Source organism: uncultured Microbacterium sp. (assembly GCF_900078385.1).
GTDB lineage: Bacteria > Actinomycetota > Actinomycetes > Actinomycetales > Microbacteriaceae > Microbacterium.
This window is the reverse complement of the sequence record NZ_FLQR01000001.1, coordinates 617,363-727,731: the sequence shown is the minus strand read 5'-3', so window position 1 is coordinate 727,731 and position 110,369 is coordinate 617,363. Positions and strand designations below refer to the sequence as shown.

Below are 110,369 nucleotides of genomic sequence, written 5' to 3'. Positions count from 1 at the left end.
CGACATCTGGACCGCAGCGGATGGCGGATCCGGATGAACCGGGGCGTCCCCGAGGTGCTGCCACCTGTCTGGATCGAAGCCGATCCGCGCTGGCGCGTCGCCACGACCTCCCCGACGCGTCTGCTCGACAGTGTCCGCCGGCGGATCTGAGCGCGCGGCTACGGGATGAGCGCGAGCTTGCCGCCCGGGTGACCCTCCGCGAGGAAGCGCAGCGCCTCGGGGGCTTCGGCGAGGGGATAGGTGCGCGCGAGGGGCACATCGAGCAGCCCTCGCTCGGCCAGGTCGACCAGCTCGCCGCGCACCTGCGCACGGAACCGCGCGCTGTCCGGCAGTGAGCCGGCGATGAAGCGGATGCCGTCGCGCCGGGCGCGCGCGCCGTCGGCGATCGTGACGATGCGCTGCCGGTCGGCGACCAGCTCGAGCGACACGTCGAGGGCCTCGGTGGTGCCGACGGCGTCGAGCGCCGCGGCCACGCCGTCCGGAGCCAGCGCGCGCACCCGGTCGGCGAGCCCGGACCCATAGCGCACCGGGGTGCCGCCGAAGCGGGTCACGCGCTCGGCACCCGCGTCGCTCGCCGTGCCGATGACGCGCACGCCGCGGACGGCCGCGAGCTGCAGCACGGCGACCCCGACCGCACCGGAGGCGCCGTGCAGCAGCAGGGTCTCCCCCGGCTGCGCATCGGTGACGGCGAGCATCTCGGCGGCGGTCGAGCCGGCGAGCAGCAGGTTCGCGGACGCCGGATGGGTGAGCGTCGAGGGCTTTCGGAGCACCAGGTCGGCGGGCACCGTGAGGTCGGTCGCGTAGCCGCCCTGCACGCGGAAGGCGATGACCTCGTCCCCGACGGCGGCCGCACCGGAGGCGATGGCGGTGTCGGGGCCGACGGCGGTGAGCACGCCGGACACTTCGTAGCCGATCGGCAGCGGGAGGGCGACACCGTCGCGCGGTACCGCGACGTGCTTCGCGTCCGCCGGGTTCACGCCCGCGGCATGGACGTGGATCGTCACCTCGCCGGTGCGCGGTGACGGCACGTCCACCTCGCGCAGCTCCCAGTCCTCCGGAGTCCCCCAGGCGGTCGCCATCCACTGCAGCGCCATGTCAGAACCCCAGCCGTCCGAGCTGCTTGGGATCGCGCTGCCATTCCTTCGCGACCCGGACGCGCAGCGACAGGAAGACGCGGGTGCCGACGAGCGGCTCGATGCCCGCCCGCGCCCGTGCACCGACGTCCTTCAGTCGTGAGCCCTTGTGCCCGATGATGATGGCCTTCTGGCTGTCGCGCTCGACGACGATGTTCGCGTAGACGTCGGTGAGGTCCGAGTCCTCGCGGGGCGCGATGTCTTCGATCGTCACCGCGATGGAGTGCGGCAGCTCGTCGCGGACGCCTTCCAGCGCCGCCTCCCGGATGATCTCCGCGATGCGGTCGGAGACCGACTCGTCGGTGGCGATGTCGTCGGCGTACAGCGCGGGGCCCACCGGCATCATGGCCAGCAGTTCGTCGGCGAGCACGTCGAGCTGCTCACCGGCGACGGCCGACAGCGGGATGACGGCATCCCAGTCCTCGCGGAGGCCGTCCACTTCCAGCAGTCGCTCGGTGATCTGCTCCCGCGATGCGATGTCGGTCTTCGTGACGAGCGCGATCTTGCGGGCGCGCGGGTAGCCGTCCAGCGACGCGGCGATCCGGCGGTCGCCGGGACCGACCTTCTCGGTCGCCGGAACGAGGAAGCAGATGGCGTCGACGTCGCCGAGCACCTGCTCGACGAGGTCGTTCAGTCGCTGCCCCAGCAGGGTGCGGGGCCTGTGGATGCCGGGGGTGTCGACGATCACGAGCTGCCCGGCGGGACGGTTCAGGATGCCCCGGATCGCGCGGCGCGTCGTCTGCGGCTTGTCGCTCGTGATGGCGACCTTCTCGCCCACGAGGGCGTTCGTCAGCGTCGACTTGCCGACGTTCGGCCGCCCCACGAAGGTGACGAATCCGGATCGGGTCTCGCTCATGTCATTCGCCTTTCCTGGGGGTGCGGATCTCGCCGGTGCGCGGGACGCGCACCTCGCCCGTCCGCGGGGCGGGCCCGTCCTCGAGCACGGCCAGGCTCGGCGCGCGTTCGACGAACACCGTCGCCAGGCCGCGTCCGCGGCCGAGGGACGCCCCGCCGGTGAGCAGCAGCCCGCCGTACTCCGCCGTGACCCCCGGCAGGGGCACACGGCCGAGCACCTTGCCGAGCAGTCCGCCGATGGAGTCCACGTCCTCGTCGTCCAGCTCGATGCCGAACAGGTCGCCCACCTCGTCCAGGCCCAGCCGCGTGCTGACGCGATATCGGCCGCCGCCGAGGTCGACGACCTCGTTCGAGCGCGGGTCGTATTCGTCGGCGATGTCGCCCACGAGCTCCTCGATGAGGTCCTCGAGGGTCACGAGGCCGGCGACGCCGCCGTACTCGTCCACGACGAGGCACACGTGCACGGCGTCGCGCTTCATCTGCTGCAGGAGCGTCTCGGCCTTCATCGACTCCGGCACGAAGACGGCGGGACGCGCGATCTGCAGCACGGGGACGCCGCGCCACGCGCGCTCGTCGCGGTACGCGAACTGCACGAGGTCCTTGAGGTACACGACACCGCTGATGTCGTCGGCATCCCCGTCGGCGACGGGGATGCGGGAGACGCCCTTGTCGAGGAAGAGCTGCATCGCCTCCTGCGTCGTCGCGGCGGCATCCATCGTCACCATGTCGGTCCGCGGCACCATGACGGACCGGACGATCGTGTCGGTGAAGTCGAAGACCGAGTGGATGAGCTCGCGGTCGTCCTCCTCGATCAGCGCCTGCGAGGCGGCCTCGTCGACCATGCTCAGCAGCTGCTCTTCCGAGGCGAACGAGGTGCTCCGTCGGATCCCGGGGGTGAGGCGGTCGCCGAGGATCACGAGGAGGTGAGCGAGCGGGCCGAGCACGATCCGCGCACCGCGGACGACGGGCGCGCACGCCCGGAGGAGCCCCTTGGCGTGCTGCCGGCCGACGCTGCGCGGGCTCGCCCCCACGAGGACGAACGAGACGATCGACATGAGCACGGCGGCGGCGAGCATCGCCCACCAGATGTTGTCGAAGAGCAGGCTGAACGCGACGGTCACGAGCACGGCGGCGGTCGTCTCGGCGAGGATCCTGATGAACACGACGGCGTTGCCGTGCGCTTCCGGATCGCCGGCGATCTTCGCGAGCGACCCGCGGTTGCGGCCGGACAGGGAGAGCTCGGCCACGTCCAGGCGCGACGTCACGCCGAGCGCGGCGTCCAGCGCCGCCATGAGGCCGCCGAGGGCGACGAGCAGGACGGCGGCGAAGAGGAGGAGGAATTCGGTCATGCGCGACGGCGTCGCTCGGACGCGTGGAACGCCGCGATGAGCTGCCGCTGCAGCGCGAACATCTCGCGCTCCTCCTCCGGCTCGGCGTGGTCGAAGCCGAGCAGGTGCAGGAGGCCGTGCGTCGTGAGCAGGATGAGCTCGTCGAGCGTCGAGTGACCGGCGCCCTGCGCCTGCGTCTCCGCCACCTGGGGGCACAGCACGATGTCGCCGAGCAGGCCGGCCGGTGTGGGGGCCTCCTCCGTGCCGGGGCGCAGCTCGTCCATGGGGAAGCTGAGCACGTCGGTGGGGCCGGGCTCGTCCATCCACTGCACGTGGAGCGACTCCATCGCGCCCTCGTCGACGAGCAGCAGGGCGACGTCGGCGTCGGGGCTCACATTGAGCTCGCCGAGGTTGTGCTCGGTGAGGCGCAGCAGCACCGTCTCGTCGATCTCGACGCCCGATTCGTTGGTGATCTCGATCGTCATGAGCGTCCTCGCTTGGGCAGGTGATCGTGCGGGCCGCTCGGCCGCAGGTGGGCTCGGCGCTCGGCGCGGTTCGCGAACTCGGTGGCCTCGTCACGCTCGCGGCGGGACGCCATCCGCTGCTCGTCGTACACGCTGTACGCGTCGACGATGCGCCCGACGAGCGTGTGGCGGACGACGTCGTCGCTGGTGAGGATGGCGAAGTGGATGTCGTCGATGTCCTTGAGGACGCGGGTCACGAGCCGGAGGCCGGACGAGCCCTGCGGCAGGTCCACCTGCGTGATGTCGCCCGTGACGACCATCCGTGTGCCGAACCCCAGCCGCGTGAGGAACATCTTCATCTGCTCGGGGGTCGTGTTCTGCGCTTCGTCGAGGACGACGAACGAGTCGTTCAGCGTGCGTCCGCGCATGTAGGCGAGCGGGGCGACCTCGATGGTGCCGGATGCCATGAGCTTCGGGACCAGCTCCGGATCCATCATCTCGTTGAGCGCGTCGTACAGCGGCCGCAGGTACGGGTCGATCTTGTCGTTCAGGGTGCCCGGCAGGAAGCCGAGACGCTCGCCCGCTTCGACGGCGGGACGCGTGAGGATGATGCGGCTGACCTCCTTCCGCTGCAGCGCCTGGACGGCCTTGGCCATCGCGAGGTAGGTCTTTCCGGTGCCGGCCGGGCCGATGCCGAAGACGATCGTGTTCTCCTCGATCGCGTCGACGTAGTTCTTCTGGCCGAGCGTCTTCGGGCGAATGATCTTGCCGCGCGAGGACAGGATCGCCTCGCCGAGCACTTCGGACGGGCGCTGCCCGGACTCGAGGATGCGGGTCGACGCCCGGACGTCGGACGGGTCGAGGCCCTGTCCGGCGCGGGCGAGCGCGATGAGCTCCTCGACGAGCGTGCGCGCGGCCAGCACGGCGGCGGGCTCGCCGCTCAGCGTGATCTCGTTGCCGCGCACGTGCACCTGCACCGAGGGGTGCTCACGTTCGACGACCCGCAGCAGGCGGTCCTGGGGTCCGAGGAGCTGGACCATCGCGACGCCGTCGGCGTGGATGTGCTCGACGGTCGGTTCGGGGGCGTCAGCCACCGAGGCTCCCTTCGGGAAGGCCTCCACCGAGCACATGGGCGTGCACGTGGAAGACGGTCTGACCGGCCCCGGGGCCGGTGTTGAAGATGAGGCGGAAGTCGCCGTCGGCGTGTTCGGCGGCGACCGAGTTCGCGAGACCGACGAGCTCCGCGAGCAGAGCGGGGTCGCCGGCGGAGAGCTCGACGACGTTGCGGTACTGCTCGGACTTCGGGATCACGAGCAGGTGCACGGGCGCCTGCGGGTGGATGTCGCGGATCGCGAACGCGTTCTCGGTCTCGGCGATGATCTCCGCGGGGATCTCCCCCTGCAGGATGCGCGTGAAGATCGACGGTTCGCTCATCACCCCAGTCTAGCCAGCGGCGTTCACCACCGGCCGAGGCGGACGCTGGCGACGGCGAGGGCGGCGGGCCCGGCCGTCGAGGTGCGCAGCACGGTCTCGCCGAGCCGCACGAGCGTCGCGCCGGCGTCCGTGAGGGCCGTGAGCTCCTCCGGGGCGATGCCGCCTTCCGGGCCCACGACGAGGACGAGGTCGGCGTCACCGGCGGCGAGGTCGAGGGCGGAGAGCGCCGAGGGGGCGCTCGGCTCGAGCACCAGCATCCGGCTCGTCCCCGCACGCGCGGCGAGCTGGCGCGTCGTGACCGGCGCCGCGACCTCGGGAACCCACAGCCGGTGGGCCTGCTTGGCGGCCTCGCGCACGATCGCGCTCCATCGGGCGACCCCCTTGGTCGCCTTCGCGGCATCCCAGCGCGACACGCTGCGCGCCGCCTGCCACGGGACGATCTCGTCGACGCCGAGTTCGGTCGCCGCCTGCACCGCGAGTTCGTCGCGGTCGCCCTTCGCGAGCGCCTGGACGAGGACCAGCCGCGGACGCGGGGCCTCGGCGTGCGTGCGCCCGGTGACCCGTACGCTCACGCGCGACGCCGTGGCCTCCTCGACGGCGCCGGAGAGGCGCACGCCGCGCCCGTCGCCGACCGTGACCTCCTCGCCCACCCGGACCCGGCGGACGGCGGCGGCGTGGTGCGCCTCGGCGCCCGTGAGGACGACCTGACCGCCCACCTGGACGCCGCCGGCATCCTCGACGAGGAAGTGCAGTGCCACGGCTCAGCCGTTCCGGAACCGGTCGCGGAGCTTGGAGAACATGCCCTGGTGGAACTCCGCGAGGCGGGGAGCCGGCGCCTTCGTCTTCTTCGCGAAGTCCTCGATGAGGGCGCGCTCCTTGGCGTCGAGCCGCGTGGGGGTCACGACCTGCACGCCGACGCGGAGGTCACCGCGCTGCGTGCCCCGCAGCGGCGTGATGCCGCGACCCTTGATCGTCAGGACGTCGCCGGACTGGATGCCGGGCCGCACCTCGAGGTCGACGTCGCCGTCGAGGGACGCGATGCGGGTCGCCGTGCCGAGGATCGCATCCGGCATCGAGACCTCGAGCGTCGCCAGCAGGTCATCGCCGTCGCGGCTGAACGTCTCGTGCGCCGCGACGGTGACCTCGAGGTAGAGGTCGCCGTTGGGTCCACCGGCGGGACCGACCTCGCCGGAGCCGGGCAGCTGGAGCCGCAGCCCCGACTCGACGCCGGCGGGGATGTCGACGGAGACCGTGCGACGCGAGCGCACGCGGCCCTGCCCCTGGCACGAGGCGCAGGGGTACGGGATCGTCGTGCCGTAGCCCTGGCACGTCGTGCACGGCTGGGACGTGACGACGTTGCCGAGGAGGCTGCGGACGGTGCGCTGCACCTGACCGGAGCCGTGGCAGATGTCGCACGTGACGGGCTGCGTGCCCGGCTGGCAGCAGGAGCCCTGGCAGGTCTCGCACAGGACGGCCGTGTCGACCTCGATGTCGCGATGCGCGCCGAAGACGACGTCGCCCAGCTCGAGCGTGACACGGACGAGGGCGTCCTGTCCGCGCTCGCGGCGCGAGCGGGGCCGTCCGGCGCGGCCCCCTCCGCCGCCCCCGAAGAACGTCTCGAAGATGTCGCCGAAGCCGCCGAAGCCGGCACTCCCGCCGAAGGGGCTGTTGTCGCCGCCCATGTCGTAGCGCTGACGCTGCTCGGGGTCGCTGAGCACGTCGTAGGCGTGCGTGACGAGCTTGAAGCGCTCCGAGGCGTCGGCCCCGGGGTTCACATCCGGGTGCAGCTCGCGCGCGAGCCGCCGGTACGCCTTCTTGATCTGGTCGGGGGTCGCATCCCGCGACACGCCGAGTACCTCGTAGTGATCAGCCACAATCGCCTTTCCTGGGCGCCCGCGAGGGCGCATGTGCGTCTGTCAGCGGGACCGCTCGTCTTCGTCGAGCAGTCGGCTGAGATAGTGCGCGACGGCGCGGACCGCCGCGAGGTTGGTGGGATAGTCCATGCGGGTGGGGCCGAGGATGCCGACCCGGGCACGGGAACGGGTGGGGTCGTACTCGCTGGCGAGCACGGACGCCTCGGACAGCCCGAACGACTCGTTCTCGCGCCCGATGGACACCGAGAGCCCCTTGTCGTCGGCGACCATCTCGCTCATGAGTCGGAGCAGCGTCACCTGCTCCTCGATGGCCTCGAGGAGCGGATAGATGCTGCCGCGGAAGTCGTTCTCGCGGCGGGCGAGGGTCGCGGCCCCGGCCATCACGAGCCTGTCCTGGCGGAACTCGTCGAGCTCCTCGGAGACGATGCGGGCCACGGTGCGCAGCGCGAGGTCGCGGCGGTCCCCGCTGCCGTCGGCGGCCAGCAGGTCGGTCACGGCCTGCGCCGCGTCGCGGACGCTCTTGCCGGTGACGAGCGCGGCCACCTGCGCCTTGACGGCCAGGGTCTCGTCCTCGTCCGGCTCGAACGGGAGGAACGCGACGCGCTGCGACACGCGGCCCGTGTCGGTCACGACGATGATGACGACGCGCGTGCCGCCGAGGTGGACGAACTCGACGTGCGACAGGCTCGCGCGGGCGAACGAGGGGTACTGCACGATCGCGACCTGCCCGGTCAGCTGGGTGAGCGACCGCACCGTGCGCACCAGCAGGTCGTCGAGATCGACGGGTGCCTCGAGGAACGACGAGATCGCCGCGCGCTGGGCACCCGTCAGGGGGCGGAGCTCGGCGAGATGGTCGACGAAGACGCGGTAGCCCTTGTCGGTGGGGATGCGCCCCGACGACGTGTGCGGTGCCGTGATGAGCTCTTCGTCCTCCAGCAGCGACATGTCGTTGCGGATCGTCGCGGCGGAGACGCCGAAGTGGTGGCGATCGACGATCGCCTTGCTGCCGACGGGTTCGCGCGTGTCGACGTAGTCCTGCACGATCGCGCGGAGGACCTGCAGACCTCGCTCCGAGACCATGGACCCTCCTCGCTGGCACTCGTCATCCTGGAGTGCCAATTCTATCCCGCCGCGCGGACAGTTGCCCGTCGGAGCGCGTCAGACGGTCAGCGCGCGCACGACGGCGTCGGCGAGGAGCCGCCCTCGGCGGGTCAGGATGATGCGGCCGTGCACGGCCGCGGCCCCGTCGATGAGGCCGTCGGCGATCAGCGATGCCACGGCGCGGCGGCCCTCGCCGGTGACCTCGGTGACCGGGAGACCCTCCGAGATGCGCGAGCGGAGCAGGACGGTCTCCAGACGGCGGGCCGCCTCATCGGGTCGCTCACGGCCTGCGGCCGGGGACTCCCCGGCAGCGAGACGCTGCGCGTACGCGGAGGGGTGCTTGACGTTCCACCAGCGGAGCCCCGCCACGTGACTGTGCGCGCCGGGACCGTAGCCCCACCAGTCGGTGCCGCGCCAGTAGGCGAGGTTGTGCCGGGAGCGGTGCCGCTCATCGGTCGCCCAGTTGGAGACCTCGTACCAGTCGTATCCTCCCGCGGCGAGCAGGTCGTCGGCGAGCTCGTACATGTCGGCCTGCAGGTCGTCGTCGGGGTCCGGCACCTCGCCACGACGGATCTGACGCTCGAGCTTCGTGCCCTCCTCGACGATGAGCGCGTACGCCGAGATGTGATCCGGTGCCAGGGCGAGCGCGGCCTCCAGCGACCGGCGCCAGTCGTCGAGGGACTCCCCCGGCGAGCCGTAGATGAGGTCGACGCTGACGTCGAGACCCGCGCGGCGCGCCGCGCCGACCGCGGTCGTGACGCGGTCGGGGTCGTGGGTGCGGTCGAGCACGGCGAGCACATGCGGCACGGCGGACTGCATCCCGATGGACAGCCGCGTGACGCCCGCCGCCGCGAGCTCCGCGGCCACCTCGTCGGTCACCGTGTCGGGGTTGGCCTCGACGGTCACCTCGGCGCCCGGGGCGAGTCCGAAGGTGTCGCGGACACCCGTGAGCATCCGCGCGAGGTCTCCCGGCGGCAGAAGGGTGGGGGTTCCGCCGCCGAAGAACACGGTCTGCGCGGGGCGGAGCGCGCCGCGCTCGGAGAGCACCCGTCGCGAGAGCGCGATCTCCCGCAGCACCTCGTCGGCGTACGCATCCTGCCGTGCGCCGCGCAGCTCGCCGGCGGTGTACGTGTTGAAGTCGCAGTATCCGCACCGCACGCGGCAGAAGGGCACATGCAGGTAGACGCCGAAGTCGGTGTCCGGGGACGCGACGATGTCGGTCGGCAGCGCGCCGTCGCGCGGGGCGGGGTCGCCGACGGGAAGTGCGGCGCCCATCAGGCCGGGGTGGCGTACAGCGGCGAGATCGCGCGCAGGTACCCCTGGAAGAGCTCGCGGCGGCGCCGCTTGGTGAGGGGCGGCAGCATCCGGTAGAGCGGGGCGACGGGACGGTCGAACGCGCGCACCGTGAACCAGACCTCGTCGTTGTCCCGCCAGTCGATCAGGAAGGACTCCTCGCCGCTGACGACGGAGTCGGACACCGTCCCGAGCGCGAACCCGACGCGGCGCGGCTCCTCGATGACGTAGATGACGCGGAGCTCCGCGTCGGCCCGCATCGCCTTGACGCGTCCGTGCACGCGGATCGTCGTCCCGGCGGCGACATACGGCGTGCCGTCCGCGTCGAAGCGCTGGTCGGCCTCCATCTTGCTCGCCACGAGCGGGTTCCCCTCGGCGTCGAAGCTGACGCCGGAGTACATCGGGCCGGCGGCCGGACGGACGTCGGCGACGTCGAGTCCCGCTCCCCGCAGTGCACTCCAGGCGAGCAGGGCGTCGGCGGAGGACGCGAAACGGCCCTCGCCGCTGCCGATCCGCCAGGAGGCCTCGGCGGGGACGCTCTTCTCCGGCGGGTACCCCATGAGGTCCGCCGCCTGGGTCGCGCCGACGGCGGCGTAGTCCACCGTCCCGTCCTGGAAGCTGCCGCGGCGCATGGCTACTTCTTGTCCTTGCCCTCGACGTCGCCGGAGAGCGCGGCGATGAACGCCTCCTGGGGGACCTCGACGCGACCGACCATCTTCATGCGCTTCTTGCCCTCCTTCTGCTTCTCCAGCAGCTTGCGCTTGCGGCTGATGTCGCCGCCGTAGCACTTGGCCAGGACGTCCTTGCGCATCGCACGGATCGACTCGCGCGCGATGATGCGGGCGCCGATGGCGGCCTGGATCGGCACCTCGAACTGCTGGCGCGGGATGAGCTTCTTCAGGCGCTCGGTCATGAGCACCCCGTAGGCGTAGGCCTTCTCCCGGTGCACGATCGCGCTGAACGCGTCGACGGCCTCGCCCTGCAGCAGGATGTCGACCTTCACGAGGTCGGCCTCCTGGTGGCCGCTCGGCTCGTAGTCCAGTGATGCGTAGCCGGCGGTCTTGGACTTCAGGTGGTCGAAGAAGTCGAAGACGATCTCGCCGAGCGGCATGGTGTAGCGGATCTCGACACGGTCCTCGCCGACGTACTCCATGCCGAGCAGGGTGCCGCGGCGCGACTGGCAGAGCTCCATGATCGTGCCGACATAGTCCTTGGGCGCGAGGATCGCGGCCTTGACCATGGGCTCGGTGACGCTGGAGATCTTCGTCCCGGAGGGGAACTCGCTGGGGTTGGTGACCGTGAAGCTCTTCTTGTCGTCGGTCACGACCTCGTAGGTCACCGACGGGGCCGTCGAGATGAGGTCGAGGCCGAACTCGCGCTCCAGGCGCTCCGTCACGATCTCCAGGTGCAGGAGGCCGAGGAATCCGCAGCGGAACCCGAAGCCGAGGGCGACGGAGGTCTCCGGCTCGTAGTTCAGCGAGGCGTCGGAGAGCTTGAGCTTGTCGAGCGCCTCGCGCAGCACCGGGTAGTCGCTGCCGTCGATCGGGTACAGGCCCGAGAAGACCATGGGCTTCGGGTCGGTGTATCCCGGCAGCGGCGACGAGGACGGCTTGGCCGCGTTCGTGACGGTGTCGCCGACCTTCGACTGACGCACGTCCTTCACCCCCGTGATGAGGTAGCCGACCTCGCCGACGCCGAGGCCCTTCGTGGGCACCGGCTCGGGTGAGGACACGCCGATCTCGAGCAGCTCGTGCACGGCTCGGGTCGACATCATCTGGATGCGCTCGCGCGGCTTCAGCGCCCCGTCGATCATGCGCACGTAGGTGATGACGCCGCGGTACGCGTCGTAGACGGAGTCGAAGATCATGGCCCGGGACGGTGCGTCCGGGTCGCCCTTGGGCGCCGGGATCTGCGCCACGACGTGGTCGAGGAGCTCCTCCACGCCCATGCCGGTCTTGCCGCTGACCCGCAGCACGTCCTCGGGGCGCCCGCCGATGAGTCCGGCGAGCTCCTTCGCGTACTTCTCCGGGTCGGCCGCCGGCAGATCGATCTTGTTGAGGACCGGGATGATCTGCAGGTCGTTCTCGAGGGCGAGGTAGAGGTTCGCGAGCGTCTGCGCCTCGATGCCCTGGGCCGCATCGACCAGCAGGATCGCGCCCTCGCAGGCGGCGAGCGACCGCGAGACCTCGTAGGTGAAGTCGACGTGGCCGGGGGTGTCGATCATGTTCAGCGCGAACGTGCCGTCCGCGGTGGTCCACGGCATCCGCACGGCCTGCGACTTGATCGTGATGCCGCGCTCGCGCTCGATGTCCATGCGGTCGAGGTACTGCGCGCGCATGTCGCGGTCGGAGACCACGCCGGTGATCTGCAGCATCCGGTCGGCCAGCGTGGACTTGCCGTGGTCGATGTGGGCGATGATGCAGAAGTTGCGGATCAGCTCTGGAGGGGTCGCGGACGGCTCGAGAGGCTTCAGGGCACGGGGTGACATGTCCCGTGAAGTCTACCGGCGGGTGAGCAGGATGCCGCGCCTCCGCCGAGCCCCGCCGCCGCACTCTAGGTGAGCCGGAGCGCGACACGCCAGCAACCCGTCGATGAGAAAGAGTTAACCGTTCTGTCACTTGTCGAACGGGTCGGTTGCACCGAATGCTCAATGGTGCGGCCGGATTCTGCGCGAACCCCTCACGCGCCCGAGTCGCACGGGAGAACACTGTGACGCATCACACCGACCGCCCCTCCGCGCGCCCGGCCCGTCTTCGGCTGGGCGCGATCCTCGCCGCCACGGTGACGGCGTCCGCCGGCATCGCGCTCACTCCGAGCGCGGCCGTCGCGGCCGTCAGCGCCGATGCCGACATCGTGATCAGCGAGGTCTACGGCGGCGGCGGCAACAGCGGGGCGGCCTGGAACCGGGACTTCATCGAGCTCGCGAACGTCGGTGACACCGCCGTCGACCTCGGCGCGTACAGCGTGCAGTATGCGTCGGCATCGGGCACGACCTGGCAGGTCACGAAGCTCACGGGTGTGACGCTCCCGGCCGGCGAGCAGCTCCTGATCGGCGAGGCCGTGGGCGCGGGCACGACCCTGCCCGCGTTCACGCCGGACGTCGAGGGCACGATCGCGATGAGCGGCGCGGAGGGCAAGGTCGCGCTCGTGTCGTCCCAGACCGCGCTCGTGGGCGCCACGGGTGTGGCCGCCCTCGACCAGGTCGTCGACCTCGTCGGCTGGGGCACCGCGAACGCGTACGCGGGCACCGCGGCCGCGCCCCGGACGGACAACGCCCGCAGCATCGCCCGCGACGCGGCCTTCACGAACACCGCGGACAACCGGGCCGACTTCACGCTCGGCGCACCGACCCCGACCGGTCTCGGCGAGGGCGAGCCGGAGCCCGAGCCCGACCCGACGCCCGCCACCATCGCCGAGATCCAGGGCACCGGAGCGGCGTCGCCGCTCGCCGGACAGACCGTCACGACGACCGGCGTCGTCACGGCGCACTACCCGCAGGGCGGCTTCAACGGCTACGTCATCCAGACCGCCGGCACCGGCGGCACGCTCGACGCGTCGCACACCGCGTCGGACGCCGTCTTCGTGTACGCGCCCGGCGCCGTCGGCGAGGTCGCCCTCGGCGACACCGTCGAGGTGACCGGCGTCGTGTCGGAATTCAACGGCCTCACCGAGCTGACCGTCCCCGCGGGCGGTGCGACGACCATCGCGGATGGCGCCGCGCCGACGCCCGCGACCGTCGCGTGGCCCGCCGCGGCCGCGGAGCGCGAGGCGCTCGAGTCGATGCTCGTGCAGCCGCAGGGCGCCTTCACGGTGAGCAACACCTACGCCACGAACCAGTACGGCGAGGTCGGGCTGGCAGCCGGCACCACTCCCCTGCGCCAGCCGACCGACGCTGCCCGTCCCGGCAGCACCGACGCGGCCGCCGTCGCGGCCGACAACGCGGCGCGCGCCGTGACGCTCGACGACGGCACGTCGATCAACTACCTGAGCGCCGCCAACAGCGCGCTCATCCCGGCCTACGTGTCGCTCACCGAGCCGGTCGTCGTCGGCGCATCGGTCTCCTTCACCGATCCCGTCGTCGTCGACTACCGCAACAACGGGTGGAAGCTGAACCCGACCACGCCGCTCGCCGGCGACGGCACCGGGACGGACGGGGTCGCGTTCGCGAACCCGCGGACCACGGCTCCCGAGGCCGTGGGCGGCGACCTGTCCATCGCGTCGTTCAACGTCCTCAACTACTTCACGACGCTCGGCACCGACGACGCGTCGTGCGTCGCCTACACCGATCGCCTCGGCGACGGCGTGACCGTGCGCGAAGGGTGCGACCAGCGCGGCGCGTGGGACGCGGCCGACCTCGCACGTCAGCAGGACAAGATCGTCGCGGCCATCGAGGCCCTCGACGCCGACGTGGTGGGCCTCATGGAGATCGAGAACTCCGCGGCCCTCGGCGAGGAGGCCGACGAGGCCACCGCGACGCTCGTCGATGCGCTCAACGCTGCGGCCGGCGCCGACACGTGGGCCTACGTCGCGTCCTCCGCCGATCTCCCGGCGGCGTCCGAGCAGGACGTCATCACGAACGCGATCATCTACCAGCCCGCCGCCGTCAGCCCCGTCGGCGCGGCGCGCGCCCTCGGCGATCAGAGCAGCGACGGCGAGGCCTTCGGCAACGCCCGCGAGCCCATCGCGCAGGTCTTCGAGCCCGCCGACGGCGGCGCTCCGTTCCTCTTCGTCGTGAACCACTTCAAGTCGAAGGGGTCCGCAGGCCCGTGGCCGGGCGACGCCGACACGGGCGACGGTCAGGGCGCGTCCAACGAGTCCCGCGTGCGGCAGGCCACGGCGCTGCGCGACTGGGTGTCCGGCATCCGCGGCGACGTGGACGCCGTCGCCCTGGTCGGCGACTTCAACTCGTACGGCCACGAAGACCCCCTGCAGGTGCTCTTCGACGCCGGCTACGCCGACGCCGAGCAGACCTTCGACGTGTCGACGCAGTCGTACAGCTTCTCCGGACTGTCCGGGTCGCTCGACCACGTGCTGCTCAACCAGGCCGCGCGTGAGCGCGCGACCGGAGCCGATGTGTGGAACATCAACTCGGGTGAGTCGGTGGCGCTGGAGTACAGCCGCTTCCGCTCGCACGGGGCCGAGTTCTACGCACCGGACGTCTACCGTTCGAGCGACCACGATCCCGTGCTGGTCGGCCTCGACGCCGACGCGGCGCCGGTCACACTTACCCTCCTGGGCATCAACGACTTCCACGGCCGCATCGACAACAACACGGTGAAGTTCGCCGGAACCGTCGAGCAGCTGCGCGAGGCCGCGCCCGGGCCGGTTCTGTTCCTCTCCGCGGGCGACAACATCGGCGCGTCTCTGTTCGCCTCGTCCGTCGCGAAGGACCAGCCGACGATCGACGTCCTCAACGCGCTCGGGCTGGCTGCCTCGGCCGTGGGCAACCACGAGTTCGACCGCGGCTGGGCCGACCTCTCCGGCCGCGTGACCGACGCCTTCGACGCGCCGCAGCTCGGTGCCAACGTGTACCTCGCGGGCACGGAGACGCCGGCGCTCGACGAGTACGCGCTGCTGGATGCGGGCGGTCTCACCGTCGGCGTCATCGGCGCCGTGACCGAGGAGACCCCCTCCCTGGTCACCCCCGCCGGCATCGTCGACCTCGAGTTCGGCGACCCCGTCGAGGCCGTCAACCGCGTGTCGGCGCAGCTGACCGACGGCGACGCCGCCAACGGCGAGGCCGACGTGCTCGTCGCGCTGTACCACGAGGGCGCCGGAGCCGGCACGGCCGACGGCGCGACCCTCGAGGAGGAGATCGCCGCGGGCGGACCGTTCGCGAGCCTCATCGAGGACACCTCCCCCGAGGTCGCCGCGATCTTCACCGGGCACACGCACAAGGAGTACGCGTGGTCGGCCCCGATCCCCGGCACCGATCGCACGCGACCGGTCGTCCAGACCGGCTCGTACGGTGCGCTGATCGGCGAGATCACTCTGACGATCGACCCGGCGACGGGCGAGGTCACAGCGCACACCGAGCGCAACGTCACCCGCACGACGACGGACGACGCGACGCTCATCGCCGAGTACGACCGGGTCGCGGCCGTCTCCGCGATCGTGAAGAAGGCCCTGGCCGACGCGGCCGAGATCGGCAACACGGCCATCGGCGAGGTCGGCGGCGACATCACGACCGCCTTCAGCGGCGGCTCGTACGTCAACGGCGTCTACACCGGCGGCTCGCGCGACAACCGCGCCGCGGAGTCCGCCCTCGGCAACGCCGTGGGCAACATGCTCCGCGACTCGCTCGCCGACCTCCCGGGCGGGGCGACCATCGGCGTCACGAACCCGGGCGGCCTCCGCGCCGACCTGTGGGACACGCAGGCCGAGTTCGGCGCGACGGCGATCCCGGGGATGGCGGACGGGACGATCTCGTTCTCGCAGGCCAACGCCGTGCTGCCGTTCAACAACACCCTCGCCCTCGTCACCCTGACGGGCGCGCAGTTCACCACGATGCTCGAGCAGCAGTGGCAGCGCGACGCGCTCGGCAACATCCCGCAGCGCCCGTACCTGCAGCTGGGTCTCAGTGACAACGTGAGCTACACGTTCGACCCGGCCCTCCCCGAGGGTCAGCGCATCACGTCCGTCACGATCGACGGGCAGCCGCTCGACCCGGACGCGCAGTACCGGATCGGCACGTTCTCGTTCCTCGCGACCGGCGGCGACAACTTCCGGGTGTTCACGCAGGGCACCGGCTACGTCGACACGGGCCTGCAGGACTACCAGGCATGGGTCGACTACATCGCCGACAACTCGCCGCTGGAGCCGTCCTTCGCCCGGCACGCCGTGCAGGTCTCCGGTGTTCCCGAGACGGTCCGCGCCGGCGAGTCGGTGCAGTTCTCTGTCGCGGGCCTGGACCTCACGAGCCAGGGCGCGCCGCAGAACACGACGCTCTCGGTCGCTCTCGGTGACACCGTGCTCGCGTCCGTCCCGGTCACCGCGGGCGCCGCCACCGTCTCGGTCACCCTTCCGGCCGGTACGCCGGCGGGCGCGGCGGCCCTCACCCTGATCGCCGCACCGTCGGGCACGGTCGTCACGGTGCCGCTGACGGTCGATGCCGTGCAGGTCAAGGCCGAGACGCAGACCCGCCTGTGGGCGCTCCTGCCGATCCACATCAACAAGCTGCTCCCGACGACCCTCGTGGCCGCCGTGACGCAGGACGGCGGCCGTCCGAGCGGCGTCGTGGAGTTCCGGGAGGGCGGCGCCGACGGCCCGCTCGTCGGCACTGCGACCGTCAAGTCCGGCACGGCGACCCTGCGACTGGGGACGCTGAGCCGCGGCATCCACCACTACACGGCCGTCTTCGTGCCGAGCGATCCGGACACGGTCGCCGGCTCGTCCAGCCGCTCGGTGAGTGTGCGGGTCCTCCGCTGACCGCGGCCGGGAGGGGCGGTGGCGGGCCGCCCCTCCTAGGCTGAGGCCATGACGATCTCGGTCGTGATGGTGCACGGGATCCGCACCTCCGCCTCGATGTGGCGTGCTCAGCGCGCGCACCTCGAGGCGCGCGGCATCCCCTCGGTCGCGGTGGATCTGCCGGGGCACGGTACGCGCCTGGGTGAGGTGTTCACCCTCGACGAGGCGATGCGGACGATCGACGCGGCCGTGCAGGATGCCGCGACCCGCGGTCGCGTGCTGCTCGCCGGCCACTCGATGGGCGGCCTCCTCTGCATCGAGTACGTCGGGCGGGAGACCAGGCCGCCCGTCGACGCCTTCATCGCCGCCTCCTGCTGCGCCATCCCGCGCGGGCTGGGCCTGCGTGCCTACCGCACGCTCGCCCGCGGCTTCAACGCGCTCCCCGGTCGCGGCCAGTGGTTCACCGACCGCGTGCTCGCCGGCACGCTGCCGCCCGAGACGCGCGGCGACTTCGGCGCGGGAGGCTATGCGTACGACGCACAGGACGTGGCGCTCGCGAGCCTGCCGGTCCTCGACCTGCTCGCGGCGCTCCGCCGCATCGACGTGCCGACGTGGTTCGTCAACGGGCAGTACGACCAGCTGCGCGTCAACGAGCGGCTCTTCCTGTCGCTCGTGCCCGATTCCGAGCTGATCGTCGTCCCCCGCACGACGCACCTCGTCACCGCGATGCGCCCGCGGGTGTTCAATGCGGTGCTGGACCTGGCTCTCGCGACGATGGATGCCGCGCGCTGACGCGTGAGGTCATGACGGCGCCGCCGACCGAGAGGACCGCGGCGGAGGCGAAGAGGAGCCAGAATCCACCCGCCAGAGCGACGAGCGCGGCTCCGATGATCGGACCGAGCAGCTGACCGAGGTTCGCGGCCACCGCGACGAGACCGAGGTCGCGCGCATGGTCCTCCGCACGCGGCAGGAGATCGGTTGCGAGCGCGAGACCCACGGAGGCGAACGCGCCGAAGCCGATCCCCAGGATCGCGGCGGCCACGAGAGCCACCGGATACGTCGGGACCGCCGCCAGGAGCGCCGCCGCGACGGCTTGGACGAGCGCGGCGGCGACGACGAGCCCTCGGCGGTCGCCCGAGCGGTCGGAGATCCGCCCGCCGATGATCGAGGCCGCCACGACGAACACCGTGTAGACGAGGATCAGGAGCAGCAGGTCGTCCTCGGCCTGCGCGGCCGGGGTGCCGACCCCGTACAGCAGGAAGAACAGCAGCAGGGTGGTGCCGAGCGCGTTGCCGACGTTGACGACGAAGCGTCCGCCCAGCATCCAGGTGAAGTCGCGGTCGCGCAGCACCGCCCAGCGCGCGGCGGGCGGGTCATGCCGCGCGGGCAGCGCGACCCCGCGCGTGGGATCGGGCAGCAGGAGGGCCCCGGCGGTCCCGGACGCCGCGACGAGGGCCGCGAGCACGAGGTAGCCGGTGGTGATGTCGAGGTCGAGGAGGGCGATCGTCCCGACGCCCACGATGAGCCCCACCGCCTGCGTCGAGCCGACGACCGCCGAGGCGGCGCCGCGCTGATCGGTGAGCTGATCGGCGATCAGCGCCGTGAACGCGGCCGAGGCGATCGCGACGCCGAGGGAGAGTCCGGTCCAGCCGAGGCCCACCGCCAGCGGCCCCGATGCGAACGCCGTCCCGATGAGCGAGACGGTCATCAGCGCCGTGCCGGCGAGGGCCCACGGCCGGCGACGGCCGAGCGGCGAGCGGGTGCGGTCGGACAGGGCGCCGGCGAGCGGCGTCACGATCAGGGCCACGAGACCCCCCACCCCCAGGACGAGCCCGGAGACCACGACGCCGCCGATCCATTCGCCCTCTCCCCCGGGCGTGTCCAGCTGGAGTGGGATGAGCAGCTGCAGCGGCGTGAGCTGCACGGCCCAGATCGCGAGCCATGCCAGTGCGAACAGGGAGTACCAGCGGGCGCCGACACGTGCGGGAGGGGGAGGCGATGCCACGGGGCTCCTTCATCACAGGCCGGATCCGGCAGGACCGATCATGCCGGACGCTGTGCGGCGGGCCGCTGCGGCACGGCCGCAAGGGCGAAACCTGATAGACTCGGTGATTGGCTTGCGTGTGGGCTCCTCTCTCACACGACCGCCGTGCGACAGCCCTCTCTTGTCTCTCGGCACATCCATCGATAACTCCGAACGAAAGATACGTCGAACGTGGCGAACATCAAGTCGCAGATCAAGCGCAACAAGACCAACGACAAGGCGCACGAGCGCAACAAGGCCGTCAAGAGCGGTCTGAAGACCGAGGTGCGCCGCACCCGCGAGGCCATCGCCGCCGGCGACAAGGCCGCTGCCGAGAAGGCTCTCGCGACGGCGACCAAGAAGCTCGACAAGGCCGTGAGCAAGGGCGTCATCCACGAGAACCAGGCTGCGAACCGCAAGTCGGCCATCGCGAAGCAGGTCGCCGCTCTCTGAGCCCCGTCTGTCACGAAGGCCCATCCCTCCGGGGGTGGGCCTTCGTCGTTCCCGGGGTCGTCCGGTGAGCCGGGCGGAGCTCAGGCGCCGTACGGAGCGCGGGTCGCGATGACGGTGACGAGACGCTCGACGGCGAAGACCGGATCGCGGGAGGCGCCCTTCACCTCGGCGTCGGCCCGAGCCGCGGCCTGGATGGCGATGCCGAGCGACGCCTCCGACCAGCCGGCCAGGTCGCGCCGTGCGCGGTCGACCTGCCAGTCCTTCAGGCCGAGGCGGGACGCGAGCTCGCGGGCGGGCTCACGGGAGCCCGCGACCCGTGCCATCGTGCGCAGCTTCGAGGCGATCGCGGCCACGAGCGGCACGGGGTCCGCCCCGCTCGCGAGCGCGTGCCGGAGGGCGATGAGGGCTTCGCCGTAGCGCCCGGCGATCGCCGTGTCGGCGACGGTGAAGGCGGATGCCTCGACGCGACCGCCGTAGTAGCGCTGGACGACGTCCTCGCCGATATCGCCCGCCACGTCCGAGATGAGCTGCTGGCACGCGGCCGCGAGTTCGGTCACATCGTCGGCGAACGCCGAGACGAGGGCGCGCAGCGCGGTCGGCGCGATGCGGCGGTGGGCGGCCTTGAACTCCCCCGCCGCGAAGTCGAACTTGTCGGAGTCCCGCTTGATGGCGGGACACGCGATCTCGACTCCGCCGCCGGAGCCCGCCCGGATGGCATCCAGGAGCTTCTTGCCGCGGACGCTGGCGCCGGTGTGGCGGAGGACGACCGTCGCCCCCTCCTGCGGAGCCTCCAGGTAGGCCAGCGCCTCGGTCAGGAACGCGTCACTGCACTTCTCCACACCCGTGACGCGGACCAGCCGCGGCTCACCGAACAGCGACGGCGAGGTGAGCGCGAAGAGCGACCCGGCGGCGTAGTCGTCGGCGCGGAGGTCGGAGACCTCGAGACTTGCGTCCTCCGCGCGGAGGTACTCGCGGATGCCCGCGGTCGCGCGCTCCGCGCAGACCTCTTCCGGCCCCGAGACGAGCACCACGGGCGCCGGCTGCGGCGACCGCCAGGAGATCTGCGGGATCGCCGCGGCGGTGCGCGCGGGAGGGCGGCGCGGGGACGGCGTCATACCTCCAGCCTACTGACGGCTCACGACAGGGGCGGACGTCTCCGCCCGCCAGACGTGGATGCCGTCGTCCGCCGTCCACAGGGCGACGGCGCCGCCCTGATCGGTCCGCAGCACGGCCGCGCCGAGTGCGTGCAGGACCTTGAGGATCTCCTCGCGCGGGTGGCCGTGGGTGTTCTCCCCCACCGTCACGAGCGCGATCTGCGGCGCGAGCCGCGCGTACAGCGCCGGCTCCTGGTCCGCACTGCCGTGGTGGGCGACCTTCACGACGGCGACGTCCGCCGGGACGCGCCCGGTCGCCAGCAGCCCCAGCTGGGCGGAAGCCGACAGGTCGCCCAACAGCACCGTGGACGGGATGCCGCCGCCCTCGACCGCGACGATGACGCCGGCGTCATTGCCGGGCGCGAACGCGCGGTCCGCCGCGCGCGGCCACAGCACGCGCCACCCGGCGGCGCCGAGCGATCCGGACAGACCCGCATGCCCGGCCGTGATCGCGGCGCCCTGGGAGGCCAGTGCGGCCAGGACGGCGTCGTCCTCGGGCGTCGCCGGCGGGCCGTGCAGGACCACGTCCACCCGGCCCACGACCGCATCCATCCCGCCGCGGTGGTCGAGGTCGAAGTGGGTCAGGACGAGAAGGTCGATCCGTTCGACGCCGAACCGATCGAGGCACGCGCGCAGCGGCACGGGGTCGGGACCGGTGTCGACGAGCGCGACGCGCCCTTCCGACCGGAGCAGGACGGCATCGCCCTGTCCGACGTCGCACGCGACGATCGCCCAGTCCGGCACGGTGGCGCGGTCGATGAGCGTCGCGACGGGGCCGACCGCGACACCCACGCCGATCAGCGCGGCGAGGACCAGCGCGGCGGCGCGGCGCAGCCGGGGCCCCGAACGCGGCACGATCAGCGCCGTCGCGCAGGCGCCGGTCACGGCGAGCAGCGCGAACCCCGGAGGCCCCTCCGGCCACGGTGCACTGCTGCCGGGAAGAGCGGCGAACGTCCCGGCGACACCCGCGATCCACGCCGACGGCAGCCAGGCGATCGTCGCCAGTCCCGGACCGAGGAGGGGGACGCCGGCCGTGAGGCACGCCGCCAGGCCCAGAACGGTTCCGGCCGGCGCTGCGGGCGCGGCGAGGAGGTTCGCCACGACGCCGTACACCGCGACGCGCGGGTCGATCAGGACGATGAGCGGTGCGCACGCGAGCTGCGCGGCCAGCGGGACGGCGAGAGCGAGCGCGAGCGGCCGCGGCATCCACCGGGAGAGCCCGTCGGCGAGCGGACCCGCCACCAGCAGGAGCGATGCGGTGGCGGCCGCGGAGAGCGCGAAGCCGAGGGATCCGGCGAGCCACGGATCCACGACGAGCAGGATCGTGACTGCGAGAGCCAGCACCGACACTCCTGCCCCGATCCGGCCGAGGAGCACGCCGAGCATCGCGATCGCCGCCATCGCACCCGCCCGCACGACACTGGGCTCCGGTGAGACGAGCAGGACGAAGGCCGCCAGTGCCACGAGCCCGGCTGTGACACGGATGCCGCGCCGCGCGCCGGCCCCCGCCGCTGCGGCGAAGGCAAGCCCGACGACGAGCGCGCAGTTCGCGCCCGACACCGCCGTCAAGTGCGACAGGGATGCGGTCTTCATGGCCGCGTCGAGGTCCGCGGTGACCTCCGACGTGTCGCCGACCGCGAGCCCGGCGACGAGCCCGGCGGCCGGCTGGGGCAAGCCGGCCACCGCGGCGTGCAGACCGCGTCGGAGGTCGGCGGCGGCCGCGAGCGGTCCCGCGGGCGGCGCCCGGACCCGAAGGGTGGAGCCCCCCTGGATCACGAGGACGGGGCGGTCGCCCGCCTCCGCGCGGAACGCGGTCCCCCGCAGCTCGACCCGGGCACCCAGGTCGAGTCCGGGCGGGGCATCGTCCGCCCGCACGAGGACGGGCACCGGAGCGGTGAACGCGCGTTCGCCGTAGGCGATCCGGTCCGTGACGGCGTCGAACCGCCAGCCGACCGCGCTGCGCTCCACCTTCCCCACGACCGTCGCCTCGACGGTGAGCACGCGACCGCCGTCGACGTCGAGAGCGGACGCCGCCGCACGCGTCGGCTGTGCGAGGGCGACGTGACCGGCGACCGCCGCGGCGCACGCGAGCGCGACGGCCGCCAACGCCGCCGTGGCGCGCGTGGAGGATGGCATCCAGCGGGAGACGACGAGGACGGCCGCCACGGCCGCCCAGAGCCCGGCTGCGATCCCGGGCGACGCCGTCGGCACCTGCGTCGCGATGCCGGCCGCGCCCCACGCGACCACCGCGACGGGGACGAGCCGCAGATCGCGTCGTCGCGCCGTGCAGCTGCTCACAGCGTCACCATGTCGCGGAGCCCGGCGAGCATCTTCTCGCCGATGCCGGGCACCGCCAGAAGGTCCTCGACGCTCGTGAAGCGGCCGTTGTCCTCGCGCCACGCGATGATGCGCTCCGCGAGTGCCGGGCCGATGCGCGGCAGCGTATCGAGTTCGGCGACCTCCGCGGTGTTGAGGTTCACGCGGCCGTCCCCCGCGCCGGCGGATCCCGCCGCCGGCGTCTCCCCCAGACGGGGCACGTGCACCTGTTCGCCGTCCGTCAGAAGGCGCGCCAGGTTCACCGCGGACCGGTCGGCGTCGGCTGCGAACCCGCCCGCCGCGGCCACGCCGTCCACGAGTCGGGCACCCTCGTCGAGGCGGTAGAGCCCCGGGCGTGCGACAGCACCGGCCAGATGCACGTACACCGCGGCGGGGCTGAGGGCCGTCGTGTGGAGCGGCACGACCTCCCCCGCGTCCCCGGTCGTGCGGACGACCCCGATGAGCACCGTCGTCGCCGCGGCGGCCAGCACCAGGATGATCGCGGCGCCGACGCCGAGTCGGCGGCGTGCGCGCACCGCCTCGGCCGTTCCGCTCACCGCGCCAGGTTCACACCTCGGGCGCCGGCATCGAGCGTGCGATCACGACCTGGTGGACGGATCGCGCCGGACGCCGGCCGGGGAGGAGGCTACGCGGTGGTGAAGCTGACGACCTTCGGCGCCCGGACGACGGCACGCGTGATGGTGCGTCCCGCGAGGGCGCGGACGACCTTCTCGTCGGCACGGGCGAGCGCTTCGAGCTGGTCGGCGGAGACGCGCGCGGGCACCGTGAGGGTGCCGCGCACCTTGCCGTCGACCTGCACGACCGCTGTGACGGACTCCTCGACGAGGAGGGTCGGGTCCGCCTGGCGCCACGGCACGAGGCCGACGAACGGCTCGTAGCCGAGGATCTCCCACATCTCCTCCCCCGTGTGCGGAGCGAACAGGTCGAGCACCATGGCGATGGCCTCGGCCGCTTCGCGCACGGCCGGGTCGGATGCACCCGCGCCGGAGTCGATCACCTTGCGGGTGGCGTTCACGAGCTCCATGAGTCGCGCGACGACGACGTTGAACTTCGTCTGCTCCACGAGGGCGGGCACGTCTGCCCACAGGCGGTGCGTGACGCGACGCAGTCCGCCGTCGCCGTCCTTCCACACCACGTCGGTGGGGCTGGCGACGTCGCGGGCGACGCGCAGCGCGCGGGCGAGGAACTTCGCGGCGCCCGTCGTGGAGACATCCGCCCAGTCCTTGTCGTCCTCCACGGGACCCGCGAACGCCAGGCCGACGCGCAGGGCGTCGGCGCCGTGCAGCTCGAGCTCCTCCTGGAACAGCACCAGGTTGCCCTTGGACTTCGACATCTTCGCGCCGTCCAGGATGACCATGCCCTGGTTGATGAGGCTCGCGAAGGGCTCGGTGAACTCGACGAGACCGATGTCGTACAGGGCCTTGGTGATGAAGCGCGCGTAGAGCAGGTGCAGGATGGCGTGCTCGACGCCGCCGATGTAGAAGTCGACGGGGCCCCACTTGTCGGCCTCCGCCGTGGAGAACGCCGTGTTCGGGTCGCCCGGCGACAGGAAGCGCAGGAAGTACCACGAGCTGTCGACGAACGTGTCCATCGTGTCGGGATCGCGGAGCGCGGGCTCGCCCGTCTCGGGGTCGACGGTGGCGACCCACTCGCTCGCGCCGCCGAGCGGCGACGTGCCCTTCGGGGTGAGGTCGAGTCCCGCAGCGGCGGGCAGCTCGACGGGAAGCTGATCCGCCGGGACCGGAACGATGCGGCCGTCGGCGGTGTGCACCATCGGAATGGGCGTGCCCCAGAACCGCTGGCGCGAGATGAGCCAGTCACGGAGGCGATAGGTCTTGGCGGCGCGGCCCGTGCCGGCCGCCTCCAGCTGTTCGATGACGCGGGCGATCGCGTGGCGCTTGCTCAGGCCGTCGAGCGCGCCGGAGTTGACCAGGCGGCCCTCCCCCGTCAGTGCGACCCCGGTGCGGGCCGGGTCGAGCTCGGCGAGGCCCGGCTCGGCGGAGCCCGGATCGATCGGCACGCCCTGCTCGTCGAGCTCGATGACGGCGATCGCGCCCGTCACGGGGGCTGTCGTGTCGACCACGACCCGGACGGGCAGGTCGAACGCGCGGGCGAAGTCCAAATCGCGCTGATCGTGCGCCGGCACCGCCATGACCGCGCCGTGGCCGTAGTCGGCCAGCACGTAGTCGGCCGCCCACACGGGCAGGCGTTCGCCGTTGACGGGATTGACGGCGTACCGCTCCAGGAAGACGCCGGTCTTCGGCCGATCGGCGGTCTGCCGCTCGATCTCGGTCTCCTTCTGCACGCGCTCGAGGTAGTCCTGGAAGCGCATGCGCACCTCCGCGGAGGCCCCGGACGCCAGCTCGGCGGCCAGGTCGGAGTCGGGCGCGACGACGAAGAACGTGGCCCCGTGGAGCGTGTCCGGGCGGGTCGAGAAGACCGTGACCTTCTCGGAGCGGCCCTCGATCTCGAAGTCGATGTCGGCGCCGATGGAGCGGCCGATCCAGTTGCGCTGCATCTGCAGCACCTTGTGCGGCCAGAACCCCTCGAGCTGGTTGAGGTCGTCCAGCAGGCGGTCCGCGTACTCCGTGATGCGGAAGTACCACTGGGTCAGCTTCTTCTTCACGACCTCGGCGCCGCAGCGCTCGCAGCGGCCGTCGACGACCTGCTCGTTGGCGAGCACCGTCTGGTCGTTCGGGCACCAGTTGACCGGGCTCTCCTTGCGGTAGGCCAGGCCCCGCTCGTAGAGCTGCTGGAACAGCCACTGGTTCCAGCGGTAGTAGTCCGGGTCACTCGTGTGCAGCACGCGCGACCAGTCGAAGGAGACGCCGTACTGCTGCAGGCTCGCCTTCTGCTGCGCGATGTTCTCGTACGTCCAGGCGCGCGGGTCCGCGCCGCGCTTGATGGCGGCGTTCTCCGCCGGCAGGCCGAAGCTGTCCCAGCCGATGGGGTTCAGGACGTTGTAGCCGCGGTGCCGCCAGAAGCGGGCGACGATGTCGGAGTACAGGTAGTTCTCCGCGTGCCCCATGTGCAGGTCGCCGGACGGGTAGGGGAACATCGCCAGGACGTACTTGCGCGGGCGGGTGTCGCCCTCGTCCCCGGCCCGGAACGGGTCGGCCTCGGCCCAGAGTCGCTGCCACTTCGCCTGGACGAGGTGCGTGTCGAACGCACCGTCCTCCGGGTGTGCAGTGGCGTCGGGCGTGGAGGTCGTGGACAAGGGAAGCCAATCGTGCGGGGGCGGGAATGCGCGCGATGCGCACCCGTCCAGGCTACCGGATGCGCGGTTTCACCAGCCCGGCGGGAGATCGGCCCCGAGGGCGGCGAGCGGGCCGCGGGCCTTGACCCCCACCTCGGCCACCTCGGCGTCGGGCTCCGATCCCCAGGTGATGCCGCCGCCCGCGCCGACCCACGCGCCCTCCGGGTGCACGACGATCGAGCGGATGACCATCGCGAGGTCGGCGGCGCCATCGTGCCCGATCCACCCGAAGCAGCCCGCGAACACGCCGCGCGGTGCCCCCTCCAGCGTGTGCAGGATCGTCATGGCCGACAGCTTCGGGGCGCCGGTCATGCTGCCGGCCGGGAAGGCGGCATCCAGCACGTCACCGAGCGTGCGTCCGCTCTGCAGGCGACCGCCGACCGCGCTCACGAGCTGGTGCACCGCAGGGTAGGACTCGACGACCAGGAGCTCCTCGACCGCGACGGTGCCCGGCAGGCACACGCGCTGGAGGTCGTTGCGCATGAGATCGACGATCATCACGTTCTCGGCCCGCTCCTTCGCGCTCGCGCGCAGCTCTGCGGCCAGCGCGGCGTCCGTGGCGGGATCGGCGCCTCGGGGCCGCGTCCCCTTGATGGGGCGGGTGCGCACGATGCCGTCCCCGATCTCGAGGAACCGCTCGGGGCTCGCGCTCGCGAGGGCGAACGGGCCGCTGCGCACGAGGCCGCCGTGGTGCGCGGGCGTCGCGTCGCGGAGGGCGAGGTAGACGGCGACCGGATCCATCGGGGCCGCGGAGGCCGGCACGTCGAAGCGGGTCGTGAGGCACAGCTGATACGCATCCCCCTCCCGAATGGCGTCGCGGCACCGGGCGATGAGATCCGCGTAGGCCTCGGGCGTGTGCCGACCGGACGCGACGCGGGGAGGCGGAGCGATGCGGGCCGGCGGCGGTCCCGCCCGCCAGGTCTGGACGAGCGCGGCGAACGCCCCGAGCTCGCCGGCGGGCGCCACCGCCCAGAGAGTGTGCGTGGCATGGTCGACGGCGACGAAGCGATCGACCTCCAGCCACATCTCCTCCGGCGCGGTGTCATCGGTCAGGGCGGGGGCGCCGGCGCGCGCGGCGGCGTGGTCGTATCCGACCCAGCCGACCCACCCGCCCCGGAACGGCACGGGAAGAGCGGACCGGGGCGTCGGGGCGACGACGACCTCACGCGGCGCGCGCGGGTCGGACGGTGCGCCGATCCCGAGGAGACTCCATCCGCTCGTCGCACCCGGGCCGGCGTCGAGCCAGAAGCTGTGCGCGGCGCGCGCGGGACCGTTCGCGTGGAGGACGGCGGGGTCCGTCCAGCCGACCAGCGCGCGGGCGGCGAGGACAGGAGGCACCCTCACAGGCTAGACCGGCACGACGGGTCATAGTCTGGTGCCGTGAACGAGTTCCTCACGTGGCTCCTCGACGCGGTGCAGAGTGTGGACCCGCTGCTGAGGACGCTGGTCGCGGGACTCGCGATCATGCTGGAGACGAGCGTTCTGGTGGGGCTGGTCGTTCCCGGGGACACGATCGTCATCGTCGCGGGGACGGCCGTCGGCTCGTTCGCCGAGGGTGCGCTGCTCGTCGTCGTCGTGATCGTGGGCGCCCTCGTGGGCGAGAGCATCGGCTTCGCGCTGGGGCGCTGGCTGGGCCCCCGCATCCGCTTCTCGCGACTCGGGGCGCGGATCGGCGAGGACAACTGGCGGCGCGCCGAGCTCTACCTCCGCCGTCGCGGCGGCCCGGCGATCTTCCTCTCGCGGTTCCTGCCCGTCCTGCACTCGCTCGTTCCGCTCACGGTCGGGATGAGCGGGTTCGCTTACCGGCGCTTCCTCGCCTGGACGGCCCCGGCATGCGCCGTGTGGGCCGTTCTGTACGTCAGCGTCGCGGCGGCGGCGGCCGGGACGTACCGCGAGCTGGCCGATCGGCTGCACTTCGCGGGCTACATCTTCGTCGGCGTCATCGCCGCCTTCCTGCTCCTCGCGTACGTGGCCAAGCGCGTCATCGTCGCCCGGGAGTCGCGTCACCTGCGTCTGGAGGACGAGGCCGAGGTCCGGCCGTCCCCCGATGGCGTGGGAGACTGAAGCGATGCCCACCCCCAGAAACGCCCGCGCGAAGATCCTGTGGCTCGCGCGCCTGGAGTACCGCTTCCATTCCTGGCGGGAGCGTCGCGCCCGCAGGCGCGGACTGCATCCCACGGTCGCCGCCTACCCGGGGTACGGCAGCGAGAAGTGGGTGCGTGTCCTCGGTCGCGCGCTCATCGTCCCTCCCGTCCGCACGCAGCGCGGCGAGTACGCGAGCGTCCGCGGCTGGCGGAGCTTCGCCGCCGTCCCCGTCGGGTTCGCGCAGGTCTCGGTGACGATCGACGGCGTGACGCACGACGTCGTCGCCGACCGCGGCGGGGTCGTCGACACCGTCCTCGAGGCGGGCCTCTCCCCCGGCTGGCAGACCATCTCGATGTCGGTCGAGGGATCCGAGCCCGTCGAGACGCGCGTCTTCGTGGTGGGCGCCGACGTGCGGTTCGGGGTCGTCTCCGATGTCGACGACACCGTCATGGTCACGGCGCTCCCCCGGCCGTTCGTCGCGGCCTGGAACTCGTTCGTGCTCGACGAGCACGCCCGTCAGCCCGTTCCCGGCATGGCGGTGCTGCTGGAGCGCCTGGTGCGCGATCACCCCGGCTCCCCCGTCGTCTACCTCTCGACGGGTGCGTGGAATGTGGCGCCGACCCTCGTGCGGTTCATGCGTCGGCATCTCTTCCCCCTCGGCGCCCTCCTCCTCACCGACTGGGGCCCCACGCACGACCGGTGGTTCCGCAGCGGCCGCGTGCACAAGCAGGAGAATCTGCGGCGCCTGGCGCGCGAGTTCCCGGACGTGAAGTGGATGCTGATCGGCGACGACGGTCAGCATGACGACGACCTGTACACGAGCTTCACGAGCGAGTTCCCCGGGCACGTCACCGCCGTCGCGATCCGTCGCCTCTCCCCCACGGAGGCCGTGCTGGCCGGTGGGCGGACGGCCGTCAACGACCACTCCGCCGCGGCCGTGCCGTGGGTCACGGGGCCTGACGGCGCCGGGCTGCTCGATCGGCTCGCCGAGGTGGGCGTGGTCGACGCCGACTGACGCGCGGTGTCGCCGACCCCGCGTACGCTGGCGGCATGTGCGGTCGTTTCGTGGTGGCCAATGTCGGATCCGAGCTCGTCGACGTGCTCCGCGTCGACGTCGAGGGTGACGACCTTCCGGCGCCCTCCTACAACGTCGCACCCACCGACCGCGTCGCGATCGTCCTGGATTCGGCCAAGAGCGAGCCGCCGGTCCGCCGGCTGGAATCCGCGCGGTGGGGTCTCGTGCCGTCGTGGGCGAAGGATCTCTCGGTCGGCGTGCGGGCGTTCAACGCGCGGTCCGAAGAGGTCGAGGACAAGCCGATGTTCCGGCAGGCGCTCATCAAGCGGCGCGCCGTCGTCCCGTCCACCGGCTACTACGAGTGGAAGACGGAGGACGGGGTGAAGACCCCGCACTTCATCCATCCCGCGGACGGCTCGCCCCTGCTGTTCGCCGGGCTGTACGAGTGGTGGAAGGACCCGGGCAAGGCCGACGACGATCCCGCGCGGTGGCTGCTGAGCTTCACGATCATGACCCGCGACGCCGTCGGCGCGCTCGGTTCCATCCACGACCGGATGCCGCTGTTCATCGACGCCGACCACGCCGATGCCTGGCTGGACCCCACCACCGACAACGTCGGCGACGTCCTCGACGCCGCGATCGACGCCGCGCCGGCCCTCGCCGAGACGCTCGAGTCCTACGTGGTCGACCGCGCCGTGGGCAACGTCCGGAACAACTCGCCGGCCCTCATCGAGCCGGCGAGCTGACCCGGCCGCGGGTCACCGGAAGGTGACGCCGGCGTTCTCGTTGTTGAGCACGATGATCGGCGTGATCGTCGAGAGCCCCGCCGCGCGGATCTTGGCGGCGTCGAACCGGACGAGCGGCGTGCCCTCGCGGACCTTCTGCCCCGCGGTCACGAGCGTCTCGAATCCGTCGCCCTTCAACGTCACGGTGTCGATGCCGACGTGGATGAGCAGCTCCGTGCCGTCATCGAGGACGAGCCCGATGGCGTGCCCGGTCGGGAAGACGGAGGCCACCGTGGCATCCGCCGGCGCGACGACCGTGTCGCTGGTCGGCTCCACCGCGATCCCGGGTCCCATCGTCCCCGCCGCGAACATCGCGTCGGGGACCTCGGACAGGGCGAGCACCCGGCCGGCGACCGGCTGGCGCAGTGCGAGGCTCACGGCGGCCGGTGCGGCCACCGCCGTCCGTCCGGTGGACGCCGGAAGACCGGCATCCTCGGCCACCACGTGGCGGCCCTCGATGATGTCCTCCATGGCGTCCTTGACGAACTGGACGTTGAGCCCGTAGACGACCTGGACCGACGTGCCGCCGGGCGTGACGGTGCCCGCGGCGCCGGCCCGCTTCAGCGCGCGCGCGTCGACCTTCGAGACGTCCGCCACCTCCATGCGCAGGCGGGTCGCGCAGTTGTCGAGGTCGGTGATGTTCTCCGCGCCGCCGAGACCGGCGATGAACTTCGCCGCCGTCCCGTGGTAGCCGGTGGCCGCGGAGCCCACGGCCTCGTCGTCGACGAGATCCGCATCGTCCTCGCGCCCGGGCGTCTTCAGGTTGAACCGGGTGATGACGAAGCGGAACGTGAAGAAGTAGACGACGAACCAGAACGCGCCCATCACCGGGATGAGCCAGGGATTCTGCGCCAACGGGTTCATCCACTGCAGCACGAGGTCGATGAAGCCGCCGGAGAAGCCGAACCCCATCCGCACGGGCAGCAGGCTCGCGATCACCATCGAGATGCCCGTGAAGAGGGCGTGGATGACGTAGAGCCAGGGGGCCAGGAACATGAAGGAGAACTCGAGCGGCTCGGTGACGCCGACGAAGAACGAGGCGAACGCGGCCGACAGCATGATGCCGTAGGTGACCTTCTTCCGCGTCGTCTTCGCGGTCAGGTAGATCGCGAGGGCGGCGCCGGGGAGTCCGAACATCATGATCGGGAAGAAGCCGGTCATGTACTGGCCGGTGACGCCGAAGGTGCCGTCGGCGTTGAGGAAGTTGCTGAGGTCGTTGATGCCGGCGACGTCGAACCAGAACACGGAGTTGAGCGCGTGGTGCAGGCCCAACGGGATGAGCAGGCGGTTGAGGAAGCCGTAGATGCCGGCGCCGATGGGTCCGAGCGTGGCGATCCACTCGCCGAAGGTCACGAGCCCGCCGTACACGAGCGGCCAGATGAACATCAGCGCGATCGCGACGACGAGCGAGATGCCCGCCGTGACGATGGCGACCGAACGCTTGCCGGAGAAGAAGGACAGCGCGTCGGGCAGCTTCGTGTCCTTGAAGTGGTCGTAGCACCAGGCGCCGATGAGGCCGCAGATGATGCCGACGAAGACGTTCTGCACCTTGCCGAACGCCGGGTCCACCTCCTCGATGGCGACGCCCGTCAAGGTCTGGATGGTGGCGGGGCTGAGCATCGTCGTCACCGTGAGCCAGGAGACGAGGCCCGCGAGAGCCGAGGTGCCGTCGGACTTCCGCGCCATGCCGATCGCGACGCCGATCGCGAAGAGCAGCGCGAGATTGTCCAGCAGCGCGCCGCCCGCCGCGGCCAGGAAGGCCGACACGACGTTGTGGTCGCCGCCGTTGGCGCTCTTGATCCAGAAGCCGATGCCGGACAGGATCGCCGCGACCGGCAGGACAGCCACCGGAAGCATGATCGACCTGCCGAGTCTTTGGAAGAACTTCATTGACTCTCCAACCCGAGGGGATGACGCGCCCGGGGGCGCCTACGCCTGGGAGGCTACACACGATCCCCGCCGTTCACAGGAAGCGCTCAGGTGCGTCGCGGGTTCCCTCTCCCGCACCCCTCGCTGCTGGATGTCGTCGCCCGCCCGCCGCGGGACCTTCGACCCGACGCGGCGGACGCCGGCCCCGCAGAGTGGCAGGCGAGGGACGGAGGACGTCATGACCGCAGGTGTTCCCGCGACGACACGGGTCGGCGGCCCGCCCGCGGAAGCGCCGCGCACCGCGTCGGACCGTTCCTTCGTCGCGACCTGGCTCTTCTCCTGGCTGCTCGGCTTCCTCGGCGTGGACCGCTTCTACCTGGGGAAGGTGGGCACCGGCGTCCTCAAGCTCCTGACCCTCGGCGGACTCGGGGTCTGGTGGCTGATCGACCTCATCCTGACCCTCGCCGGTGTGCAGCGCGACGGCACCGGCCGGCTGCTGCCGGACTACGAGGAGCACCGGGTGGTCGCGTGGATCGTGACCGGGGCCGGCGTGGCCCTCGGCATGATCACGACCGCGCTGTCGCGGACCTACCTGGCGGTGCCGGACGACGTCATCCCGATGATGCCCTGGTGGCGGGGGCAATGAACCGCACACGAACCGCGAGGAAGGACAGGCCATGAACGAGCAGTCGGAGACGATCGTCGTCGGCGTCGACGGATCGGAGTCCTCTGTCGCCGCGCTGCGCTACGCGGCGCGCCTGGCGCACCTGCTGGATGCGCCGCTCGAGGCGGTCACGACGTGGGTGTACCCGCCGTACGTGGATTACGCGCTCCTCGGCGACTGGTCGCCCGAGGAGCACGCCCGCACGGCGCTCGACGAGGCGGTCGCCGCCGCCTTCGGCGGCGAGCCGCCGGACCGATTGACGACGACGACCCTTCCGGGGTCTGCCGCCGACGCCCTCATCGGGGCGAGCCGGAACGCCCAGATGCTCGTGCTCGGAAGCCGCGGTCACGGCGGATTCGCGGGGCTGCTGCTCGGCTCGGTGAGCAACGCGTGCGCCGCGCACGCGCACTGTCCGGTGCTGATCGTCCGCGCCGACACCGCCCGGCCCGACGAGGAATCCGCGTCCGAGCGCCGGGCGGGCGCCGCTCCGGCGTGAGCCGCCGCCTTCCGCCGCGCGAGCCCCCGGTCGTACAGTGACGGTCGTACAGTGACGGTGTCGGTGTGCGGAAGGGGCGAGGGTGGTCGTGGCGGCGGATGCGGACGGTCATCCGCCCGCGGGGCTCGTGCTCGCGGCGGAGGATCGGCTGCGGGCACTGCTGGCCGCGACGCAGTCCGTCGTGCAGCCGCTGGACCTGCCGACCGTCCTCCGGCGCATCGCGCGGGCGGCGGCGGACCTCGTCGATGCGCAGTACGGTGCGCTCGGGGTGATCTCCCCGCACCGGCAGGGCCTCGAGCAGTTCGTGTACGTGGGCATGACGGAGGGTGAGGCGGCGCGGATCGGCCATCTCCCCGAGGGTCATGGCCTCCTGGGGGCGCTCATCAGCGACCCGGCATCCATCGCCCTCCCCGAGATCTCGGCGGACGCGCGCGCCGTCGGGTTCCCCGCGCACCACCCGCCGATGCACTCCTTCCTCGGCGTGCCGGTGCGCGTGCACGGCGAGGTCTTCGGGAACCTCTACCTGACCAACCGTCGACACGGGCACTTCACCGACGAGGACACAGCCCTCGTCGAGGCCCTCGCGACGACGGCCGGTTTCGTGATCGCCAACGCACGCCTGTTCGCGCAGGTGCGCACGCGGGAGGAATGGATGACGGCGGCGGTCGAGGTCTCCGCCGCGCTGCTGTCGCTCCCCCAGTCGGAGGCGCTCGACCTCCTCGCGACGCGGGTGCGCGACGCCGCAGGCGCGGACCGTGTCGCGGTGCTGCTCGTCGCGGACGGCGACGGCCATGTGCAGGTCGCGGCGGTGCGGGGATCCGACGAGGTGGCCCTGCGCGGCCGCGTCCTCGCAGAGACCGACACCTTCGCGGGAGCCGTCGCCTCGGACGGTCACCCTCGTGTCGCCGAGAACGGCGCCGGGCCCGTGGACGACCCGCTCGTGGTGCGGGTCGCCGACGCGGCGGGCCCGGCGATGGCCTTTCCGATGCGGTCGCAGGCGCGGCTGTGGGGCATCGTCACGGTCGCGCGGGCGCCCGGGTCCGCCCCGTTCGCGCCGGCGGAGATCGCCACGGCCGTCGACCTGGGTGAGCGCGCCAGCCTCGCGCTCGACCTGGCGCATGCGCGGGAAGGGCAGGAACGGGCGCTCCTGGCCGACGAGCGCGCCCGCATCGCGCGCGACCTGCACGATCACGTCATCCAGCAGCTGTTCGGCGCGGGTCTCATGGTGCGCGCCGTCGCAGGCGCCCTCGAGCCGGGGTCCGCGCCCGATCGCCTCGGTGACGCGGTCGGTGCGCTCGACGATGCGATCGCGCAGATCCGGACAGCGATCTTCGCGCTGTCGGCACGGGATGCCGACACCCTGCGCCACCGCGTCATCGATGTCGTCGCGGGTCTGTCGAGCCACATGCCGCGGCCGCCCACGGTCCGCTTCAGCGGACCGATCGACCATGCCGTCGGCGGAGGGCGCAGTGATGACGTGGTCGCTGCGGCGCGCGAGCTGCTCAGCAACGCCATCCGGCACGCCGACGCCGACCGCATCTCGGTCGAGGTCACGGCGCGCAACGGCTGGCTGTCGGTGCACGTCGCCGACGACGGCGGCGGGATAGGGGGCCGGACGCACCGGAGCGGGCTGCAGAACCTGCGGGAGCGGGCACTGCACCACGGCGGCGATCTCGACGTGGCCTCGACGGCCGCCGGCACGACCGTCCGATGGCGCATACCGATGACGGCGGACGCCGCGGAGGCGGGCGAGGGATGACCGAGATCTTCCTGGTCGACGATCACGAGGTCGTGCGGCGCGGCATCGCGGATCTGCTGCGGATGCAGCCCGACCTCGTCGTCGTCGGCGAGGCGGGAGACCTCGCGCACGCGCTCGCGCGGATCGAGGCGACCCGTCCGCAGGTCGTGGTGCTGGATGTCCGGCTGCCCGACGGCAGCGGCATCGACCTCTGCCGGACGATCCGTTCGCGGATGCCGGACGTCGCTTGTCTGATCCTGACGGCCTACGACGACGACACCGCGATCTCCGCGGCCGTGCTGGCCGGTGCCGCGGGGTACGTGCTGAAGGACATCGCGGGCAATCGCCTGGTGGACTCCATCCGCGCCGTCGCGGCCGGCAAGCACCTGCTCGATCCCTCGATGGCACGGCGGGCGAGCACGCGCATCCGGGAGAGCGCCGCGGACCCCCGGCTGGGCTCCCTGGGCCTCCGCGAACGCCAGATCCTCAAGCTCATCGCCGACGGGATGACCAACCGGCAGATCGGCGACGCGCTGGGGCTCGCGGAGAAGACCGTGAAGAACTACGTCTCCTCGCTGCTGAGCAAACTCGGTCTCGATCGCCGGACCCAGGCGGCGGTGTTCCAGCTCGAGCATCGCGGCGACGCGGTCCGCGAGTGAGGGGCCGCGGGACCTAGGACCCGGGTTCTCCCGCGTCCGCCCGGTGGACTGGCATCGACCCCACCCGAGAGGATCCGTCATGAGCGTCTATCCGAACCGCTTCGCAGGGACCACCGTCATCGTCACCGGCGGCGGCGCCGGCATCGGACGCGCGACCGTCGAGAGGATCGCCGCCGAGGGCGGCAGGGTCGTCGCGACCGACGTCCTGCCCGAGCGACTGGAGAAGCTGACGAGCGAGGTGAGCGGCGACATCCTCACCGTCACCGGTGATGTGACCGAACCGGACACGATCGCGCGGGTGCTCGCGGCAGCCGGTGACCGCATCGACGGCCTCGCCAATGTCGCCGGCATCATGGACGGGTTCGAGCCGACCGCCGAGATCCTCGACGAGACCTGGGACCGCGTCCTGGCGGTGAACCTCACGGCCATGATGACGCTCACGCGTGCGGTGCTGCCGCTCATGCTCGCGCAGGGCCACGGGAGCATCGTCAACGTCGGCTCGGAGGCGGGCCTCCGCGGGTCGGCGGCCGGTACGCCCTACACGGTCTCCAAGCACGCGGTGAACGGGTTCACGCTGAGCACGGCGTTCTTCTACACGCCGAAGGGGGTGCGCTGCAACGCCGTCGCGCCGGGCCCGGTCGCGACGAGCATCGAGGCGCCCTTCCGGTCGGAGTGGAGCGCGCAGCGACTCGGACCCCTCTTCCAGACGAACATCCCGCCCGTGGCGCAGCCCGAGGAGCTGGCCGCTGCCATCGCCTGGCTCCTGTCCGACGACGCGTCGAACGTGTCGGGTTCCATTCTGCGTGTCGACGGCGGCTGGGCCGCGATCTGACGCCGGGTCCTGAGCCCGCGTGACCATAGTCCCCCCGGGGGACCGCCGTCCGGTGGAGGGTGATGGCATGACCACGAACGAGCCTTCCACCCACGTGACGGCGACCATCGTCTACGAGTCCATGTTCGGCGCGACGCGGCGCGTCGCGGAAGCCATCGCCGCCGGCATCCGCTCCGCAGCGCACGTCGATCTCCTCGCGGTGCACGAGGCCGCCGCGCTGGATCCCGCGGATCTGTTGATCGTCGGAGCGCCGACCCACGCCCACGCACTGAGCCGCCCGCAGACGCGGGCGGACGCGGCGAACTGGGTCGAGAAGCCGGCCTCGCACCTCCGTCTCGAGCCGGACTTCGACGGCGACGGCGTGCGGGAGTGGCTCCCCACGGCGCCGATCCCGGTGCGCGGCTTCGCGGCATTCGACACGCGCGCCGACATGCCGCGGCTCTTCACCGGCTCAGCCGCCGCCGGGATCGACAAGCGGCTGCGCAAGCGCGGGGCGGTTCCGCTCGCGGACTACCGCAGCTTCCTCGTCGACAAGGACAGCGCCCTGCTGCCCGGCCAGCTCGACGAGGCCGAGCAGTGGGGACGCCTTCTCGGCGCGCGCCTGCTCGAGAGCGACGCGACCCGGACCTAGCGCGACGCCGGCGGCGCGGACGGCCACACCCGGAGCGCGAGCAGTGTGAGCCCGAGTTCGAGGCAGCCGATGCCGAAGTACAGGGCCTGGAGGGCGCTGAAGGGGATGAAGACCATCTGGACGAAGATCCAGACGAGACAGGCGTAGCCGGCGACCACGACCGCCAGCGGCGCCCAGCGCCGGCGCCGCAGACAGGCGAGGAAGGCGACGGCGTGCGTCCCGGCGATGCCGACGAGCAGCAGGATCCCCGGGACGAGGTAGCCCGTGAAGGGGCTTCCCTGGAGGTACTCCCCCGGCGGGATGATCGGCGACGACCCGCCGGACAGGCTGCCCCACATCAGCGCGCCGCCGCCGGCCGCGGCCGTGAGCGCGGTGAAGGCGGTCACCACGAGCAGCGTCACGCGCATCCACGGCCGGTCGAAATCACGCACCGAGGCCCGCCAGCCCGAGGTAGACGACGTAGACGGGCCATACCGCCGCCTGGAGGAGGCCGAGCACGACGCCCCAGAAGCTGCCGCTGGACTCCGAGATGAAGTAGATGGCGGCGCCGATGTAGGCGAGCAGGAAGAAGAAGCCCCACGGGCCCGCCTTCTCCACGACGCGCACGCTGCGGCGGCCGTCGCCGACGTCCGTGGTGTTCATGCCCCCAGGGTGGCCCGGCCGCGCCCCGATCCGGGGGTCGAACGTCCCGCCGGTCTGCCGGTCAGGTCCGACGCCGGCGGCGCAGGATCCCGACCGCGACGAGCGCGAGTCCGGCGAGCAGGACGATCGGGCCGATCGTGGCCCATAGGGACGACCCGCTCATGACGGAGCCGCGCAGCACGTCCAGGCCCTGCAGGGTCCACACCGCGCCGACGGCGATCAGGATCACGCCGGGAACGAGCCACGGCCACATCCGCTTCACGCGCTCACCCTACTTCGGCGCCGCCGGGAAACACAAAATCCCCGGATGAACCGGGGATTTCGTGGACCTGAGGGGACTCGAACCCCTGACCCCCTGCATGCCATGCAGGTGCGCTACCAGCTGCGCCACAGGCCCTCCGTCGCCGCTCGCGGCAACCCCACTAGATTACTACACGCTGAGGGGTGCCGCGAACCACGACACCTACGGGGCGGGGGTGTGGGTCGGAACATCCACCGTGATCACGGGGCAGTCCTTCCACAGCCGCTCGAGGCCGTAGTACACGCGCTCCTCCTCGTGGAAGATGTGCACCACCAGGTCCCCGAAGTCGAGCAGGACCCAGCGGGACTCCTGTCGGCCCTCGCGCCGCAGGCGCTTGAAGCCGGCCTGCAGGAGCTGGTCCTCGATCTCGTCGGCGATCGCCGCGACGTTGCGCTCGCTGCGGCCGGTGACCAGCAGGAACGCGTCGACGAGCGGGAGGGGCTGCGACACGTCGAACGCGACGAAGTCCTCCCCACCCTTGGAATCCGCGGCGGCTGCCGCGATCTGCACCATCCGGTGCGATTGTTCGCTTGCTGCCATCAGAACACTCCTGTCACGAAGGCGAGGATGAGGACCCCCGCCAGGGCGAGCGCGAGAACGCCCGCCGTGATGGCCAGCGCCATCATCAATTTGCTGCCCTTCTCCGGCGCCGGGGGACGGATGATGTCCTCAGCGCTCTTGATGGTGCTGACCGCCGCGCTGGCGGCGATCGGCGTCGGAGACGAGGCGGAGGGGAGCTCGCCGTCGAGCAGGACGGCGTCGACGTCCTTGCCCTCGGCGGAGCCGGGGACACGGCCGGTCGAACCGTAGGTGTCCGGGAGGGCGAACGTGCCGGTGATGAGCACTTCGCCGGTCGCGGCGACGGGAGAGACGAGGGACCCCGTCTCGGGCGTCTGCGAGAGGATGAGCGCGTTCGCGGTCGAGAGCGACGCGCCGCCGTTCCCGCTACGCGGCAGCATCTGGTCGAAGGATGCGGGCAGGGAGATCTCGATGTCGACCTCGGCGTCCGGATTCGTCCGGCCGAGGCCGAACGCCGCTCCGGGGGCGGCCGGCGCGGGTGCGCTCTCTTCCGAGGCGGCGGCGTCGAGGTCCTCGGCGGGTGCGACCTGCGGGTCCTCGGACGGTGCGGGCTCGGCCCACTCGTCCGACGGCGGCTCCTCGGCCCACTCGTCCGACGGGTGCTCCTCGGCAGACGCATCCTCGTCCGGTGCCGGCTGCTCGGTCGCCTCGCGCTCCGTGGCGGGCTCCGCCCACTCCTCGGAGGACGCCTCTGCGAGCGGCTCTTCGGCGGGGGCGGGCTCGTCTTCCTCGTCCGCCACCGGCTCGGCCTCGATCACCGCGGTGATGGGGCCGGTCGAGCCGGCTTCCTCGGGGCCCGCATCGCGCTCGGCGACGAGCTCCTCGACGGAGTCCTCCGCCGGGCTCTCCTCGTCCGCCGGTGCGCCGGGCTGGATGGCGATCGCCGCCGTGCGGAGCCGCTCCTGCTGGCGGACGGCGCGGCGGGTCAGTGCGTGTCCGCCGAGGTCGACGGCCGAGTCGGCGATCGGCGCCTCGGGGATGTCCACCGGCACGGCGGCACGCGGCAGGGGCGCGACCGGTGCCGGCGCCGGTGCCGGATCGGGCGTCTCGACGTCGACATCCGTCACGGGGGTCTCCCCCGTCGCGGGACCCTGCATGTCGGGCGTGATGATGGGTGTCGCGGCGGTGTTGCGTATTTCGCGCAGCTGGCGACGGGTCAGCTGAGGAGTCTCCGGCTGGTCGGGTGTGCTCATGCCTCGCTCCGGTAAAGGTGGTGCTTCGCAATGTATTGGACGACGCCGTCGGGGACGAGGTACCACACCGGGTGTCCGCGACCTACGCGGGCCCGGCAGTCCGTCGACGAGATCGACAGGGCGGGGATCTCGAGCATGCTCACATCGTCAGTGGGCAGTCCTGCGGTGCTCAGGACGTGGCCCGGTCGGGAGACGGCGACGAAATGAGCGAGGTCCCACAGTTCATCATGGTCCCTCCAACTGAGAATCTGCGCGATGGCGTCCGCGCCGGTGATGAAGAACAGCTCGGAGTCCGGCCGCTGCGCGTGCAGGTCGCGGAGCGTGTCGATCGTGTACGTGGGCCCGTTGCGGTCGATGTCCACGCGGCTGACCGTGAACTGCGGGTTGGATGCCGTCGCGATCACCGTCATCAAGTAGCGGTGCTCGCTCGGCGAGACCTGCTCCTTCTGGTACGGGATGCCGGTCGGCACGAAGATCACTTCGTCGAGGTCGAAGGACTGGGCGACCTCGCTGGCCGCCACCAAGTGCCCGTGGTGGATCGGGTCGAACGTTCCGCCCATCACACCGATGCGCGGGGCGCGCGTTGCTGCCATCCGCGCGGCCTAGTGGTGGCCGTGTCCCGCCTGGGTGAGTTCGGCGCCGTGAGCCTGGGCGTAGGCATCCGCCTTGTGCGCGTGACGGTTGGCCACGTTGCGGTAGGAGAGCGTGACGAAGCCCAGGAGGAGGAACACGGCGAACGCGATGATGCCGAAGACCACGGTCTCCGCCTGGACGTTGCCGTGGTGCTCCTCTGCGGCGAGGGCGACGATCGTGGCGAGGGTCATTCGTGCTCCGTTTCGATTCGGGTGGCGCTCGGCCCAGTTTAGGCGGTCAGGACCGGATCTGCCCGGACCCGCGGGCGAGCCACTTCGTGCTCGTCAGCTCGGGCAGGCCCATGGGTCCGCGCGCGTGGAGCTTCTGCGTCGAGATGCCGACCTCGGCGCCGAAGCCGAACTCGCCGCCGTCGGTGAAGCGTGTCGAGGCGTTGGCCATCACGACGGCCGCATCGACCTCGGCGAGGAAGCGCTCCGCGTGCGCGTCGTCGGTCGTGATGATGGACTCGGTGTGCTGCGTGGAGTACGTCCGGATGTGCGCGAGCGCCTCGTCGAGGTCGTCGACGACCCGGAGCGACAGGTCGAGGCTCATGTGCTCGGTCGCCCAGTCGTCCTCCGTCGCGGGGACGATGCCCGGCGCCAGGCGCTGCGCGTCGGCGTCGCCGTGCACCGTGACACCTGCGCGCTGGAGCGCATCGACGACCGGCGGGACGAGCCGCTCGGCGGCGTCACGGAGGACGAGGACGGTCTCGACGGCGTTGCAGACGCTGGGTCGCTGGACCTTCGCGTTCACGACGATGTCGCGCGCCCAGTCCAGCGGTGCCGACGAGTCCAGCACGATGTGCACGACGCCCGCCCCGGTCTCGATCACCGGGACCGATGACTCGGCGACGACGGTGCGGATGAGCTCGGCACTGCCGCGGGGTACGAGGACGTCGACGAGGCCGCGCGCGCGCATGAGCTCGCGAGCTCCGTCACGGCCGAAGTCGTCGACGGTCTGGATGGCCTCCGGGTCGACGCCGTGCGCGGCGAGGACGCCGCGCATGACGGCGACGAGGGCGGCGTTGGAGGACTGGGCAGCGCTGCCGCCGCGCAGCACGACGGCGTTGCCGGCGCGGAGCGCGAGTGCGGTGATGTCGACCGTGACGTTCGGGCGTGCCTCGTAGATCGACCCGATGACGCCGAAGGGGACGGACACCTTCTGCAGGCGGACGCCGCCGGCGATCGTGCGCTCGTCGAGCACCCGACCGACTGGGTCGGGCAGGTCGGCGACGTCCCGGACGGCGGCGGCCAGAGCGTGGACGCGCGCCTCGTCGAGGCGCAGGCGATCCTGCAGGCCGGTCGAGAGGCCGTTCGCACGACCGCGCTCGATGTCCTCCGTGTTGGCGGCCAGGATCTCGGGCGCGGCGGCCTCGATCCCGTCCGCGATGGCGCGCAGCACGTCGGCCTTCTGCAGGTCGGTGAGGAGCCCGATGCGCCGCGAGGCGTCCTTGGCCAGCAGCATGCGCTCCCGCGCGGTGGCGGCGATGACGGTCATCCGGTCAGTCTACCGAGCGGCGTGCGGGCTCCGGCCGAGGGACCGCGGCGTGCGGTCCGCGTCAGACCGTCCCGGACGTGTGCACCGGCGCCGTCCCGGCGGGGACCGGACCGGCCGGGTTGGGCTCGAACCAGGTGCCGATCTCGGCACCCTGCAGCGCCTCTTCGACGAGGTCGGCGCTCGTGACGAGCACGCCGACACCGGCTGCCGCGGCGACCCGCGCGGCGGAGACCTTCGTGGCCGCGCCGCCGGTGCCCACGCTGTTGACGACGACCGAGCCGAACTCGAATCCGTGCAGATCGTCGCCGTACGCGACCCGATCGATCGGGCGGGCGCCGGGCTCCCCCGGCGGACGGGTGTAGAGGCACTCGATGTCGCTCAGCAGCACGAGCGCATCGGCGCCGATCAGCTGCGCCACGAGGGCGGCGAGCCGGTCGTTGTCGCCGAAGCGGATCTCGTGGGTGGCGACGGTGTCGTTCTCGTTGACGATCGGCAGGATGCGCAGACCCAGCAGCCGCTCCATCGCGCGCCGCGCGTTGGAGCGGTGCATCGGGTTCTCGAGGTCGCCCGCCGTCAGCAGCACCTGCCCGGCGACGATCGCGAACGGCCGCAGCGCGTCCTGGTAGCGGTAGATCAGGACGTTCTGGCCGACGGCGGCGGCCGCCTGCTGCGTCGCGAGGTCGACGGGCCGCTCCTCGAGGAGGAGGTACGGCATGCCGGTGGCGATCGCGCCGGAGGAGACGAGCACGACCTCGGTACCGCGCCCGTGCGCGGCCGCGAGGGCTTCAACGATCGGCTGGATCTTGTGCGCGTTCTCGCCGCTGATCGACGAGGAGCCGACCTTGACCACGACACGACGTGCACCGGCGATCCCGGCGCGCTCCACCACCGTCACAGTTCGCCCTCGTCCTCCCCGCCGCGCTTGGCGAGGCGCTCCGCCTCGAGCTCGGCGCGTGCGTCGGCCTTGGCATCCATGCGCTCGTGGTACCTGTCGCGGCGCTGCGAGGTGGTGCGGCGCGGGTTGAGGTCCAGGCGCGGGTCGGTGCCGCGCGGGGCGGTCATGAGCTCTGCGGCCGACGAGAGGGTGGGGTGCCAGTCGAAGACGATGCCGTCGCCCTCGCCGATGACGACCGTGGAACCGGCCTCGGCGCCGACGCGGAAGAGCTCGTCCTCGACACCCAGCTTCTCGAGCCGGTCGGCGAGGAAGCCGACGGCCTCCTCGTTCTGGAAGTCGGTCTGCTGCACCCAGCGGAGGGGCTTCGCTCCGAGGATCCGGTACACATTGCCCCAGGTGCCGCCTTCGACGCGGATCTCGAACTCCCGCCGGGAGCCCTGCGGACGGATGACGACCCGCTCCGGCGCCGGTGCGGCGGCGAGGTCGGCGCGGTGCTGGGCGACGATGTCGCCGAGGGCGAAGTTCAGCTGACGCAGACCCTCATGGCTGACGGTGGAGATCTCGAAGACCCGGTAGCCGCGCGCCTCGAGCTCAGGGCGCACGAGGTCGGCGAGGTCCTTCGCCTCGGGGACGTCGATCTTGTTCAGCGCGATGAGCTGCGGTCGCTCGAGGAGCGGCAGCTGCCCCTCGGGCACCGGGTAGGCCTCCAGCTCCGCGAGGATGACGTCGAGGTCGGTCAGCGGGTCGCGGCCGGGCTCGAGGGTCGCGCAGTCCAGCACGTGCACGAGCGCCGTGCAGCGCTCGACGTGGCGGAGGAACTCCAGGCCCAGGCCCTTGCCCTCGCTCGCGCCCTCGATGAGGCCCGGGACGTCGGCGATCGTGTAGCGCACCTCGCCCGCCTGCACGACGCCGAGGTTCGGGTGCAGCGTCGTGAACGGGTAGTCGGCGATCTTCGGCCGGGCCGCCGAGACGGCCGCGATGAGGCTCGACTTGCCGGCCGACGGGAACCCCACGAGGGCGACGTCGGCGACGGTCTTGAGCTCGAGGAGGACATCGCCCTCCCAGCCGGGCGTGCCGAGCAGCGCGAAGCCGGGCGCCTTGCGCTTCGTCGTCGCCAGCGCCGCGTTGCCGAGCCCGCCCTGGCCACCGGGGGCCACGACGAAGCGTGTCCCGGGGACGACGAGGTCGGCGAGCACTTCGCCGTCGACGTCTTTCACGACGGTGCCGACAGGGACGGTCAGCTCAAGGGGCTCCCCCAGCGCGCCGGAGCGGTGATCGCCCATGCCGAAGCCGCCGTTGCCGGCGGAGCGGTGCGGCGAGTGGTGGTACGAGAGCAGGGTCGTGACCTGGGGGTCGGCGACCAGCACGACGTCGCCGCCGTGACCGCCGTTGCCGCCATCCGGACCGGCGAGGGGCTTGAACTTCTCGCGTTTGACGGAGACGCAACCGTTGCCGCCCTTGCCCGCCCTGAGATGGAGCGTGACGCGATCGACGAAGGTCACCATGGAATGTCTCCTGACGGGAACAGGCGAGGGGCGAGCCGAAGCCCGCCCCTCGCCAAGGAAGTGTGTGCGACTACTCTGCGGCCGCCACGATGTTGACGACCTTGCGGCCGCCCTTCGTGCCGAACTGCACGGCGCCCGCTTCGAGCGCGAACAGCGTGTCGTCGCCACCGCGGCCGACATTGGCGCCCGGGTGGAAGTGCGTGCCGCGCTGGCGGACGATGATCTCGCCGGCGAGGACGGTCTGGCCGCCGAAACGCTTCACGCCCAGTCGCTGGGCGTTGGAGTCGCGACCGTTACGGGTGGAGCTTGCGCCCTTTTTGTGTGCCATCTCTGCGTCTCTCCCTGGCTTTACTTGATGCCGGTGATCTTGACGCGCGTGAGGTCCTGACGGTGGCCCTGGCGCTTCTTGTAGCCGGTCTTGTTCTTGAACTTCTGGATCACGATCTTGGGGCCGCGCTCCTCGCCGAGGACCTCGGCGGTGACGACGACCTTCGCGAGCTTGTCGGCGTCGGTCGTCACGGCGTCGCCGTCGACGAAGAGGACGGCGGGCAGCTCGATCTTGTCGCCGACCTTCGCCTGCTGGCGGTCCAGCACGACGATGGTGCCGACCTCGACCTTTTCCTGACGGCCACCGGCGCGCACAACTGCGTAAACCACTTCACACCTGTTTTTCTTCTGTGGAGCGCACGGCTCCGTTTGTCTTTGTGAGACTGGGAAGTCTTGGTGCGGAAGCAAAGCTCTCGGTCGCCATAGGCCAGCGACACGCGACGCACCAAGGGTCCACTTTACCGGATGCGGTGCAGGAGGGCAAAAGCACGGGCCTGGCGTGTCGGAATCGCCGCTGTGCCTAGGATCGGGACGTGGCCATCCTCGTCGACGAAGCGCTGTGGCCCGCCCACGGGCGACTGTGGGCGCACCTGGTCAGCGACAGCGATCTCGCCGAGCTGCACGCGTTCGCCCGCGCCCACGGCATCCCCGCGCGGGCGTTCGACCTGGACCACTACGACGTCCCGGAGGACGCGCTGGAGCGGCTCGTCGCGGGCGGCGCCCAGCGCGTGAGCGGTCACGAGCTGGTGCGCCGGCTCATCGGCTCGGGGCTGCGCGTCACCGCGCGCGAGCGCCGCGGGCTCTGACGCGCCGAGCCGCGGGCGCGCGGACGATCAGTCCTCGGACGGTGAGGCGCTCACCGGCGTGCCGCTGAGCGCGGCCGTCGTGACACGGCGACGGGCGCGACCCTGCCCGGGAGCCTTCGGCTCGGGCAGCGCGCTCAGGACCGTCTCCAGGAGCAGGTCCTTCTCGGTCTTGGGTGCCCGCGACGTCGTCGGCGCGGCATCCACCTTCTTCTTGCGCGACTTCTTGGGGCGCTCCACCGGCTCCGGAGCCTCGACGACGGGCTGCTGCTCCCCCGCGTCGTCGGCGGAGGTGTGGATGGTGGATGCCGCGATCTGGGCGAGCGCCGACTTCGCGCCCTCCGTGATGACGTGCGTCCCGCCGTTGCTGCCGGCCGGAGCCGGGGGCGCCTGGCGCGGACGGCGGGCAGAGCTGCTCTGCTGCGGCGCGCGGTGCTTGACGACCGGGTCGTGGTGCACGATGACACCGCGTCCGGCGCAGACCTCGCACGCCTCGCTGAAGGTCTCGAGCAGGCCGAGTCCCAGCTTCTTGCGCGTCATCTGCACGAGGCCGAGCGAGGTGACCTCGGCGACCTGGTGCTTCGTGCGGTCACGGCTCAGGCACTCGACGAGGCGACGCAGCACGAGGTCGCGGTTGGACTCGAGGACCATGTCGATGAAGTCGACGACGATGATGCCGCCGATGTCACGGAGGCGCAGCTGCCGGACGATCTCCTCCGCAGCCTCGAGGTTGTTCTTCGTGACCGTCTCCTCGAGGTTTCCCCCGGAGCCGACGAACTTGCCGGTGTTGACGTCGACGACCGTCATGGCCTCGGTGCGGTCGATGACGAGCGAGCCGCCGGACGGCAGCCAGACCTTGCGGTCCAGCGCCTTCTCGATCTGCTCCGTGACGCGGAACCGGTCGAACGGGTCCTGCTCGTCCTCGTACTTGTCGATGCGCTCGATGAGGTCCGGCGCGACGCCGGCGAGGTAGGACGTGATCGTCTGGTGCGCGTCCTCGCCCTGGATGAGCATCTTCCGGAAGTCCTCGTTGAAGACGTCACGCACGATCTTGACGAGCAGGTCGGGCTCGGAGTGCAGCAGCGCCGGGGCCTGGATGTTCTCCAGCTGCGCGCTGATGTGCTCCCACTGCGACGTGAGCCGCTGCACGTCACGCGTGAGCTGGTCCTCGGTCGCGCCCTCGGCGGCCGTGCGGACGATCACGCCGCTGGACTCGGGGAGGACCTCTTTGAGGATGCGCTTGAGGCGCGCCCGCTCGGTGTCGGGGAGCTTGCGGGAGATCCCGTTCATGTTGCCGCCGGGCACGTACACGAGGTAGCGGCCGGGGAGCGAGATCTGGCTCGTCAGGCGCGCGCCCTTGTGCCCGACGGGGTCCTTCGTCACCTGCACGAGGACGCGGTCGCCGGACTTCAGCGCTAGCTCGATGCGACGGGGCTGGTTGCCGGTCTCGACGGCATCCCAGTCCACCTCGCCCGAGTAGAGCACGGCGTTGCGGCCGCGACCGATGTCGACGAACGCGGCCTCCATGCTCGGCAGCACGTTCTGCACGCGGCCGAGGTAGACGTTGCCGATGAGCGAGGCATCCTGATTGCGGGCGACGTAGTGCTCGACGAGGACGTTGTCCTCGAGGACGGCGATCTGGATGCGGCCGTTCTTGGAGCGGACGATCATGTCGCGGTCGACGGCCTCGCGGCGCGCGAGGAACTCCGCCTCGGTGACGACGGGGCGGCGGCGGCCGGCCTCCCGCCCGTCGCGGCGACGCTGCTTCTTGGCCTCCAGGCGCGTGGAGCCCTTGATGCGCTGCGGCTCGGTGATCAGCTCGACGGCCCGGCGGCGCGGCTGTGCCGGCGCCTCCTCGGGGGCCTCGCCGGTGCCGGCACCGCCGCGGCGGCGGTTGCGCCGGCGGGCGCTCGAGGGCGACTCGACGTCCGGCTCGTCGCGGACGTCGTCCGCGATCCGCGGCGGCAGCGGTGCGATCGCCGGTGCGTAGAACAGGAGCTGCGTCGACACGGCGGAGACGAACTCCTCCGGCAGCAGGCCGAGGCTCACCGCCGTGACCGGCGCCTCGGGCTCGGCAGGTGACTCGGGCTCGGCGGGCGCCTCGGGCTCGGCAGGCGCCGCGTCGTCGCTCGGGGCGCCCGACTCCGGCTCGACGCTCGGCGCGTCGTCTGCCGGGGGCACGTCCTCGACGGGAGCCTCCGCGGAGTCCGCGCCCGGCGCATCCTCCTCGACGGCTTCGACGGAGGTCACGACATCGGCGAGCTCGGCGGCGGGCGCGTCGCTCAGCGTGACGGGCTGCTCGTTGTCGGACGTGGGATCTTCGGTGTGCTCATCGGCCATCACTGGCTTACTCCTAGCGGGACGGCACCGCGCGCCGTCCGGCGAAAATCTGGCGGCGCCGCTCCGGTTCGGAGGAGCCGCGGTCTCACTCGGTCTGCAGCCGGAGCCTGCTCATGTGGCCGTGGCTCGTGCTGCCAAGGGCGTTCATCGCCCGAAGTCTTCGGTGATGTCCGGTCGCGGCGCGGCCGCGGAGAGCATCGGCGACCATTATCGCACTTTCGGTGCCCGAATGCGCGTTTCGCCGTCCGCGGCGCGTGCACGCGCGGTTGCAGAGGTCGCCTCGAGTCGCGGTGCGATAATCGCAACCATGCCGACCCGCCTGACCCACACCCGTCCCCGGGCGCTCGCGGTGTGGCTGATCATCGCCGGCGCCATAGGGCTGCTGGCCGCCTTCGAGCTCACCGTGGAGAAGTTCCACCTGCTCGCCGAGCCGGGGTCGACGGCATCCTGCGACGTGAACATCGTCGTGCAGTGCGGCAAGAACCTCGACTCGTGGCAGGGCGCCGTGTTCGGGTTCCCCAACCCGCTCCTCGGTCTCGTCGGCTGGGTCGCCCCGATCGCCGTCGGCGTCGCGATCCTCGCGGGGGCCCGCTTCGCGCGCTGGTTCTGGTGGCTGTTCTGGGCCGGGACGGCATTCGCGTTCGGATTCGTCGTCTGGCTGATCACGCAGAGCGTGTTCGTGCTGGGGACGCTCTGCCCGTGGTGCATGGTGACCTGGATCGTCACGATCCCGACGTTCTACGCCGTCACGCTGCACCTGCTGCGATCGGGCGTCGTCCCGGCGCCCGCGCGCGTCCGCGCCGCGGCGGACACCCTCCTGGGGTGGATCCCGCTCCTCGGGATCCTCAGCTACGCCGTGATCGCGCTGATCGCCCAGCTGCGACTCGACTGGATCGGCACGCTCTAGTCGGAGGCTCGCTCAGCCGAACCAGATCTCCAGCTCGCGCGCCGCGGACTCGGGGCTGTCGCTGCCGTGGACGAGGTTCTGCTGCACCGCGAGGCCCCAGTCGCGACCGAAATCGCCGCGGATCGTGCCCGGGGCCGCCGTCGTGGGATCGGTCGTGCCGGCGAGCGAGCGGAACCCCTCGATGACGCGGTTGCCGGCCAGGCGGATCGCGACGGACGGACCCGACATCATGAACTCCAGCAGCGGCTCGTAGAACGGCTTGCCGGCGTGCTCGGCGTAGTGCCGCTCGAGCGTGTCGCGCTCCGGCTCCACCAGGGCGATGTCGACGAGCGCGTAGCCCTTCGCCTCGATGCGGGCGAGGATCGCGCCGGTGAGTCCGCGGGCGACGCCGTCGGGCTTGACGAGGACGAGGGTCTCTTCCGTGTGCATGTCAGTCTCCGTTCGATTCCGCCTGAGCGGCCAGCTGTGCGTTGCGCCTGTCCAGCGCGCCGCCCTTGATGGTGCCATACGCGTACATGGCACCGAAAACGACGGCGACCACGAGCAGCGCCGGCAGCACGAACGCCCCGAGCGCGATGACGACCTGCCAGAGCCAGCCGAGCGCGATCCCCCACCGATGGCGGACGACGGCACCCGTGGCGATCATGAGGACGGCCAGGACGCTGCCCGCGACGATCCCCCACCAGCCGGGGATGGCATCCGGCAAGGCGCCGAGCCCGTAGGCGACGAGCCCGCCGAGGAAGACGACGAGGGCCTCGGCGGCCAGGACGATGGATGCCAGCGACTCGGCGGCGCCGCGCGGCCGCCGGACGCGCCGGCTCACTCCCGCCACCCGTTCTTCCAGTCGCCGTCGGCGGCGAGCAGCACGGCCTCGCCGGCGAGCACGACGCTGCCGGCGATGATGACGGCGCGGCGCTCCGATGTCGCCGCCCACGCGCGCGCGGCCTCGGCCGCATCGGCGAGGTCGCGGTGCACGCTGACCTGGGCCCCGGCCGCCTCGGCGAGATCGGCGAGCTCCTCGGGATCGGCGGCGCGCTCGGAGTCGGGTGCCGTCGCGAAGACGTGCGCTGCGGCCGGGGCAAGGGTCGAGACGATCCCCGCGGTGTCCTTGTCGCCGAACACGCCGAGGACGACGCCCCATTCGTCGAAGTCGAACGACTCCCCGAGAGCGGCGACGAGCGCGCCGGCCCCGTGCGGGTTGTGCGCACTGTCGGCGAGCACGGTCGGCGCGACGCCGATCAGCTGGAGTCGGCCGGGCGAGGTGACGTTCGCGAGCGCGTCGGCGAGGACATCGGGCGCGATCGGCTGCGTGCCCCCGCCGATGAGCGACTCCACGGCGGCGATCGCGAGCGTCGCATTGCGCCCCTGGTGCGCCCCGTACAGCGGCAGATACAGCTCGTCGTACGTGCCCGCGAGACCGCGCACCGAGATCTGCTGCCCACCGACGGCCAGGCGCTGCGCCGTGAGGGCGAACTGCTCGCCGTCGACGGCGAGGGACGCGTTGCGCGCGGCGGCCGCCGCGCGGAGCACGGCTCCGGCAGCCGGGTCCTGGGCGGCCGAGACGACGGCCGCGTCCTGCTTGATGATGCCGGCCTTGACGGTCGCGATCGCCTCGATCGTGCTGCCGAGCCGGTCGGCGTGGTCGATGTCGATCGGCGCGAACACGGCGACGTCGCCGTCGGCCGTGTTGGTGGAGTCCCAGGCCCCGCCCATGCCGACCTCGACGACCGCGACGTCGACCGGGGCGTCGGCGAAGGCGACGAACGCGAGGACCGTCAGCAGCTCGAAGAACGTCAGCGGGGCCTCGCCGGTGGCGGCGAGCTCGGCATCGACGAGGTCGACGAAGGGCACGATCTCGTCCCACGCGTCGGCGATCGCCGCGTCGGCGATCGGCTCGCCGTCGATCATGATGCGCTCCGTGAAGCGCTCCAGGTGCGGACTCGTGAAGAGCCCCGTCCGCAGGCCGTGCGCGCGCACGATCGTCTCGACGATGCGGCTCGTGGACGTCTTCCCGTTCGTGCCGGTCACGTGCACGACCCGGTAGGTGCGCTGCGGATCGGCGAGCAGCTCCAGCACGCGCCGGGTGCGCTCGACGCGGGGCTGCACCCAGCGCTCGCCCTGCCGGGTCAGCAGCGCCGCGTAGACGGCATCCGCTCGGGAACGGTCGTTCATACGGATGCTCCGATCCGGGACACGGCGACGTGGAAGCCGCCCTCGTTGGCGAAGAGGCCGTCGCGCTGGTACGCGACGTGCTCGGGAGCGGCGCCGAAGGCGGCGTGCCGCCAGGCGTCGTCTCCCTCGCCGTCGCGTGCCGGGACGTCGCGTCCCTCGACGGCGATGGAGTGCTCGAGCGCAAGGGTCTCCCCCGCGACATCGGCGGTGTCGAACGCCGCGCTCACGGCATCCGCGTCGGCGGCCAGGGCGAACACCAGCTGCAGCCGGATCCGGTCGCTCACGTCGAAGCCGGCGGCCTTGCGGGTGTCCTGGACGGCCCGGATGACATCGCGGGCCAGCCCTTCGGCCTCCAGCTCCGGCGTCGTGGCGGTGTCGAGCAGCACGAAGCCGCCGGCCGGCAGCAGCGCGATCGCGGTGCCGGCGGCCATGCCGCCCGCCTCGAGGGTGAGCTCGTACTCTCCCTCCTCCAGCGCGATCCCGTCGACGACGACGACACCGTCGACCACCGACCACAGGCCGGCCTTGGCACCGCCGATGACGTGCTGCACCTGCTTGCCGAGGCGCGGACCCGCCGCACGGGCATTGACGGCGAGCCGCTGGCTGATGCCGTACTGCTCCGCGAGTCCGTCCACGAGCTCGACGACCTCGATGCGCTTGACGTTGAGCTCCTCACGCAGGATCTCCTCGAACTGCGTGAGCCCGGCCGCGTCGGCGACCGCGACCGTGAGGCTCGCCAGGGGAAGCCGCACGCGCTTGCCTTCGCGCTTGCGCAGGGCGTTGGCGACGGAGGAGACCTCGCGGACGGTGTCCATCGCGACGCGGATGTCGGCCGCGGGGGCGAACTCGGCGGCATCCGGCCAGTCCTGCAGGTGCACGCTGCGTCCGCCGGTGAGCCCCTGCCAGACGCGCTCCGCGACGAGCGGGATGAGCGGCGCCGCGACCCGGGTGAGGGTCTCCAGCACGGTGTAGAGCGTGTCGAACGCCTCCGTGGACGTCTCGTCGGACACGCCGACCCAGAATCGGTCGCGGGAGCGGCGGATGTACCAGTTGGTCAGGGCCTCCGCGAAGTCGCGCAGTGTGGCCGCGGCCATCGTGGAGTCCAGCGCCTGCAGGTCGGTCGCGACATCGCGGACCAGGTCGCCGGTGAGGGCGAGGATGTACCGGTCGAGGACGTTCGTCGAGTCGGTTCGCCGCCGCGCTTCGTAGCCGTCGCCTTCCGGGCCTCCGGCGGCGTTGGCGTACGTGGCGAAGAAGTACCACGCGTTCCACAGCGGCAGGAGGAACTCCCGCACGCCCGCGCGGATGCCCTCCTCCGTGACGACGAGGTTGCCGCCGCGCAGGACCGAGGAGCCCATCAGGAACCATCGCATGGCGTCCGAACCGTCGCGGTCGAACACCTCCCGGACGTCGGGGTAGTTGCGCAGCGACTTGGACATCTTCTGCCCGTCGCTGCCCAGCACGATGCCGTGGCAGGCGACGCCCGTGAACGCCGGCCGGTCGAACAGGGCGCCGGACAGCACGTGCATGACGTAGAACCAGCCGCGCGTCTGGCCGATGTACTCGACGATGAAGTCGGCGGGAGCGTGCTCGTCGAACCATTCGCGGTTCTCGAACGGGTAGTGCACCTGCGCGTACGGCATCGAGCCCGAGTCGAACCAGACGTCGAAGACGTCCTCGATCCGGCGCATCGTCGACCGCCCGGTGGGGTCGTCCGGGTTCGGGCGGGTGAGCTCGTCGATGTACGGGCGGTGCAGGTCGACCTCGCCCGCCTCGTTGACCGGAAGCCGGCCGAAGTCGCGCTCGATATCGGCGAGGGAGCCGTAGACGTCGACGCGCGGGTACGCCGCGTCGTCGCTCTTCCACACCGGGATGGGCGAGCCCCAGAACCGGTTGCGACTGATCGACCAGTCGCGGGCGCCCTCGAGCCACTTGCCGAACTGGCCGTGCTTGACGTTCTCCGGCGCCCAGGTGATCTGGTCGTTGAGCTCGACGAGGCGGTCCTTGATGGCGGTGACGCGGACGAACCAGCTCGACACCGCCTTGTAGATGAGGGGGTTCCGGCAGCGCCAGCAGTGCGGGTAGGAGTGCTCGTAGCTGGCCTCGCGCAGCAGCCGGCCCTCCGCCTTCAAGAGGCGGATGAGCGGGCGGTTCGCGTCCATCCAGAGCTCCCCGGCGACCTCCGTCACCTGCGGCAGGAACCGGCCGCCGTCATCGAGGCTCATGATGAGCGGGATGCCGGCGGCCTCGGTGATGCGCTGGTCGTCCTCGCCGTAGGCCGGTGCCTGGTGGACGATGCCGGTGCCGTCGCTCGTCGTCACGTAGTCGTCGACGAGGATGCGCCAGGCACGGTCGGTGCCCCACGTCGCGGCATCCGCGTAGTAGTCGAAGAGGGCGTCGTAGTGCACGTCGGCGAGCTCAGCGCCGATGATCGTCCGCTCGACGGCCGCGTGCGCGGCCTCCGCCGAGGCGTAGCCGAGGTCCTTCGCGTACCCGCCGAGCAGTGCGGATGCCAGGAGGTAGCGGTGCGCGTCGGCCTCGGCGCGGTCCTCGTGCACGTCCGCGACGCCTTCGGGTCCGCCGGGAAGGATCGCGTACTCGATCTCGGGTCCGACCGCGAGGGCGAGGTTGGTCGGCAGGGTCCACGGCGTCGTCGTCCAGGCGAGTGCGCGGACCCCGGTGAGCCCCAGGGCCTCGGCCTTCGCGCCCACGAGCGGGAACGTCACCGTGACCGAGGGGTCCTGGCGCATCTTGTAGACGTCGTCGTCCATGCGCAGCTCGTGGTTGCTGAGCGGGGTCTCGTCGCGCCAGCAGTACGGCAGCACGCGATGGCCCTCGTACGCGAGGTCCTTGTCCCACAGGGTCTTGAAGGCCCACAGCACCGACTCCATGAAGCCCGGATCGAGCGTCTTGTAGCCGCGATCGAAGTCCACCCAGCGCGCCTGGCGCGTGACGTAGTCCTCCCATTCGTGCGTGTAGGCGAGGACGGAGGAGCGCGCCTTCTCGTTGAACGCGGCGATCCCCATCTGCTCGATCTCGCTCTTCTCGGTGATCCCCAGCTGCTTCATCGCCTCGAGCTCCGCAGGCAGCCCGTGGGTGTCCCAGCCGAAGACGCGGTCGACCTTGTGGCCGCGCATGGTCTGGAACCGCGGGAACACGTCCTTCGCGTAGCCGGTGAGCAGGTGACCGTAGTGCGGCAGGCCGTTGGCGAACGGCGGACCGTCGTAGAACACCCACTCGGGGGCGTCCTCGCGCTGCGCGATGGAGGCGCGGAAGGTGTCGTCGTCCTTCCAGAAGCCGAGGATCTCCTGCTCGATCGCGGGGAAGCGCGGGCTCGCGACGAGATCGGCGGCGGGGCCGAACGATGAGGGCTTGGGGTAGGTCATGTCTCTCCAGCAGGTCGCTTTGCTTCCTGCGAGGACGATCTGACGACCGCGGTACCACCCCGCTTGCCCCGGAGGGCCACTCTCCCTGCGGCTGTGACGGGCCTGCCCCGTCCGGTTCTACTCCCCCGCAGGGTTTCTTCCGGAAGCTCCCCGGTGATGGCCGGATCGATGCTGATCGTCCCATCATACGCGCGCGATAGTGTCCCGGCATGGCCCGCCGTACCGACTCCCCCGTCCCTCCGAGCGATGCCGCGCCCGATCTTCCCGCTCGTCTCGAGCCGGCGACGGAGCTCGTCCGGCACGGGGATCTGCTCGGCGCGCGCGTCGACGGCCTCAGCGGTGCGGTGGATGCCGCGCACAGCCGGCTCACCGAATCCGTCGTCGCGGCGCTGAGCGCCGATCGGCTGGATCTCACCGGCGCGGTCCTCACCGACGTCCGGCTCGTCGAGCCGCGCGCCACCGAGATCGTCGCGCGTGACGGGCAGTGGCGGAGCGTCGAGATCGTCGGCGGACGCATCGGCACGCTGGACCTCCTGCGGGCGGACCTCGACGGGGTGCTGCTCCGGGACGTCCGGATCGACTACCTGAGCCTGCCGTCGGCACGGATCGCCGACCTCCGGTGCACGGGATGCGTCATCGGGACCATGGACCTGCCGGACGCGGAGGTCAGGCGGGCGGCGTTCCGGGACACGCGGGTCGACGAGGTCGACACGCGCGGACTGCGCGCCACGGACCTCGACCTGCGCGGGCTGGAGGCGCTGTCCTACACCGAGCCCGCGGCCCTTCGCGGTGCGACGATGTCGGAGGCGCAGCTGCTCACGCATGCGGCCTCGTTCGCGCGGGCGCTCGGCATCCGCGTCCTCGACGGAAACCCGGCATGATGAAGCGGTGCTCCCCCGTACCGCCCGCCTGGCCCTCCGCGAGATGACCGACGACGACCTTCCGTCGCTCGCTGCGATCCTCGAGGACCCGCTCGCGATGACGGCCTACGAGGGCGCGTTCTCCCGCGAGGAGACGCTCGCGTGGCTGCGCCGCATGCAGGAGCGGTATGCGCACGACGGCTTCGGGCTGTGGGCCGTCATCCTCCGCGAGACCGGGGAGATGATCGGGCAGTGCGGCATCACCCGGCAGAGCATCGAGGACGACGAGGTCCTCGAGGTCGGCTACCTGTTCCGCCGGGACCACTGGCACCGCGGCTACGCGGTCGAGGCGGCGACGGCGTGCCGCGACTGGGCCTTCCGGACGCTCGACACCGACGAGGTCTACACGAAGATCCGGAGCACCAACATCGCGTCGATGAACGTCGCGATCCGGCTGGGGATGACCGTGCGGCGCACATACACGACCCACTACCGCGGCGTCGACATGCCCCACCTGGCCTTCGCGCTCGACCGGCGGCGGTGGCGCGAACTCGTCGACGTCGCGAACGCGCCGGTAGAATAGTCCGGCATCCCACACTCAGGCACGCTCACACAGTGCCGCACATATCGCCCGAGGAGTCTCATGACGAACGCGCACATTCCCGACAAGCCCGCCCTGGAAGGCCTCGAGCAGAAGTGGGATGCGGCGTGGGCCGCGCAGGGCACGTACCTGTTCGACCGTGACGCAGCCACCGCCGCCGGGCGCGCGGGCGTCTTCTCGGTCGACACCCCGCCGCCGACGGCATCCGGCTCGCTGCACATCGGGCATGTGTTCAGCTACACCCACACCGACGTCAAGGTGCGCTTCGAGCGCATGCGCGGAAAGACCGTGTTCTACCCGATGGGCTGGGACGACAACGGCCTTCCCACCGAGCGCCGCGTGCAGAACTACTACGGCGTGCGCTGCGACCCGTCGCTCCCCTACGACGCCGATTTCACGCCGCCGTTCGCCGGTGACGCGAAGAGCCTGAAGCCCGCCGACCAGGTCGCGATCAGCCGCCGCAACTTCATCGAGCTCTGCGAGAGCCTGACGCTCGAGGACGAGAAGCACTTCGAGGCGCTCTTCCGCCAGCTCGGACTCTCGGTCGACTGGACGCAGACGTACCGCACGATCTCGGACGACACGATCCGCACGAGCCAGCTCGCGTTCCTGCGGAACCTCGGACGCGATGAGGCCTACCAGGCCATGGCCCCGACTCTGTGGGACATCGACTTCCGCTCCGCGATCGCGCAGGCCGAACTGGAGGACCGCGAGCAGCCGGCCGCCTACCACCGCGTCGCCTTCCACCGCACCGACGGCACCGGCGACATCCACATCGAGACGACCCGCCCCGAACTGCTCGCCGCGTGCGTCGCGCTCGTGGCCCACCCCGACGATGAGCGGTACCAGGCCTCGTTCGGCACGACCGTGCGCACGCCGCTGTTCGACGTGGAGGTCCCGGTCCTCGCCCACCCGCTCGCCCAGAAGGACAAGGGCTCGGGCATCGCCATGATCTGCACGTTCGGCGACGTCACCGACATCATCTGGTGGCGCGAGCTCGACCTGCCCAACCGCACGATCCTCGGCAAGGACGGCCGCGTGCTGGCGGCGGCCCCCGACGTGATCGTGACGGATGCCGCGCGCGCGGCGTACGCCGAGATCGCCGGGAAGACCGTCTTCAGCGCCAAGAAGCGCATCGTCGAGCTGCTGGCGGAGTCCGGCGAGATCATCGGCGACCCGAAGCCCTTCACCCACCCGGTCAAGTTCTACGAGAAGGGCGACCGCCCGCTCGAGATCGTCTCGACGCGCCAGTGGTACCTGCGAAACGGTGCGCGCGACGCGCAGCTGCGTGACAAGCTCATCGCCCTCGGCCAGCAGATGAACTGGCACCCCGACTTCATGCGCGTGCGCTACGAGAACTGGACGAACGGCCTGACGGGCGACTGGCTCGTCTCGCGACAGCGCTTCTTCGGCGTGCCGATCCCGGTCTGGTACGCGCTGGACGAGAACGGAGAGCGCGACTACGACCGCGTCCTGAGGCCGGACCACGCGAGTCTGCCCATCGACCCGACCACCGACGTGCCGCCGGGGTACACCGAGGACCAGCGCGGTGTGCCGGGCGGCTTCGACGGCGAGAAGGACATCTTCGACACGTGGGCGACGTCGTCCCTGACTCCGCAGCTGGCCGGCGGCTGGGAGCGCGACGCTGAGCTCTGGAATCTCGTGGCGCCGTTCGACCTGCGCCCGCAGGGTCAGGACATCATCCGCACGTGGCTGTTCTCGACGATGGTGCGCAGTGCCCTCGAGGACGACCGCGCCCCCTGGACGGACGCCGCGATCTCCGGCTTCATCGTCGACCCCGACCGCAAGAAGATGTCGAAGTCCAAGGGCAACGTCGTCACGCCCGCCGACATCCTCGACTCGCACGGCACCGACGCGGTCCGCTACTGGTCGGCGTCGAGCCGCCTCGGGGCGGACGCCGCGTTCGACCCGCAGAACCCGACGCAGGTCAAGATCGGCCGGCGTCTCGCGATCAAGGTGCTCAACGCGGCGAAGTTCGTGCTCTCCTTCCCGGTGCCTGAGGGCGCCGAAGTGACGCATGCGCTCGACGCGTCGATGCTCGCCACCCTCGACGGCGTCGTCCGCGAGGCGACGAAGGCGTTCGAGGCGTACGACCACGCCCGGGCGCTCGAACTGACCGAGGGGTTCTTCTGGACGTTCTGCGACGACTACCTCGAGCTCGTCAAGGAGCGCGCGTACAACCAGACCGACGTCGGCCAGGCTTCCGCGGCGCTGGCGCTGCGCCTCGCGCTGTCGACGCTGCTGCGCCTGCTCGCGCCCGTGCTGTCCTTCGCCGCCGAAGAGGCATGGTCGTGGTTCGAGGAGGGCTCTGTGCACACGGCCGCCTGGCCCGAGCCGCTCGGCATCGAGGGCGACCCGACCGTCCTGCGCACGGTGGGAGAGGCGCTCATCGGCGTCCGCCGGGCGAAGACCGAGGCCAAGGCCTCGCAGAAGACGGCGGTCGACACCCTCACGATCAGCGGCCCCGCTGCCGCGGTCGCGGCGATCCAGGCGGCCGAGGGAGACCTCAAGGCCGTCGGCCGGATCGGCGAGATCACCTATGGTCAGGGTGAGGCGATCGCGGTCACCGAGATCGTCCTGACAACGCAGGAGGCCTGACATGCAGCTCGGAACGCGCTGGTCCAGCGGCGAGGAGCCTCCCGCGGCCGTCCCGGCCGTCCTGCGGGCGCAGATCGGCGCGGTGGATGCCGCGATGCCGGGCGACCTGCTCGGTCAGCCCCGCCCGCGCTGGACGCTGACGTGGCTCGAGGGCCGCCCGATCGCCGAACTCGACACGGGCGTGATCGTGGAGGTCGAGGCCTCCGGCTCCGTCGTCGTCCGCCACGACGTGGGTGACGAGTTCGGCTGATCGTCAGTCGGCGGGTGCTTCGGCGCCCGCTCTGCGGGTGCCGACGATGACCAGGCGCGCGCCCAGGAGCGCCGCGCCGATCACGACCGCGCCGCCGATCCAGAACGGCATCCGGAGGTCGGCGCGACCGACCCACCCACCGATCACGGTCGCCACGGGGAAGAGGCCCCATGTGAGCGTGCGGATGACGCCCAGGACGCGGCCGAACATCTCCGGCGGAACGATCTGCTGACGCAGGCTCCCCCACGGAACATTCCAGATCGAGATCGCGCACGCCGACAGGGCGAACGCAGCGACCGCCGTCCAGACGTTCGGCGCGAGCCCGGTCGCGAGCATCATCGCCCCGCCCGCCAGCACGGCAGCCCACATCACGGGTCCCCGGCCGAAGCGCTCCACGAGCACCGGCGCCAGGAGCGATCCGCCGAGCGCGCCGATGCCGATGCCGGCGGTCACGAAGCCGATGGCAGCGGCCGGGACGCTCAGCGTCTCGAGGAAGAACAGGATGACGACGGCCTGCGCGAACGACAGCGCGCATCCGATCACCGCTGTGAAGACGACCATCGCCCGGAGGTACCGATGCCGCCACAGGAAGATGAGGGCGTCCCGTGTGCTCACCCGGGCGGGCTCCTCCGCCCCGGTCTCCGACGCACGCAGCGCGCGCGCAGCCGACACCGGGAGGAGCAGGGCGAGGGCCACCGGGACGATGTACCCGAGGGCGCCGAGCCACAGCGGCAGGGCGAGCGAGACGGCGAACAGGATGCCGGCGATCGGAGTCGCGACGAAGCTGTCGATCGTGATCTGGGCGGCCTGCATCCAGCCGTTCGCGCGGTCGAGCTGGCGCCGCCCCACCACCCCCGGGATGGCGGCGTTCGTGGCGTTGTCGAAGAGCGTCTCGCCGAGCCCGAAGACGAGCACACCGAGGAAGAGCCACCAGATGCTCAGTCCGCCGGCGACGGTGAGGACCGCCAGCGCGAGGGCGACACCGGCGCGGAGGACGTTCGCCGCGGCCATGACGACCCGGCGGTCGAACCGGTCCACGATCATCCCGGCCGGCAGGCCGAACACGAGCCAGGGCACGAACGCCAGTGCGGCGATGACGGAGATCGCCAGGGGATCGCGGGTGAGCGTCGTCGCGATGAGCGGCACCGCGGTGCGCCCGAGGCCGTCGGCGAGGTTGCTGAACGCCGCCGCCGTCCAGAGCTTTCCGAAGTCCCGCCCGAGCGGCACGCGGGCGGTGCGCCCCGCAGGGGCGGTCTCCGTCGCGGTCATCGCGGCATGATCCCGACGGAGCCGAGAGCCTGTGCGACAGCCCGCGTGTCCGCGGCGTGCGGGGGCTGTGCGGCGACGACGCGACGGTCGAGGCGTGCCGCGACGATCGCGTCGAGGTGGTCGGACGTGGCGAGAAGAAGGCGTTCGAAGCGCGTGGGGCGGGCGAGGGCCCGCGGTGCGAGTGCGGTCATGACTGTTCTCCGAAAGAGGGAAGCGGGAACATGTCGGCTCGGATGCTGACGGGCCTGACGTTCTCGCCGGATTGATTGCGGTAGGTGTCCACGGCCTCATCGATCAAGGCCATGATCTTGAGCGAGAGCTCTTTGCTCTGCTCAGGAGTGAGGCGGGTGGTGGCGGTGGAGATGAGCGTCCCGTCCTGCCACGCCTCGGTCTCGCCGCCGATGCCGCGGGCGACGAAGTCGAGGAGCTGGTCGTTCCGGTTGCGGAGGAACTCGTTCATCACGAGCTGCGTGGCGGCGCGACCTGCGGGCGTCGTCATCGCGTCCGGATTGGCGAAGGAGACGCCGCCGACGGGGCGCTCCCACCAGCGTTCCCGCGCGGTGCCGCGATCGGCGGCCTCGCGGATGAGATCGTGCTTGGCGAGTGCGCGCAGGTGATAGCTGGTGGAGCCGCTCGACTCCCCCAGCCGTTCGGCGAGCGAGCTTGCCGTCTGAGGACCGTATTGGCTGAGGATGTCGTAGATCCGCACCCGCAGCGGGTGCGCGAGTGCACGCAGCGCGCCGGTGTCGAGGACGCGGTCCGTGCTGTGGCGCGCCTCGGCGCGGGCCATCGCATCCCGATCGGTCTCGTTCTCTGCCATGCCCATCAGGATACGCATGCAAAGGATTCTTTGCAAGCATTTCTTTGCAAAGAATCGGCGGCAACATCTCCGGCGCATGGATAGGCTGTCGCAATGACGATCGAGAACCCTCTTCTGTCCCCCTCATCGCTCCCGTACGGTCTGCCCGACTACCGCGCCATCGAGCCCGCGCACTACCTGCCGGCCTTCGATGAGGCGTTCCGGCAGCACTCGGCGGAGGTGGCCGCCATCACGGCGGACCCCGCTCCCCCCACCTTCGAGAACACCCTCCGTCCCCTCGAGGAGAGCGGCCGGCTCCTGGGCGACGTCGCCCGGACGTTCTACACGGTGTCCTCCGCGGACGCGACGCCGGAGATCCAGGCGATCGAGGAGGAGCTCGCTCCGCTGATGTCGGCGCACCAGGATTCGATCCAGCTGGACGCGGCCCTCTTCGCGCGGATCGCTGCCGTCCATTCCCAGCTCGACGCCCTCGATCTGGACGCCGAACAGCGCTACCTCGTGGAACGGCATCACCGGGAGATGGCCCTGGCGGGTGCGTCGCTCGATGAGGAGGCCAAGGCCGAGCTGACGGCGCTCAATCAGCGGCTGTCCACCCTGACCACGACGTTCGAGAAGAACCTCCTCGCCGACACCAACGACCTCGCCGTCGTGTTCGATACGGCCGACGAGCTCGAGGGCCTGACCGAGGGCGAACTCTCCGCCGCGGCCCAGGCCGCCGCCGACCGCGGGCTCGAGGGCAAGTGGGTCGTGACGCTCACCCTGTTCACCGGTCACCCCTATCTGTCGTCGCTGTCGGATCGGTCCAGCCGCAAGCGCATCCTCGACGCCTCCCGCGCACGGGGCTCCCGCGGCAACGACGCCGACAACGCGGCCGTCCTGCGCGAGATCGTCCGGCTCCGCGCGGAGCGCGCAGCGCTCCTCGGGTTCGCCTCGCACGCCGCCTTCGTCACCTCGGACGAGACCGCCGGCTCCCCCGAGGCCGTCCACGACCTCCTCCGCCGGCTCGCGGTGCCCGCCGCCCGCAACGCCCGCACCGAGCAGGCGGCACTGCAGGCGATCGTCGATGCGGGGCCGGAGCCGTTCGCGCTGGAGGCGCACGACTGGGCGTTCTACACGGAGAAGGTGCGGGCCGCCGAGTACGACCTCGACCGCGGCGCTCTTCGGCCGTGGTTCGAGGCCGAGCGCGTGCTGCAGGACGGCGTGTTCCGCGCCGCGTCGGCGCTGTACGGCGTGAGCTTCACGGAGCGCACCGACATCTCGGCCTATCACCCGGACGCCCGCGTGTTCGAGCTGCACAACGCGGACGGATCGGAGCTCGGCCTCTTCGTCCTGGACCTCTACACGCGCGACACGAAGCGCGGCGGCGCGTGGATGAACTCGATCGTGTCGCAGTCGGCCCTGCGGGGCACGCGGCCGATCGTGGTCAACAACCTCAACGTGCCCAAGCCCGCCGCGGGACGCCCCACGCTGCTGACCCTCGACGAGGTGACGACTCTCTTCCATGAGTTCGGGCATGCCCTGCACGGGCTGTTCGCCACCGTGACCTATCCCCACTTCGCGGGCACCGCCGTGTTCCGCGACTTCGTGGAGTTCCCCAGCCAGGTCAACGAGATGTGGATCTACTGGCCCGAGATCCTCGCCTCGTACGCGCGGCACGTCGACACCGATGAGGCCCTGCCGGCGGAGGTCGTGGAGAAGCTCCACGCATCCGAGGCGTTCAATCAGGGCTTCGCGACGAGCGAGTACCTGGCAGCCGCATGGCTCGACCAGGCGTGGCACTCGCTGAGTGTCGCCGACGCCGCGGCGGACATCGACGTGGCGACCTTCGAGGCGGACGCCCTCGCGGACATCGGGCTCGACAACCCCGTCGTGCCCACGCGCTACTCCTCGACCTACTTCGCGCATGTCTTCTCCGGCGGATACAGCGCCGGCTACTACTCCTACATCTGGAGCGAGGTCCTCGACGCCGACACCGTCGAGTGGTTCCGCGAGAACGGCGGCCTGACCCGCGAGAACGGCAACCGCTTCCGCGGGCGCCTGCTGGGTGTCGGCGGCTCGAAGGACCCGCTCGAGGCGTACCGCGACTTCCGTGGGCGGGACGCCGAGATCGAACCGCTGCTGGTGCGACGCGGCCTGTCCGAGGGACGGTAGACGTCGACGGGGAACGCGGGGAGGATGTCGTCATGACCGACCCCGCGTTCCCCGCCGCACCGTTCCGTCTCGCCGAGCGGATCGTCCTGCAGGCGACGCCCCTCGCCGTGATCCGACACGACGGCATCCGATTGGCGGATCTGCGCGACGCCTTCGACCGCGGATACACAGCGATCGGCGAACTCTTCCAGACCGGCGAGCTCGTGCCGACCGGTCCGGCTCTCGCGATCTACTACGGCGACCCGATGGACGAGTTCGACCTGGAGCTCGGCTTTCCCGTGGCGGATGCACCGGCAGCGCCGATCACGCGCGGCGACCTCGTCGTCCGGGCATCGCAGCTGCCCGCCGGACCGGCGGTCGCGGCCACGCACGTCGGACCGTACGACGGGCTCGGGGCGGCATGGGGCGAACTGGTCTCCGCCGCCGAGGGCGAGCCGAACGGCATCTCCATCGAGAGCTACGTCGGCGATCCCGGAAGTGCGGCCCCGGACGAGCTCCGGACCGATCTCATCATGCCGGTGCGGGGCTGACGGCGTACACGAGTCGCGCGAACGGACCGACGGCCTTCGCGCTCACGAGTCGCAGCCGATCGGATTCGAGCCGGCGCGGCAGCAGCGGCGCGCCGCCGGTCAGCAGGACGGGCGCGATGGACACCGCGATCTCGTCGAGGGCGCCGACGTCGAGGAACTGACCCGCGAGGTCTCCCCCGCCGATCACCCAGATGTCCGTGTCGCCGGCCGCCGCGCGGATCGCGGGCAGGGCATCGGCGACGGAACCCGACACGAACCGGATGTCGGCGCCCTTCGGTGTCGGCAGGTCACGCGTCGTGAAGACGAAGGTGGGACGGTCGCCGTGGAACTCCCGCCACTTCTCCGGGTGCGCGAGGAGGTCGGACTCGGCGAGGACCCACTGGTAGGTCGTCGATCCCTCGACGAGCACGCCGGCGTTGGAGGGCAGGACCTCGGGGTCCGGCTCCGTGCCGCCCGCGGCGGCGAACAGCCAGCTCAGTGAGTTGTCCTCGTCTGCGATCCAGCCGTTCAGGGAGGTGGCGGTGTCGAAGATGATGCGGCTCATGGCGGGACGCTACCGCGGACACCCGACATGCCGGGTGGAAGGAACGAGCCTCAGGCGCTTTTGCGCTTCTGCCGCAGCACGAGCGTCGGGGCCGCGCCATCGGTGACCGCCGGGAGCGTCACGATGACCTTCACGACGTCCTCGGCCGAAGGGATCTCGAACATGATCGGTCCGAGCACGTCTTCCAGGATCGCGCGCAGGCCGCGCGCGCCTGTCTTCCGAGCGACCGCGAGATCGGCGATCGCCATGAGCGCGTCGTCGTCGAACTCCAGCTCGACGCCGTCCAGCTGGAACATCCGCTGGTACTGCTTCACGAACGCGTTCTTCGGTCCGGTCAGGATCTCGATGAGCGCCGTCTGGTCCAGCGGAGACACCGAGGTGACGACGGGCAGGCGGCCGATGAACTCGGGGATCAGACCGAACTTGTGGAGGTCTTCGGTCTGCACCTCGCTGAACAGGTCGAGGTCTTTGCCCTTCTCGTGCAGCGGGGCGCCGAAGCCGACGCCGTGCTTGCCCACGCGGGCCGAGATGATGTCCTCCAGGCCGGCGAAGGCACCCGCCACGATGAACAGGACGTTCGTCGTGTCGATCTGGATGAACTCCTGATGCGGGTGCTTGCGGCCGCCCTGCGGCGGAACCGAGGCGACCGTGCCCTCGAGGATCTTCAGCAGCGCCTGCTGCACGCCCTCGCCCGACACGTCGCGCGTGATCGAGGGGTTCTCCGCCTTGCGGGCGATCTTGTCTACCTCGTCGATGTAGATGATGCCGGTCTCGGCGCGCTTGACGTCGAAGTCGGCGGCCTGCAAAAGCTTGAGCAGGATGTTCTCGACGTCCTCGCCGACGTAGCCGGCTTCGGTGAGCGCCGTTGCATCCGCCACCGCGAACGGCACGTTCAGGCGCTTCGCGAGCGTCTGGGCGAGATACGTCTTGCCGCAGCCGGTCGGGCCGAGCAGCAGGATGTTGCTCTTGGCGATCTCGACCTCGTCGGCGCGCTGCTCGGCGGGCTGGAGCGTGGCGTGCGCGCGGACGCGCTTGTAGTGGTTGTAGACGGCGACCGAGAGAGCCCGCTTGGCGGGGTCCTGGCCGACGACGTACTCCTCGAGGAACGAGAAGATCTCGCGGGGCTTCGGCAGATCGAAGTCGGCGACGGCGCCGTCTCCGGACTCGGCCATGCGCTCTTCGATGATCTCGTTGCACAGCTCGACGCATTCGTCGCAGATGTACACGCCGGGTCCGGCGATCAGCTGCTGGACCTGCTTCTGGCTCTTGCCGCAGAAGGAGCACTTGAACAGGTCGGCGCTTTCACCGATGCGAGCCATGGCGCCCTCCTTCAGGGTTCACTGCGAATGCGTTCTCGAGCCTAATCGCTGACACCGACAACGCGGCGGATTGCGACGGGGATTGCGAAAGCCGGACGACGAAGCCCCGCCCGAGACGGGCGGGGCTTCGACATGTGGCTCAGGCCGTGATGGCCGACGGCGTGCGCTTGCGCGACGTCAGCACCTGGTCGACGATCCCGTACTCCATCGCTTCGGATGCGGAGAGGATCTTGTCGCGGTCGATGTCCTTGTTGACCTGCTCCTGGGTGCGGTTGGTGTGCCGCGCCATGGTCTCCTCGAGCCAGGTGCGCATGCGGAGGATCTCCGCCGCCTGGATCTCGATGTCCGACGCCTGCCCGTGGCCGGCCTCGCCGACGGCGGGCTGGTGGATGAGGATGCGGGCGTTGGGCAGCGCGAGACGCTTGCCCGGTGCGCCGGCCGCCAGCAGCACGGAGGCCGCAGAGGCCGCCTGACCGAGGACGACGGTCTGGATCTCGGGCGAGACGTACTGCATCGTGTCGTAGATCGCCGTCATGGCCGTGAACGAGCCGCCGGGCGAGTTGATGTACATGATGATGTCGCGGTCGGGGTCCTGGCTCTCGAGCACGAGGAGCTGCGCCATGACGTCGTCCGCGGAGGCGTCGTCGACCTGGACGCCCAGGAAGATGACGCGGTCCTCGAACAGCTTGTTGTAGGGGTCCTGGCGCTTGTAGCCGTAGGCGGTGCGCTCCTCGAACTGCGGGAGGATGTACCGGCTGGAGGGCATCTGCAGGCCCTGAGGGATGCCGAAGGTCGGGGTGTTCATTTCTGGGTTTTCCTCCGGTGCTCTCAGTTCTCGGTTCCGCCGCCGCCGATGACATCGGACGCGGATTCGCGGATGTGGTCGACGAAGCCGTACTCGAGCGCCTGGTCCGCGGTGAACCAGCGGTCCCGGTCGCCGTCGGCGTTGATCTGCTCGACGGTCTTGCCTGTCTGCGCGGCGGTGATCTCGGCGAGGCGCTTCTTCATGTCGAGGATGAGCTGCGCCTGCGTCTGGATGTCGCTCGAGGTGCCGCCGAAGCCGCCGTGCGGCTGGTGCAGCAGGACCCGGGCGTTGGGCGTGATGTAGCGCTTGCCCTTCGTGCCGGCGGTCAGCAGCAGCTGACCCATCGACGCCGCCATGCCGATGCCGACGGTGACGATGTCGTTCGGTACGAACTGCATCGTGTCGTAGATCGCCATGCCGGCCGTGATCGAGCCGCCGGGCGAGTTGATGTAGAGGAAGATGTCCTTCTGCGAGTCCTCGGCGGCGAGGAGGAGGATCTTGGCGCAGATCTCGTTCGCGTTCTCGTCGCGCACCTCCGACCCGAGCCAGATGATGCGGTCCCTCAGCAGTCTGTCGAAGACGCTCGTCGCGACAAGTGGTTCAGCCATGAATGCTCCTGTTTCCGGGTTGCGGTTCGTGAATGAATCTACCGACGCGCCGCGAGCGACCCGCCCGTGTTCGCCGTCGGCATATCGGGCGTCGGGCGGAGACGACGAACGGGCGGATGCCGCGGCATCCGCCCGTTCGTGGAAAGGGTCTTACTCGGCGTCGGCCTTCTTGGCGGCCGGCTTCTTGGCCGGGGCCTTCTTGGCGGGCGCCTTCTTCGCGGGCTTCTCCTCGGCGGGAGCGTCGGCCTCGGCGGCCTCGGCCTCGTCATCCTCGGCGGCGAAGCCGGCCAGGTCGACCGTCTTGCCGTTCGTGTCGACGACCGTGACCTTGCCGAGCACGATCGCGAGCGCCTTGTTGCGGGCGACCTCGCCGATCATCGCGGGCAGCTGGTTGCCCTGCTGCAGCGCGTCGACGAACTCCTGCGGAGCCATGCCGTACTGCGCGGAGGACTGGATGAGGTACTGCGTCAGCTCCTCCTGCGAGACCTGCACGTCGTGCTTCTCGGCGAGCTTGTCGAGGATCATCTGGGTGCGGAACTGCTTCTGGCTGGCCTCGGTGACCTCGGCGCGGTGCACGTCGTCCTCCAGTCGGCCTTCACCCTCGAGGTGCGCGTGGACCTCGTCCTCGACGAGCTGTGCGGGGACGGGGATCTCCACCTTCTCCAGCAGCGCCTCGACGAGCTTGTCGCGCGCGGCGGCACCCTGCGTGAAGACGGACTGCTGCGAGACGCGCTCGACGAGGCTCTCGCGGAGCTCCGCGATCGTGTCGAACTCGCTCGCCATCTGCGCGAAGTCATCGTCCGCCTGGGGGAGCTCGCGCTCCTTCACGGCGGTGACGGACACCGAGACCTCGGCCTCTTCGCCGGCGTGGTCGCCGCCGATCAGCTTCGAGCGGAACGTGGTGTCCTCGCCCGCCGTGAGGGACTCGATGGCCTCGTCGATGCCCTCGAGCAGCTCGCCGGAGCCGAGCTCGTAGGAGACGCCCTCGGCGCGGTCGATCTCGTTGCCGTCGATCGTCGCGACGAGGTCGAGCTCGACGAAGTCGCCGGTCGCGGCGGGGCGGTCGACGGTCACGAGGGTGCCGAAGCGGGCACGCAGGCGGTCCAGCTCGGTGTCGATGGCGGCCTCGTCGGTCTCGACGGCGTCGACCTCGATCGTGACGTCGTCGTAGGACGGCAGCTCGAACTCGGGGCGGACATCCACCTCGACCTCGACCTTGAGGTCGCCGGAGTAGTCCTTCTCGCTCGGCCACTCGACGATCTCGGCGGACGGACGGCCGACGATGCGCACCTCGTTGGCGCTGACGGCCTCGCGGTAGAAGGTGTCCAGGCCCTCGCTGACGGCGTGCTCGAGCACGGCGCCGCGGCCGATGCGCTGATCGATGATCGGCGCGGGGACCTTGCCCTTGCGGAAGCCGGGGATCTGGACGTCCTGGGCGATGTGCTCGTACGCGTGCGCGATGCTGGGCTTGAGCTCGTCCGGGGTGACCGTGATGTGGAGCTTCACCCGGGTAGGGCTGAGCTTCTCGACGGTGCTGGTGACCATGCCTGTTCGTTCTCCTCCGTGAAGCGGCCGCGCGCATGCGTGTCCGCTGGTGGTCTGGTTCTTGGGGGCCGTTGTCGGGGCGACAGGATTTGAACCTGCGGCCTCCCGCTCCCAAAGCGGGCGCTCTACCAAGCTGAGCTACGCCCCGGGCGCGCACGCAGGCGAGCGCCGAAATACGGCCGCGGATCAGTCTAGCCGACGCGCTCGCGGATCCCGGTGGCGAGGCCCGGATGCTAGCGGCGCTGCACCCACTGCGCGCGCCACTCCGGCGCCGGGAACGGCTTGGTCCAGTAGGCCGTCTCCTTCGCGATCTTGCCGTCGCGCAGCTCGAAGATGAAGACGCTCTGGAACGGGTCTCCGTCGCCGTAGTCGAGGTCGGCCTCCGCCACCCAGTGGTCGCCCTCACCCGTGATCCGCCGCGTCGTGATCTTCGGCAGTTGCGGGAACGCCCCGTAGATGCTGCGGCGATTGTCCCCGCCCACGATCCGCTCCCCCGACTGCGGCCAATCCATGACGGCGTCCTCGTGGAAGACGGCATCCATACCTGGCACGTCGCCCGCGTTCAGCGTGGCGATCAGAGCCTCTACGGTCTGCTGTCCGGACATCATCGTCTCCTCCCGTGATCCGCGCGGAGGCTGGCGTCGAGGGGCGATGCCCGGCCGTGTATTAGAATGAGTCGGTGCCCGTCAGCGGGCGCACGGGGATGTAGCTCAATGGTAGAGCCTCAGTCTTCCAAACTGATGGTGCGGGTTCGATTCCCGTCATCCCCTCCGCCATAGAAACGCCTGGTCAGGTTAGAAATACCAGGTCTGAAGTGGCGGCGGAATGAGAGCGAGTTCAGACCCTCTCGTGTACTCACGTGCTCACGACGAGGACAGAACCATGGCTCACACCGCCCCTTCCGACCCGACCGCCAAGAGCCGCCGCACCGCCGCGGCGCGCCGTAGTCCCGGCCAATGGGGCACGATCCAGCATCTGCCTTCCGGCCGCTGGCGAGCCTTCTATCGCTTCGAAGGCCGCCGCATCTCGGCGCCGTCGACGTTCCCCACAAAAGACGCCGCCTCCGCCTGGCTCGCCGCTGAGCACGCCGACCGCGCGCGAGGCTCCTGGCGAGACCCGGAGGTCGGCCGGATCACACTGGCCGAGTACGCGAGCGATTGGCTCGCCGCCCGCCCCGACCTCGCTCCGCGGACCTTCGAGTACTACTCCCGCACCGTCGACCAGTGGATCATCCCGCGCATCGGGACCGGCGACCGTTCGCGCGGCGTCGAGCTCGGCGCGATGCACGTCGCCGACCTCTCCCCCGCTGTCGTACGGGCGTGGTACGCCGTCGTCCTCCAGTCCTCCCGGGAGCGTGCCTCCGCGCGCGTCGATCGCCGCCGAGCGCGCGACCAGCACCCAGCGCGCGTGTGGGCGGTCGCCGCCGGCCAGGACGTTCCCGCGACCGGCCGTCCGAGCGCGGCCATGCTCGCCGCATGGCAGGCCGCTGGATCTCCCGTCACCGTCTCGCCGCGCAACGTCGCCGACCGCCCCGGCGACTCCGCGGCCGCGAACGCCTACCGGGTCCTCCGCGGCATCCTTTCGACCGCCGTCACAGACGGCCTGCTCGCCGCCAATCCGTGCGTCATCAAGGGCGCCGGCACGACGCGCGCGAGAGAGCGCGGCACGGCCACACCTGCCGAGGTCGAACGCCTGGCCGCGCATATGCCCCGCCACCTCGCCGCAGCCGTCACCGTGGCCGCATGGTCCGGGCTCCGATACGGCGAGCTCTTCGCCCTTGCCCGCCGACACATCGACCTCGAGGCCGGCACCCTGCACGTCGAACGGACTATCCAACAGGTTTCCGGACAGCCGATCGCATTCGGGCCGACCAAGACCGCCAAGAGCCGACGCCTCGTGCACCTCCCGCGCAGCGTCGTCGCAGCGCTCGAGCAGCACCTCGCCGAGTTCGTCGGGCCATCCGCCGGCGCGCTCGTATTCACGCTGAGCAACGGCGCTCCGGTCACCTCGTCCCGACTGTCGGCCATGTTCGGGAAGGCGCGCGCCGTAATCGGCCGCGAGGACCTCACCTGGCACGACCTGCGCCACACCGGCGCGACCCTCGCCTACCGCATCGGGGCATCCGTGCCGGACGTGCAGAAGCGCCTCGGCCACACCACCATGCGCGCCGCGCAGATCTACGCGCACGCCGCCGACGACTCGGATCAGCTGTTGGCCGAACGCCTCGATGCCCTTATCGGGGTGCCCGCGGGGAGCGGTAGGCGACTGCGCGCGATCTAACGTCTCTGCGCGTCGCGTGTCGCAGTGTCGCGCCTGCGTGCTAGCGTCAGTCCCGTAATCCGGTGCGAGGCCCTGCCGAGGGTCCTGCCCAAGACCGCCACAGGCGGAAACCGTGCTCCTGGCTCAGAGGAGTGCACCGGACGAGCCGTAGCCAACCGGCGAGTCAGACCTTCTGGCGTCAGTGAGTGGTACAGGCCTCCACGGAATGAGGCCTCCAAGGGATCATCCGCGACCTCGAGAGCGCGCCCCTTGGGCATCACTCCTGGAAGGTCACCCCCTGTGTCCCCCACAGACACCAACGCTGCCCTGCGCACCCTGAGCATCACCGAAGCCGCCGAGGCCACCGGGCTCACTGTTCGGATGCTCCGCGGTCTCGTCAGCACCCGCCGCATCCCGTATCTAAAGGTCGGCAAGCTCGTCCGCTTCCGACCCTCGGAGCTCGAGGCCTGGCTCGCCGAAAACGCGATGCCCGCCGTGGCCGCGAAGTGAGCGCCACACGCGAAGCGCTGCCCGCCGGTGCGCCTCTGGTCGCACGGCAGTTGTGGGCGCTACTCGAGGTACTCCCTGAGCACCTGCGTGATCGGCCGACCTCCCGCGAGGCGCGACAGGCGCTGGGGGCCGTGGTGGAACGTACGCCCTACATGGTGATGCTCTCCCGCACCGAGATGCACACGGCGATGGCGTACTTTCGGCAGCGAGGTCTCATCTGATGGCCGCGCGTGACGCGCTGTCGTACCTGATGAGCGCACTGACCACATGCACCCCCCTCGAGCGGGACCAGATCGCCGCCGGCGCGTCGCCCGACCGCGTGCGGTCGATGCTCGAGCACCACGTGGCGGCTGACCCGGACATGTCAGATAAAGATCTGTCGGCCGCTCTCACCGAGTGGCCGCTGGTCGAGGCCGGAATGATCAGCTCTCCGCCCGCCATGCTGCTGGCCGCATACACCGAGTACCCTGTCTCGCTGGTCGTTGCCGTGCGTTCCAACGAAGGCATCCCCGGCGCGCGCGTGGTGGTTGCCCAGTGCCCGTACGCCGGTCTCCACCGCGATCGATACAAGGGCCATGCCCTACACACCTACGGGTGGCCCCGGGGCCTCGAGCTCGATGACGAAGGGTCGCTCGGCACCCGCGTGCCGCACTGCGACGGCGCCACCGTAGGCTCCGACCGGCTCTCCGTGGTGGACCTCGTCATCCCCGCTCATCTTCTGAGAGGCGGCGTCCAATGATCTCCGGAAAGATCCGGCTCGACCTGCGCGGCACACGCTCCGCTCCGGCCCTCCTCAATCGCGTGCGCAACCTCCTCGCAGGGTGTGCGAACGGCGACGTGGTGGAGCTCGTTGTCGACCGGCACGTATCGCCGCACGAGCTCGTCGCACACCTGCCCACGGACCTCCGATTCATCGTGTCAGCCGACGACGGATACACGCTCCACGAGTGGCTCGGGGTCCTCAGGAAGGGTGCGGACCTGTGAGCGAGGAGCTCTTCGACCCGACCACGCACAAGCCCTCGGCGACACGCATCGCCGCGCGCGTAGCTACGTCGCCTACACCGCTTGGACGCGGCGCCGATGGCGAGATGTACGAGTACCGCGAGGGGGTCTTTGCCCGAGATGAGCGAGTCGTGCAACGGCGGGTGGCCGCCGAGCTCGGTGACAGGTACTCCGCGACGGTCCTGGGACAGGTCGACGCGCACCTCCTCAACGTCGACTTGTCGACTGTCGGTCTACCGGAGTTGCCGCGCGGCTACCTGGAGTACATCGTGCTCGAGAACGGCATCTATTGGTGGCTCGACGACGAGATCGAACCACACTCTCCTGCGCTTGGCGCCATGACCAAGCTGCCGATCGTCCGCGATCCCAGCGCGATCCCGCACGAGATGTTTGCGTGGATGACGCAGGTCCTGGGCGACGACGCCGAGCTGCACCGGCACGTGTGGGAGATCCTCGGCTACCTGCTCATGACCGGCAACCCGCTACAGAAGATCTTCCTGCTGCACGGCGACGGCGGCAATGGCAAGGGCACCTTCATGCGTCTGGTGCGCGCAATGCTCGGACGCGAGTCGTACAGTTCCATCTCGATGCATCAACTGGTCGATGACCGGTTCGCCACAGCCGGCTTGTACGGCAAGATCGCCAACATCAGCGGTGACCTCTCATCGAAGTTCCTGTCTGACCCGCAGATCCTCAAGGAGATTACCGGCGGCGACTCGATCACAGCGTCCCGCAAGTTCGGGCAGTCGTTCGAGTTCGTGCCATACGCTGTGCCCCTGTTCGCGTCGAATGACCACTTCCGCACCTCCGACAACTCCGCCGGCTGGCGCCGGCGCTGGGAGGTTGTCGACTTTGCCGTGCCTGTCGAGGAGATGGTCAACCGCGGCGAGATGCGGGCGCTGGATGAGCAGGTGCTGCTTGACGAGGCTCCCGGCATCTTCAACGTCGCCATGGATGGCCTACGGCGGCTGATGGCGCGTGGTCGATTCGCGCCGCCGCAGTCCGCGCGCGACGCGACCACGCGGCTCCATGATGCCGCCGATCCGTTCCTGCTCTGGCTGGATGAGGACGACGGCGTCTACCTCGGCGAGCTGCACTCCGACCCGACTGCTCTCGTCTACGCACGCTACAAGCGGTGGTGCGGACGCAACGGCTACAGCGCCATGGCGTCCGGTCCCTTCGGCCAACGCGTCCTCCGGCTCGACGGCATCACCAGGACCCGGACGCGCAGTGGCGCGGACGGCTCTCGCGTCTACCGCTACGAGGGCATCGGTGTAGCCCAATCGGTGCACGACGAGCCCTGACGGTAGGGACAGCGGTCCGGGCCGCCACCCTCCGCACCTCCCCACCAAGAGCACTCGCTCGAAGCAAGTGGGGGGGTGCGGACGTGCGTGTCCCTACCTGTCGCGTGCTCTGTCCCTATGGTGTCCCTGTTCTGTCCTGCCCCGCGTTACCAGTTGAGACTTGGTCTGTCCCGGGTGTCCCTATCTATCTCTCAACCTTTACGCACGGAAGGAAAGGAGAAGGAGAGATGGGGAATCTGGTGGGGACAGTGGGGACACGCGCCCTTTTTTTTCGGGCGGCGCTGCAACCCCCGCCTTCGGCTCAACAGCCATTCCTCCCCCTGAATGAGAACCATTCTCAATAGAGTTGACGCGCGGGAATGCGCTGCGGTTGCCCCACCCTCGCGCGGTAGTGTCGTCTCAACTCGGGGAGCGAGTTCAGACCCTCCCTTCTCTGCCCACTGTTTCGGTGCCGGCCTTTCGATCCGGACGTAGACATGGCGCGAGTACACGAGATCGGCATCGCCGCGAATACCCGCGAGTTCGAGCGGGCGATCAGCGACGGCGTGATCGACCCCGTCAAGGACGCCGAACGCGCCTTCGAGAAGCTCGAGGACGCAGTCGGCGACACCGGCACTGGCGGCGAGCGGGACATCGAGAAGCTCGAGGACGCGCTCAAGGGCGCGCAGAAGGAGACCGACCAGCTTGCCCGGAAGACCGGCGACGTCGGTGATTTCGGGCGGAAGGGGTTCGGTAAAGCGAAGGCCGCGAGTGGCGAGTTCAAGCAGGAGGCGCTGTCGAACTTCTCCGAGGTGACGTCGTCGTTCGACGGGTCGATGTCCTCCATTCAGGACCTCGCTCAGGGCACCCTGGGCGGGCTCGCCGCCACCGATCTGCCCGGCGTGGGTCTCGCGGCCGGTCTCGCCGCGATCGCGGTCGGCTCGATAGCGGAAGGGATCGGGCAGTCCGAGGAGGCCGCCCGGAAGGCGAAGGAGGAGGCCGCCCGGTGGGCCGAAGGGTTCGCCGCGTCCGGTGGCCGAATCGTGGACACCGCGACCGTCGTCGGCGGCATCCTGGACCAGGCCACGGATCCGGAAAAGTACGAGACCGCCCGGCAGGCCGGCGAGGAGTGGGGCGTCGACATCTCCTACGCCATGCGTGCCCTCGCCGGAGACGGGACCGCGCTCGAGATTGTGGAGCGATCTCTCCGCGACCGGGCCGCCGAATCGGCCGCCGCCCTGGCGGAGCAGGAGAAGCAGACGACCAGCAGCGCCGGTGCCGCGTTCGACATGGCCGACTCGGTGGACAAGGGTCGGCAACGGTTTGACGAACTCACGACCGCGATGCAGACCGGCCGGCAGTGGGCGAAGGACAACGCGCGCGCCCTGGCCGGGTACACACAGGAGGTCGGGACCGCGACCGGGAAGACCGACGATCTCGGCAACAGCGTGTACACCCTGCCAGACGGGAAAGAGGTTGTCGTCGACGTGCGCACCGGGGAGGCATACGAGGACCTGGACGCCTTCGAGCGCCGCAAGCTCACCCAGAAGCGGGTCGGAGTGGTTGTTGAGGTCGATACCAGCGCCTGGGAGAACTGGCGCCCGAAGACGAAGAACGGAATCGTCGTTAGCCAGACCGGAAACAAGAACTGGCAGATCGGCTGATGCTGGCCGGCCCGCCGCCGCTCACCGTTCACGGCGTCATGACGGTATACCTCGACGCCATGGGCGCGGACTTGACCTTGGCGCCGCTGAACGGTGTCTCGCTGGCCGTGCATGACGGCGGGGTCGATCCCGCGCCGCTCCTCTATCCGGCGCTCAAAGTGATTGAGGCGGCCATCGATTACGCCGCAGAGCGGCTTGGCGAAGACCGCGATTCGATCATCTTCGACCTTCGCCAACGCATCGCTGGCAAGCGCGACACGGTCGCCGAATAGCGATACAGCGTGCACTCGCCGGGTAACGTGGTGCATGCACGGAGAGCGAGTTCAGACCCTCTCGATGAGGCCCACCCGGTTATTGGGTGCTGGCACATCTTGGAAGGGTCTCCCATGACTCACACCCCGCCCCCATCGCCGATGCTCTACGACGTTGCCCAGGTCGCGACCGCTCTCGGAGCATCGACCCGCCTCGTTCGGCGACTGATCGCCGAGAAGCAGCTGCCGACTGTCCGACTGGGACGCATGATCCGCATCCGGGTCTCCGACGTCGAGGCCTATATCACCGCCCACGCGAGCACCCCCCAGACGGCGGAGGCGTGACCATGAGCGACCTCACTCAGGTGGACTACCCGCTCGAGCGCCGCGTGCCGACGCATCTGCAGGAGGAATACCCCGCCGCCCTCCAGGCCATGACGGCGAGCCACACGCCCCTTACCGACCCTGACTGGACTGACAGCGTCCAACGGCGTCTCGAGCAGCACGCAGCTGCCATCGTCGCCGAGCACTTCTACGGCGGACAGCGTCCGGACCAGGCGCCCGCGCGCGGCGGCCGCCGCACGCTGGGACTGTCCTCCACGCCCGGCGACGGTCGGCCGCCGATGGAGTGGCAGAACGCTCCAGACGAGAAGCGTCTCGCGCTTGGCGATCAGCGCGCAGAATTCCTCGCGCGCGTCACTGACCTCGCAGAGGCAATCCGCATGGACCCCGCCCGCCAGTGGGCGCTGTTCCTGCACTTCCTCGCGCTGGACATGGCGGAGCGCAGGCGACAGCAGCGCGAGGAGCGCGGCCAACGCGAGCTTGAACGCATCGCGCGAGAAGAGTGCCCTCTCTGCAAGCAGCACGACCCGACCGTGATTGGCGAGATCAGCACGCGATCCCTTCTCCCAGGGCAGGGGTTCGTCTCGATGTCCTCGCGCCCCGCGCGTCACACGCTGAGGTCATGCCTGGCATGTCACGCCGTCGCATCGCGCGAGCACGTCTTCCGCCTCGGCGAGGTGACTCTCGGCGATGGGAAGACCCGCGCCCAGATGCTCTACGAGCTCTTGTCGGAGGGCGCGCACTAACGCTGACGGTCGATACTTCGAGGGGCCTCCCGCCAACGGCGCTGGAGGCCCCTCTGCACGCCACTCGGCGCGGCTAGACTGCACCAGCCACGGCACTGACCAGGCGTCGCTTGGCGGCGTCATCCACGCGCACGTAACGTTGCGTCGTGGCCGGCGAGGCGTGACCGAGCAGTTGCTGCACCGTGAATACGTCGCGGTCGACGTTGTAGGCCTTGGTGGCGAAGCGGTGGCGGAGTGCGTGCATCGTCACCCCAGCCGGGAGAAGCCGCGAGATGCGCGCACTCAGCCACGTCGGCGAGACATGCCCGTCATACTGCCCGCTAAAGACGTAGCCCTCGTGTGCGCGGAGCCTTTGCGCCATGCCCTCATCGATCGGCAGAACGCGCTCCTTCGACCCCTTGCCATGGACGAGAAGGGTCCAACCGTCAGCCTCTCGCGCGACGTCCCGCGCGTGCACCTGAGCGACCTCGCCGCACCGCATGCCCAGCTCGGCGGCGAGGCGCAGCGCGAGCCGATCACTCTCGGCGGCGTTGCGCAATGCGCGCTCGTAGTCGTCGTCGTGTGCCGGCCGCGGCACCGGCTTGCTCATTCGGATCGCAGGGAGCCGCTCGGTGGGGTCTTCATCGATGCGACCGGTGTCGGACGCCCATCGGTAGAAGGACCGCAGGGCGGAGCGGTAGGCGCGGCGGGTCTCGCTCGCCCATCGCTTGCCGGCTAGCCAGTCGATCAGATCATCGATCGTTACGGACCACGGATCTAGCGAAGCGTGGTCGCGGGCGAACCTGCGCAGCTGAATCATGCGCAGTCGTACCGTGGGCTCCGGGTGGCCGGCACTTCGAAGCCAGGACCGCCATGGCCGAAGCTGTGCCTCCCACTGAGCAGGGATCTCCGGCGTCTTGGCGCGGCGGCTCGGCTCCAGCGTGGGGTCTTCATCGATCCGGCCGCGCTGGTGTGCCCATCGGTAGAAGGTGCGGAGGCTGTCCCGGATCTTCGCGCGCGTCGAGGAGGCGACCGCGAGTCCTGCGACCCAAGCGGAGTAGTCGGCGGCCGTCACCTTCCAGGGCTCGAGGGCTGTCTCGCGGGCGAACCGGCGGACGTGGCCGACCCGGATCGCGATCGTTTCGTCGGCGAGCCCGCCGCCGCGCTGTGCCTTCTCGAACTGGCTCAACGCATCGGCCCACTGGCTGTCGGCCGTATAGGTGCTGACTGCCTGTTGCAGCACCGGGTTGATGTCGACATGGCCGCACTCGACGGCCCAGCGGTAGAAGGAGCGCGCTGCGTGACGATACTTGCGCAGCGCCTCCGCGCTAGCGGCGAGCCCGCTGAGCCACTGCGCGATGTCGGCCGGCGTGACATCCCAAGGGTCACCGCCGACGTCCTCGCCGAGCCTCCGCAGGCGCGTCAGGCGGGCTCGGCTGGCGGCACCTTCTGACGGGTGCTCTAGCTCGTACGAGGCCAGAGCGGCCGCCCAGGACGGCGCCACGGCATGCCCCCGGTTCACTGCGAGACCGGCACGTCGAGGCTCGTCGCCATCCGGCGCAGTTGCGACGCCACGTCCGCGACGCTCTCACCGGAGAGCATGTCGAGCGCCCCAACCGCCAGCACCCAGCGCGACGGCCCGGCCCCGACCTGCGACCGGCACAGGGTCGCGCCGCCCGCCACGACGACTCCCGAGCCGTCCGAGTGCAGCCACTGGTCAGGAGGATCACCCAGGCCGCCGTGATCATGGGCGTAGCCAACGCACCAGTCGAGCGGGCAATCGATCAGCCTGTTGAGATGAGAGAATTCCATGGTCGGGGACCTCCATTGAGTGCGCATGCGCTCGGGGGTCGCGCGTGCATGCAACTGATAGTTACATAATCGCGTCTAGGGATGCAACTTAGAGTTACACTCGGGTTTCATGAGCCTCGAGGACCTCGCCGCAGCACACGCCCGCATCGATGCGGCGGTGCGATCGCTGTACGCCGATCGCGCCCGACTGATTTGCGGCGCCCGCGACGACGGCCACACATGGCAGGAGATCGCGGACGTCCTGGGGATGACCGTGCACGGCGCGATCAAGGCGTCCCGGATGACCGACTGATCCCACTCGGCGTGTACTCGCGTGTACTCCGGGCGCGTCAAACGCCGTAAACAGGGCGTCAAGTGGTGGTACTTTGAAAACGCGCCTGACCGGGTAAATGCCCGGAATTGCGCGGGACCGACGAGAGGGTCAGGTCACGCTTCCAAACTGATGGTGCGGGTTCGATTCCCGTCATCCCCTCCAAAGCTCCGAGGTGCCGCCTCAGGCGGTGCGTCGGAGCTTTCGTGCGGATGCCGTCAGATTCGATCGCCGCGTGCGGGTGGGCCCACGCCGCCCGAGGCTCGGCGCGCCGCGCAGCGGCGTGCGGAGGGGCGGTGGGGACGATTCCCGTCATCCCCTCCGAATCTCTCTCTCTCGCCACCTTGGCACCGCACTCACGCCGCGACGTAGTCGTAGCGTCGGCGTCCACCGAGGCGTGGCGTCTGGCACGGCTCGATGTGGGCGGGTGGGATGAACCACACGCGGGCGTCCACACCGTTCCCGTCGACGCGGATGTCCCAGCCGTTGTCGTGGATGCGATGGTGGCAGCTCTCACAGAGCAGCACCCCGTTGTCCAGATCGGTGCGGCCGCGGTCGCGTGCCCACCATCGGATGTGGTGGACCTTCGTATGCCCGGGTGGGACCCCGCACATCGCGCATCCGCCGTCTCGTTCGGTGAGGGCGAGCTTCTGCGCCCGGGTGAACAGGCGCCGCTGGCGTCCCCAGTCGAGGATCTCGCTGTCCACCCCGAGCACGACGGGGATGATGCCGGCGTCCGCCGCCATCCGGCGGGCGGTGGAGATGGAGATGGGGGCGGCGAGCCCATCGATCGTCGCGTGCCCGGTGCCGCTCTGGAGGTCGTCCAGGGTCATCCGCACGACCACGGTCGCCCCGCGCAGCGGGATGTCGCGCCGGTCGCAGCCGAGCAGGTGCTGGCAGATCGTCGCGAGCGCATCGGCCCGCATCATCGCCATGCTCCGCTGCGGCGCATCCACATCACGAGAGGCGTTCGCGTCGCGCTGCGCGGTGAGTTCGGCGCCGACGATCGCGTCGATCGCGACCAGGAACGCCGCCCCATGCTCGGGATCCAGCGCACCGGTGAAATGCACCATCCCCGACCGGTCCTGATGCATCCGCAGGAACCGATCCGCACGGAGCTCCTCCTCGCGCGGCTGCACACCATCCGGGTCCAGATGCGCCTCCGCACGGGCGAGAACCTTGGCGAGCTGGTCCAGCGTCAGGCCTGGCGCCTGCCCAGCGAGGGTCTGCTCCGCACGGTCCAGCTCCCCCGGAGCCGCGCGCAGGGCGACCCGGTCCAGCATCGACACGATCGCCGACGCCGCCCACGCACCAATCGACCCGGAACGCAAAGCGGCGCCGACGTGCGGGTGCCTGGCCGGGGCCTCGTTCCCGCTCAACAGCAGCCGCGGCGCCGTCGCATCACCGACCTGCAGCAGCCGCGACGCCTCACCGGTCGATGTTCCGAGCGTGGAGGCGAGCAAGGCGGTCGCGGTCCGGAACCCGTTCGCCTTCGCGAGACCGTCGCTGCCGAGCTCCGGCCGCGACTGCCGGGCGATCTCCGCCGCGACCTGCGTCGCCGCCGCCTCCAACAACCGCCGCGCGACCCCGAGCGCGTCGTTCACCGCGATCAACCGGGCCCCCTCGGTGCCCTCGATGCGGCCGTCGGGCCACACCTCCCGGGCCGCCGTCACCGCCTCGAGAAGGGCATCCACCGGAGAACTCATACCCCGAAACTACGCCCACCCACCGACATTTGTCGAACGTTTGTTCGAGCTGTGGAGAGCATCCAAACACCCGCGGATGTGCAGGAAGTGGAGAGGCAGTGGATGCCCATTAACGACCCGCTTCCCCATCGCCGAGCACGCGCGCAAGACTCTCCGGCAGCTCGACGTTCTCCGACGCCCCGGCGAAGAATCCCGCGATTTCGCGCGGCGAATACCCGGCGATGCCGCATCCGACCTCCGTGACGAGGAAGCGCAGCTCCCGATGCTCCCCGGCGAAGACGACGAAACGCGCCGCCTGGGCTCGGAACACGTCGAGTCCGGACATCGTGTCGATCGCGTAGGACTGTCCCTGCAGCCCCTCGGCCTGCCCCCAGACCGCGCCGAACCGCTCATGGGCGAAACGCGCCGCGCCGCCGCCGTGGGCGCCGTGCGCGTTGGAGCCGAAGACGAAGACCTCGTCCGGCGCGAGCTCCTCGATCCGCATCAGCGCAGCGCCGTCGCCGCGGCGTGATTGGCGGAGTGCGCACGGTAGATCTGCGCGTTGCGCAGCAGGCCGGCCTTCTCCTCGTCCGTGAGCTCCCGCCGCACCTTGGCGGGGACGCCGGCCACGAGCGAGCCGTCGGGGACGACGGTTCCCTCCAGGACGACCGCTCCCCCGGCGATGAGGCAGCCGCGGCCGATCCGTGCGCCGGAGAGGATGACGCTCCCCATCCCGACGAGCGAGCCGTCGCCGATGGCGCAGCCGTGCACGACGGCGTTGTGGCCCACCGACACGTCGCTGCCGATGACGACGGGGTGGCCGGCATCCACATGAACCGACACGTTGTCCTGCAGGTTGCTGCCCTCGCCGAGGGTGATCGCCGCGCTGTCGCCGCGCACGACGGCGTTGTACCAGACGCTCGCGCCCTCCCCGAGGGTCACGTCCCCGATGATCCGAGCGCCGGATGCCACGAACGCGGAGGCGTGCAGGCGCGGGGTCTTCCCCGGGAGGGACAGGACGGAGGCATCGTCGGCGATGGTCATGGTCCCGACGATATCGCGGGCCGCCGCCCGTCAGCCGGGGCCCGTCAGCCCAGGCCGGTTAGCCGAGCCTTCACTTGGTTGCGGAATGCCGGTCGCTGAGTAGCGTTGCATCCACCGCGGGACCGGACACCCCGCTGAAGGAGACGCAGCAGATGAGCGAGACGCACACGATCCCCATGAGCGCGACCGACCCCGAGGTCGCCGCCGGAACCGCACAGTTCCTCACCCCCGTGGTGCTCGGGCTGCAGGGCCTCGCCGTGAACGGCAAGCAGGCCCACTGGAACGTTCGCGGCACCAACTTCATCGCGATCCACGAACTCCTCGACACGGTCGTCGCGCATGCGCAGGCCTTCGCCGACGAGGCTGCCGAGCGCATCGTCGCCCTGGGGCTCCCGATCGACGCACGGGTGTCGACCGTCGCCGCCAAGACGAAGCCCACGGCGGTGCCGGCCGGCTTCACGCAGTGGCAGCAGATCATCGCCGCCGTCGTGGGCGACATGGATGCCGTCATCACGGACGTGCAGGCCGCCATCGACGGGCTCGACGAGATCGATCTCACGAGCCAGGACATCGTCATCGGCATCAAGGCCGGCCTCGAGAAGGACCGCTGGTTCCTCTCGGCCCACCTCGCCGGCTGACGCAGCCGTCAGAGGACGTGCGTGAGGCGTCCTTCGATCATGGTCGCGGAGACCGTGGTCGAGCGGAGCCCGCGCTCGTCCGCCGCGAGGGGGTCGCGGTCGGCGACGACGAGGTCGGCGATGCTCCCGGGGGCGAGCGCGCTGCCCGCCTCGGAGCCGCCGTCCGTCGACGCGGCCAGTGCCGTCGCGGCATCGAGCGCCTGCTCGGGTCGCCACGCCGGTCGCCCATCGCGCGTGCGCCAGACGGCAGCCGCCATCGCGGCCCACGGGTCGAGCGGTGACACCGGGGCGTCGGATCCGAACAGGAGATTCGCACCCGCGTCAGCGAGCGCCCGGAGCGGATACGGCACCGCCGTCTGACCCGCCCAGATCGAATCGGTCATGTCACGGTCGTCGACGGCGTGCTCGGGCTGGACGCTCGCCGCGACGCCCAGCCGGGCGAAGCGGGCGATGTCGGCGTGGGCCACGAGCTGGGCGTGCTCGATCGTGCCGTGCGCACCGGTGGCGGCGAACGCGTCGAGGGCATACGTGTTGGCGAGGTCGCCGATCGCGTGCACGGCGGAGGCCATCCCCGCCGCCGTGGCGGCCGTGAGCAGCTCCCGGAGCTCCTCCGGCGGCACCGTCAGCATCCCGTGGTTGTGCGGGTCTCCGGGGTACGAGTGCGAGCAGGCCGCCGTTCGCGTGCCGAGCGAGCCGTCGGTGATGACCTTGAGCGGTCCCACCCGCACGAGTCCCGCCGGATCCAGCGCATCGCCTGTTGCGAGGCCCTCCGCGATGGCGCGGTGCAGCAGCGCCGGGTAGACCCCGAACGACACGCGCACCGTGTCGAATCCGCTGTCCAGGCGCCGCGCCCACGCCTCGGCGTTCCACGCCATGTCGAAATCGACGATCCCGACGACACCGCGGGCGGCGGCCGCCTGCAGCGATGCGGCGACGAGCCGATCGCCCACGAGCGGATCGGCGGCGTTGAGGCGCCGCGAGACCTCGAAGGCGGGCTCCTCGCGCAGGACGCCGGTCCCCTCGAGCGGGAACCCCTCGCGCTTCAGGGCCGCCGTGTTCAGCCACACGCTGTGCACGTCGGCGTTGATGAGATACGTCGGGATGCCGCCGGTCGCGGCGTCGAGGGTCGCCAGGTCCATGGCATCCGGCCACAGCGCGTCGCGGAAGCCGCCGCCGATGCGCCGGCAGTCGTCCAGGACCGGCGCGGATGCCATGAGGGTCGCGGCCTCGCGCGCCGACCGCGCCGCGCCGAGATCGTGACGCTGCGCCGCCAGCGCCCACTGCACCGTGTGCACGTGGTGGTCCCAGAGCCCCGGCAGCAGGTAGCCGCCACCGGCATCCAGGGTCCGTCCGGTGCGGGGCAGGGCGCGGGCGGGGGCGATGTCGATGATGCGACCGCCGCGGAGGTGCACGTCGACGGGGTCGCTCCCGAACGGATCGAGCCGGTCGGCGCCGGTGAGCCGGGCATCCGTGATGATGTCGACGCGGTCGCCGCGCTCCGGCGTCATCGGGCCTCTCCTGCACGGCGCATGGCGTCGCGGGCACGGCGCATCTCGGCAGGGAGCCGCGGGTCGGCGTAGGGACTCGACCCCGCTTCAAGCTCCGCGATGATCGTGTCGACCGTCTCGCCCGGCCGATTCTGGCTGAGCTTGCGCTTGGCGACGACCTTCGTCGGGGTGAGCCGGAACCCGACGGTGCCGCGCTCCAGGCGATGGACGTAGTCGGGGTCGTTCGGCGGCTCCCACAGCAGCCGCGGGCCGGGCAGCGCGGTCTCGAAGCACGCGACGAGGCGCTCGAGGACGCGCAGGTTCTCCTCGGCGCTGAGGATCTCCGGGACGCCGGAGAGGTGCACCGAGACGAAGTTCCAGGTCGGCACGTTCGGTCCGGCGGGATACCAGCCCGGTGAGATGTACCCGTGCGGACCCTGCACGACGACGAGCAGCTCCCGCTCCCCGAGCCCGTGCACCGCGTCATCGGGCTTCCCGACGTGGCCCACGATCGTGAGGTCGTCGTGGTCCTCGTCCAGCAGGACGGCGTAGTGCGAGGCGACGAGGCCGTCGGGGGTGTCGCTGACGAGCGTCATCCACGGGTTCTGCTCGATCACGCGGCGCAGCTCGCCGATGTCGGTCATCGCGAAGCTCGGGTTCTGTCTCACGGCATCCTCACGCTCACGGTCAGGCCTGGCACCGCGGGCACCAGTACAGCTTGCGGGTGGCCAGCTCCTCGAGGACGATGGCCGTCCCGCACACGCGGCAGGGCAGGCCGGCACGACGGTATACCCAGTGTCGGTCGTCGCGGCTCGCCATGGCGCGCCGGTAGGCCGCCGGGTCCAGGTCGTCCATCGTCATCATCTGACCGGTCTCGACGCCGATCGCGAGGAGCCGGGCCCAGTCGCGCCACAGCCCTCGCACCGTCTCCTCCGGCACGTCCCGCCCCGGCGTGTGCGGGTTCAGGCGCGCGCGGAAGAGCAGCTCGGCGCGGTAGACGTTGCCGATCCCGCTGACGACGCTCTGGTCCATGAGGAGGAGTGCGATGGAGGTGGGTTTGCGGCGCACGACGGCGGTGAACCGCTCCTCGCCCTCCGCGAGATCGTCGACCAGCGGGTCGGGCCCGAGCTTCGCGATGGTGGCGGCCACCTCGTCGGGGCTCTGCAGAGCGCAGGCGGTGGGGCCGCGCAGGTCGGCGCACGTCGTGTCGGTGAGCAGCCGGAGCCGCACCTGCCCCACGACCGGCGGCGGCCACTCGTCGCCGTCGTCGCCGAGACCCCGCGTCTGCTCGCTCATGCGCACGTGCACGCGCGTCCGGCGTGGGGCCCCGATCGAGCTGAGCGAGTTCTCCCCCGCGCCGTCCAGGATCGGGGCGAGGTCGGTCCCCCGCTGGTTGGTCTGCCCCATCCGGCCGTTCGCCGACGCGATCGTCGGGTCGACGAGGATCTCGCCCGCGAAGTCCCACGCGCCGTACATGCCGAGGTGAACGCGCAGCCACAGCTCCTCGTCGAAAGCGAGGAACATCTGCTTCCCGACCGCGCGCACGGCCGTCGCCTCGCGGCCGTCGATGACCGCGGCACCCTCGACGAAGCGGCCCTGCGGGCTGCTGGCCGACACGGCTCGCCCCACGATGTTGCGGTCGAACTGGCGGGCGATGCGGTGGACGGAGTGGCCCTCGGGCATCAGCCCGCTTCCGGATCCATGGCGTCGACCGATTCGCCGCCGCGCGGAATGTGCGCGCGCGGATCGGGCGCGAGCGAGCCGTCGGTCTCGTACGCGGCGAGCTGCGCGATGCGCCGCGCGTGCCGCTCCTCGCCGGTGAACGGCGTCGCGATGAAGCGGTCGATGAAGGATGCGGCCTCGGCGAACGTGTGCTGGCGGGCACCGATCGAGATGACGTTCGCGTCGTTGTGCTCGCGGGAGAGCTCTGCGGTGGCCAGGTTCCAGACGAGGGCGGCGCGGATGCCGTTGACCTTGTTCGCGGCGATCTGCTCGCCGTTGCCCGACCCGCCGAACACGACGCCGAGGGTCTCGATGCCGGCGGCCTGATCACGCGCGACCGCCTGAGCCGCTCGGATGCAGAAGGCCGGGTAATCGTCCTGCGCGTCATAGTCCAGCGGTCCGTGGTCGACGACATCGTGCCCGTGCGCCGCGAGGTGGTGCTGGAGCTGGGTGGAGAATTCGAGGCCGGCGTGGTCGGTCGCGATGTGGATGCGCATGGCACCCATCCTAGGGATGGCTCGGAGCGGTCGGATCGCTCGCCCTCTCCCGATATGATGATTCCATCATGCCATTCACCCGCGCTCAGCGTCCGCTCTACGAGGTGAAGGCCAACCTCTTCAAGGGCCTCGCGCATCCGTTCCGGATCCGGATCCTCGAACTGCTCTCCACCGCCCCCGAACGCAGCGTCGCCGAGCTGCAGACCGAAACCGGGCTCGAGGCGTCGCACCTGTCGCAGCATCTCGCCGTGCTCCGCCGGCACCGCCTCGTCGACGCCGAGCGGCGTGGCAGCCACGTCTTCTATCGGCTCGGGGACCCCGCCGTGGGGCGTCTGCTCGCGGTCGCGCGCGAACTCCTCGTCGAGGTGCTCGCCGCCGAGGGCGATCTCCTCCGCGACGTCGCGACGCTCCCCGCCCTCGCGTCGACGGAGACCGGCGAGACCGAGCGCCCATGAGCGCGTCACCCACCCGCGCCCGCCGTGCCGCCGACTTCCTCGCCGGCCTGCTGCCGTCGCGCGCGGACTACGCGTCCGCCCGCCGCACCTGGCGGCGCGACCTGCTGGCGGGGCTCACGGTGGGCATCGTCGCACTCCCCCTCGCGCTCGGGTTCGGCGTCAGCTCCGGGGTGAGCGCCGATGCCGGGCTGATCACCGCGATCGTCGCGGGCGTCATCGCGGCCGTCTTCGGCGGGTCGCACGTCCAGATCTCCGGGCCCACGGGCGCCATGGTCGTCGTGCTGCTGCCCATCGTGGCCGCGCACGGGGTCGGCTCCGTGGCGACGGTGGCCCTCCTCGCCGGAGTGCTCGTGCTGGTGGCGGGGCTCCTGGGTCTCGGCCGCGCCGTCTCCGTGATCCCGTGGCCTGTCATCGAGGGCTTCACCCTGGGCATCGCCGTCATCATCCTCCTTCAGCAGGTGCCTCTCCTGACGTCCGGGCACCGGGTCGCGGCGACGGACCACAGTTCCAACGCGGTCGTCGCCGCCGTCCAGTCACTCGCCGGCGCAGACGCGGGCTACGTCCTCTGGGCTCTGGCCGCCGTCGCGATCGTCGCCGTGTGCATGGTCCTGGCCCCCCGCATCCACGCCGCCGTCCCGGGCTCGCTGATCGGCATCGGCATCGTGACGGCGCTCGCGATCCTCCTCCCGAGCCCGCTGGCCCGCATCGGTGCGCTCCCCGGTGCGCTCCCCCTGCCGGCGCTGCCCGACCTCGATCCCGCGGTCCTGCCGAGCCTCGTCGCGCCCGCCGTGACCGTCGCCGCCCTCGCCGCCGTCGAATCGCTCCTCTCCGCCCGGGTCGCGGCGTCCCTGGCCGACACCGGCGCGTACAACCCCGACCGCGAACTCGTCGGTCAGGGTCTCGCCTCGCTCGGCGCGTCCCTGTTCGGCGGACTTCCGGCCACCGGCGCCATCGCCCGCACGGCCGTCAACGTCCGATCGGGAGGCCGCACACGCATCAGCGGCATCTTCCACGCCGTGGTGCTCCTCCTCGTCGTCCTCCTCGCCGCGGGCCCCGTCGGCGCGATCCCGCTCGCCGCGCTCGCCGGCGTCCTCATGGTGACGGCCGCGCGCATGGTGCAGGCCGGGACCGTGCGCACCATCCTCCGGTCGACGCGCGCGGACGCCGTCGCGTTCGTGCTCACCGCTGTCATCACGGTGTCGTTCGACCTCATCGTCGCCGTCGTGATCGGCGTCGTGGTCGCCGGTGTGTTCGCGATCCGGGGCCTCGCCCGCGCGTCGAGCGTGCAGCGCGAGGCCCTCCCGGGCGACGCGCAACCCGGCGATGAGCGCATCGCCGTCATCCGCTTCGACGGCCCGCTGTTCTTCGCCGCCGCGGACCGGGTCTTCGACGAGGTCAGCGCCGTCCGCGACGTGTCCGTCGTCATCCTCCGCATGTCCCAGCTCCAACTGGTGGATGCGACCGGCGCCCGCATCCTCGGCGACATCGTGCAGGCGCTCGAGCGTCGCGGCGTGACCGTTCTGCTGAAGGGCGTCCAGCCCCGACACGCCGACCTGTTCCGCACGGTCGGGGTTCTCGGTTCGCTGCGCCACCACAAGCACCTGTTCACGGATCTGGCGCCCGCCGTGGCGCACGCCCGCAGTCACGTGCGACGCGAGTCGCCGGACGCGTAGGCTGGGGAGGTTGCCGCGGGCGCCAGCAGCGCCCGACCGCGGCATCCACCCTGACCTTGGGAGCCACGCACGTGCCTGGAGAGAATCTCACCCGCATCGAGGCGCAGGAGCGCCGCGCGATCGTCGACACCGCCTCCTACGAGGTGAGCCTCGACCTGACGACCGGGCCGGAGGTGTTCCGGTCCCGCTCCGTCATCCGCTTCACCGCCACCGAGGGCGCCGCGACGTTCGTCGACCTGATCGCCGGCACCGTCCACGCGATCACGCTGAACGGCCGCTCGCTCGACCCCGCTGCGGTGTTCGCCGACGCGCGCATCGCCCTGGACGGTCTCGCCGCCGACAACGAGCTCGTCGTCGAAGCAAACTGCCTCTACACGAACACCGGCGAGGGCCTGCACCGGTTCGTCGACCCGGTCGACGACGAGGTCTACCTGTACTCGCAGTTCGAGGTGCCCGATTCCCGGCGTGTGTTCGCCGTGTTCGAGCAGCCCGACCTCAAGGCGACCTTCCAGTTCACGATCACCGCGCCCGCCGCGTGGAAGGTCGTCTCGAACTCCCCCACGCCCGAACCCGTCCCGGCTCACGACGGCGCCGCGACGTGGTCGTTCGAGCCCACTCCGCGCATCTCCTCCTACATCACGGCGCTCGTCGCAGGACCGTACGAGGCGACCTTCGCCGAACTGACGAGTGCCTCCGGCCGGGTCATCCCGCTCGGCGTCTACGGCCGGAAGAGCCTCTGGCAGCACCTGGACGCCGACTACATCTTCGACAAGACCCGTCAGGGCTTCGCGTACTACGAGGAGAAGTTCCAGGTCCCGTACCCGTTCGCCAAGTACGACCAGCTCTTCGTTCCGGAGTTCAACGCGGGCGCCATGGAGAACGCGGGCGCCGTCACCTTCACGGAGTCCTACGTCTTCCGCTCGAAGGTGACGGATGCCGTGAAGGAGCGCCGCGTCGTCACGATCCTGCACGAGCTCGCGCACATGTGGTTCGGCGATCTCGTCACCATGAAGTGGTGGAACGACCTGTGGCTGAACGAGTCGTTCGCCGAGTGGGCCTCCACGATCGCGACCGCCGAGGCCACCGAGTGGACCGAGGCGTGGACGACCTTCAACGCGATGGAGAAGACCTGGGCGTACCGCCAGGACCAGCTGCCCTCGACGCACCCGGTCGTCGCGACCATCAACGACCTCGAGGACGTGCAGGTCAACTTCGACGGCATCACGTACGCGAAGGGCGGCTCCGTCCTCAAGCAGCTCGCCGCGTGGGTCGGGATCGAGGCGTTCTTCGGCGGTGTCGCGCAGTACTTCCAGAAGCACGCGTGGGGCAACACCGAGCTGTCCGACCTGCTGACCGAGCTGGAGGCCACGAGCGGCCGCGACCTCAGCACGTGGTCGAAGAAGTGGCTCGAGACGGCCGGCGTAAACACCCTCTCGCCCGAGATCAAGACCGACGACGCCGGTGTGATCACGCGCTTCGCGATCGTCCAGACGGCGCCGGCCGACTACGCCACGATCCGCCCGCACCGCCTGGGCGTCGGCTTCTACTCGCTGCAGGGCGATCTCGTCCGCACGCACCGCGTCGAGATCGACGTCGACGGCGACCTCACCGAGGTCGCCGAGCTCACCGGCATCGCGCGCCCCGACCTCGTACTGCTCAACGACGAGGACCTCGCCTACGCGAAGATCCGCCTCGACGACCGGTCGCTGCGGACGGCGATCGAGCACCTCGGCAAGATCAGCGACCCGCTCGCCCGCTCGCTCGTGTGGGGCGCGGCCTGGGACCAGACCCGCGACGCCGAGGCCTCCGCCTCCGACTACGTCGACCTCGTGCTCCGCAACATCGGCGCCGAGACCGAGTCGACCACGGTCCGGACCACGCTCGCCCAGCTCCAGCTCGCCGCCAACGCCTACGTCGCGCCGGAGAAGCGCGCGGCGACGCGGGAGAAGGTCGCCGAGGGCCTGTGGACTCTCGCACAGGCGGCCGAAGCGGGAAGCGACAGCCAGCTGCAGTTCGTCACGGCGTTCGCGTCGGCAGCGGCCACCCCGGCGCAGTGGGAGACGGTGCGCGCGCTCCGCGACGGCCGGACCCGTCTGGACCGGCTCGAGATCGACGCGGACCTCTCCTGGGCGCTGCTGGTCTCCCTCGCCGCAGGCGGCCTCGTGGGGGCGGCCGACATCGACGCCGCCCTCGCGGCCGACAACACCGCCAAGGGCGGCGAGTTCGCCGCCCAGGCGAAGGCCGCGCTGCCGACCGTCGAGGCCAAGCGGGCCGCCTGGTCGTCGCTCATCGACACCGCCGACCTGCCGAACACCGTCGTCCGCTCCGCGGCGCTCGGGTTCACGCACCCGGCGGGGGTCGAGGCGCTCCGCGCGTTCGTGGGCGACTACTTCGAGATGCTGCTGCCGATCTGGGAGGACCGGACCTACCAGATCGCGAACTACCTCATCACGGGGCTGTACCCCGCACCGCTGGCCGACCGCGAACTCCGCACGGCGACCCGCGCCTGGCTCGATGCGAACGGCGACGCCGCCCCGGCGCTGCGCCGTCTCGTTCAGGAGAACCTCGCCGGCGTCGAGCGCGCGCTGTCGGTGCAGGAGCGCGACGCGCAGTAGGCGGCACGACACGATGGGATGCCTCGGCGCACAGGCGGCGCCGAGGCATCCGTCGTTAGGATCGAGGCGATGACGACGCTACTCACCGACACCGGCACGACACCCGCCGCCGATCCCGATTTCTGGCAGCAGCTGCTGGTCTGGCTCCGCGACGCGGGTTTCAGCCTGCTCATCGTGGCGGCGCTCGTCGTCGGCGGCATCCTCACCGCATGGGTGCTGAAGTTCGTCATCCGTCACGTCGTGAACCGGGTCGTCTCCGGTGCGAAGAACAAGGCGAACGTCGACGACACGCAGGCGCTGGACCGTTCGCCGCTGGCCGCCATGCGACTCGTCCAGCGGACCCGCACCCTCGGGTCGATCCTGCAGAACATCGTCAACGTCACGATCGTGATCGTCGTCACGCTGCTGGTGATCAACTACCTCGCCCCCACGGCGCTCGGCTCGTTCGCCCTGCTCTCCGCGGCGGTCGGCGCCGGGCTCGGCTTCGGCGCGCAGAACATCGTCAAGGACGTGCTCAACGGCATCTTCATCGTCGCGGAGGACCAGGTCGGCATCGGCGACGTCGTCGACCTCGGGCTGGCGACCGGCATCGTGGAGTACGTCAGCGTCCGGATCACGCACGTCCGCGACGTCAACGGGACGCTCTGGTACGTCCGCAACGGCGAGATCACCCGGATCGGCAACATGTCGCAGGGGTGGTCGCGCGTCATCATCGACCTCGCCGTCCCCACGCACGCCGACATCGAAGAGGTCGAGACGGCGATGCTCGCGGCGGCCAAGACGCTCGTGAAGGACCCGAAGTGGCGCACCCGGATCCTCGAGGAGCCCGAGGTGTGGGGCCTGGAGGCGATCACGGGCGAGGCGCTCGTCATCCGGCTCGTCATCAAGACGCGCTCCAACGCGAAGGACGACGTCGCACGGGAACTGCGGATGCGGCTCAAGCACGCGATGGACGAACTGGGGCTCTCGCTCCCCCAGATGGCCTCGATCATGCTTACCGGGCTCGAGGGCGCCCAGCGCGTCCGGGGTGCGAACCCGCCGCGGACCCGCCCCACACCGGTGGCCGCCACGCCCGCGAAGGGCGTCTGGAAGCCGAAGAAGACGAGCAAGCCGCGCGCGGACGACGCGCCGGCAGGCGACGACGCAGGGACCTCGAAATGACGGATGCCGGCTCTCCCGCCCCGCTCAGCTTCTACGACGAGATCGGCGGGCACGACACCTTCGTCCGCCTCGTCGACGCGTTCTATCGCGGCGTCGCCGGCGACGATGTGCTGAAGCCCATGTACCCCGAGGACGACCTCCGCCCCGCGGCCGAGCGCCTCACCCTCTTCCTCGAGCAGTATTGGGGCGGGCCCGGCACGTACAGCGAACGCCGCGGGCACCCGCGCCTGCGCATGCGCCACGCGGCCTTCCACGTGAACCCGGATGCCCGGGACCGCTGGCTGCAGCACATGCGTGCCGCCGTCGACGAGTTGGATCTCCCGCCGCTGCACGAAGCGACTCTCTGGGACTACCTGCAGCGGGCCGCGTTCGCGATGGTGAACACCTTCGAGCCGACCGGTATCGGCCCGACCCGGCCCGCGGAGGCGACGACCCTCCTGGCACACCCCGAGACGACGAAGGAGTCGTGATGACCGCAGCCCGGCAGACCCAGACGCATTCGACGGACATCCTCGTGATCGGCTGGGGACTGGCGGGCCTCGTGGCGGCCGCCGAAGGGGCCGCCGCGGGCAAGCGGGTCGTCATCGTCGATCAGGAGCCGCGCACGAACCTGGGCGGCCAGGCGCACTGGTCCTTCGGCGGGCTGATGCTCATCGACTCCCCCGAGCAGCGCCGGATGGGGATCAGGGACTCGCCCGACCTCGCACGGCAGGACTGGTTCGCCACGGCGGGCTTCGACCGCGACGAGGACCACTGGCCCCGCAGGTGGGCCGAGGCCTACCTGGAGTTCGCCCACGAAGAGAAGCGCGCCTGGCTGCGCTCGCACGGCGTCGGCTTCTTCCCGGTCGTCGGCTGGGCTGAGCGCGGGGGCTACCTCGCGACCGGCCCCGGCAACTCGGTCCCCCGCTTCCACATCGTGTGGGGCACCGGGCCGGGTATCGTCGCGCCGTTCCAGAAGGCGATCGAAAACGGCGAGGCGCAGGGCCGGGTGACAGTCCTCCCCCGCCACAAGGTGACCGAGCTCACCGTGTCGGACGGCGTCGTGGCAGGCGCCTCCGGCGACGTCCTCGCCCCGTCCGGCGCCGCCCGCGGCGTCGCGACGGCGCGCGAGACCGTGGGGGCGTTCGAGATCCGGGCATCCGCCGTCATCGTCGCCGCCGGCGGCATCGGCGGCAACCACGACATGGTGCGCGCGCAGTGGCCCGCGAGCCTCGGCACTCCGCCCGCGTCGCTGCTCTCCGGCGTCCCGGCCTACGTCGACGGATCCATGCAGCCGGTGAGCAGCGCCGCAGGCGCGCGGCTCATCAACGGCGACCGCATGTGGCACTACGTCGAGGGCATCCAGAACTTCGATCCGGTCTGGCCGCAGCACGGCATCCGGATCCTCCCCGGCCCGTCCTCGGTGTGGCTCGACGCCGCCGGGAACCGACTGCCCGTCCCGCTGTTCCCCGGGTTCGACACCCTCGGCACGCTCGCGCACCTGCGCGCGACCGGGCACGACCACTCGTGGTTCGTGCTGTCCCGCGCGATCGTGGAGAAGGAGTTCACGCTCTCCGGGAGCGAGCAGAACCCTGACCTCACGGACAAGGACCTGCCGCTCCTGGTCAGATCACGGCTCGGCAAGGGCGCGGCCGGACCCGTGCAGGCCTTCCTCGACCATGGCGCGGACTTCATCGTGCGCGACACCCTCGACGATCTCATCGCCGGGATGCAGGCGCTGCCGGGCGGCGAGAGCCTCGACGCGGATCGGGTGCGGACCGAGGTCGAGGCCCGCGACCGCGAGATCGACAACGACTTCACAAAGGACGCGCAGATCGCGATGCTCCGCTCCGCGCGCGCCTACCGCGGCGACCGTCTCGTGCGCACCGCCGTCCCGCACCGCATCCTCGATCCGAAGAACGGACCGCTCATCGCCGTGAAGCTGCACGTGCTGACGCGGAAGTCGCTCGGCGGGATCGAGACCGACCTGTCCGCGCGCGCCCTCGGCGGCGACGGCGCTCCCGTTCCGGGCCTCTTCGCCGCGGGCGAGGCGGCCGGATTCGGCGGCGGCGGCCTGCACGGCTACCGCGCGCTGGAGGGGACGTTCCTCGGCGGATGCCTCTTCTCGGGCCGCATCGCGGGACGCGCGGCCGCGGCCGCCGTCTGACGCCCGGCTACCGGCTCGCGCCGGTGCGCCGGACGGCCGTGAGGCCGGGAGGACCGGCCGTGCGCACCAGCACGTGCCCGCGCGCGAGGCTCACACGCGTCCACGGGCCGGAGCGGCGCACGGCCGCGTCCTCCTCGCCCACGATGAACCCGAGCGCGAAGGCGGCGAACGCGGCGCCGAGCGGAATGCCGCCGAGGTCCTCGTCGACGGCTCCCCACACGACCGACCGCACGCGGTGCACGGCGTCGTCGCCGGCATCGGTGGGCACCTGCTCCGCGACGGCGGCGATGCCCCATTGGGCGCGAGCGGCGAGCAGGGCCGCCGGCAGCGTGCCGACCTCCGCCCACCCTCGGCGCGGCGGCGAGATGCCGACCCACGGCGCCGTCACGGCGCTGTCCGGAAGGCGGACCGTGCGCTCCTCCTCTCCCTCGGAGAGCGCCCCGGCGTCCACGACGAGGTCGCACACCAGTTCGGGGTCGACCGGGAGGAACCGCATCCCGAGGACCGTGGGCACCGCTTCCAGCAGCGTGCGCGGGGCGAGGGGCGCCGAGGTGACGGCGAGGACGCCCCCCTCCGCGCGCAGTCGCACGGCGCCGTCGCCCAGGCGGGTCGCGCGCCGGGCGAAGGTGAGGACGTCGGCGGCGGCCTGCGGGTCGGGGAAGCGGAGGCTCGGGGACATCCGCCCTAAGCTATCAGCGACGGATGCGCCCCGGCGCGGAGTGTGCGAGACGGAGACGACGTGGCGGACGACCTCGACCCGGTGGCCGGCATGCTCGCGGTCCTCGACCTGGCTTCCAGCGACGCCCGCACGACGGAGGACATCTTCACGGGGGTGTCGCAGCACATGCCGACCGGGCGCGTGTTCGGCGGGCAGGTGCTCGCCCAGGCCGTCGTCGCGGCCGAGCGCACGCTCCCGGACGACCGCACGGCGCACTCCATGCACGGCTACTTCCTGCGGCCCGGGGACTCGACGTCGGGCCTGACCTTCTCGGTCGACCGCATCCACGACGGGCGGTCGTTCTCGACCCGCCGCACGCAGGCTTACCAGGAGGGCGTTCCGATCTTCTCGATGATCGCGTCGTTCGAGCGCGAGGCGCCCGGCCTCGAGCACCGTGCCGCGATGCCCGACGGCGTCCCCGCGCCGGAGCGGATCGACAGCATCGAGGACCGTCTCCCTGGCCTGCATCCCATGACGCGCCGCTTCTTCGCGGACAACCCCATCGAGCTGCGGCACGTCTCATCACCGATCTACCTCGCGGTGGACGGCGAGCAGGTCGCCCACCAGGCCGTCTGGATGCGCACGCGTCGCGCCATCCCGGACGACCCGCGGCTGCACCGTGCCGCCCTGGCCTACATGAGCGACCTGACCATCCAGGAGTCGGTGCTGCGCGCCCACGGCATCGCGTGGTCCCAGCCGGGGCTCAAGGTCGCGAGCCTGGACCACGCCATGTGGTGGCACCGGCCCGGGCGGGTCGACGACTGGCTGCTCTACGTGCAGGAGTCCCCGAGCGCGCGGGGTGGCCGCGGGCTGTCGACGGGCCGGATCTACACGCGCGAAGGCGAGCTCATCGCATCCGTGGCGCAGGAGATCATGGTGCGGGTGCCCGCCGCGGACTGACTCAGCGGCGGTGGCCGTAGACGATGGGCTCGCCGAGGTACGGCTCCCACACCCGGCGCATCTCCTCGGAGAGCCGCGTGGGGCGTCCCGTCGCGACATCCACCATCACGACGACCGATGTCGCCCGCGCGTAGAGCGTCTGCGGCGTCGTGCCCAGCGGGCTGTAGACGTCGTAGCAGACCTCGACGCTCGAGCCGCCGATCTTGCCGAACCACATCTGGACGTCGAGCGGCTCGCGCCCGTACGGCACGGGTGCGAGGTACTCGATCTCCTGGCGGGCGATGAGCGTCACCGTGCCGGCCGCGAGGCTCGACTCGAGCACCGCCGTCTCGGGACCGGTCTCGCCCTCCTGCGGAAGCCAGAAGACGCGCACGCGCGCCTCTTCGAGGAGCTTGAGCATCGCGGTGTTGTTGACGTGGTTGAACGCGTCGAGATCGCCCCATCGCAGGTGGATGGGGACGTGCATCCGCGCGCCGTCAGTCACGGGTGAGCTTGCGGTGCGTGGAACGGTGGGGCTTCGCCGCGTCGGCGCCGAGGCGCTCGATCTTGTTCGCCTCGTAGGACTCGAAGTTGCCCTCGAACCAGTACCACTGCCCCGGGTTCTCCTCGGTGCCCTCGTACGCCAGGATGTGCGTCGCGATCCGGTCCAGGAACCACCGGTCGTGGGTGATGACCACGGCGCAGCCGGGGAACTCGAGCAGCGCGTTCTCCAGGCTCGACAGGGTCTCGACGTCCAGGTCGTTCGTCGGCTCATCGAGGAGCAGCAGGTTGCCGCCCTCCTTGAGCGTCAGAGCGAGGTTCAGGCGGTTGCGCTCTCCACCGGAGAGCACGCCGGCCTTCTTCTGCTGGTCGGGCCCCTTGAAGCCGAACTTCGACACGTAGGCGCGGGACGGGATCTCGATCTTGCCGACGGTGATGATGTCGAGGCCGTCCGAGACGACCTCCCACAGCGTCTTGGTCGGGTCGATGTTGCTGCGCGACTGGTCGACGTAGCTGATCTTCACGGTCTCGCCGACCTTGAGGTTGCCGCCGTCCAGCGGTTCGAGGCCCACGATCGTCTTGAAGAGGGTCGTCTTGCCGACGCCGTTCGGGCCGATGACGCCGACGATGCCGTTCGGCGGGAGGTTGAAGCTCAGCCCGTCGATGAGCGTGCGGTCGCCGAAGCCCTTCTCGAGCTTCTTGGCGTCGATCACGATGCTGCCCAGGCGCGGACCGGCGGGGATCTGGATCTCCTCGAAGTCCAGCTTCCGCGTGCGCTCGGCCTCGGTCGCCATCTCCTCATAACGCGCCAGGCGCGCCTTCGACTTGGTCTGACGGCCCTTGGCGCTGCTGCGGACCCACTCCAGCTCGTCCTTCAGTCGCTTGGCGAGCTTGGCGTCCTTCTTGCCCTGGACGTCGAGGCGCTCGGCCTTCTTCTCCAGGTAGGTCGAGTAGTTGCCCTCGTAGCCGATGAGGCGTCCACGGTCGACCTCGGCGATCCACTCGGCGACGTGGTCGAGGAAGTACCGGTCATGGGTGATCGCGATGACGGCGCCCTTGTAGGCCTGCAGGTGCTGCTCGAGCCAGAGCACGCTCTCGGCGTCCAGGTGGTTCGTGGGCTCGTCGAGGAGGAGGAGGTCGGGCTTCTGCAGCAGGAGCTTCGCGAGGGCGACCCGGCGGCGCTCACCACCGGAGAGCGGCGCGATCTCGGCATCCCCGGGCGGGGTGCGCAGCGCGTCCATGGCCTGCTCGAGCTGCGAGTCGAGGTCCCAGCCGTCGGCCGCGTCGATCTCCTCCTGGAGGACACCCATCTCGCTCAGCAACGCGTCGAAGTCCGCGTCGGGGTCGGCCATGAGGGCGGAGATCTCGTTGAACCGGTCGAGCTTCGCCTTGATCGCGACGCCCTCCTGGATGTTCTCCAGCACCGTCTTGGTCTCGTCGAGCTCCGGCTCCTGCATGAGGATGCCGACGGTGTAGCCGGGTGAGAGCTTCGCCTCGCCGTTCGAGGGCTGATCCATGCCGGCCATGATCTTCAGGATCGTCGACTTGCCGGCACCGTTCGGGCCCACCATGCCGATCTTGGCGCCGGGCAGGAATGCCATCGTGACGTCGTCGAGGATGAGCTTCTCGCCCACCGCTTTGCGGGCACGGACCATCGAGTAGATGTATTCAGCCATAACGGCCCAAGTCTACGCGGGCGGCGGAGAGTGCCTCACCAGTCGATCGGGCGGGTCCGCCCGACGAGGCAGTTGCCGGCGGGCAGCGCGGGCAGGACGACCGCCGTGGGGCGCGGCGTCGAGGGACCCACCTGGCCCACCAGGCACTCACCGTCCCACGCGACGGAGAATTGGATGCTGTCGGCCGGGTTGTCGACGCTCGTCCGGTCGTCGGTCAGTTCCATCGCCGACTTGTCGAACCCCGCCCGCACGAGCGCGTCGATGTACGCACGCCCTTTGGCCTTGTCCGCCGTGGCCGCGACCGTCTGCACGATCTGGGCGAACAGCGGCAGGTTGTCCTCGGCCGACCCGCCGGCGACGAGCGTCGGCCCGGTGGGCGTGGGCGTCGCGGTGGCGGTGGCGGTCGGCGAGGCGGTCACGGTCGGCGCCGGTGTCCCCGAGCCCGACGGATCGGCGGTCGACGGTGCGCACCCGGCGAGGACCGCGGCGAGGGAACCGGCGATCGCGACGGCGACCACGGCGGCTCGGCCGCGGTCGGCGGCGCGACGGATCGGGTGGCCCGCGAGCGACGGAGACGGGTCAGGCGAAACGGGCACGGAGCGAGTCTAGGCGCGCTCCGCACCCGCCTCGTTCAGAACGGGGTCGCCTCCCTCAAGGGTCCGCGCGCCCACGCGGGCTCCCTCGCGGCCTCCACGTCGTCGTCCGCCACGTCGTCGGCGGCGGCGGTCTCGTCACCGTCGGTCTCGCCGGCGCCGTCGCCACCGGCCGTGTCGCCACCGGCAGTGTCGCCGCCGGCCGCCCAGCTCGCGGGGACTGCCGGTGCCGCGACCTCCCGCTTGAGCGACGTGAAGACGCTCGTCCCCCACTGCAGATCGGGTCCGAGGGCGTCGGCGTCGATCTCCGCCTCGGTGCCCCTCTTCTCGCCGACCTCCCACGTGCGGAGTTTGAAGCCGCCCGTCACGATGACGCGCTGCCCGCGCTGCAGCGAGGCCAGGGCGTGCTCGGCGAGCTGCCGGTACGCCGACACGGAGTAGAAGTTGGTGTCGCCGTCAACCCACACACCCTGCGCGTCGCGGTGACGCTGGCTCGTCGCCAGCCGGAATTTGGCCACCGGAACCCCGGTGCCGGTCTGCCGGCGCTCGGGGACGGAGGCGATGTTGCCGACGACGGTGATGCGATCGTTCATCGCGGTTCCTCTCTCGAAGGCCGCGGACCCTCCGCCGGCCGTGCTTCGGCATCCGAGTGCCCGTCGGATGCCGAAGCACTTCCACACTGACCGGCTGTCGCCGTCGCGGACGGCGGCAGCCGGTGATCGGTGGAAGGCTGCGCGAGGAGGCGCGGTGGGGAGGAAGCGTCAGGCGCGGGCGTACTCGCTGAAGCGCGCGCGCACCTTGTTCACCTTCGGCACGGCCACGGCGAGGCAATAGCCCTGACCGGGGTTCTTCGTGAAGAAGTCCTGGTGGTAGTCCTCCGCGGGGTAGAAGGTGCCGAGCTCCTCCGTGGTCGTGACGAGGCCGCCGTCCCACCACTCGGACGCCCGCTCAGCGGCGGCCGCGAAGGCCTCGCGCTGCGCGTCGTCGGCGGGGAACATCGCGGAGCGGTACTGCGTGCCGACGTCGTTGCCCTGGCGGTTCAGCTGGCGCGGGTCGTGCATCGTGAAGAACGCGTCGAGGATGACGTCGCCGGGGATCACCTCGGGGTCGAACGTGACCTTGACGGCTTCGGCGTGCCCGGTCCGGCCGGTGCAGACCTGCTCGTAGCTCGGGTGCGGCGTGGCGCCGCCGATGTAGCCGGATTCGACCTCGGTCACCCCGCGCAGGGCGCGGTATGCGGCGTCCAGGCACCAGAAGCACCCGCCGGCGAGTACGTACGTCTCCATGTCGTCTCCGAATCTCGCGCCACGATCGGCGGCGCGTCACTGGACCGAACGTACAGCGCCACGCGCCTGTTCCCGACGCCGACCCGATGTCGGAGGGTGGACATATGTTCGATCACGGAGGGAGAGACCATGCCGACTGTGATGGAGAGGCCGACCGTGCCGGCGGCCGTGCGCCTGCTGCCGGTGGGTGCGGGCCTCTGGCGGGTGCTGGACGACGCGGGCCGGGCCATCGGGCATCTCGCGGCCCGCGAGGACGACGCGCGATTCGCGGCGCTGCGCTTCCACGCCGGCAGCGCGAGATTCCGCGAGGTCGGCAGCTTCTGGTCCGCAGCGGAGGCCGTGGAGTGCCTGCGGCTGTCGCGCTAGACGACGGCGTCCAGCAGATCCGGGCCGCGGACCGGCGCGTTCGCGCGGACGACCGGCCAGGTTCGGGCGAGGATGTCGACAGCGCGCCGGAGCTGCTCGACCGGGGCGGTGAACGGCACACGGAGGTGCCGGTCGTGGCCGCCGTCGACGGCGAAGCGCGGACCGGCCGACAGGTGCAGACCTTCGGCGCGCGCCGCGAGGACGAGCCCCGAGCTGAGCGGCGCGTCCAGGCCGACCCACAGCGAGACGCCGCCCGCGACCTGCGGCAGCCGCCACTCCGGCAGCTGCGCGCGCAGCGCGGCGACGAGGGCGTCCCGCCCCTCCCGCAGCAGCGCGGATCGCTGGGCGATGACATCGGGCATGTGCGCGAGAACGCGCGTCGCAACCGCCTGCTCGAACTCCGGCGTGCCGAGATCGCGATGCGGACGCGCGGCGACGAGTCGGCGGATGGTCTCCGCGTCCGCCCGGATCCATCCCACCCGCAGCCCGCCCCACACGGTCTTGCCGAGCGAGCCGATCCGGATGGCACCGGATTCCGGGAGGGCCGGTCCCACGGGGCGCGGGTCGATCGCGAGGTCGCCGGTGGTCTCGTCGAGCACCAGCACGGTGCCGGCGCGATGCGCGGCGGCGCCGATGACGTCCTGCTCGCGTCCGGTCATGCTGCGCCCGGTCGGGTTCTGGAACGCGGGCATCAGGTAGGCCAGGGCCGGGTTCGTGCGGGCGAACGCCTGCTCCGCCCGTTCCAGGTCCCAGCCGTCGTCGGTGGTGACGGGCACGCCGACGAGCCGTGCCCCCGCGTCGCGGAGCGCCTCGGCGGCGTGCGGGTACGTCGGCGTCTCGATGAGTGCTCGCTCCCCACGACGGAGGAACGCCGCGGCGACCAGGTGGATCGCGCTCTGCGCCCCCGTCGTGACCATGATCTGGTCGGCGGTCGTCGGGATCCCGCGCTGCGTGTAGCGGGCGGCGATGGCCTCCCGCAGGTCCTCCCGGCCGAGGATGTCGTAGCCGGCCCGCGAGACGATCGACGCCGCCTCCAGGGCCACCTCGCTCAGGAGGCCGGCGAGCCCCGGCCATGCCGCCGGGCTCGCCTGCTGCAGGTCGATCTCGTCCGGCGCGGCCGCTGCGCGGCCGGGCGCACGGCGCCCGAGCGGCAGGGTCACACTGCCCGAACCCCGGAGACTCTCGATGTGTCCCGTCGCCCGGAGACTCCCGTACGCGGCGGCGACCGTCGTGCGGCTCAGCTGCAGGGCACCGGCGAGCTCGCGCTCCGCGGGCAGCGCGGTCCGCGGCGCGAGCCTGTTGTCCAGACACAGGACGCGGATGCCGTCGGCCAGGGCTTCGTACGCCGGTTCGCGCGTGCGCCATCCGCCGAGGGCCTGTGCGAGGCTCCGCGCCGTGATCCGAGAGTCCATGCGAGCCACTGTATCCGTATTGGACTGGTCGCCGGAGGCCAATCATGCGATTGGATATGGTCATGCTCATCCGCGCCCTCCAGCTCCTCGTCGGCCTCGTCCTCTACGGCGCGGGCTGTGCCGTCATGGTGCAGGCGGGCATCGGCCTGGACCCCTGGACGGTCTTCGCGCAGGGCGTCTCGCGGCAGACGGGCATCGGCATCGGGTGGGTGACCAATCTCCTCGGCTTCCTCATCCTGCTTCTGTGGATCCCGCTCCGGCAGAAGCCCGGCGTCGGGACGATCGCGAACATCCTCCTCGTGGGGACGAGCATGCAGGCGACGCTGGCCGTCGTGCCCCCGGTCACCGGCTGGCTGGCGCAGGGGGTCGTCTTCCTCGCCGGCGTCGTGATGGTCGCGCTGGCCTCGGGGCTCTACATCGGCGCGAACTTCGGCCCCGGCCCTCGGGACGGCCTCATGACCGGGATCCATGCACGCCTCGGCTGGCCCATCTGGGCGGCGCGCCTCACGGTCGAGGCCACCGTGCTGCTGGCGGGCTGGCTCCTCGGCGGGACCGTCGGCCTCGGCACCGTGCTCTTCGCGGTCCTGATCGGACCGCTCGTGCAAATCGCGCTGCCGCCGTTCGATCGCCGTCGCCGCGCGACGCCCACCCCCGTCGAGGGCGCTCCGGCGGTCAGTGCTGGGTGAACCTCGGCCAGTCCGACCCGGGCGGCAGGTGACCGTGCAGGGCGCTCTTCGCGATCTCCATGGACGGGTACGTGCCGACGGAGGCGTCCGCGCCGGCGATGGTGACGGTGTACGCGTCGTCGACCTTCCGGATGGTACCGACGACATTGCTCTCCGCGCCGTACGCGACCCACAGTGCTGTCTGTGACGTGGTGTTCATCTCCGAACTCCTTCCGACGAGCATGACGCTACGCGGAACCGCCCCCTGCCGCCAGGGGTGAGGTGCCCCCGACAGGATTCGAACCTGTGACCGGCGGATTAGAAGGCCGCTGCTCTATCCACTGAGCTACGAGGGCGCGCTCCCAGGTTATCGCGCGGGCGGAGGGACGTCGGGAGCGCTCGTTAGGATGGCGGCATGGGCAGTGCCGCGGAGAACGATCGTCTCGTCTGGATCGACTGTGAGATGACGGGACTCGATCCCGCGATCGATGAGATCGTCGAGATCGCGATCATCGTGACCGACTTCGAGCTGCGTGCGCTCGATCCGGGCTTCCAGATCGTGATCAAGCCCGACGCGTCCGCGCTCGCGAACATGAACGAGTTCGTCACCAACATGCACGCCACATCCGGTCTCCTCGAGGAGATCCCGGGCGGCGTGAGCCTGGCCGAGGCGGAGTTCGAGGCTCTCGAGTACATCCAGCGCTTCGTCGCCGAGGGGAAGGCGCCCATCGCCGGGAACACGATCGGCACCGACCGCATGTTCCTCGCGAAGTACATGCCACGCGTCGACCGGTGGCTGCACTACCGCAACATCGACGTCTCGACGATCAAGGAGCTGTCGCGCCGCTGGTACCCGCGCGCCTACTTCAACGCCCCGTCGAAGGACGGCGGACACCGCGCCCTCGCCGACATCCGCGAATCGATCCGCGAGCTCGCGTACTACCGTCAGGCTGTGTTCGTGCCCGAACCCGGCCCGTCCAGCGACGCGGCGCGGGAAGCCGCGGCATCCGCGGTGTCGTCGTTCGCCTCCGGCCTGTAATACACTTGTGGGGTTGCCCATGCACGGGCACTTGGTGGGTATAGCTCAGTTGGTAGAGCACCTGGTTGTGGTCCAGGGGGTCGCGGGTTCAAGTCCCGTTACTCACCCCAAGCACCCCCGCGGTGAGGCGTTGTCATGATCGAGATGGATGCCGACGCGTTCGACGCGATCGTCTCCGACGAGCTCGACCGGCTCCCGGAGGACATGGTCGCCGGTCTCGACAACGTCGTGTTCGTCGTGGAGGACCGTCCGGAGGACGGCAGCCTCGACCTCCTCGGCCTCTATGACGGCCTCTCCCTCACCGAGCGCGATCGCTACGGGATGGGTGAGCTCCCGGATCGGATCATCGTCTATCGCGAGCCGCACCTGGACGCGTGCGCCGACGAGGACGACCTGCGCGACGAGATCCACACGACGCTGGTGCACGAGATCGCGCACTTCTACGGCATCGACGACGACCGGCTGCACGAGTTGGGCTGGGCATGACGCTGACGCTCCCCCAGGAGAACCTCGACCTCGCCCGGACGTCATCGGGCCCGTGGCAGACCGTTGTCTGGAACGACCCGGTGAACCTCATGAGCTACGTCGTGCACGTCTTCCGGGAGTACTTCGGGTACTCCACGGCGCGCGCCAACCAGCTGATGCTCGCGGTGCACAACGATGGTCACGCGGTCGTCGCGGAAGGGGCCCGCGAGCAGATGGAACTGCACGTGCAGGCGATGCACGACTACGGGCTGTGGGCGACCGTGCGCGAGGCCGGCGCGTGAGCGCGCCGGTCGCCGCCCTCGAGCTGAGCGCGCTCGAGGTCGCGCATCTCACCTCCCTCGTCGAGCAGCTCTCCGCACTCGTGACGGAGCAGGAGTCCGCCCCGGACGACCCGGCGATCGCGCGGCTCGTCCCGGACGCCTACGCCGACCCGGCGGCGGCGCGGGAGTTCCGCGATCTCACCGCCGGCGACCTCCTGCAGCGTCGGGCCGCCGATGCCGGCATCGTACTGGCCACGCTGCTGCGCGACGGGGCCCCGCTCCGCCCGGAGGAACTCGACGCCCGCGGCGCGGAGGAGGCGGTCACCATCCCGCTCGACGGGGAGCGCCTGTCCGCGTGGCTGCGCACCCTCACGGCGCTGCGGCTCGTGCTGGCAGCGCGCCTCGGCATCCACACCGAGGCCGACGGCGACGTCGACGACCCGCGCTGGGGCGTGTACGAGTGGCTCGGCTACCGCCTCGAAGGGCTGCTGCAGTCGCTCGAGCGCTGACTCACGGCACGTCGACGACGTGCGTCGCCCAGCGCTCGGGGTGATCGGCGCGGAGATGCCGGTCCTCCTGCCCGGCCCACCGGTCCCACTGCGCCCGGTACACGTCGCCATCCCGCGCGAGCGCCCGATCCTTCCGCGACGCGGCAGGGGAACGGAGCCAGACCCGCACGTCGGCGAGGGAGGCCGTCCGGGGGGTCAGGATTCCCGACCCCTCGACGATGAGGGGCCGCTCGGGGTCGATGACGTGGCCTTCCGCGGGCCTGTCCGCGGCCCAGTCCCATCGCCGCCAGCGGCCCTGTTCGCCGCGGGCAAGCGGTTCGAGGACGCCGTGGAGCACGGCATCCACCCCCTCCGCGAGACCGTCCCACCCGGGATACAGCGCATCCAGGGCGAGCACCTGCACGCCCGGCCGCCGCGCGGACAGGAGGGCGGCGAGCGTCGTCTTGCCCGCGCCCGAGCGCCCGTCGATGAGCGTCACGCGCGCGCCGAGGTGCGCGGTGGCCAGCAGATCGGCGGCCGCCGTGAGGGCGCGTGCGACCGGGTCAGCGCTTGAGCGCACGGATGAGGCGACTGAGCGCCCGTCCCGTGACCCAGATGAACGGGATCGCCACGGCGACGAGCGAGACGAGGTTCGGCTCGAAGCGCAGGTCGTCGCCCTTGCGGATGTAGGCGCCGAGCGGCACGGCGACGCCGCCGCCCCCACCACCGCCGCTCCCGCGATCGTCTTCGCCGGCGCCGAACCCCGACCAGGTCAGCGCGACCGGGATGAGGCGGACGCCGTCGACGTCGATCTGCTCTCCGTAGACGCTGTTGACGCCGAGGGAGGCAGCCTGCTTGCCGAGGTCCAGTGCGAGGTTGGGCATGCACCCACCGTACTGCGCCCTGCGCGGGATCGCTCGGGCTTTCAGCCCTGATCGATCGGCGGCAGGCGGGGATTGGTCGGCAGCGCGTTGACGTCGCGGCGGGCGCCGAGCGTGCTCGCGCGCGTCACGGCCCCGCCGCCGAAGCGCGAGCGGGCGCCGTCCAGCGCCTCGTCGACGCGCCGCCAGTCGGCGTCGTCGTCCCAGAGCGCGGCGCCGAGGGAGCCTGCCGGGCGCAGCTTCTCCCCGCGGACGCCGATGAGGCGCACAGGCTGTACGAGGTCGATGCGGTCGAACAGATCGATGGCGACGTCGCCGATCCGCTGCCCGACGTTCGTGGGCTCGGGGATGGTCGCGGACCGGCTGAGCGTCGTGAAGTCGGCGAAGCGGAGCTTCAGGGCGATGGTCGCCGCCTCCCAGCCGCCGTCGCGCAGTCGCGCGGCGACCCGGTCGGCGAGGCGTCGCAGCTCGGTGCGCAGGACCGGCACGGAGGAGATGTCCTCGAGGAAGGTCTCCTCGTGCCCGACGCTCTTCTCGATGCGGTGCGTCTCCACCTCCCGCGGGTCCAGGCCCCGGGCGAGCTGTCCGATCCGCTCCCCCATCGCCTTCCCGAGCGCCCGCTCCAGCACCGCGTGCGGGGCGTCGAGGATGTCGGAGACCATGTGGATGCCGCGGGCCTCGAGGGCCTCCGCGGCCTTCGGCCCGATGCCCCAGAGTGCCCGCACCGACCGGGCGGCGAGGAAGGCGGCGGTGTCCGCCTCGCTCACGATGAGGAGGCCGTCCGGCTTCGACAGGGTCGACGCGATCTTGGCGACATGTTTGGTGGCCGCGACCCCGATGCTGCAGGTGAGCCCGGTCTGCTCCTTCACACGCGCGCGCAGCACCCGCGCGATCTCGCCGGGCGATCCCCACAGCCGCCGCGCGCCGTGGACGTCGAGAAAGGCCTCGTCGATCGACAGCGGCTCGACGAGCGGCGTCACCTCGTGGAAGATCTCCATCACCTGACGCGACAGCGCGGCGTAGCGGTCGAAATGCGGCGTCACGACGACGGCGGTCGGGCAGAGACGCAGCGCCATACCCGTCGACATGGCAGACCGCACGCCGAAGCGGCGCGCCTCGTACGACGCGCTGGAGACGACCCCGCGGCCCTCCGCGCCGCCGACGATGATCGGCTTGCCGGCGAGGCGGGGGTCGTCGAGCACCTCGACGGAGGCGTAGAACGCGTCCATGTCGACGTGCAGGATGCGGGTTCCGGTGTCATCGGCGTCGTCGGGAGACGCGATGCGCCCTGTCCCGTCGCCGCGTCCCATACGACCATTGTCCAGGGTCCCCCGGACACCGCCGCGTCAGGAGCCGGCGCGCTCCAGCACGAGCTCGCGGACACGTGCCGCGTCCGCCTGGCCGCGCATCGCCTTCATGACCGCGCCGATGACCGCGCCCGCTGCCTGCACCTTGCCGTCGCGGATCTTCGCGAGCACGTCGGGCTGGGCGGCGAGGGCGTCGTCGATGGCGGCGATGAGGGCGCCGTCGTCGGAGACCACGGCGAGACCGCGGGCATCGACGACCTCCTGGGGCGTTCCCTCCCCGGCGATGACCCCCTCGAGCACCTGGCGGGCGAGCTTGTCCGTGAGGGTGCCGGCATCCACGAGCTTCTGCACGGCCGCGACCGCCTGCGGTTCGACGAGCGAGCTCGCCTCGACGCCCTGCGCGTTGGCGACGCGGCTGATCTCACCGGTCCACCACTTGCGGGCGGCGGCGGGTGCGGCGCCGGCCGCGACTGTCTGCTCGACCTCGGCGAGGAGCCCGCCGTTGACGACGTCCTGGAACTCGAGGTCGGTGAAGCCCCACTCGCCCTTCAGGCGGCGGTGACGCACGACGGGGGGCTCCGGCAGCGCGGCGCGCAGCTCCTCGATCAGCGCGAGCGACGGCTCGACGGGCAGCAGGTCCGGCTCGGGGAAGTACCGGTAGTCGTCGGCGTCCGACTTCGGTCGCCCCGGCGACGTCGTCCCGGTGTCCTCGTGCCAGTGCCGCGTCTCCTGCGTGATCGTGCCGCCCGCCGCGAGGATCGCCGCCTGGCGCTGGATCTCGTAGCGGACCGCGCGCTCGACGGAGCGCATCGAGTTGACGTTCTTCGTCTCGGTGCGGGTGCCGAGCTTCTCCTGGCCCCTCGGACGGAGGGACACGTTGGCGTCGCAGCGGAGGTTGCCGCGTTCCATGCGGGCCTCCGAGATGCCCAGCGAGATGACGATGTCTCGGATCGCGGCGACGTACGCCTTGGCGATCTCCGGCGCACGGTGCTCGGCGCCGAAGATCGGCTTCGTGACGATCTCGACGAGCGGGACGCCGGCGCGGTTGTAGTCGACGAGCGAGTACTCGGCGCCCTGGATGCGGCCGGTCGACCCGCCGACGTGCGTCAGCTTGCCCGCGTCCTCCTCCATGTGCGCGCGCTCGATCGGAACCGTCACGAGCGTGCCGTCGCCGAGCTCGATCTCGACGGAGCCCTCGAAGGCGATGGGCTCGTCGTACTGCGAGATCTGGTAGTTCTTCCCGAGGTCGGGGTAGAAGTAGTTCTTCCGCGCGAACCGGCTCGACGGCGCGATCGAGCAGCCGAGGGCGAGGCCCAGACTGATCGAGTAGCGCACGGCGGTCTCGTTGACGACGGGCAGCGAGCCCGGAAGCCCCATGTCGACGGGCGCGACGAGGGTGTTGGGACCGGCCTCGTGGTTCGCCGAGTTGGCCGGGTTGCCGGCCGAGGAGAACATCTTGGTCGCGGTGTTCAGCTCGACGTGCACCTCGAAGCCGAGCACGGGCTCGTACAGCTCGAGGGCCTTGTCGAACTCGAGCAGCTTGTCCTTGGCCATCAGCGGGTTCCTCCGAGAACGGGTGCGCGATCCAGGAGCGGGCCGCCCCAGCGATCGACGAGCAGGGTCTCCACAGCGGCGCCGACCCGATACAGGCGCGCGTCCTCCCGCGCGGGGGCGATGAACTGGATGCCGACGGGCAGGCCGTCCTCCTCGGCGAGGCCGGAGGGGATCGAGATGCCGGGGACGCCCGCGAGGTTCACCGGGATCGTCGTCACGTCGTTCAGGTACATCTGGATCGGGTCGTCGACCTTCTCGCCGATCTTGAACGCCGTGGTCGGCGCGGACGGCGTGGCGATGACGTCGACCTGCGCGAACGCCTCGTCGAAGTCGCGCTGGATGAGCGTGCGGACCTTCTGCGCGCTCCCGTAGTAGGCGTCGTAGTAGCCCGCCGAGAGGGCGTAGGTGCCGAGGATGACGCGGCGCTTCACCTCGTCGCCGAATCCGGCGTCGCGGGTCGCGGCCATGACGTCCTCGACGGTGCCGCCCGGGACGTTCACGCGCATGCCGAAGCGCACCGAGTCGAACTTCGCCAGGTTGCTGGACGCCTCGGCGGGGAGGATCAGGTAGTACGCGGCGACGCCGTACTCGAAGTGCGGCGCGCTGACCTCGACGATCTCGGCGCCGGCGGCCTCCATCGCGGCCAGCGCCGCGCGGAAGGACGCCGAGACGCCGGGCTGGAAGCCGCTGTCCGGCAGCTCGGCGATGACGCCGACCCGCAGCCCCTTGAGCACCTCGCCCGAGGCGCCCTCGCGGGCCGCGGCGGCGAAGGACGGCCAGGCGTCCGTGAGGGACGTGGAGTCGTGCGGGTCGTGGCCGCCGATGACGTCGTGCAGCAGGGCGGAGTCGAGCACCGTCCGGGAGACGGGGCCGACCTGGTCGAGGCTGGAGGCGAGGGCGATGGCCCCGAACCGGCTCACGCCGCCGTACGTGGGCTTCATGCCGACGGTGCCGGTCACGTGCGCGGGCTGGCGGATGGAGCCGCCGGTGTCCGAGCCGAGGGCGATCGGCGCTTCGAAGGCCGCGACCGCCGCGGCGGAGCCGCCGCCCGAGCCGCCCGGGATCCGGTCGAGGTCCCACGGGTTGTGGGTGGGGCCGTACGCGGAGTGCTCGGTCGAGGAGCCCATCGCGAACTCATCCATGTTGGTCTTGCCGAGGGGCACGAGACCGGCGGCGCGGGCGCGGGCCACGACGGTCGCGTCGTAGGGCGACATGTAGCCCTCGAGGATCCTCGACCCGCTCGTGGACGGCATGTCGGTCGTCACGAGGACGTCCTTGATCGCGAGCGGGACGCCGGCGAGGCCGCCCAGCTGCTCCCCCGCGGACCGGCGCCGGTCGATGTCGGCGGCGACGTCCAGCGCGTGGTCGCTGACGTGCAGGAAGGCGTGCACGTCGCCGTCCACGGCGGCGATCCGGTCGAGGTGCGCCTGCGTCGCCTCGACGCTGGACACCTCGCCCGCGGCGAGCTTGTCCGCGAGGTCGGCGGCGGTCAGGCGGGTGAGGTCGCTCACTGTTCTTCTCCCAGGATCGCGGTGACGCGGAAGCGTCCGTCGGCGGCATCCGGTGCGTTCTGCAGCACCTGCTCGACCGTGAGCATGTCGCCGGCCACGTCCGGTCGGAACACGTTGTGCAGCCGGATGGGGTGGCTGGTCGCCGGCACCTCGGGGGTCGCGACCTCCGACACCTTCGCGATGTTGTCGACGATGACGTCGAGCTGACCGGTGAGTCGCTCCACCTCCTCGTCGCTCAGCTGGATCCGGGCGAGGACGCCGAGGTGGCGCACGAGATCGGGGGTGATTTCAGACACCCGTCAAGTGTAGTTGCGCTGTCTGCGCCCTCCCGTCGCGGCGTAGGGTGATGCCCGTGACGACGTACGACCCGCCTCGCCCCTGGATCGCCAGCTATGCGGAGGGGGTGCCGGAGGACCTCGAGCCGGTCGAGGGTAACCTGCTCGACATCCTCGCCCAGTCGGCGCGCGAGTACCCCGACTCTCCCGCGCTGCAGTTCTTCGGTCGGACCACCTCCTACCGGAAGCTGCAGGATGCGGTGGACCGGGCGGCCGCGGGTCTGAAGGCGCTGGGCGTCGGACCCGGCGACCGCGTCGCCATCGTGCTGCCGAACTGCCCGCAGCACATCGTGGCGTTCTACGCCATCCTCCGCCTCGGGGCGGTCGTCGTCGAGCACAACCCGCTCTACACGCCGCGCGAGCTGCGGAAGCAGTTCGAGGATCACGGGGCGAAGACGGCGATCGTGTGGAGCAAGGTCGTGCGGACGGTGCAGGAGTTCCCCGCCGACCTCGCGGTCACGAACCTCATCACGGTCGATCTCACGCGTGCCATGCCCTTCCCGCTCCGCGTCGCGCTCACGCTGCCGATCGCCAAGGCGCGCGAATCGCGGGCCGCTCTCACCGAGCGCGTCAGCGGCGCCACCGGGTGGGAGACGCTCCTGCGGGCGCCGGCGCTGCCGGCATCGTTCCCCCAGCCGCAGACCGACGACCTCGCGATCATCCAGTACACGAGCGGCACGACCGGGACGCCCAAGGGCGCGGCCCTCACCCACCGGAACCTGCTCGCCAATGCGCGACAGGCGCAGGCATGGGTGCCGTCGATCCATCGCGGCGAAGGATGCGTCGTCTACGCCGTCCTCCCGATGTTCCACGCGTACGGGCTGACCCTGTGCCTGACCTTCGCGATGTCGATGGGGGCGCGTCTCGTGCTGTTCCCGCGCTTCGACGCCGACATGGTGCTCGAGGTGACGAAGAAGCACCCCGCGACCTTCCTCCCGCTCGTCCCGCCGATCGCCGCCCGCCTGCTGGCGGTGGCGCGCGAGAAGGGCATCTCGCTCGCCGGCACCGGCGTGGCGATCTCCGGCGCGATGGCCCTTCCGCACGAGGTCGTGGTGCCGTTCGAGGAGGCTACCGGCGGCTTCCTCGTGGAGGGCTACGGTCTCTCGGAGTGCTCGCCGGTGCTCATGGCGAACCCGGTGGCGGA

114 protein-coding genes and 5 tRNA genes (2 of these 119 running past the window's edge) are annotated in these 110,369 nt (G+C 71.0%); 48 read left to right on the top strand and 71 right to left on the bottom strand.

Features of this window, described 5'->3' with window-relative positions:
- Positions 1-150 carry the end of an HNH endonuclease signature motif containing protein gene (locus tag QZL85_RS03610; RefSeq protein WP_295573694.1) on the top strand. The gene continues 1,257 nt to the left of window position 1, outside the view, so only the last 150 of its 1,407 coding nucleotides appear in the window; its start codon lies beyond the left edge, outside the window; its stop codon occupies positions 148-150.
- Between the two features lie 8 nt (positions 151-158).
- Here QZL85_RS03610 and QZL85_RS03605 read toward each other — a convergent pair whose 3' ends face one another.
- From QZL85_RS03605 to lepA, 12 genes are all read right to left on the bottom strand, one after another.
- On the bottom strand, positions 159-1,094 hold the full coding sequence (locus QZL85_RS03605) for an NADP-dependent oxidoreductase (RefSeq protein ID WP_295573692.1): 936 nt from the start codon (positions 1,092-1,094) through the stop codon (positions 159-161).
- 1 nt (position 1,095) lies between these two features.
- A complete protein-coding gene (gene era / locus QZL85_RS03600; protein ID WP_295573690.1) occupies positions 1,096-1,989 on the bottom strand; it encodes a GTPase Era in 894 nt (297 codons plus the stop codon).
- A gap of 1 nt (position 1,990) precedes the next feature.
- Complete coding sequence (locus QZL85_RS03595; protein WP_295573687.1) at positions 1,991-3,337, bottom strand: hemolysin family protein; 1,347 nt, start codon at positions 3,335-3,337, stop codon at positions 1,991-1,993.
- Complete coding sequence (gene ybeY / locus QZL85_RS03590) at positions 3,334-3,801, bottom strand: rRNA maturation RNase YbeY (protein WP_295573684.1); 468 nt, start codon at positions 3,799-3,801, stop codon at positions 3,334-3,336. Before ybeY ends, QZL85_RS03595 begins: the two co-directional genes overlap by 4 nt.
- Positions 3,798-4,910, bottom strand: a complete 1,113-nt coding sequence (locus QZL85_RS03585) for a PhoH family protein (RefSeq protein WP_295573681.1) — start codon at positions 4,908-4,910, stop codon at positions 3,798-3,800. Before QZL85_RS03585 ends, ybeY begins: the two co-directional genes overlap by 4 nt.
- Entirely contained in the window at positions 4,867-5,214 is a 348-nt protein-coding gene (locus tag QZL85_RS03580; RefSeq protein WP_295573678.1) for an HIT domain-containing protein, read from the bottom strand. Before QZL85_RS03580 ends, QZL85_RS03585 begins: the two co-directional genes overlap by 44 nt.
- 23 nt (positions 5,215-5,237) lie before the next feature.
- A complete protein-coding gene (locus tag QZL85_RS03575; RefSeq protein WP_295573673.1) occupies positions 5,238-5,972 on the bottom strand; it encodes a 16S rRNA (uracil(1498)-N(3))-methyltransferase in 735 nt (244 codons plus the stop codon).
- 3 nt (positions 5,973-5,975) lie between these two features.
- The gene (gene dnaJ / locus QZL85_RS03570; RefSeq protein ID WP_295573670.1) at positions 5,976-7,088 is read right to left on the bottom strand and encodes a molecular chaperone DnaJ; all 1,113 of its coding nucleotides are present in this window, start codon (positions 7,086-7,088) and stop codon (positions 5,976-5,978) included.
- A 42-nt stretch (positions 7,089-7,130) separates the two neighbouring features.
- Entirely contained in the window at positions 7,131-8,168 is a 1,038-nt protein-coding gene (hrcA, locus tag QZL85_RS03565) for a heat-inducible transcriptional repressor HrcA (RefSeq protein WP_295573668.1), read from the bottom strand.
- A 78-nt stretch (positions 8,169-8,246) separates the two neighbouring features.
- The gene (gene hemW / locus QZL85_RS03560; RefSeq protein WP_295573665.1) at positions 8,247-9,464 is read right to left on the bottom strand and encodes a radical SAM family heme chaperone HemW; all 1,218 of its coding nucleotides are present in this window, start codon (positions 9,462-9,464) and stop codon (positions 8,247-8,249) included.
- The gene (locus QZL85_RS03555; RefSeq protein WP_295573663.1) at positions 9,464-10,114 is read right to left on the bottom strand and encodes a DUF1990 family protein; all 651 of its coding nucleotides are present in this window, start codon (positions 10,112-10,114) and stop codon (positions 9,464-9,466) included. The genes hemW and QZL85_RS03555 overlap by 1 nt, the downstream gene beginning before the upstream one ends.
- A 2-nt stretch (positions 10,115-10,116) precedes the next feature.
- Positions 10,117-11,970: a translation elongation factor 4 gene (gene lepA / locus QZL85_RS03550; protein WP_295573660.1), complete on the bottom strand. Its 1,854-nt coding sequence runs from the start codon at positions 11,968-11,970 to the stop codon at positions 10,117-10,119.
- A 293-nt stretch (positions 11,971-12,263) separates the two neighbouring features.
- Between lepA and QZL85_RS03545 the strand changes: the two genes are divergently transcribed.
- Both QZL85_RS03545 and QZL85_RS03540 read left to right on the top strand, forming a co-directional pair.
- Positions 12,264-16,910, top strand: coding sequence for an ExeM/NucH family extracellular endonuclease (locus tag QZL85_RS03545; protein WP_295573948.1), 4,647 nt, complete (start codon positions 12,264-12,266; stop codon positions 16,908-16,910).
- Between the two features lie 48 nt (positions 16,911-16,958).
- Positions 16,959-17,681, top strand: coding sequence for an alpha/beta fold hydrolase (locus QZL85_RS03540; protein ID WP_295573657.1), 723 nt, complete (start codon positions 16,959-16,961; stop codon positions 17,679-17,681).
- On the opposite strand, the gene QZL85_RS03535 is transcribed toward QZL85_RS03540, so the two are convergent.
- On the bottom strand, positions 17,632-18,894 hold the full coding sequence (locus tag QZL85_RS03535) for an MFS transporter (RefSeq protein WP_295573653.1): 1,263 nt from the start codon (positions 18,892-18,894) through the stop codon (positions 17,632-17,634). The two genes, QZL85_RS03540 and QZL85_RS03535, sit on opposite strands and share 50 nt — an antisense overlap.
- 210 nt (positions 18,895-19,104) lie before the next feature.
- Between QZL85_RS03535 and rpsT the strand changes: the two genes are divergently transcribed.
- On the top strand, positions 19,105-19,365 hold the full coding sequence (gene rpsT / locus QZL85_RS03530; protein WP_295573650.1) for a 30S ribosomal protein S20: 261 nt from the start codon (positions 19,105-19,107) through the stop codon (positions 19,363-19,365).
- Positions 19,366-19,445: 80 nt separating this feature from the next.
- Here rpsT and holA read toward each other — a convergent pair whose 3' ends face one another.
- From holA to QZL85_RS03505, 5 genes are all read right to left on the bottom strand, one after another.
- Positions 19,446-20,480 (bottom strand): DNA polymerase III subunit delta, encoded by a 1,035-nt coding sequence (holA, locus tag QZL85_RS03525; protein WP_295573648.1) that lies wholly within the window; start codon positions 20,478-20,480, stop codon positions 19,446-19,448.
- Positions 20,481-20,489: 9 nt separating this feature from the next.
- Complete coding sequence (locus QZL85_RS03520) at positions 20,490-22,817, bottom strand: ComEC/Rec2 family competence protein (RefSeq protein WP_295573646.1); 2,328 nt, start codon at positions 22,815-22,817, stop codon at positions 20,490-20,492.
- Positions 22,814-23,392, bottom strand: coding sequence for a ComEA family DNA-binding protein (locus QZL85_RS03515; protein ID WP_295573644.1), 579 nt, complete (start codon positions 23,390-23,392; stop codon positions 22,814-22,816). The genes QZL85_RS03520 and QZL85_RS03515 overlap by 4 nt, the downstream gene beginning before the upstream one ends.
- An 89-nt stretch (positions 23,393-23,481) precedes the next feature.
- Positions 23,482-26,073: a leucine--tRNA ligase gene (leuS, locus tag QZL85_RS03510; RefSeq protein ID WP_295573641.1), complete on the bottom strand. Its 2,592-nt coding sequence runs from the start codon at positions 26,071-26,073 to the stop codon at positions 23,482-23,484.
- Between the two features lie 69 nt (positions 26,074-26,142).
- A complete protein-coding gene (locus QZL85_RS03505) occupies positions 26,143-27,450 on the bottom strand; it encodes an anthranilate synthase component I family protein (protein WP_295573638.1) in 1,308 nt (435 codons plus the stop codon).
- A 42-nt stretch (positions 27,451-27,492) separates the two neighbouring features.
- On the opposite strand from QZL85_RS03505, the gene QZL85_RS03500 reads away from it, so the two are divergent.
- From QZL85_RS03500 to QZL85_RS03490, 3 genes are read left to right on the top strand one after another with little or no spacing between them, the layout of a single operon-like run.
- On the top strand, positions 27,493-28,176 hold the full coding sequence (locus tag QZL85_RS03500; RefSeq protein WP_295573635.1) for a DedA family protein: 684 nt from the start codon (positions 27,493-27,495) through the stop codon (positions 28,174-28,176).
- Positions 28,177-28,180: 4 nt separating this feature from the next.
- Positions 28,181-29,212, top strand: coding sequence for an App1 family protein (locus tag QZL85_RS03495; RefSeq protein WP_295573633.1), 1,032 nt, complete (start codon positions 28,181-28,183; stop codon positions 29,210-29,212).
- A gap of 35 nt (positions 29,213-29,247) precedes the next feature.
- Positions 29,248-29,958: an SOS response-associated peptidase gene (locus tag QZL85_RS03490; RefSeq protein ID WP_295573631.1), complete on the top strand. Its 711-nt coding sequence runs from the start codon at positions 29,248-29,250 to the stop codon at positions 29,956-29,958.
- A gap of 12 nt (positions 29,959-29,970) precedes the next feature.
- Here the strand turns inward: QZL85_RS03490 and nagE are convergent, their stop codons facing one another.
- On the bottom strand, positions 29,971-31,887 hold the full coding sequence (nagE, locus tag QZL85_RS03485; RefSeq protein ID WP_295573629.1) for an N-acetylglucosamine-specific PTS transporter subunit IIBC: 1,917 nt from the start codon (positions 31,885-31,887) through the stop codon (positions 29,971-29,973).
- 217 nt (positions 31,888-32,104) lie between these two features.
- Between nagE and QZL85_RS03480 the strand changes: the two genes are divergently transcribed.
- From QZL85_RS03480 to QZL85_RS03455, 6 genes are all read left to right on the top strand, one after another.
- Complete coding sequence (locus QZL85_RS03480; protein WP_295573627.1) at positions 32,105-32,512, top strand: TM2 domain-containing protein; 408 nt, start codon at positions 32,105-32,107, stop codon at positions 32,510-32,512.
- A gap of 31 nt (positions 32,513-32,543) precedes the next feature.
- Positions 32,544-33,026, top strand: a complete 483-nt coding sequence (locus QZL85_RS03475) for a universal stress protein (protein WP_295573624.1) — start codon at positions 32,544-32,546, stop codon at positions 33,024-33,026.
- An 88-nt stretch (positions 33,027-33,114) separates the two neighbouring features.
- Complete coding sequence (locus QZL85_RS03470) at positions 33,115-34,785, top strand: GAF domain-containing protein (protein WP_295573621.1); 1,671 nt, start codon at positions 33,115-33,117, stop codon at positions 34,783-34,785.
- Positions 34,782-35,423, top strand: a complete 642-nt coding sequence (locus tag QZL85_RS03465) for a response regulator transcription factor (RefSeq protein ID WP_295573619.1) — start codon at positions 34,782-34,784, stop codon at positions 35,421-35,423. The genes QZL85_RS03470 and QZL85_RS03465 overlap by 4 nt, the downstream gene beginning before the upstream one ends.
- A 79-nt stretch (positions 35,424-35,502) precedes the next feature.
- A complete protein-coding gene (locus QZL85_RS03460) occupies positions 35,503-36,255 on the top strand; it encodes an SDR family NAD(P)-dependent oxidoreductase (RefSeq protein WP_295573616.1) in 753 nt (250 codons plus the stop codon).
- A gap of 67 nt (positions 36,256-36,322) precedes the next feature.
- The gene (locus QZL85_RS03455; RefSeq protein WP_295573614.1) at positions 36,323-36,886 is read left to right on the top strand and encodes a flavodoxin domain-containing protein; all 564 of its coding nucleotides are present in this window, start codon (positions 36,323-36,325) and stop codon (positions 36,884-36,886) included.
- On the opposite strand, the gene QZL85_RS03450 is transcribed toward QZL85_RS03455, so the two are convergent.
- From QZL85_RS03450 to rplU, 13 genes are all read right to left on the bottom strand, one after another.
- Positions 36,883-37,317: a hypothetical protein gene (locus QZL85_RS03450; protein ID WP_295573611.1), complete on the bottom strand. Its 435-nt coding sequence runs from the start codon at positions 37,315-37,317 to the stop codon at positions 36,883-36,885. The genes QZL85_RS03455 and QZL85_RS03450 overlap by 4 nt on opposite strands.
- Complete coding sequence (locus QZL85_RS03445; protein WP_295573609.1) at positions 37,310-37,528, bottom strand: hypothetical protein; 219 nt, start codon at positions 37,526-37,528, stop codon at positions 37,310-37,312. Before QZL85_RS03445 ends, QZL85_RS03450 begins: the two co-directional genes overlap by 8 nt.
- Before the next feature lie 61 nt (positions 37,529-37,589).
- On the bottom strand, positions 37,590-37,781 hold the full coding sequence (locus QZL85_RS03440; protein ID WP_295573946.1) for a hypothetical protein: 192 nt from the start codon (positions 37,779-37,781) through the stop codon (positions 37,590-37,592).
- A gap of 71 nt (positions 37,782-37,852) precedes the next feature.
- Positions 37,853-37,925 (bottom strand) — tRNA-Ala (locus QZL85_RS03435).
- 66 nt (positions 37,926-37,991) lie between these two features.
- Positions 37,992-38,369, bottom strand: coding sequence for a ribosome silencing factor (rsfS, locus tag QZL85_RS03430; RefSeq protein ID WP_295573607.1), 378 nt, complete (start codon positions 38,367-38,369; stop codon positions 37,992-37,994).
- Positions 38,369-39,601 carry a hypothetical protein gene (locus QZL85_RS03425; protein WP_295573605.1) on the bottom strand — a complete coding sequence of 411 codons (1,233 nt, stop codon included), beginning with the start codon at positions 39,599-39,601 and terminating at the stop codon, positions 38,369-38,371. The genes rsfS and QZL85_RS03425 overlap by 1 nt, the downstream gene beginning before the upstream one ends.
- Positions 39,598-40,194, bottom strand: a complete 597-nt coding sequence (gene nadD / locus QZL85_RS03420; RefSeq protein WP_295573603.1) for a nicotinate-nucleotide adenylyltransferase — start codon at positions 40,192-40,194, stop codon at positions 39,598-39,600. Before nadD ends, QZL85_RS03425 begins: the two co-directional genes overlap by 4 nt.
- A 9-nt stretch (positions 40,195-40,203) precedes the next feature.
- Positions 40,204-40,425, bottom strand: coding sequence for a hypothetical protein (locus QZL85_RS03415; protein ID WP_295573601.1), 222 nt, complete (start codon positions 40,423-40,425; stop codon positions 40,204-40,206).
- 46 nt (positions 40,426-40,471) lie between these two features.
- On the bottom strand, positions 40,472-41,731 hold the full coding sequence (locus QZL85_RS03410) for a glutamate-5-semialdehyde dehydrogenase (RefSeq protein WP_295573599.1): 1,260 nt from the start codon (positions 41,729-41,731) through the stop codon (positions 40,472-40,474).
- 61 nt (positions 41,732-41,792) lie between these two features.
- A complete protein-coding gene (gene proB / locus QZL85_RS03405; RefSeq protein ID WP_295573597.1) occupies positions 41,793-42,626 on the bottom strand; it encodes a glutamate 5-kinase in 834 nt (277 codons plus the stop codon).
- Positions 42,623-44,131: a GTPase ObgE gene (obgE, locus tag QZL85_RS03400; RefSeq protein WP_295573594.1), complete on the bottom strand. Its 1,509-nt coding sequence runs from the start codon at positions 44,129-44,131 to the stop codon at positions 42,623-42,625. Before obgE ends, proB begins: the two co-directional genes overlap by 4 nt.
- 70 nt (positions 44,132-44,201) lie before the next feature.
- Positions 44,202-44,459, bottom strand: coding sequence for a 50S ribosomal protein L27 (rpmA, locus tag QZL85_RS03395; RefSeq protein WP_028495522.1), 258 nt, complete (start codon positions 44,457-44,459; stop codon positions 44,202-44,204).
- 20 nt (positions 44,460-44,479) lie between these two features.
- Positions 44,480-44,788, bottom strand: coding sequence for a 50S ribosomal protein L21 (rplU, locus tag QZL85_RS03390; protein ID WP_295573591.1), 309 nt, complete (start codon positions 44,786-44,788; stop codon positions 44,480-44,482).
- A gap of 203 nt (positions 44,789-44,991) precedes the next feature.
- Between rplU and QZL85_RS03385 the strand changes: the two genes are divergently transcribed.
- Positions 44,992-45,264: a DUF4031 domain-containing protein gene (locus QZL85_RS03385; RefSeq protein ID WP_295573589.1), complete on the top strand. Its 273-nt coding sequence runs from the start codon at positions 44,992-44,994 to the stop codon at positions 45,262-45,264.
- A gap of 27 nt (positions 45,265-45,291) precedes the next feature.
- Here the strand turns inward: QZL85_RS03385 and QZL85_RS03380 are convergent, their stop codons facing one another.
- Positions 45,292-47,601 carry an Rne/Rng family ribonuclease gene (locus tag QZL85_RS03380; RefSeq protein WP_295573586.1) on the bottom strand — a complete coding sequence of 770 codons (2,310 nt, stop codon included), beginning with the start codon at positions 47,599-47,601 and terminating at the stop codon, positions 45,292-45,294.
- 307 nt (positions 47,602-47,908) lie between these two features.
- Here QZL85_RS03380 and QZL85_RS03375 point away from each other — a divergent pair, with 307 nt between their 5' ends.
- Positions 47,909-48,508, top strand: coding sequence for a vitamin K epoxide reductase family protein (locus QZL85_RS03375; RefSeq protein WP_295573584.1), 600 nt, complete (start codon positions 47,909-47,911; stop codon positions 48,506-48,508).
- Between the two features lie 12 nt (positions 48,509-48,520).
- On the opposite strand, the gene ndk is transcribed toward QZL85_RS03375, so the two are convergent.
- The 4 genes from ndk to ileS are packed head-to-tail and all read right to left on the bottom strand — an operon-like array spanning position 48,521 to position 54,066.
- Complete coding sequence (gene ndk, locus QZL85_RS03370; RefSeq protein WP_028495517.1) at positions 48,521-48,937, bottom strand: nucleoside-diphosphate kinase; 417 nt, start codon at positions 48,935-48,937, stop codon at positions 48,521-48,523.
- 1 nt (position 48,938) lies between these two features.
- Positions 48,939-49,331, bottom strand: coding sequence for a DUF4233 domain-containing protein (locus tag QZL85_RS03365; protein ID WP_295573581.1), 393 nt, complete (start codon positions 49,329-49,331; stop codon positions 48,939-48,941).
- Positions 49,328-50,680: a folylpolyglutamate synthase/dihydrofolate synthase family protein gene (locus tag QZL85_RS03360; protein WP_295573578.1), complete on the bottom strand. Its 1,353-nt coding sequence runs from the start codon at positions 50,678-50,680 to the stop codon at positions 49,328-49,330. The genes QZL85_RS03365 and QZL85_RS03360 overlap by 4 nt, the downstream gene beginning before the upstream one ends.
- Positions 50,677-54,066, bottom strand: a complete 3,390-nt coding sequence (gene ileS / locus QZL85_RS03355; RefSeq protein ID WP_295573576.1) for an isoleucine--tRNA ligase — start codon at positions 54,064-54,066, stop codon at positions 50,677-50,679. Before ileS ends, QZL85_RS03360 begins: the two co-directional genes overlap by 4 nt.
- 209 nt (positions 54,067-54,275) lie before the next feature.
- Here ileS and QZL85_RS03350 point away from each other — a divergent pair, with 209 nt between their 5' ends.
- The 4 genes from QZL85_RS03350 to QZL85_RS03335 are packed head-to-tail and all read left to right on the top strand — an operon-like array spanning position 54,276 to position 58,396.
- On the top strand, positions 54,276-54,947 hold the full coding sequence (locus QZL85_RS03350; RefSeq protein ID WP_295573574.1) for a hypothetical protein: 672 nt from the start codon (positions 54,276-54,278) through the stop codon (positions 54,945-54,947).
- A gap of 7 nt (positions 54,948-54,954) precedes the next feature.
- Positions 54,955-55,509 carry a GNAT family N-acetyltransferase gene (locus tag QZL85_RS03345; RefSeq protein ID WP_295573572.1) on the top strand — a complete coding sequence of 185 codons (555 nt, stop codon included), beginning with the start codon at positions 54,955-54,957 and terminating at the stop codon, positions 55,507-55,509.
- A 60-nt stretch (positions 55,510-55,569) separates the two neighbouring features.
- A complete protein-coding gene (gene valS / locus QZL85_RS03340; RefSeq protein WP_295573570.1) occupies positions 55,570-58,146 on the top strand; it encodes a valine--tRNA ligase in 2,577 nt (858 codons plus the stop codon).
- A 1-nt stretch (position 58,147) separates the two neighbouring features.
- A complete protein-coding gene (locus QZL85_RS03335) occupies positions 58,148-58,396 on the top strand; it encodes a hypothetical protein (protein WP_295573567.1) in 249 nt (82 codons plus the stop codon).
- 3 nt (positions 58,397-58,399) lie between these two features.
- On the opposite strand, the gene QZL85_RS03330 is transcribed toward QZL85_RS03335, so the two are convergent.
- Genes QZL85_RS03330 through QZL85_RS03320 form a run of 3 tightly spaced genes read right to left on the bottom strand, consistent with a single transcriptional unit; the run spans position 58,400 to position 60,485 of the window.
- Positions 58,400-59,665, bottom strand: coding sequence for an MFS transporter (locus tag QZL85_RS03330; protein WP_295573564.1), 1,266 nt, complete (start codon positions 59,663-59,665; stop codon positions 58,400-58,402).
- Complete coding sequence (locus QZL85_RS03325; RefSeq protein ID WP_295573562.1) at positions 59,662-59,856, bottom strand: hypothetical protein; 195 nt, start codon at positions 59,854-59,856, stop codon at positions 59,662-59,664. Before QZL85_RS03325 ends, QZL85_RS03330 begins: the two co-directional genes overlap by 4 nt.
- The gene (locus QZL85_RS03320; RefSeq protein WP_295573559.1) at positions 59,853-60,485 is read right to left on the bottom strand and encodes a transcriptional regulator; all 633 of its coding nucleotides are present in this window, start codon (positions 60,483-60,485) and stop codon (positions 59,853-59,855) included. The genes QZL85_RS03325 and QZL85_RS03320 overlap by 4 nt, the downstream gene beginning before the upstream one ends.
- 93 nt (positions 60,486-60,578) lie before the next feature.
- Between QZL85_RS03320 and QZL85_RS03315 the strand changes: the two genes are divergently transcribed.
- Positions 60,579-62,636 (top strand): M3 family metallopeptidase, encoded by a 2,058-nt coding sequence (locus QZL85_RS03315; RefSeq protein ID WP_295573557.1) that lies wholly within the window; start codon positions 60,579-60,581, stop codon positions 62,634-62,636.
- 32 nt (positions 62,637-62,668) lie between these two features.
- On the top strand, positions 62,669-63,166 hold the full coding sequence (locus QZL85_RS03310; RefSeq protein ID WP_295573555.1) for a GyrI-like domain-containing protein: 498 nt from the start codon (positions 62,669-62,671) through the stop codon (positions 63,164-63,166).
- Here QZL85_RS03310 and QZL85_RS03305 read toward each other — a convergent pair.
- The 7 genes from QZL85_RS03305 to QZL85_RS03275 all read right to left on the bottom strand — a co-directional run bounded on the left by QZL85_RS03305 (position 63,147) and on the right by QZL85_RS03275 (position 68,592).
- Entirely contained in the window at positions 63,147-63,710 is a 564-nt protein-coding gene (locus QZL85_RS03305; protein ID WP_295573535.1) for a dihydrofolate reductase family protein, read from the bottom strand. The genes QZL85_RS03310 and QZL85_RS03305 overlap by 20 nt on opposite strands.
- 50 nt (positions 63,711-63,760) lie before the next feature.
- Positions 63,761-65,029: an ATP-dependent Clp protease ATP-binding subunit ClpX gene (gene clpX / locus QZL85_RS03300; RefSeq protein WP_295573533.1), complete on the bottom strand. Its 1,269-nt coding sequence runs from the start codon at positions 65,027-65,029 to the stop codon at positions 63,761-63,763.
- Positions 65,030-65,168: 139 nt separating this feature from the next.
- Complete coding sequence (locus tag QZL85_RS03295; RefSeq protein ID WP_295573530.1) at positions 65,169-65,834, bottom strand: ATP-dependent Clp protease proteolytic subunit; 666 nt, start codon at positions 65,832-65,834, stop codon at positions 65,169-65,171.
- A 23-nt stretch (positions 65,835-65,857) separates the two neighbouring features.
- Positions 65,858-66,442, bottom strand: a complete 585-nt coding sequence (locus QZL85_RS03290; RefSeq protein ID WP_295573527.1) for an ATP-dependent Clp protease proteolytic subunit — start codon at positions 66,440-66,442, stop codon at positions 65,858-65,860.
- Between the two features lie 150 nt (positions 66,443-66,592).
- Complete coding sequence (gene tig, locus QZL85_RS03285) at positions 66,593-67,987, bottom strand: trigger factor (protein WP_295573525.1); 1,395 nt, start codon at positions 67,985-67,987, stop codon at positions 66,593-66,595.
- Positions 67,988-68,061: 74 nt separating this feature from the next.
- Positions 68,062-68,135 (bottom strand) — tRNA-Pro (locus QZL85_RS03280).
- Positions 68,136-68,220: 85 nt separating this feature from the next.
- Positions 68,221-68,592 (bottom strand): nuclear transport factor 2 family protein, encoded by a 372-nt coding sequence (locus QZL85_RS03275; protein ID WP_295573523.1) that lies wholly within the window; start codon positions 68,590-68,592, stop codon positions 68,221-68,223.
- A 94-nt stretch (positions 68,593-68,686) separates the two neighbouring features.
- Here QZL85_RS03275 and QZL85_RS03270 point away from each other — a divergent pair.
- From QZL85_RS03270 to QZL85_RS03225, 10 genes are all read left to right on the top strand, one after another.
- A tRNA-Gly gene (locus tag QZL85_RS03270) sits at positions 68,687-68,757 on the top strand.
- Positions 68,758-68,869: 112 nt separating this feature from the next.
- Positions 68,870-70,267 carry a site-specific integrase gene (locus tag QZL85_RS03265; RefSeq protein ID WP_295573521.1) on the top strand — a complete coding sequence of 466 codons (1,398 nt, stop codon included), beginning with the start codon at positions 68,870-68,872 and terminating at the stop codon, positions 70,265-70,267.
- Between the two features lie 279 nt (positions 70,268-70,546).
- Complete coding sequence (locus QZL85_RS03260) at positions 70,547-70,756, top strand: helix-turn-helix domain-containing protein (protein ID WP_295573519.1); 210 nt, start codon at positions 70,547-70,549, stop codon at positions 70,754-70,756.
- A 220-nt stretch (positions 70,757-70,976) separates the two neighbouring features.
- Complete coding sequence (locus QZL85_RS03255; protein WP_295573517.1) at positions 70,977-71,495, top strand: hypothetical protein; 519 nt, start codon at positions 70,977-70,979, stop codon at positions 71,493-71,495.
- Positions 71,492-71,740, top strand: coding sequence for a hypothetical protein (locus QZL85_RS03250; protein WP_295573515.1), 249 nt, complete (start codon positions 71,492-71,494; stop codon positions 71,738-71,740). The genes QZL85_RS03255 and QZL85_RS03250 overlap by 4 nt, the downstream gene beginning before the upstream one ends.
- A complete protein-coding gene (locus QZL85_RS03245; RefSeq protein WP_295573513.1) occupies positions 71,737-73,062 on the top strand; it encodes a phage/plasmid primase, P4 family in 1,326 nt (441 codons plus the stop codon). The genes QZL85_RS03250 and QZL85_RS03245 overlap by 4 nt, the downstream gene beginning before the upstream one ends.
- A 476-nt stretch (positions 73,063-73,538) precedes the next feature.
- A complete protein-coding gene (locus QZL85_RS03240; protein WP_295573511.1) occupies positions 73,539-74,705 on the top strand; it encodes a hypothetical protein in 1,167 nt (388 codons plus the stop codon).
- Positions 74,705-74,977 carry a hypothetical protein gene (locus QZL85_RS03235; protein WP_295573509.1) on the top strand — a complete coding sequence of 91 codons (273 nt, stop codon included), beginning with the start codon at positions 74,705-74,707 and terminating at the stop codon, positions 74,975-74,977. Before QZL85_RS03240 ends, QZL85_RS03235 begins: the two co-directional genes overlap by 1 nt.
- A gap of 114 nt (positions 74,978-75,091) precedes the next feature.
- A complete protein-coding gene (locus QZL85_RS03230) occupies positions 75,092-75,301 on the top strand; it encodes a helix-turn-helix domain-containing protein (protein WP_295573506.1) in 210 nt (69 codons plus the stop codon).
- A gap of 2 nt (positions 75,302-75,303) precedes the next feature.
- Positions 75,304-76,044 carry a hypothetical protein gene (locus QZL85_RS03225; RefSeq protein WP_295573503.1) on the top strand — a complete coding sequence of 247 codons (741 nt, stop codon included), beginning with the start codon at positions 75,304-75,306 and terminating at the stop codon, positions 76,042-76,044.
- A gap of 73 nt (positions 76,045-76,117) precedes the next feature.
- Here the strand turns inward: QZL85_RS03225 and QZL85_RS03220 are convergent, their stop codons facing one another.
- Positions 76,118-77,527, bottom strand: coding sequence for a tyrosine-type recombinase/integrase (locus QZL85_RS03220; protein ID WP_295573500.1), 1,410 nt, complete (start codon positions 77,525-77,527; stop codon positions 76,118-76,120).
- Between the two features lie 14 nt (positions 77,528-77,541).
- Positions 77,542-77,835: a hypothetical protein gene (locus tag QZL85_RS03215; RefSeq protein WP_295573497.1), complete on the bottom strand. Its 294-nt coding sequence runs from the start codon at positions 77,833-77,835 to the stop codon at positions 77,542-77,544.
- A 109-nt stretch (positions 77,836-77,944) separates the two neighbouring features.
- Between QZL85_RS03215 and QZL85_RS03210 the strand changes: the two genes are divergently transcribed.
- The gene (locus tag QZL85_RS03210) at positions 77,945-78,127 is read left to right on the top strand and encodes a hypothetical protein (protein WP_295573495.1); all 183 of its coding nucleotides are present in this window, start codon (positions 77,945-77,947) and stop codon (positions 78,125-78,127) included.
- A gap of 374 nt (positions 78,128-78,501) precedes the next feature.
- On the opposite strand, the gene QZL85_RS03205 is transcribed toward QZL85_RS03210, so the two are convergent.
- The 3 genes from QZL85_RS03205 to QZL85_RS03195 all read right to left on the bottom strand — a co-directional run bounded on the left by QZL85_RS03205 (position 78,502) and on the right by QZL85_RS03195 (position 80,874).
- Positions 78,502-79,851 carry an HNH endonuclease signature motif containing protein gene (locus QZL85_RS03205; RefSeq protein WP_295573492.1) on the bottom strand — a complete coding sequence of 450 codons (1,350 nt, stop codon included), beginning with the start codon at positions 79,849-79,851 and terminating at the stop codon, positions 78,502-78,504.
- Between the two features lie 109 nt (positions 79,852-79,960).
- Complete coding sequence (locus QZL85_RS03200) at positions 79,961-80,335, bottom strand: hypothetical protein (protein ID WP_295573489.1); 375 nt, start codon at positions 80,333-80,335, stop codon at positions 79,961-79,963.
- Positions 80,335-80,874, bottom strand: coding sequence for a gamma carbonic anhydrase family protein (locus tag QZL85_RS03195; RefSeq protein WP_295573486.1), 540 nt, complete (start codon positions 80,872-80,874; stop codon positions 80,335-80,337). Before QZL85_RS03195 ends, QZL85_RS03200 begins: the two co-directional genes overlap by 1 nt.
- 152 nt (positions 80,875-81,026) lie before the next feature.
- On the opposite strand from QZL85_RS03195, the gene QZL85_RS03190 reads away from it, so the two are divergent.
- Positions 81,027-81,512, top strand: a complete 486-nt coding sequence (locus QZL85_RS03190; protein ID WP_295573483.1) for a Dps family protein — start codon at positions 81,027-81,029, stop codon at positions 81,510-81,512.
- A gap of 8 nt (positions 81,513-81,520) precedes the next feature.
- Here the strand turns inward: QZL85_RS03190 and QZL85_RS03185 are convergent, their stop codons facing one another.
- Genes QZL85_RS03185 through QZL85_RS03170 form a run of 4 tightly spaced genes read right to left on the bottom strand, consistent with a single transcriptional unit; the run spans position 81,521 to position 85,218 of the window.
- On the bottom strand, positions 81,521-83,020 hold the full coding sequence (locus QZL85_RS03185) for an amidohydrolase (RefSeq protein WP_295573481.1): 1,500 nt from the start codon (positions 83,018-83,020) through the stop codon (positions 81,521-81,523).
- Positions 83,017-83,667 carry an FMN-binding negative transcriptional regulator gene (locus tag QZL85_RS03180; protein WP_295573479.1) on the bottom strand — a complete coding sequence of 217 codons (651 nt, stop codon included), beginning with the start codon at positions 83,665-83,667 and terminating at the stop codon, positions 83,017-83,019. Before QZL85_RS03180 ends, QZL85_RS03185 begins: the two co-directional genes overlap by 4 nt.
- Before the next feature lie 19 nt (positions 83,668-83,686).
- Positions 83,687-84,682 carry an Fpg/Nei family DNA glycosylase gene (locus tag QZL85_RS03175; RefSeq protein ID WP_295573477.1) on the bottom strand — a complete coding sequence of 332 codons (996 nt, stop codon included), beginning with the start codon at positions 84,680-84,682 and terminating at the stop codon, positions 83,687-83,689.
- Entirely contained in the window at positions 84,682-85,218 is a 537-nt protein-coding gene (locus QZL85_RS03170; protein WP_295573474.1) for a ribose-5-phosphate isomerase, read from the bottom strand. The genes QZL85_RS03175 and QZL85_RS03170 overlap by 1 nt, the downstream gene beginning before the upstream one ends.
- A 68-nt stretch (positions 85,219-85,286) precedes the next feature.
- Here QZL85_RS03170 and QZL85_RS03165 point away from each other — a divergent pair, with 68 nt between their 5' ends.
- The 6 genes from QZL85_RS03165 to QZL85_RS03140 all read left to right on the top strand — a co-directional run bounded on the left by QZL85_RS03165 (position 85,287) and on the right by QZL85_RS03140 (position 93,268).
- Positions 85,287-85,673 (top strand): helix-turn-helix transcriptional regulator, encoded by a 387-nt coding sequence (locus QZL85_RS03165; protein WP_295573471.1) that lies wholly within the window; start codon positions 85,287-85,289, stop codon positions 85,671-85,673.
- Entirely contained in the window at positions 85,670-87,346 is a 1,677-nt protein-coding gene (locus tag QZL85_RS03160) for a SulP family inorganic anion transporter (protein ID WP_295573468.1), read from the top strand. Before QZL85_RS03165 ends, QZL85_RS03160 begins: the two co-directional genes overlap by 4 nt.
- 71 nt (positions 87,347-87,417) lie before the next feature.
- Positions 87,418-89,961, top strand: a complete 2,544-nt coding sequence (gene pepN / locus QZL85_RS03155; RefSeq protein ID WP_295573465.1) for an aminopeptidase N — start codon at positions 87,418-87,420, stop codon at positions 89,959-89,961.
- A gap of 69 nt (positions 89,962-90,030) precedes the next feature.
- The gene (locus QZL85_RS03150) at positions 90,031-91,122 is read left to right on the top strand and encodes a mechanosensitive ion channel family protein (RefSeq protein WP_295573464.1); all 1,092 of its coding nucleotides are present in this window, start codon (positions 90,031-90,033) and stop codon (positions 91,120-91,122) included.
- On the top strand, positions 91,119-91,592 hold the full coding sequence (locus tag QZL85_RS03145) for a globin (protein ID WP_295573461.1): 474 nt from the start codon (positions 91,119-91,121) through the stop codon (positions 91,590-91,592). Before QZL85_RS03150 ends, QZL85_RS03145 begins: the two co-directional genes overlap by 4 nt.
- Positions 91,592-93,268 (top strand): FAD-binding dehydrogenase, encoded by a 1,677-nt coding sequence (locus QZL85_RS03140; RefSeq protein ID WP_295573458.1) that lies wholly within the window; start codon positions 91,592-91,594, stop codon positions 93,266-93,268. Before QZL85_RS03145 ends, QZL85_RS03140 begins: the two co-directional genes overlap by 1 nt.
- Before the next feature lie 7 nt (positions 93,269-93,275).
- On the opposite strand, the gene QZL85_RS03135 is transcribed toward QZL85_RS03140, so the two are convergent.
- Positions 93,276-93,947: a hypothetical protein gene (locus tag QZL85_RS03135; RefSeq protein ID WP_295573455.1), complete on the bottom strand. Its 672-nt coding sequence runs from the start codon at positions 93,945-93,947 to the stop codon at positions 93,276-93,278.
- 90 nt (positions 93,948-94,037) lie between these two features.
- On the opposite strand from QZL85_RS03135, the gene QZL85_RS03130 reads away from it, so the two are divergent.
- On the top strand, positions 94,038-94,886 hold the full coding sequence (locus QZL85_RS03130) for an acyl-CoA thioesterase II (RefSeq protein ID WP_295573944.1): 849 nt from the start codon (positions 94,038-94,040) through the stop codon (positions 94,884-94,886).
- 1 nt (position 94,887) lies between these two features.
- On the opposite strand, the gene QZL85_RS03125 is transcribed toward QZL85_RS03130, so the two are convergent.
- From QZL85_RS03125 to msrA, 5 genes are all read right to left on the bottom strand, one after another.
- Entirely contained in the window at positions 94,888-95,370 is a 483-nt protein-coding gene (locus QZL85_RS03125; protein ID WP_295573452.1) for a thioesterase family protein, read from the bottom strand.
- The gene (gene ettA / locus QZL85_RS03120) at positions 95,363-97,042 is read right to left on the bottom strand and encodes an energy-dependent translational throttle protein EttA (protein WP_295573450.1); all 1,680 of its coding nucleotides are present in this window, start codon (positions 97,040-97,042) and stop codon (positions 95,363-95,365) included. Before ettA ends, QZL85_RS03125 begins: the two co-directional genes overlap by 8 nt.
- Before the next feature lie 35 nt (positions 97,043-97,077).
- On the bottom strand, positions 97,078-97,638 hold the full coding sequence (locus QZL85_RS03115) for a DUF6993 domain-containing protein (protein ID WP_295573447.1): 561 nt from the start codon (positions 97,636-97,638) through the stop codon (positions 97,078-97,080).
- Positions 97,639-97,673: 35 nt separating this feature from the next.
- Positions 97,674-98,228 carry a single-stranded DNA-binding protein gene (gene ssb, locus QZL85_RS03110; protein WP_295573444.1) on the bottom strand — a complete coding sequence of 185 codons (555 nt, stop codon included), beginning with the start codon at positions 98,226-98,228 and terminating at the stop codon, positions 97,674-97,676.
- Between the two features lie 168 nt (positions 98,229-98,396).
- The gene (gene msrA, locus QZL85_RS03105) at positions 98,397-98,921 is read right to left on the bottom strand and encodes a peptide-methionine (S)-S-oxide reductase MsrA (RefSeq protein WP_295573441.1); all 525 of its coding nucleotides are present in this window, start codon (positions 98,919-98,921) and stop codon (positions 98,397-98,399) included.
- A 129-nt stretch (positions 98,922-99,050) separates the two neighbouring features.
- Here msrA and QZL85_RS03100 point away from each other — a divergent pair, with 129 nt between their 5' ends.
- Positions 99,051-99,287, top strand: coding sequence for a hypothetical protein (locus tag QZL85_RS03100; protein ID WP_295573439.1), 237 nt, complete (start codon positions 99,051-99,053; stop codon positions 99,285-99,287).
- On the opposite strand, the gene QZL85_RS03095 is transcribed toward QZL85_RS03100, so the two are convergent.
- Positions 99,284-100,699 (bottom strand): PLP-dependent aminotransferase family protein, encoded by a 1,416-nt coding sequence (locus QZL85_RS03095; protein WP_295573437.1) that lies wholly within the window; start codon positions 100,697-100,699, stop codon positions 99,284-99,286. The two genes, QZL85_RS03100 and QZL85_RS03095, sit on opposite strands and share 4 nt — an antisense overlap.
- 62 nt (positions 100,700-100,761) lie before the next feature.
- Between QZL85_RS03095 and QZL85_RS03090 the strand changes: the two genes are divergently transcribed.
- Positions 100,762-101,385, top strand: a complete 624-nt coding sequence (locus tag QZL85_RS03090; RefSeq protein ID WP_295573435.1) for a YitT family protein — start codon at positions 100,762-100,764, stop codon at positions 101,383-101,385.
- On the opposite strand, the gene QZL85_RS03085 is transcribed toward QZL85_RS03090, so the two are convergent.
- Both QZL85_RS03085 and QZL85_RS03080 read right to left on the bottom strand, forming a co-directional pair.
- Positions 101,372-101,584 (bottom strand): methyltransferase, encoded by a 213-nt coding sequence (locus QZL85_RS03085; protein WP_295573433.1) that lies wholly within the window; start codon positions 101,582-101,584, stop codon positions 101,372-101,374. The genes QZL85_RS03090 and QZL85_RS03085 overlap by 14 nt on opposite strands.
- A gap of 63 nt (positions 101,585-101,647) precedes the next feature.
- Positions 101,648-101,720 (bottom strand) — tRNA-Arg (locus QZL85_RS03080).
- A gap of 59 nt (positions 101,721-101,779) precedes the next feature.
- Here QZL85_RS03080 and orn point away from each other — a divergent pair.
- The 5 genes from orn (at position 101,780) to QZL85_RS03055 (ending at position 103,658) form a co-directional block, all read left to right on the top strand.
- Positions 101,780-102,403 carry an oligoribonuclease gene (gene orn, locus QZL85_RS03075; protein ID WP_295573431.1) on the top strand — a complete coding sequence of 208 codons (624 nt, stop codon included), beginning with the start codon at positions 101,780-101,782 and terminating at the stop codon, positions 102,401-102,403.
- Between the two features lie 34 nt (positions 102,404-102,437).
- Positions 102,438-102,513, top strand: a tRNA-His gene (locus QZL85_RS03070).
- A gap of 25 nt (positions 102,514-102,538) precedes the next feature.
- Positions 102,539-102,889, top strand: a complete 351-nt coding sequence (locus QZL85_RS03065) for a metallopeptidase family protein (protein ID WP_295573429.1) — start codon at positions 102,539-102,541, stop codon at positions 102,887-102,889.
- Entirely contained in the window at positions 102,886-103,170 is a 285-nt protein-coding gene (gene clpS, locus QZL85_RS03060) for an ATP-dependent Clp protease adapter ClpS (protein WP_295573427.1), read from the top strand. The genes QZL85_RS03065 and clpS overlap by 4 nt, the downstream gene beginning before the upstream one ends.
- A complete protein-coding gene (locus QZL85_RS03055; protein WP_295573425.1) occupies positions 103,167-103,658 on the top strand; it encodes a DUF2017 family protein in 492 nt (163 codons plus the stop codon). Before clpS ends, QZL85_RS03055 begins: the two co-directional genes overlap by 4 nt.
- A gap of 1 nt (position 103,659) precedes the next feature.
- Here the strand turns inward: QZL85_RS03055 and QZL85_RS03050 are convergent, their stop codons facing one another.
- From QZL85_RS03050 to gatC, 6 genes are read right to left on the bottom strand one after another with little or no spacing between them, the layout of a single operon-like run.
- On the bottom strand, positions 103,660-104,217 hold the full coding sequence (locus QZL85_RS03050) for a hypothetical protein (protein ID WP_295573423.1): 558 nt from the start codon (positions 104,215-104,217) through the stop codon (positions 103,660-103,662).
- Positions 104,201-104,521 carry a hypothetical protein gene (locus QZL85_RS03045; protein WP_295573421.1) on the bottom strand — a complete coding sequence of 107 codons (321 nt, stop codon included), beginning with the start codon at positions 104,519-104,521 and terminating at the stop codon, positions 104,201-104,203. The genes QZL85_RS03050 and QZL85_RS03045 overlap by 17 nt, the downstream gene beginning before the upstream one ends.
- Before the next feature lie 41 nt (positions 104,522-104,562).
- Positions 104,563-105,828, bottom strand: a complete 1,266-nt coding sequence (dinB, locus tag QZL85_RS03040) for a DNA polymerase IV (protein ID WP_295573419.1) — start codon at positions 105,826-105,828, stop codon at positions 104,563-104,565.
- 36 nt (positions 105,829-105,864) lie between these two features.
- Entirely contained in the window at positions 105,865-107,379 is a 1,515-nt protein-coding gene (gatB, locus tag QZL85_RS03035; protein ID WP_295573416.1) for an Asp-tRNA(Asn)/Glu-tRNA(Gln) amidotransferase subunit GatB, read from the bottom strand.
- Positions 107,379-108,890, bottom strand: coding sequence for an Asp-tRNA(Asn)/Glu-tRNA(Gln) amidotransferase subunit GatA (gene gatA / locus QZL85_RS03030; RefSeq protein ID WP_295573414.1), 1,512 nt, complete (start codon positions 108,888-108,890; stop codon positions 107,379-107,381). Before gatA ends, gatB begins: the two co-directional genes overlap by 1 nt.
- Entirely contained in the window at positions 108,887-109,186 is a 300-nt protein-coding gene (gatC, locus tag QZL85_RS03025; RefSeq protein ID WP_295573413.1) for an Asp-tRNA(Asn)/Glu-tRNA(Gln) amidotransferase subunit GatC, read from the bottom strand. The genes gatA and gatC overlap by 4 nt, the downstream gene beginning before the upstream one ends.
- Before the next feature lie 56 nt (positions 109,187-109,242).
- Here gatC and QZL85_RS03020 point away from each other — a divergent pair, with 56 nt between their 5' ends.
- Positions 109,243-110,369 carry the 5' portion of a long-chain-fatty-acid--CoA ligase gene (locus tag QZL85_RS03020; RefSeq protein ID WP_295573411.1) on the top strand. It continues 574 nt past the right edge of the window, so 1,127 of the gene's 1,701 nt are visible here — the first part of the coding sequence; it begins with the start codon at positions 109,243-109,245; its stop codon lies beyond the right edge, outside the window.

What these genes read in the sequence shown, in the direction of transcription:
- ssb (WP_295573444.1), bottom strand. Translation starts at nt 98,228, where the DNA reads ATGAACGATCGCATCACCGTCGTCGGCAACATCGCCTCCGTCCCCGAG.
- dinB (WP_295573419.1), bottom strand. Translation starts at nt 105,828, where the DNA reads ATGGGACGCGGCGACGGGACAGGGCGCATCGCGTCTCCCGACGACGCC.
- QZL85_RS03465 (WP_295573619.1), top strand. Translation starts at nt 34,782, where the DNA reads ATGACCGAGATCTTCCTGGTCGACGATCACGAGGTCGTGCGGCGCGGC.
- QZL85_RS03140 (WP_295573458.1), top strand. Translation starts at nt 91,592, where the DNA reads ATGACCGCAGCCCGGCAGACCCAGACGCATTCGACGGACATCCTCGTG.
- QZL85_RS03410 (WP_295573599.1), bottom strand. Translation starts at nt 41,731, where the DNA reads ATGACCGTCATCGCCGCCACCGCGCGGGAGCGCATGCTGCTGGCCAAG.
- QZL85_RS03265 (WP_295573521.1), top strand. Translation starts at nt 68,870, where the DNA reads ATGGCTCACACCGCCCCTTCCGACCCGACCGCCAAGAGCCGCCGCACC.
- QZL85_RS03195 (WP_295573486.1), bottom strand. Translation starts at nt 80,874, where the DNA reads ATGACCATCGCCGACGATGCCTCCGTCCTGTCCCTCCCGGGGAAGACC.
- QZL85_RS03380 (WP_295573586.1), bottom strand. Translation starts at nt 47,601, where the DNA reads ATGGCCGATGAGCACACCGAAGATCCCACGTCCGACAACGAGCAGCCC.
- QZL85_RS03095 (WP_295573437.1), bottom strand. Translation starts at nt 100,699, where the DNA reads ATGGACTCTCGGATCACGGCGCGGAGCCTCGCACAGGCCCTCGGCGGA.
- QZL85_RS03160 (WP_295573468.1), top strand. Translation starts at nt 85,670, where the DNA reads ATGAGCGCGTCACCCACCCGCGCCCGCCGTGCCGCCGACTTCCTCGCC.
- QZL85_RS03210 (WP_295573495.1), top strand. Translation starts at nt 77,945, where the DNA reads ATGAGCCTCGAGGACCTCGCCGCAGCACACGCCCGCATCGATGCGGCG.
- QZL85_RS03425 (WP_295573605.1), bottom strand. Translation starts at nt 39,601, where the DNA reads ATGAGCACACCCGACCAGCCGGAGACTCCTCAGCTGACCCGTCGCCAG.
- hemW (WP_295573665.1), bottom strand. Translation starts at nt 9,464, where the DNA reads ATGGGCGCCGCACTTCCCGTCGGCGACCCCGCCCCGCGCGACGGCGCG.
- QZL85_RS03325 (WP_295573562.1), bottom strand. Translation starts at nt 59,856, where the DNA reads ATGACCGCACTCGCACCGCGGGCCCTCGCCCGCCCCACGCGCTTCGAA.
- clpS (WP_295573427.1), top strand. Translation starts at nt 102,886, where the DNA reads ATGACGCTGACGCTCCCCCAGGAGAACCTCGACCTCGCCCGGACGTCA.
- QZL85_RS03200 (WP_295573489.1), bottom strand. Translation starts at nt 80,335, where the DNA reads ATGCGGATCGAGGAGCTCGCGCCGGACGAGGTCTTCGTCTTCGGCTCC.
- QZL85_RS03240 (WP_295573511.1), top strand. Translation starts at nt 73,539, where the DNA reads ATGGCGCGAGTACACGAGATCGGCATCGCCGCGAATACCCGCGAGTTC.
- QZL85_RS03605 (WP_295573692.1), bottom strand. Translation starts at nt 1,094, where the DNA reads ATGGCGCTGCAGTGGATGGCGACCGCCTGGGGGACTCCGGAGGACTGG.
- QZL85_RS03170 (WP_295573474.1), bottom strand. Translation starts at nt 85,218, where the DNA reads ATGCGCATCCACATCGCGACCGACCACGCCGGCCTCGAATTCTCCACC.
- QZL85_RS03205 (WP_295573492.1), bottom strand. Translation starts at nt 79,851, where the DNA reads ATGAGTTCTCCGGTGGATGCCCTTCTCGAGGCGGTGACGGCGGCCCGG.
- QZL85_RS03090 (WP_295573435.1), top strand. Translation starts at nt 100,762, where the DNA reads ATGCTCATCCGCGCCCTCCAGCTCCTCGTCGGCCTCGTCCTCTACGGC.
- ndk (WP_028495517.1), bottom strand. Translation starts at nt 48,937, where the DNA reads ATGCACACGGAAGAGACCCTCGTCCTCGTCAAGCCCGACGGCGTCGCC.
- rsfS (WP_295573607.1), bottom strand. Translation starts at nt 38,369, where the DNA reads ATGGCAGCAAGCGAACAATCGCACCGGATGGTGCAGATCGCGGCAGCC.
- QZL85_RS03085 (WP_295573433.1), bottom strand. Translation starts at nt 101,584, where the DNA reads ATGAACACCACGTCACAGACAGCACTGTGGGTCGCGTACGGCGCGGAG.
- QZL85_RS03130 (WP_295573944.1), top strand. Translation starts at nt 94,038, where the DNA reads ATGCTCGCGGTCCTCGACCTGGCTTCCAGCGACGCCCGCACGACGGAG.
- QZL85_RS03230 (WP_295573506.1), top strand. Translation starts at nt 75,092, where the DNA reads ATGACTCACACCCCGCCCCCATCGCCGATGCTCTACGACGTTGCCCAG.
- QZL85_RS03100 (WP_295573439.1), top strand. Translation starts at nt 99,051, where the DNA reads ATGCCGACTGTGATGGAGAGGCCGACCGTGCCGGCGGCCGTGCGCCTG.
- msrA (WP_295573441.1), bottom strand. Translation starts at nt 98,921, where the DNA reads ATGGAGACGTACGTACTCGCCGGCGGGTGCTTCTGGTGCCTGGACGCC.
- QZL85_RS03225 (WP_295573503.1), top strand. Translation starts at nt 75,304, where the DNA reads ATGAGCGACCTCACTCAGGTGGACTACCCGCTCGAGCGCCGCGTGCCG.
- QZL85_RS03490 (WP_295573631.1), top strand. Translation starts at nt 29,248, where the DNA reads ATGTGCGGTCGTTTCGTGGTGGCCAATGTCGGATCCGAGCTCGTCGAC.
- nadD (WP_295573603.1), bottom strand. Translation starts at nt 40,194, where the DNA reads ATGGCAGCAACGCGCGCCCCGCGCATCGGTGTGATGGGCGGAACGTTC.
- QZL85_RS03290 (WP_295573527.1), bottom strand. Translation starts at nt 66,442, where the DNA reads ATGGCTGAACCACTTGTCGCGACGAGCGTCTTCGACAGACTGCTGAGG.
- QZL85_RS03335 (WP_295573567.1), top strand. Translation starts at nt 58,148, where the DNA reads ATGCAGCTCGGAACGCGCTGGTCCAGCGGCGAGGAGCCTCCCGCGGCC.
- QZL85_RS03495 (WP_295573633.1), top strand. Translation starts at nt 28,181, where the DNA reads ATGCCCACCCCCAGAAACGCCCGCGCGAAGATCCTGTGGCTCGCGCGC.
- tig (WP_295573525.1), bottom strand. Translation starts at nt 67,987, where the DNA reads ATGGTCACCAGCACCGTCGAGAAGCTCAGCCCTACCCGGGTGAAGCTC.
- QZL85_RS03315 (WP_295573557.1), top strand. Translation starts at nt 60,579, where the DNA reads ATGACGATCGAGAACCCTCTTCTGTCCCCCTCATCGCTCCCGTACGGT.
- ileS (WP_295573576.1), bottom strand. Translation starts at nt 54,066, where the DNA reads ATGACCTACCCCAAGCCCTCATCGTTCGGCCCCGCCGCCGATCTCGTC.
- QZL85_RS03250 (WP_295573515.1), top strand. Translation starts at nt 71,492, where the DNA reads ATGATCTCCGGAAAGATCCGGCTCGACCTGCGCGGCACACGCTCCGCT.
- QZL85_RS03540 (WP_295573657.1), top strand. Translation starts at nt 16,959, where the DNA reads ATGACGATCTCGGTCGTGATGGTGCACGGGATCCGCACCTCCGCCTCG.
- QZL85_RS03555 (WP_295573663.1), bottom strand. Translation starts at nt 10,114, where the DNA reads ATGCGCCGCGGCAGCTTCCAGGACGGGACGGTGGACTACGCCGCCGTC.
- ybeY (WP_295573684.1), bottom strand. Translation starts at nt 3,801, where the DNA reads ATGACGATCGAGATCACCAACGAATCGGGCGTCGAGATCGACGAGACG.
- QZL85_RS03150 (WP_295573464.1), top strand. Translation starts at nt 90,031, where the DNA reads ATGACGACGCTACTCACCGACACCGGCACGACACCCGCCGCCGATCCC.
- holA (WP_295573648.1), bottom strand. Translation starts at nt 20,480, where the DNA reads ATGACGCCGTCCCCGCGCCGCCCTCCCGCGCGCACCGCCGCGGCGATC.
- clpX (WP_295573533.1), bottom strand. Translation starts at nt 65,029, where the DNA reads ATGGCTCGCATCGGTGAAAGCGCCGACCTGTTCAAGTGCTCCTTCTGC.
- obgE (WP_295573594.1), bottom strand. Translation starts at nt 44,131, where the DNA reads ATGGTGACCTTCGTCGATCGCGTCACGCTCCATCTCAGGGCGGGCAAG.
- QZL85_RS03310 (WP_295573555.1), top strand. Translation starts at nt 62,669, where the DNA reads ATGACCGACCCCGCGTTCCCCGCCGCACCGTTCCGTCTCGCCGAGCGG.
- gatB (WP_295573416.1), bottom strand. Translation starts at nt 107,379, where the DNA reads ATGGCCAAGGACAAGCTGCTCGAGTTCGACAAGGCCCTCGAGCTGTAC.
- QZL85_RS03275 (WP_295573523.1), bottom strand. Translation starts at nt 68,592, where the DNA reads ATGTCCGGACAGCAGACCGTAGAGGCTCTGATCGCCACGCTGAACGCG.
- QZL85_RS03415 (WP_295573601.1), bottom strand. Translation starts at nt 40,425, where the DNA reads ATGACCCTCGCCACGATCGTCGCCCTCGCCGCAGAGGAGCACCACGGC.
- orn (WP_295573431.1), top strand. Translation starts at nt 101,780, where the DNA reads ATGGGCAGTGCCGCGGAGAACGATCGTCTCGTCTGGATCGACTGTGAG.
- QZL85_RS03145 (WP_295573461.1), top strand. Translation starts at nt 91,119, where the DNA reads ATGACGGATGCCGGCTCTCCCGCCCCGCTCAGCTTCTACGACGAGATC.
- QZL85_RS03375 (WP_295573584.1), top strand. Translation starts at nt 47,909, where the DNA reads ATGCCGACCCGCCTGACCCACACCCGTCCCCGGGCGCTCGCGGTGTGG.
- QZL85_RS03480 (WP_295573627.1), top strand. Translation starts at nt 32,105, where the DNA reads ATGACCGCAGGTGTTCCCGCGACGACACGGGTCGGCGGCCCGCCCGCG.
- QZL85_RS03360 (WP_295573578.1), bottom strand. Translation starts at nt 50,680, where the DNA reads ATGAACGACCGTTCCCGAGCGGATGCCGTCTACGCGGCGCTGCTGACC.
- QZL85_RS03295 (WP_295573530.1), bottom strand. Translation starts at nt 65,834, where the DNA reads ATGAACACCCCGACCTTCGGCATCCCTCAGGGCCTGCAGATGCCCTCC.
- QZL85_RS03320 (WP_295573559.1), bottom strand. Translation starts at nt 60,485, where the DNA reads ATGGCAGAGAACGAGACCGATCGGGATGCGATGGCCCGCGCCGAGGCG.
- QZL85_RS03455 (WP_295573614.1), top strand. Translation starts at nt 36,323, where the DNA reads ATGACCACGAACGAGCCTTCCACCCACGTGACGGCGACCATCGTCTAC.
- nagE (WP_295573629.1), bottom strand. Translation starts at nt 31,887, where the DNA reads ATGAAGTTCTTCCAAAGACTCGGCAGGTCGATCATGCTTCCGGTGGCT.
- QZL85_RS03190 (WP_295573483.1), top strand. Translation starts at nt 81,027, where the DNA reads ATGAGCGAGACGCACACGATCCCCATGAGCGCGACCGACCCCGAGGTC.
- rpmA (WP_028495522.1), bottom strand. Translation starts at nt 44,459, where the DNA reads ATGGCACACAAAAAGGGCGCAAGCTCCACCCGTAACGGTCGCGACTCC.
- valS (WP_295573570.1), top strand. Translation starts at nt 55,570, where the DNA reads ATGACGAACGCGCACATTCCCGACAAGCCCGCCCTGGAAGGCCTCGAG.
- QZL85_RS03475 (WP_295573624.1), top strand. Translation starts at nt 32,544, where the DNA reads ATGAACGAGCAGTCGGAGACGATCGTCGTCGGCGTCGACGGATCGGAG.
- QZL85_RS03445 (WP_295573609.1), bottom strand. Translation starts at nt 37,528, where the DNA reads ATGAACACCACGGACGTCGGCGACGGCCGCCGCAGCGTGCGCGTCGTG.
- QZL85_RS03460 (WP_295573616.1), top strand. Translation starts at nt 35,503, where the DNA reads ATGAGCGTCTATCCGAACCGCTTCGCAGGGACCACCGTCATCGTCACC.
- QZL85_RS03350 (WP_295573574.1), top strand. Translation starts at nt 54,276, where the DNA reads ATGGCCCGCCGTACCGACTCCCCCGTCCCTCCGAGCGATGCCGCGCCC.
- lepA (WP_295573660.1), bottom strand. Translation starts at nt 11,970, where the DNA reads ATGTCACCCCGTGCCCTGAAGCCTCTCGAGCCGTCCGCGACCCCTCCA.
- QZL85_RS03440 (WP_295573946.1), bottom strand. Translation starts at nt 37,781, where the DNA reads ATGTGGCCGTGGCTCGTTCCCGGCGTGATCCTGATCGCCGTCGGCGCG.
- QZL85_RS03065 (WP_295573429.1), top strand. Translation starts at nt 102,539, where the DNA reads ATGATCGAGATGGATGCCGACGCGTTCGACGCGATCGTCTCCGACGAG.
- QZL85_RS03215 (WP_295573497.1), bottom strand. Translation starts at nt 77,835, where the DNA reads ATGGAATTCTCTCATCTCAACAGGCTGATCGATTGCCCGCTCGACTGG.
- QZL85_RS03185 (WP_295573481.1), bottom strand. Translation starts at nt 83,020, where the DNA reads ATGACGCCGGAGCGCGGCGACCGCGTCGACATCATCACGGATGCCCGG.
- era (WP_295573690.1), bottom strand. Translation starts at nt 1,989, where the DNA reads ATGAGCGAGACCCGATCCGGATTCGTCACCTTCGTGGGGCGGCCGAAC.
- QZL85_RS03330 (WP_295573564.1), bottom strand. Translation starts at nt 59,665, where the DNA reads ATGACCGCGACGGAGACCGCCCCTGCGGGGCGCACCGCCCGCGTGCCG.
- QZL85_RS03595 (WP_295573687.1), bottom strand. Translation starts at nt 3,337, where the DNA reads ATGACCGAATTCCTCCTCCTCTTCGCCGCCGTCCTGCTCGTCGCCCTC.
- QZL85_RS03305 (WP_295573535.1), bottom strand. Translation starts at nt 63,710, where the DNA reads ATGAGCCGCATCATCTTCGACACCGCCACCTCCCTGAACGGCTGGATC.
- QZL85_RS03585 (WP_295573681.1), bottom strand. Translation starts at nt 4,910, where the DNA reads ATGTGCTCGGTGGAGGCCTTCCCGAAGGGAGCCTCGGTGGCTGACGCC.
- hrcA (WP_295573668.1), bottom strand. Translation starts at nt 8,168, where the DNA reads ATGGTCTCGGAGCGAGGTCTGCAGGTCCTCCGCGCGATCGTGCAGGAC.
- QZL85_RS03165 (WP_295573471.1), top strand. Translation starts at nt 85,287, where the DNA reads ATGCCATTCACCCGCGCTCAGCGTCCGCTCTACGAGGTGAAGGCCAAC.
- QZL85_RS03175 (WP_295573477.1), bottom strand. Translation starts at nt 84,682, where the DNA reads ATGCCCGAGGGCCACTCCGTCCACCGCATCGCCCGCCAGTTCGACCGC.
- QZL85_RS03235 (WP_295573509.1), top strand. Translation starts at nt 74,705, where the DNA reads ATGCTGGCCGGCCCGCCGCCGCTCACCGTTCACGGCGTCATGACGGTA.
- QZL85_RS03580 (WP_295573678.1), bottom strand. Translation starts at nt 5,214, where the DNA reads ATGAGCGAACCGTCGATCTTCACGCGCATCCTGCAGGGGGAGATCCCC.
- QZL85_RS03135 (WP_295573455.1), bottom strand. Translation starts at nt 93,947, where the DNA reads ATGTCCCCGAGCCTCCGCTTCCCCGACCCGCAGGCCGCCGCCGACGTC.
- QZL85_RS03045 (WP_295573421.1), bottom strand. Translation starts at nt 104,521, where the DNA reads ATGCCCAACCTCGCACTGGACCTCGGCAAGCAGGCTGCCTCCCTCGGC.
- ettA (WP_295573450.1), bottom strand. Translation starts at nt 97,042, where the DNA reads ATGGCTGAATACATCTACTCGATGGTCCGTGCCCGCAAAGCGGTGGGC.
- QZL85_RS03255 (WP_295573517.1), top strand. Translation starts at nt 70,977, where the DNA reads ATGGCCGCGCGTGACGCGCTGTCGTACCTGATGAGCGCACTGACCACA.